The organism is Micromonospora sp. LOL_014 (genome assembly GCF_048060245.1).
Lineage (GTDB): Bacteria > Actinomycetota > Actinomycetes > Mycobacteriales > Micromonosporaceae > Micromonospora_E.
Genome location: NZ_JBHMIP010000008.1, coordinates 55,049 through 170,391, shown reverse-complemented (window position 1 = coordinate 170,391; position 115,343 = coordinate 55,049). Strand labels below are relative to the sequence as shown.

Genomic DNA, 115,343 nt, shown 5'->3' with positions numbered 1-115,343 from the left:
CCCTGAAGCTCGACGTCGGTGCGGTGCAGCCGATGCCGGAGCCGTTCAACCTCAACAGCGCCCGGACCCTGGCGTACGTGGCGTGGGAGGCACACGAGTTCCCGACCCGGCGGGACGCGCTCGGGCAGGAGTTCGACGTGGTGAAACGGTTGGCCGGCGGGGTGCCGCAGGCGTACCGGCAGATCGTGCCCGGCCATTCGACGGCGGCCAACCGGATCATCCTGCCGACCGGCCCGGGGGACAACCCGCTGGGGGTGTTCAAGGAGCTGCGGGAAGGCCAGTTGGAGCGCACCATCAGCCGGGAGCACGTGACGAGGCTGCTGGCCAGCCACTGCATCAACGAGCGGGCCTTTCTCAAGCTGCTGGCCGGCGACCACGAGGGGTTCCTGGCGCTGCGGGCCGAGGTGTTGCAGGAGCGGCTGCGGGCGTTCGCGAAAGGGCTGGGCGTGACGCTCGGGCCGGACATGACCGGCGTGGCCGACAACGACACCGAGCACGACGAGTGACCCCGCAGCCGAATTTTCGACTGGGGCATCTCTCGGTGGAAATTGATGAACATCTTGGGTGGTTGTTGCGATACTCCGGGTTGACGTTCCTTCGAGAGGGGCGGGCCTGGGATGGTGGATCTGTCGTTCGTGTGGCTGGAGATCACCGGTAGGTGCCAGTTGGAGTGCCGGCATTGTTACGCCGCCAGCGGTCCGTCCGGCGGGCACGGTTCAATGACTGCAGTGGACTGGCGGCGGGTGATCGACCAGGCGGTGGAGCTGGGCGTCGAGATGGTGCAGTTCATCGGTGGGGAACCGACTCTGCATCCAGATCTTCCGGATCTACTCAGGCATGCCCTGGCCGCCGGCTTGGAGGTGGAGGTGTTCTCCAACCTCGTGTATGTCACGCCGGCCATGTGGGAGCTGTTCGCCCAGCAGGGGGTGCGGTTGGCCTGCTCGTACTACTCCGATCAGGCCGGGCAGCACGCTGCGGTCACCGGTCGGGCCGGCTCGCACGCTCGTACTCGGGCCAACATCGGTGAGGCGGTGCGCCGGTCGATTCCACTGCGGGTAGGTGTGGTCGACCTGGGCGGTGGCCAGCGCGTGGGGGCTGCGGTTGCCGAGTTGCGCGGTCTGGGTGCGACAGAGGTGGGTGTGGACTGGCTCCGGCAGGTGGGCCGTGGGGTAGGCGGCGATGCCTTGGGTGTAGAGCAGTTGTGCGGCAACTGTGCGTCGGGTGTTGGCGGTCGGCGCTGACGGTGCGGTCTGGCCGTGCGTGTTCTCGCGCTGGCTGCCGGTCGGCAACGTCCGTGAGGCGAATCTCGCCTCGATCCTGACCGGCCAGGGTACGGCGCAGGTGCGGGCCGAGCTGAGGTCGGCCTTCGGGAAGCGGCCGAAGCCGTGCGGGCCGCAGTGCGCGCCGCAGTGCGCGCCAGCGCGGTGCCAGCCGACCTGTTCACCGTCGTGTAGTCCGTCGTGCAACCCCTGTGCGCCGTCGAAGCGGTGCTGGCCGTACTACCGCTGACCGATCGGACCTAACCCTTCCAGGCGGCCGCGTCTCCGGCAGGTCACTGACTCTCCGGATATCCGTGGTGGGCTCGCGGTGACCGAGGTGGCTGGGTGATGCTGACAGTGTGAAGCACACACGGTGGCTACCGAATGAGGACCATTGGCCAGAGGACGACGCTGAGGACCACCGGCGGCGGCTGGCGTCGATGCTGCGTCGGGCCGCTGCCGCCCTGCGGGTTGAGCTGGTGGGTGAGTTCCGGTACGGATGGCGTAACCGATCGACCGGTGCACGGGTGGACGACGACGCCACGACGGGTGGCTGCGGCTGGTCGGGGAACCTGTCAACGGAGAAGTCGGGGTGTTCTGGGACGGCAACGCCACCGCCTCGCAGCAGTTGGGCGGGCTGCGGCTGCCCCGGGTGTGGCGCAGTTGGGAGCACGCGGAGAGCGATCTACGGTTCCGCGCCGACCTGATGAGTCACGTCGACGAGCCGACGTGCAGCCGGACTGCGGCGCTGACTGCGGTGCCGGCGCTGAGCGAGATGTGGTGGATGCGTCTTGGCGGCACCCTCTCCTTCCTGACTGAGGTCGAGACGGATCGGGTCGCGGTGGATAATGAGCGGCTCGCGTCCCGGATCCAGATCTGGGATGAGGCCTTGCCGGTCGATGTACATCAGTGGGTGCCCGCGCACGCGGACCTGCACTGGGCGCAGCTGACCAGTCCGGGCTGCTGGGTGCTGGACTGGGAAGGCTGGGGGTTGGCTCCGGCCGGGTTCGACGCGGCCAGCCTGTACCTGCACAGCCTGGCCGCACCACCTGTCGCGCGGCTGGTGCGCGCCCGGTATCTCGCTGAGCTGGACAGCCGTGACGGCATGCTCAGCCAGCTGTACATCGCCGGGCGAATGCTCGACCGAGGTGACCTCGACGGCCATCCGGCTGAGAGCGCCGTCTATGCGCACGTTGGCACAGTGCTGCGGGCGCTGGGCGCTGAGCCCGGCTCCTACCGGCATCTGCTGCGCTTGGTCAACGATCGGCGAGCAGGTGGTGCAGGAACCGGCCCGGGTCGGCCAGGAACGCTCGGGTGAGGGCGACCGGTTCGGCCTGGTCGTAGTCAACCGGGGCGATGGTGCCGGCGGCGTCGATTTGCAGGATCGTCGCGCCAGGGCTGGCCAGCAGGATCGGCGAGTGGGTGGCGATGATGAACTGACTACCCTGGTCGACCAGGTCGGCGATGCGCAGCAGCAGGGCCAGGCAGCCGTGTACGGACAGCGCTGCCTCCGGTTCGTCGAGCAGGTAGAGCCCTTGCGGGCCGAAGCGATGATTGACCAGGTCGAGAAACGACTCCCCGTGCGAGCGTTCATGTGGGGAGACTCCGCCGTAGGCACCGAGCAGAGGTGGGGAGTTGGGGTCGGCGTCGAGGCGCTCGATCTCGGTGGCAACGTTGTAGTACGACTCGGCGCGCAGAAAGAACCCGGTGCGGGGCTTGCGGCCGGGGGCACGTTGCAGCACCAGGTGCTCGCCGAGCGGGGATTCGGTGGCGCGGGTGGTGAACCGGAAGGACGTGCCGCCGCCCTCAGGGTTAAACCCGGCGGCGACCGCGATTGCCTCGACCAGGGTGGATTTGCCGGTGCCGTTGTCACCGGCGAGCAGAGTCACCGGCGTGGGGAAATCGACGCCCTGATCAGCCAGCCTGGCCACAGCAGGGATGGTGTACGGCCATCGAGCCTGATCGGCCGGGGTCAGCGGCCGGGTCGGCAGGTAGGCGCGACGCACGAACATTTGTGATCACCTCCTGCCCGTAGGATCGCAGCCGTGCTCGATGAACTCGACGAAGACGCGCGGCGGCGACTCCAGCAGGCGATGCAGGCGCAGGTGAAACACCTTGCCGATGACCTGCGGGAGCGGCTCGCGGAGCCGGAGTCGCTGTCGCTGCGGGCTGAGCTGCTGCAGGAGTACGAGAAGGCGAAGAAGGCCGAGCGGCTGGCCGGCGCGTTCGAGGTGTGGCTGGAGGACGTGCTCGACCAGGCGGCTGTGGCCTGGGTGCTGGGTTGTGTCTTCGTCCGCTTCTGCGAGGACAACGAGCTGATCGACGGGCTGTGGATCGGCGGGGACGACCCGGCGGCCCCGGCCGAGACGGGCATGCAGCGGCGGCAGGCGTACCTGATCGAGGCCGACCATTCGTTGCACAACGACCGGCACTGGCTGCGGGAAGCGTTCCGCTACCTGGGCAGGCTGCGCCCGACGGCGCAGATCTTCGACAAGCACAACCCGGTGTGGCGGTTCGACATCTCCGGCGCGGCCGCGGAGGAGCTGAGCAACTTCTTCCGTACGGGGGAGGGCCGGGTGTCGCTGCGCAGCGCGACCCTGGACACCCGTTTCCTCGGTGACCTCTACCAGGAGCTGTCGACGCACGCGAAGAAGACGTACGCGCTGTTGCAGACCCCGGTGTTCGTCGAGAAGTTCATCCTGGACCGGACCTTCGAGCCGGCGCTGAGCGAGTTCGGCCTGCCCGAGATGAAGGTGATCGACCCGACGTGCGGCTCCGGCCACTTCCTGCTCGGCGCGTTCGACCGGCTGGTGCGCGAGTGGCGCAAGCGGGAACAGACCACCGACATCCGGGCCATCGTCGACCGGGCGCTCGGCCAGGTCACCGGCGTCGACATCAACGCCTTCGCGGTCGCCATCGCCCGCTTCCGGCTGCTGGTCGCCGCGATCAAGCTCGGCAAGTGGCACAAGCTCGAACGCTGCCCCGCCTTCCCCGTCCGCGTCGCCACCGGCGACTCCCTGCTGGAGTGGGGCCGCTTCACCTCCCGCGCACAAGGCGACCTGCTGGCAGCCCTTGAGGGCGAACCGGTCTTCGCCTACGAGAGCGAAGACGAAGAACTGCTAGCCGAGTATCTGGAGGTCGGCCAGTACACGGTCGTCGTTGGCAACCCGCCCTACATCACCGTCGCCGACCCGGCCCGCAACAAGCTCTACCGCAGCATCTACCCGGGCGTCTGCCATCGGCAGTATGCGTTGACCGTGCCGTTTGCCAAGCGCTTCTTCGACCTGGCAAAACGATCCGACGAGCACGGCGAGGGCGCCGGCTTCGTCGGTCAGATCACTGGTAACGCCTTCATGAAGCGTGAGTTCGGCAAGAAGCTGATCGAGGACTACTTCGCCCACGAGGTCGAGCTGAGCGAGGTCATCGACACCTCCGGCGCCTACATCCCCGGCCACGGCACCCCGACCGTGATCCTGATCGGCCGCACCAACGCCCGCCGCCGCCTCCCCGTCGTCCGCGCTGTGCTCGGTGTGCAGGGCGAGCCGACGACCCCCGACAATCCGGCCGACGGCCTCGTCTGGCAGGCGATCGTCGACCAGGTCGACGTACCCGGCTCCGCGTCCCGCTGGGTCACCGTCCAGGACCTCGACCGCTCCCGCCTCCTCAAACACCCCTGGAGCCTCTCCGGTGGTGGTGCTGGCGAACTACTGTCGGCGATTGGTCGTTCTTCGACCGTGCTTAGTAAGTCGATTTCCGGGTCGATCGGATTTGCGAGTTTTCCAGGGCAAGATGATGCGTTTTTCGCACCCCCCACGTGGTTCTCGCGTCGCCGCGTCGAGCCAAGGCGATGGCGACCGCTCGTCACTGGCGAGGCGGTGCGGGATTGGGCTGAGGATTGCCGTGACGGTGCCCTGGCTCCGTATGCCGAGGATCAATCGGTTGTTCCTTTCGGTATAGATTCCTCCTGGGGGCGCGGCCTCTGGCGCGTCCGTCGCACGTTGGAATCTACAACTGGGTTCGGGGGCGAGTCCAGAAAAGAGTCCGGTGAACCATGGTGGAGTTGGTACCGGTGGGTGGCTGCTCGATACCGGACACCATTGTCGGTTGCGTATGCGGAGGTGGCCACGCACAACCACTTCGTTCTTGATCGAGGCGGTAGGGTTTTCAAGCAGACGGCACCGGTGGTCAAGCTGCCGGAGGGTGCGACTGAAGATGATCACCTGAAGCTGATCGGTGTGCTTAACAGCTCGACCGCCTGCTTCTGGCTGAAGCAAGTAAGCCAGCAAAAGGGCGGGACCGCCAACTCCAGTGGAGGCGGTAACCGGCTCAGCCCGGAACAGTGGTATGAGCGTTATCAGTTCAATGCGACCAAGGTGGAGCGGTTTCCGTTGCCGGCGGAATATCCGTTGGGGCGGGCGCGTGAGCTGGACAGGTTGGGGCAGCGGCTGGGTGAGCTGACTCCGGCGGCGGTGGCCGAGTCGGGGGTGCCGACTGTGGAGCGGCTGGCGCAGGCGCGTGCCGAGTACAACCTGGTCCGGGCGCGGATGATCGCGCTTCAGGAGGAGCTGGACTGGGAGGTCTACCGGCTCTACGGGCTGATGGATGAGGATCTGACCCATCCGGACCCGCCAGGGCTGAGCCTTGGTGAGCGGGCGTTCGAGATCACGATGGTGCAGCAGAAGGTGGAGACGGCCTGGTTCGTGCGGCACGACTCCGTACCGGTGGACAAGCCGAACCCCGACTGGCCGGCGGATTACCGCGACCTGGTGGAACGACGGATCTCTGCAACGGCCGGCAACCGGCACCTTCAGCTGATCGAGCGCCCGGAGTGCAAGCGTCGGTGGAAGACCGACGGCTGGGCAAAGATGCAGGCGGATGCGTTGCGGGACTGGCTGTTGGAGCGGCTGGAGGCCCCCGAGCTGTGGGGTGGCACGCCGGAGCCGCTGTCGGTGGCGCAGCTCGCCGACCGGGTGGCCGGCGACGCCGACTTCCAGCATGTGTTGGCGCTGATACCGGAGTACGAGGGCATGAGCCTGGTTGACGCGCTCGACAAGCTGGTCGCCACCGAGCATGTGCCGTTCCTGCCGAAGCAGCGCTACAAGCCGTCCGGGCTGCGTAAGCGGGTGTTGTGGGAGCAAACCTGGGAGAAGCAGCGGCGTGAGGACGCCGGAGAGACGGTGGAGATCGACGTGCCACCGAAGTACACGTCGGCGGACTTCAGCCGGCCGTCGTACGCGAAGGCGCGGGGCAAACTCGATGTGCCGAAGGAGCGCTTTATCTCGTACCCGGAGATGGGTCGCGACACGGACTCCAGCCTGCTGCTCGGCTGGGCCGGGTGGGACCACCTGGCGCAGGCGCAGGCGCTGGCCATGGTGTACGTGAATCGGCGCAGCCAGGAGGCGTGGGAGGCGCACCGCCTGCTGCCGCTGCTCGCCGGCCTGCTGGAGCTGGAGCCGTGGCTACACCAGTGGTACGCCGACGAACGCCCCGGCTACCCCGGCTCGCCGGCCCAGTTCTACACCGACTTCATCGACACCGAGCTGTCCACCCTCAGCTCCGACCGCACCGTCCTGTCCCTGCTCCGCGGCCTCCCCGAGTAGGACCCGACAGGTTTAACCCGATACGCCTGGCGGTTGTGCAACCTTGATAACTTTGTCTGGCAGCGCAGCCTGCCTGACGTCGGCTCGCCCCTCACCAACGAGTTTTCTGACGTCATCGAGCAAGGACGGGTTCTGTTCAAGCATCAGCTTGATGCCGTCTCGCACCTCCTCGGGTGTAAGCATTCCGCTTGAGTCGGGCAGTTCAAGATTCTCGATCCTGGCATTGCGTAGGACCTCGATCTGCTCTTCACTGAACCGCTTCGCATCCTCGCTCAACAGCCTGGCGGTCAGGGCTGCGACAAAGCGTTCCATGGCCTCGACGCTGCTCATGCTGATTTGATTCTCGTCCGACGAGGCGATCGCCGCCTGTGGGAAGTTTCGAGCGGTGTCCACGGCATCGCCGTCAGCCTTGCGGGATTTTGCAAGTCTTTCCCACGCCGACCTGATGGCCGGACTTGCCCTATTGATCCACCATCGCCTGATGTGTGGCGCAGCCTTCTCCGTAGCCTTGATGGCTGCAAGCAGGACTAGAAAGCCGAGTACCGCTCTGGCGTCCGGGAGGTCCTCTTCCTTGGAGTTTGGTGTAAGATCGTAGTCGATGTAGGTGAAGGGCGGCGGTGAGTAGTACTCAATCGATTCTTCTAGACTTTCGTCCTTCAGGAAAATTTCGGCATGTCTAAGTGTCTTTGCTTCAGGGTCATGCGCAAAACCACGGTGGGCGCCGGCGGTCTTTCGTGACGAAGAGAGGCGCGCGCCTTTTGGTGCTCGAATGGTGGCCTTGTATTCGTCGTATTCTTGACTGTCCATCTAATGCTTTCTTTTGATTGTGTGCGTCGTATGTGCAGATCAAGCTTTGCGTTGCTCGGGGTGAGCCTCGTGGAGCAGCCCTTCGGCTTCTAGGAGGAAGGCGTCAAGCTGTTCCTCGCTCAACTGTGCGTCCTCGATGAGCCTGAACAGCAGTTGGGCCTGGATTTCTGCCATTTCGCCGATGTCAAGCTTGTCTACTGTTTCTTCGGCGCCCGCGATATCCATGCCGAGCATGGCGAAGATGAGAGCTTCAGCCTCTTTCGCTGGTAGTTTGTGCCCCTCGGTGAGGTTGGCCCGAGCGTCGGCGACGAACCTCATGACCTCGCCCGGGTCGAGACTTTGGCCGAATCGTCGCTGAACCGCGACGAAGAAGGCGTACCCGATGATGGCCACGGGCGTGCCCTTACCCTGCTCTTCAAACTGTCGGACGAAAGAATCGTATGCTTCCCAGTCCTGAATCAGGATAGTGCGAACGAACTTCGTTTCTTCATCCATCAGTATCATCCTTCTGGATTGACTTTCGGTTCTTTGCTCGCTTGCGGATTCCGGAAGCGATCTCTGATCCCTTTGCGCCGAGGACAGCGAGAGTCAGTGCGGCCAAAAGCGCTTCGCCTGCTGTTCCGCTCGGTTGATGCGCCGGCTCGAAGGCGAAGTCCGGAGGCCTGCTGACCGTAGTTCCTCCGGGTGGGTTCGCTGCATCGTGGAACCAGTCCACAGCCTTCTTGATGTGTTGAAGCCCGTCGTCAGCGGCTCTGACCTGCCCGATCCGGGCGAGAGCCTTGATCGCCTTGGGTGCCTTGCTGTACTGGGGCACTGCGAGGCTCTCGCCAGTTGGCATCCCCCCGGTACTGGAACCCCGGCTCGGGATCGAGCCGGGGGCTATGTGGTCGGCGTAGCTCGCGATCTCGGCGGCTGCCTTGGCGATCAGCCGGGCGACCTTGCCGGACTTCGCGGCGGCTTCGCCAGCTTCACTCAGCATCGCATCGACATGCCTGTTGTCGGCGCCCGCCGTCGCGGTCTCGTAGTGCTTGAGTCCTTCGGCCGCTGCCTGCTCTGCGTTGCTGGCCTCGACCGCAGCACCGTCAAGATCTCTGAGGATCTGCCGCAGTTGTCCGATAACGTCGCCGACGCTGCTGCTCACCCGAGGGCCTTCATGTACTTGCCAGCGCTGTCGCTGCTGTTTCGGACCCGGCGCTGAACCAGCTCACCTTCGGTGTCGGCCTCGCGGAGCAGGGTGAGGGCGGCCGTGACGTGATCGTGTTGGCTGTCCTGGAGAACTGCGATGGCAGCGAGATGACAGCTCCGGACGGTCTCCCGTACGGCCCCGATGGTCGTCGCCGCCGACTCCAATGTCTCGGTCCCCTCGCGCAGACGGCCCTTGACTTCGTCAACGCTCACTGCTGCTACCCGAGGATACCGGCGTACCGCTGAGTGGCTTCCCCGGCGGCTCGGACGAGGCCGACGGAGGACTCCAGCTGAGTCTTGGTCTGCTCGCAGCGGGCGATGGCTTCGCCGATCAAGGGGTGCCCGGTGCCTGCTGCGACCGCGCGGAGCTGCGAGAGCATGTTGTCCAACGCGTTCACCGCAGCGGCGATCTGTTGCTGCGTCGCGTTGCCGTGCTCGGCGGCCTGGGCCAAGCCGGCCTTCACCTCTTGAATACTCGCCATCAGTGCCTCCCCAAGTCCTGACTGGCGTGGACGGCTGCGAACGCTCCTCGTGGATGGTTCACGTTTCGATCGTCCGACCATAGTCGACCGGTTGCGGGAGTGCGACCCTGAGTGACGGATAGTCGTCACTCGCGCTGAGAGCTACTGGCTGTCCGTCAGCCGTTGGCCGCCGTGGTGCTGTAGCCAGCCGGCCAGCAGCTCGGGGTGGTGCAGCTGGAGGTCGCCGTACGGATCCCAGCGCAGCCAGTCAGGCGCGATCACGCCTAGCGTGATCAGATCGGAGCCGTCGCTGTCGGTGATCTTAAGCCAGCAATCGGGCCAGGACATCCAGTCCATGAGCCCAGACTCGGGCTGCAGATGTAGCGCCGCTGCGAGCGCTTCCAGGGTGTCAACGTTCACGACATTGGCGAGTAACGACGGCCGCTCGCGGTGTCGCCGCTTGCGAGCCAGGGGATCTCGCCCTTGCGGTCGAAGACCTGAACCCGGTGCGCGCGGAGCAGCTTGGCGGGTAGGGCCTCGGCAAGCTGCTCGGCGGTGACGCTTGGTTCCACCTGCTGTTCGGTCAGTTGGTGTCGGTGAGGGTGGAGAGGAAGGACGTCCAGCCGGAGGGGGAGAAGGTGAGTGCCGGGCCGGCGGGGTCCTTGCTGTCGCGTACGAGGACTGTGGCGGGGACGTTGGTGGCCACTTCGACGCATACGCCCTGGCCGTTGCTGCGGGTGCTCTTGCGCCAGATTGCCTGATCCAGGCCACGGGGGGTGGTTGTCATCACGGACTCTCCCTTGCTCCCTGCTCCAACAGCGCCTCGGCCCTCATCCGCAGGAAGGCCAGCGTGTCGGCGGGTGAGAGCGCGGTCGCACGGAGGTGGTCGAACGCCAGCCCGTGCGTCTCCACATGGTAGTCCTTGTCCAGGTAGAGAGCGCCACTCAGATTTTCCTGGTAGACCACGGTCGGATGGTCGCTGAAGTCGAGCAGCGCGAAGGGGCCGCCCATGCCCATGTGGGCACCCTGACGGTACGGCAACACCTGGACCGTGATTGACGGCCGCTGTGCCATGGTGATCATGTGCTCCAGCTGGGCTGCCATCACCTGCGGGCCGCCGACCGGCCGGTGCAGCACTGCTTCATCGAATATGAACCACATCCGGGGTGGGTTCGGCCGATCCAAGATCTTCTGGCGGACGAGACGGACCTCGATCCGCTCTTCGATCTTCTCTGGTGGACCTTCCGGGAACTCGGCACTCATGATGGCGCGGGCGTAGTCCGTGGTCTGGAGTAGGCCGTTGACGAGCTGGACGTCGTAGGCGCGAAGCTGGGTCGCCTCGTCCTCGAAGGCGATGTATCCGGCGAGCCAGTGCGGCAGGGCGCTGGAGTAGTCATGCCACCAGCTGTACTGCTGCGCGTCACGGGCGAGCTGGATGAGTACCTCGGCGTCATCCTCTGGCACGCCGTAGAGCCGAAGCAGGTTCGTGACGGTCCGCGGTGTCACCGAGACCTGGGCATTCTCGACGCGCGACAGCGTCGACTTGCCGACCTTCACCTTCTGAATTACCTGGTCGATGGTCAGATCGGCAGCTTCGCGACGTGCGCGAAGCTCCGCTGCGAGTCGTCTGCGTTTGACGGATGGGATTCCTGCCATAGAGGACAGTGTGCAGCACGATTCGTTGATTGGCGAGTCCCTGGACGGAGAATCTTTAAGACGTCGGGAGTTGCAAGATCACATTTTTGCTGCCAACGTAAGCGTTGCATCGAAGGTGGACGGTTGATCAACTAGCCGTCTACTGGGTAGCGGGGAGCGGCGAGTTCATGATCGATTTCCCGCTGCGTATCGCTGAAATCCCAGGTGATCGGGCAGGCTGAGGTAACGGCTCGCCCGGTCATCCCCAGCCCAATCAGAAGGGTTGATCATGGTGGCGCTTGGTGCCCTGGTTTCCGGAATCCTGCTCGGGTTCTTCGTCGGGTTGTTCAGTTTCAAGATCAAATCGCGGTGGTGTCCCGACTGCGGTCGGACGACGCTGCCCGCCGCTGATCGGTAGCGTGCCGGCCGACCGGTCCCCGGCGGATCCCCGGCCCGGTGACGAGTTGATCATCGACGGTCGGGCGAGTGTGCAGTTCGCGGCCGGGCGGGGTTTCCGGTTCCGGGTGACGACAGTGGACAAGCGCTGGACGTACGAGGGCTGGGTCTGGTTGGCCGGCTACGTGTTGGCAGCCGACGGTGAAGCGCGTGAACGTCGGGAGATCTTCGTCGAGCGTGACGGTCTCCGCTGGGCACCGCGCCCGCGCCGGCCCCACCGCTGACCCGGGCGGCGGCACAACTGCGACGTAACCGCGCGCTCTATCCGTACCTCTGAAGGTTTTTCGACTGTGTGAAAGGTGGTTCCTGCTGTGCGTGGATTCCTTGACCTGTTCCGCCGGGCTCCGGTGCGGAGTCGGCGTAACCGGCGGTTGCTCGCTGAGATCGCCCGCCACAACAACCGGCGGCCGACCGACGCCGCGGCCGGGCCGCGTCCGTCGGTGCGGCCCGCCCCGAACGCTGCCGGTCACCTGTACGGGCGGGCGGTGCGGCCGTCGATCAGCCCTGGCCTGGTCCGCGACCGTGCGTTCGGCGACCGGGTGCGGCGTGGCTGCGACCCGGTCGAGGTGCGGGCGTTTCTGCATCTGGTCGCCGACGAGTTGACCGCGCTGCGCGTCGAACTTGGCTCCACCCGCGAGGAGAACGCCCGGCTCAAGCAGGCGTTGCGGGACTGGCAGTCGCAGCAGTTCGAGCAGTCGCACCGGTTCGGGGCGGGGGTGGCGGCGTGAACGGCGTCAACCAGGTGCCGGCCGGCTCGCTGCACATCGTCGGCGTCGGCGCGGACCGCCGGCGGGCGCAACGCGTCTTTACCGTCGCCAACCTCGACACCGGGCAGGTGGCCTCGACCAGCCTCGTTCCGGGCTCGTTTACGCCGTTGCCGACTCCGGGTGGGACGTGGTGGTTGCCGTACGCGCCGATCGTCGCCGACCTCGCTGCCCGCGCGGGCGTTGTCGAGGCGACGCTGCGTGACCCGGACTTCCCCGACGAGCCCGGCCGGCTCCCGTCGTCCGGGTTGACGCTGCCCCGGCAGTGGCAGCCCACCGTTCCGCAGCGGGACCGGCTGCGGTGGGAAGCCGTCGCGCTCACCGACCGGCTGGTGTCGCCGTGGCTGGTGCTGATCGGCCGCAGCGTCGAGCCGCCGCCACCGGGCGATCCGGGCCGGCTGCTCGGTCGGCTGTGTGCGCTCGCCGACCAGTTGCACGTCGACCTGGTCCTCGAAGTGCGGCCCAGCTCCATCGGGCGTGGGCTGAGCTGGGACGTCCGATTCGAGCATGCCGGCGGTGCGGTGCCCGACTACCAGCACCGGTGGATCGCCGACCTGCCGACCGCGCTCGCCACCATCCCCGCCGAACGGGCGGTGACCGGCCTGACCGTCGCCAATCCGCTGCTGCCCGCCCACTACCTCACAGACGCCGCCCTCACCGGGCGTGCGATACCGGTCGGGTTGGACGGGCACCCCGGCGGCCACGACCTCGACCAGGTCGAACGCCGCATGATCGCCGATGCCGAGCAGCACGGTGGGGCGCAGGCCATCTGGCGTAACCGGCACTGGTGGCACACCAGCCTGCGGCCCGCCGACACCGCCGGCACGTTCGTCCGCGGCTGGGAACCGCCGGCACCGAAACACTGGGGCGAGCCGATCCCCACCCACCCCTGCACGCGGTGCGCCGACCGGCCCGACCCGCCGTACTGCCTGGACTGCTACGGCACCCGCCAGGTGCGACGCGGCGCGGTGCTCACCGTCACCGACCTGCGTGGCCGGACCGTGCACCGCAACTGGCGACCCGACAGCGAACCGACCGGCGACCCGGAAGCCGCCGTCGGCCCGCAACCGCCCACCCTGGTGCTCACCGACCGACCGTCCGGCACCACCGTGTGGCAGCTCGACGAGCACTACCAGATCGGCTCGCTCGCGGCGCAGTTCGGCGTCGAGCCGACCGACCTGACCGACATCGACGGCGAACACGTCATCGACCAGCACCTGCGCAACGGCGTCAGCCAGGTCCCCCACACCGGTGGCGACCCACTCGACGCGTACCTCGGTGAAGTCGGCGCCACCTACGACGGCGCCCGCGTCATGGTCCTGGCCACCGGTTGGCCCGGCCCCACCCTCGACGAACTCGCCGCCCTGGTTCGCGGCCTCGGCCTCGCCCTCGACGTCACCGTCATCGACCACCGCAACACCATCGGCCGACCCGAACTGTCCCAGGGCCACAGCTGGTCGGTCCGGGTCGTCGACCCCACCACACCCTTGGCCGTCGACCCCGTCCCCACCAGCGCCGCCCTGCCCGAAGCCGTCGCACTCTGCTACCGCTACCTACACGGCGCACTCCGCGCCACCATCCCCACCGACCCGGAAAAGCCGATCCCCGTCCCACAACACGCCGCAACGGCCGGCGCCCTCCCCGACACCACAACCTGCATCACCCAGGTACGCCGCCACGCCGCCACCCGGCCCGGCGAACCTGTCACTGTCCGCCTCCACCCCGACGGCACCCACACCCGCACCACAGACCACCCGAGGTAGCCTCTGCCTGACGATGTTGACGGCTCGGGTTGCTGGGCGTTTAGGTGGTGGGCGTGCAGCAACCCAGGGTCGGTGTGGCGGCATTCGTGCTCAGCGAAGGTCGCTTCCTGATGGGCTTCCGCAAAGGTGCCCACGGGGCCGGCACCTGGTCGCTGCCCGGCGGCCACCTCGAACACGGGGAGAGCTTCGAGCAGACCGCGCGGCGGGAGGTCGAGGAGGAAACCGGCGTCGAGATCACCAACGTACGCTTCGGAGCGGTAACCAACGACGTCTTCGACGCCGCCCGGCACTATGTGACGATCTGGATGATCAGTGACCACCTGCGGGGCAGTCCACAGGTCCGCGAGCCGGACAAGTTCGTCGACCTCCGCTGGACCGCCCCGCCCACGATGCCTGACCCACTCTTCCTCCCCATGCGGAACCTGCTCGACCACCACGATTTTGATCAACTGCTCCGCAGCTCGCGTCCACCAGGCTGACCTCATAAGTAGCTGCAGGTGATCTACTCGCCTGCATCCTCAAACTCGTCGCAGCCATCATGCTCAAATCGCACCCTGCCGTCGAAGAGTAATCGGGCATTTGTGCACGCGCCGTAATCTGCGCCCAGTTCGCCCGCGAGCGGCAACCAGAATTTACATGAGCCGCATTGCTCGTCGTACCATTCTTCACGATAGTCGGCATGGGCGGTATCGCGATTTCGAAGAGCGACCCAGCGTTCATGTGTTTCGTCTAGGAAATCTCGGTTCTTGGCGGCGTGACCCTGTCTATTCCATTCATCCACCGGCATTCGATTGATATCTTTCGTCGTTTCTAATTTTCGCCGCTGGCTCCTGGGATTTCTGGCAGCAGTTCTGGGTCAGTCTTCAATTAGTGGTCGACATGGGGATAGGAGGTTGTCTGATTCTTGGATTATCTGTCCGCGTCGAATTACTCTGACGCGAAAGGCATTTGGTCCAGGCGGGTCTAATTGCTCGTCATTGCGGTCGTGCAGGACTCCGTATGATCCGGGCAGATGGTCCGCCACAAATTGCAAGATCTCGTCCGCAAGCCTGGCTTCATCGCGTTTTTGGTTGGCATTTATATCCATCGAAAGGTGATAGGTGCCGTTGAGGGGTCGAAGTCCGATGGACATCGTCGTCCAGTGGGCATTGTTGACCAGGCTGTTTAACTGCTGAATCCACGGGTCGAGGGCATCGAAATCTGATTCATACGTGCCGTCTATGAGGGTGATCCATCCACGAAGCTCATATATGTCAATATTTGCTTCAATCAGCTCGTTGGTGGTCCTGCATATGTAGGTCGATCTGTAGAGGATGCTGCCGGCGTAGCCCCGTCACCTCATGGCGCAGGGCCTTCGCCAGCAGTGCGGTGTCGCCTCGGACCAGCAGCCCCAGAGCGTTGACCAGACCGGATCATCATCAGATCCACCAGCCGAACCACCAAACCGACGATCCTCGACGTTAACCGGGAAACCCAGCTCACCATGTGTGCGATGAGTTCTACCACGGCACACTCTTTTGACGCTGGTTATCGGGCCTTCGGTATCGCCGCTACCTGCGCGCGGCCTAATTCTCCTTTACTCTCCTGGCGCTATTCTTGATTGCCTTGGTGTGATAAGGAGGAAGTGTCTTCGGAGGGCGTGTCGATTATCAGCTCGTCGAGGCTATAGAAATCTCGCCGGCGCGTACAGATTCTCTTATGTCATCTATGGTGTCACGGGAGGTAATCGGAGAATCTGCAAGCAGGGTAATTATGTCGGCCTGCACCTGTTTAAAGTCCATTAACCTATCATCCGATTGGGTGAGCAGTAATAACCCTGTCGTTCACTGATTCAAAGATGACTCGAATCTCGATTCCATCGTATTTGCCATCTATTCTAACCCGTGAAGGCTTCATGTTCTTAGTGTAGAGTGAGTCATGTACTCCCCTCTGCCACGTCCAATTACTAGACGGATCGGTCGCAACCTCGACGACTGCATCCGGCGTCTACGCTATGCCCAGTGGCCGCCACGCGATCTTCGCTTGTCTTCACAAACAGTGCATGATCAACTGGCGGCCGTCCTCGTGCCCGCAGACACGCCGAACAGCCTCTACCCGACCGAACTCATCGCCGGTCATCTACATAACGAATCCGGGCTGCCGTACTAGTAGTCAAGTGACAGCCGTTGGCTCTTGGCTCCAGATGCTATCGGGGCAACTCCTGCCATATTCGCGCATCTATTCCGAGGTAATCGCCGACAGCGGCTAGGTCGGACCTCGTCGATTCGTTGGTCGATACCTCGTATTCGTCGAGTTGCGTGCAGAGATTCTCGAAGGCCACCCCTGGCTCGCCGGCATCGATCAGACCCCAGATGCTTTCTACGTCCCTTCGGGGCAGGCTATCTGCAACAGCCAAGACGACAGCCCGTAGTACCCCGAATGCGACCTCTCGATCGTCGATCTTCATGGGACCGGATGAGCGGTGATAATGCCCTCGCCGCCTGGCTCGACTATCACTTTGATCCGCACTCCATCGCGGACACCGACTACCTCGTACCGCACAGGTTTTCCCTTCTTCGTCAACTGTGCCCCCTGCTTGCCTGTGATTTGCTCCCAGCGGAGAGAAGGATCGGTAACGATGTCTGAAACTTCATGCATGATCTTGTTGGCAGACCAACCCTTGGGGAACGGCGTCTTGCCAGCAAGCCCTGGCCACAGATGACCACCGCCGGTCTTGTCGCCATACAGGATATGAGTCGTTCGGCCATTGCTTGCGAGGTTAACGTAGCTGCCAGGATCGGGGCAATTTGAAGCGAGATTTCCAGCGCTCCGGCTGGCGGCTCGTTGGGCTACCGTTCCGGCTGCGATGCCGCCGGCGGAACCGGCGGCGCCCGAGAGGAAGTCGTAGGCGGCGTTGCCGTAGCTGTAGGGCTGACCGGTGGCGGCGGCCACGCCGGATCCGTAGAGGACGCTGCCGGCACCGCCGGCCACGATGCCCCCGGCGATCTGGGTTCCGGTGCTGACCCCGCCGTACAGGCCGGCGGCTGCGCTGCCGCCGGCGCCGAGAGTGGCGCCGGTGAGCGCGCCGGCCGCCGCGCCGACGGCGATCTTCGTGAGGCAGGTGTTGCGGTCGTCGCCGCTGAGCCAGCAGTCGATGCCACCGACGGCGGCCCCGGCTACCCCGCCGATGATGGCGGTGCAGATGATCGGGCATTGTCCGGTCGGGTCGGTCAGGACCGTCGGCCGGTTGTAGCCGTAGTGGTAGGTCTGGGTGAAGGCGGTTCCCGCTGCGGCGGTAGCAGGGTCCGGGGACGTGAAACGACCGGTGGCGGCGTCGTAGTCGCGGGCCCGGGCGTCGTACAGGCCGGTGGTGTGGTCGAGGTACTGGCCGTGGAAACGCAGCGGGTTGTCGGCGTAGTCGCCGGTGTCCGCACCGGTCGGGCTTCCATACGGGTCGAGGTCGCCGCTGCCGGTCAGGGTGGTCGCGTCAGCGACGCCGGTGATGCTGCCCTGATGGTCGCCGAGCAACCAGGCCGGGGTGCCGCTGGCGGTGTCGGCGAGGGCAGCACCCAGATCGGTCAGCGGGTCTGTCCACCACTGATGGGTCAGGGTGTCGGCGCCGTCGCGTTCGTCGAGGCGGGTCGGCAGGCCGAGAGTGTCCCAACTCCAACTGGCGTCCAGAGCCGCGTCGACAGTGCGGTTGACGCGGTTGCCGGCCTCGTCGTAGCCGTACCCGATTGTCTGGCCGTCCTCCAGCTCGACGGCGCGCAGGTTGGCGTCGAGGCCGTAGTCGAAGTCGCGGGTGCCGGCCGGTCCGGTCTGGCTGGCCAGGGAGCCGTTCGCGTCGTAGGAGATGGCGGTGGCGACGCCGTCGACGGTCTGCCCGGTCGGCCGGTCATCGTCGTCGTAGGTGTAGGTGGTCGTACTGTCGTCGCCAGTGTTGGCGATGACGGTTTCGGTGCGGTTGCCGTTGAGATCGTAGGTGTAACTGGTCACCGGGTCGGTCGTGCCGCAGGCCGTTCCGCTGGCCGGCAGGCAGACGCCGGTCACCTGGCCGGTGCTGTCGTAGCTGTAGCGGCGAATGACGGTGGCGCCGTCCCTTGTGGTCGCGATGACCGTCGGACTTCCCGCCGGGCTCCAGGTGATCGTCTGTGCGAGCAGTGTGCTGCCGGCGGCGGTGTGCTCGACCAGGGTCAGACTGCTGGCCGCGTCATAGGCGTACCCGGTGCTGGGGCCGCCCTGGCGGGTGACGCCGGTCAGGTGCCCCGCCGGGTCGTAGCCGTAGCCGATGTCGTGGCTGCCACCGGCCGACGTGATCGTCGTCCCGGTGATCCGGGAGTCGGCATCCCAGGTGTAGGTCTGGGTGCGTCCGTCGGGCAGGGTCCGGCCGGTCAGCTTGCCGGCGGCGTCGTAGTCGTACCCGAAGACCTGACCGGCCCGGGTGATGTCGGTGACCCGTCCGGCGTCGTCGTAGTCGTACTCGGCGGTGCTGGTGCCGTTGCTGGCGGACGCCGTCCGGCCGGCGAGGTCGTAGACGTAGGTCAGATCCGGGGTCGCGTCGCTGTAGTTGACGCCGGTGGTGCGCCCGGCAGCGTCGTAGGTGTAGCTGACACTCCCGCTCGGCAGCGTGACCATGGCCGGCTGGCCGTCGAGGGTGTAGGTGTAGCTGGTCGTCCGTCCGGTCGGAGTCGTCGCGGTGGCGACACGACCGGCGCTGTCGTACGTGTAGGTGTACTCGCCGCCGAGCGGGTTGGTGACGGTCTTCAGGTTGCCGACCTGGTCGTAGTTGTACGCGGTTTCCCCACCTGTGGCGGCGATGACCTTCGACACGTGGCCGCGAGAGTCGTAGCGGTAGACAGTCGGGTTGCCGGCCGGGTCGACGACCCGGATGGGCTCGTTCGCCGGGTTGTAGTGCGTCCGGACCATGCGGCCGAGCGGGTCGATGACCCGGGTGCGGTTGCCCGCCTCGTCGTAGGTGAATGTGGTGGTGAAGTCCGCCGGGTCCGCGCCAGCGACGTTTCCGCGCGGGTCGGTCACCCCGACCATCCGGCCATCCAGGTCGTACGCCCAGCTGGTCGTGTTACCGGTGGGGCTGACCTGGCTCGTGCGGTGGCCATCGGCGTCGTAGCCGTACTCGGTGGTGTTGCCGACAGCGTCGGTGACGGCGGTGAGCCGGTGGTTGCCGTCGTAGGTGTTGGCCGTCACCGCGCCGGTCGGGTCGGTGGTCGACACCTCGTTGTCCGCCGCGTCGTAGCCGTAGCTGGTGGTGTTACCGAGCGGGTCGGTAACGGAGACGGCCCGGTTGAGCGCGTCGAACGCGGTGGTGGTGATCGCGCCGGTCGGGTCGGTGACGGTGGTCAGGTTGCCGTTGACGTCGTAGCCGTAACTGGTGGTGAAGTCGTCCGGGTCGGCGCCGGGAGCGTTGCCCTGCGGGGAGACGACACGGGCCAGCCGGTTCGCCGCGTCGTACACGTAGGAAGTGGTGGCCCCGGTCGGATCGGTGACAGCGGTGACGTTGCCGACCGGGTCGTAGCTGGTGGTCGTGGTGTTCCCCGCCGGATCGGTCACCTCGGTCAGCCGGTTGGCTGTGTCGAAGGTGTAGGTCGTGGTGTGCCCGGCCGGGTCGGTCATGCTGGTGCGGTTGCCGTTGGCGTCGTAGCCGTAGCTGGTCGCACGGCCCAGCGGGTCGGTGACCGAGGTGACGTGCCCGGCGTCGTCGTAGGTGTAGCTGGTGGTGTGGTCCGCCGGGTCCGCGCCGGCCACGTTGCCCCTCGGCCCGGTGACGGTCAGCATCCGGCCACCGGCGTCATAGGTGTACGTGGTCTCGTTGCCGGCCGGCGTGACCACCGACGTGACGTTGCCGGCGCTGTCGTAGCCGTAGCTGGTGGTCCGTCCGGCCGCAGTGGTGACGGTCTCCAGCAGACCAGTCGAGGTGTACGTGTACGACGTGACTCCGCCGAGCGGGTCGGTCTCGGTGGCCAGCCGGTTGGCACTGTCGTAGGTATAGGTGCTCGTGTTGCCTTCACCGTCGGTGTACGAGGTAATGTTGTTCGCCGCGTCGTACACCCATGTCTCGGTGAAGTCGAACGGCTCCGGCGCGGTGCGGGTCAGCAGATTGCCGCGCTCGTCGTACGTCATGGTCGTGACGTTGCCGTCGGGATCGGTGATCTCGGTCGGTTTGAGCGTCGGGTTGTCGTAGTCGTAGTAGTAGCTGGTCACCTCGCCGTACGGGTCGATCTGCTCGGCCAGGACGCTGCCACGGTAGATGTCGGTCCAGATCCCTCCGTTGTTGTCCGGGAAGTTGGAGACCGAAGAACCCCAGTTCGGAGTGATCGTGGTGCCGGTGGCGTCCGTCTGCTCGATGACCCGACCCGACGAGTCATAGGTGGTCTGCATTACGAGATTGCCGTTCGGATCCGTGATGCTCGTCAATCGAGCGACGGAGTTGTAGGTGTACGTCGTCGTTCCACCGTTGAGATCCCGGACACCAGTGAGCCAACCGTCGGTATAGGTGTAGCCGACCCACCGGCCGTCCGGGAGGTCCACCCGGGTAACCCGGTCGCCTGACTCGTTGTAGGTGAACGTTACGGTCCGCCCGACCGCGTCAACAACGCTGGCGAGGTTGCCCTCGTCGTAGGTGAAGGTGAGTCCGTTTCCGGAGCGGTCCTTCCATGATGACATCCACCCGTCCTCATTGAAGAGGAACGTGTGCTGTTCGTGATTCGTTAGCGTAAAACCAGTTTCTGTCGACCCGACAAGGGTCATCTGCGCGCCTTTTGAGCTTGTCTGCCACTGGTTGCCGCTGACGTGGTCAAAGTAGGCGTAGGAGCCGTTATCGGATCTGAACAGGGCCGAGCCGTCTGACACGTAAAGTAATCCGGGATATGACAACGCCCACCGTGGGCCGAGATTGAACGTAACGAGGTTTGCTGAGGAGTACGTCCGCGTCAGCCGGAAGTTGACGCCAGGGGCGGGAATCTCGGCGTCAACAATGGCTTCGTTCAGTGAAGCGGTTGCGGTGTTGACCGGATCGCCACGGTGAGCCTGGAAGCAGGGCCGGCCGGTCGCGTTTTCGTAGCCGCAGGCGGTGGTTTCCGAGGTTAGCAACAGTGGTGGTGTCGCAACTGCCGGCCAAGCCGGTGACGTGGCCTCCTCGCTCCAGTCCGTCGCGCAGGACCAGTCCTGTGTGGGAGGATTGAATGGCTCTGCGGGAATCGTTGGAGACACCGACACCTTGGCATAATAGAGTTCACCCAGTCTGTAATCTTCCGACGGTAAACTGCCCGGAGCGTAGAAGGCTATCGAATCCGTGAGATCGGGGTACGGTCCCGACTGGCGCGTGTGGCAAGTTTCGACAATCTTGACATCGTCTGACGCGCGATAAACAGCGATATGCTTGGATGGCCAATAGCCATTCCAGGACACGCTCCATCCGACCTGGCCGGGTGGTGCATAATAGCGGACCCAATCTTCCCATGGTCCGATGATCGTGGGTGCATCCGGGATTTCGGCGCTAAGTGATGGAGCGGATTCCGGGGTGGATAGGGTGCTGTCGACTTGTGGCACCAGGGTCATCGCGCTGCCGGTTGGAAGTTGATACTCCTGCTGTACCCAGTCGATGCTGGGGGTGGTGAGCGCAGATTCCGATTTGTTCCCTGCCGCTAGCTGCGCGACCTGTTCCTGGCGTTCTTCCAGGGTCATCGGCTCAGGGATAGGTGGCGGCTCGGCACTGTTGGTCGTCGAAGGCGTATGGGCAGCCTCTGCGGGTGCGGCAGTAGGCGGTATCGCCATACCCGCCTGCAGGATCAACGTAAGAGCGGCTGCGGTTGCGATGAAGCGTGCGCAGGTGATTCTGATCATGGTGGCTACCCCCGTGCGGCCCATTGGGCCAGTAGGCGAAATGATCGTCCTACTTCAATATCACTGCGGGGTTGTGTCCGGCTAGAGCGTGGGGCGGCGAAAAGTGTGCCGTGCGAGGCATAGGGCAATCGTCAGAATCGGCAGCGCCGTAGATCGGACATCCGGTTGACACGGATCTGACCTTGACAGCGCCGCGACATCTCAACCAGACCCGGCGGCACGTCTGGGATCACGAGCGCAGTCAGCCTAGGATCGACGGGCTGAGGCGGTCACAGCTTCACACGTGTTCAACCAGGTGGAGGGGATCGGGGATGACACTGCTGCGGGATTTGATCAACATCCCGACCTCGGTGGGCGACTCCGACTTCGTCGTACGCGCCGCCGCCGGTGCCGACCTGGCCAACTACGTCGTGACCGACCAGCTCCGGGACAGCTTCACCAAGGCACTCGCCAAGGTCGAGCACGCCGTCACCACCGGCCGGTCCCAGGCAACCTTCCTGCACGGCTCCTTCGGCTCCGGCAAGTCGCACTTCATGGCCGTACTGCGGGAGATCCTGCACGGCAACCCCGAGGCCCGCGCCCTGCGCAACCTCGGCGAGCAGGTGGTCGCCGCCGACAGGTGGCTCACCGGGCGGCGGCTGCTCACCCTCACCTTCCACATGCTCGACGCCCGCTCGGTCGAACAGGCCGTGCTGGAGGGCTACCTCAACCAGATCACCGCGCTGCACCCCGACGCGCCGACGCCCGCCGTACACCGGTCCGACGCGCTGCTGACCGACGCGGCCCGGCTGCGCGCCCGGATGGGTGACGAGGCGTTCTTCGCCGCGCTCAGTGACGCCGACCCCGGCGTCGCCGCCGGGTCGGCCAGCAGCGGCGCAGGCAGCGCCGCCGGATCCGCCTCCGCCGTCAGCTCGGACGACGAAACCCCCGGCCTGGCCGTGCTACACAGCCAGCGACAGGGTTGGACCGCAGACCGGTACGCCGCTGCCGCCGCCGAGCCGCCGGGCACCGCCGACCGCGATCGGCTCGTCACCGCCCTCACCACCGCGTTCTTCACCAACGCGGTACGCAGCGGCGAGTACCTCGACCTCGACACCGGCCTCGCCGTCATCACCCGGCACGCCAGCAACCTCGGCTATGACGGGATCGTCCTCTTCCTCGACGAGATGATCCTGTGGCTGTCCACCAAGATGAGCGACCACGTCTTCGTCAACACCGAAGGCGCCAAGCTCAACAAGCTGGTCGAGTCGGCCGACGCCGACCGGCCGATCCCGCTGATCTCCTTCGTCGCCCGGCAACGCAACCTGGAGGAGTTCCTCGGCCCGCAGGTCGGCGGCACCGAACGCGAAGTCCTCGCGCTGGTCCTACGCAGCGTCCAGGGCCGGCTCGGGGAGATCCCGCTCGCCGACACCAACCTGCCGGAAATCACCGAGAAACGGCTGCTCAAGCCGCGCAGCGACGAAGCGAAGGCCGAAATCGACCGGGCGTTCGCCGTGGTCCGCGGCAACCGGCAGGTCTGGGACATCCTGCTGCTCGGCGCCCAGTACGGCGACGCCGGCATCGGCTCCGACGCCACCGCCTTCCGCAAGCTCTACCCCTTCTCACCAGCCCTGGTCGCCACCCTCGTCGCCCTTTCCCAGGCGTTGCAGCGGGAACGGACCGCGATCAAGGTGATGACCGAGCTGCTCGTCGAACGCCGCGACACCCTGCGGATCAACGACCTCATCGGGGTGGCCGCGCTGTTCGAGCCGCTGGTGCTGCGCGGCGAACTACCTGACCGGGTCGAGCTCAGGCAGCGCTTCGAAGCCGCCCGCGACCTGTACGGCAAGAAGCTGCGCCCGCTGCTGCTGCGGCTCAACAGCATCACCGAAGCCGACGCGGCCGCAAACACCCAGTTCGAGCTCGACGACAAGCTGATCAAGACGGTGCTGCTCGGGGCGCTGGTGCCCGAGGTGCCCGCCCTGCACAACCTCACCGCCGGCAAACTGCACGCGCTCAATTTCGGCACCATCACCTCGCCGATCCCCGGCTACGAGCACCAGATCGTGCTCAATCGGCTCAACAAGGTCGCCAACGAGGCCGGCGAGCTGCACCTCACCGACGGCGCCGACCCGGTCGTCACCATCGAGCTGCACACCGTCGACTACGACAAGCTCCTCGACTGGGTCCGGCCCGAAGAGGCGACCACCGGCGGCGCGTTGCAGCAGCTGCTGCGCGAGCTGGTCAGCACCGAGATCGGGCTGACCGGTGCCACCGGGCAGCTCGGCGAGCTGCAACACCCCCGCGAGTGGCGCGGCCGGCGACACACCGTCCAGGTCAAGTTCGGCAACGTACGCGACGGCGACAGCATGCCCGTCGCCGCGCTGCTACCCACCGGGGAAGCCTGGCGCATCGTCATCGACTACCCGTTCGACCCGCAGGGCCGCCCACGCAGCGACGACCGGGCCCGGATCGAAGCCCTGCCGCGCGGCGAACGCAGCGTCTTCTGGCTGCCGCTTTACTTCAGCGACCAGATGATGGGCCACCTCGCCCAACTGTCGAAAATCAACTACCTGCTGGGCGGCACCGGCGAACGGTACAACGACGCCGTCCGCGACTGGTCGGTGAGCGAACGCCAGCAGGGCCGCGTCTACCTCCAGCAGCGGCAGAGCCATCTGCGCGGCACCGTGACCAACGCCCTCAAGCAGGCGTACGGCGTCGCCGTACCGCAGCCCGGCGACGTCGTCGAGGACAGCGTCGGGGTGCTGCACACCCTCGACGACGCCGTCGACGGCGAACTCGGCGACCCGCGCGGCGGCACCCTCGCCCAGGCATTCCACCATCTCACCGGACAGCTGCTGGCCGCGACCTACCCGGGCCGGCCGGCGCTGCCCGAGGACGAGAAACCGCCGACCCGTGCCGAGCTGGCCAAGGTCCTCGACTACGCCCGGCAGGCCGTCGCCGACCCCACCCGGGGCGTCACCGTCCCGGCCACCGACCAGCGGACCCTGCGGCGGATCTGCAACAACCTGCAACTCGGCGAGCTGGCCGACCACCGGTACGTGCTCACCACCAGCACCAGCTACTGGACCCGGCACCTGCTGCAGCGGGCCGCCGCCGACGGCTACCGGGACAGCTTCCCGGTGCACCGACTGCGCGGCCACCTCGACCAGCCGGAGCCCCGGGGCTTCGACCGCAGCCTGCAGAACCTGATCCTCTGCGTCTTCGCCCTCGACCACCAGCTCGCCTGGTACCTCAACGAGGGCCAGGTCACCGTCGACCGGGTCGACGCCGTCACCGACGCCCACGAGCTGAAGTTCCCGCCGATGCCGAGCGACACCGACTGGCACCGGGCGATCGAACGCGCCCAGCACCTGTTCGGTCAGGTGCTGCCGGCCTGGCTCATCCCAGCAAACCTCGCCAAGGCGGCGGCCCAGGTCCGGAAAGTCGCCGCCGAACGCGGACCGGCCGTCAGCGACCTCCTCGACCAGCTCACCGCGCACGCCGGCACCCTCGGCCTCGACCCCGCCGCCGACACCGGCCGGATCGGCGTCACCCGCCGCCTCGCCCGGCTGCTCACCGACCTGCGCCACGAACGCGACGACGTCGTCCTGATCGCCCAACTCGCCGGCGCCGACCTCAGCGACATCGACGACGCGACCGCCGGTACGGCGATCGCCAGCGCGCCGACGATGGTCCGCGCCCTGCGGGACACCCAGTGGGCGGTGCTGACCGCCATCACCTCGATGGCCGCCGACGACGAGCGGGCCCGCGCATTGGTCGACCGGCTGCACACCGCCGCCGGCCACCACCAGCACTCCCTCGACCTGGTCGGCGAGCTGCACGCCGTGTTCGGTGCGGCGGCGGCACTGCTCGCCGAACGCCGCCCCACCTCGACGCCGTCGCCCCCGCCGGACCCGGACCCGGCTCCGGATCCGAGGCCGAACCCGCAGCTGCCCGACGGGGATGCCACGGTCACCGTCGCCGACCCCAGCGGTACGCGGGCCATGGGCTACGACCACACCGGCGGCGGCTCGCCTGCCGTGCCCGGTGCGAAGCCGCCGCGCCAGCGGACCATCGTCGACGAGGCCGGCCTCAAGGAACTCACCGACGAAATCAGCGGCGAACTCGCCCAGGGCAGACGGGTCCGGATCACCTGGGAGACCGAGTGACCGCGGCACCCACCCGGTCGACCGCGACCCCGACCCCGCCGGGCCGACCGGACGCCGTACGGCCCGACGCCGTACGCCGCAAAGTCGCCGCCTGGCTGAAGGAGGACGACGGCACCGACGCCATCGCGCTGCGCGCCGCACCGGTCTGGGACAGCGATGCGGTGATCGTCGTCGGTCGTGTCCGGCTGCGGGTCGTCGCCTGCCCGACGCCGCTCGCCGCCCGCGCCGCCCTGCACGACCGAGCCGACGACGAGAAGCTGGTGCTGCTCACCGACCTGCCCGACGCCGTCCTCGGTGACGGGCTGCTCGCCCACCTCAGCCGGCAGTCCGTCCGCAGCGTCAACGCCTGGGAACTCGTCCGGCAGATGTTCGGCGGCGTGCGACTCGACCCGAGCCTGCCGACCGACCGCCGCTGGCTGCCCGCCGCGCTCGCCGACCACGCCCCCGTCGACGGCTGGCCCACCCCGCCCGGCACGATCCTCACCCGCGACCACGCGCTGCGCTGCCTCACCGCCGAACTGCTCGGCGTCGACCGTGACCAGCTCGACGCCTCCGGACTGCTGCAGTGGACCACCGACGCGCAGGCGCAGCAGCGGTTCACCGACAGGGTCGCCGCCGACGTCGCCGACGGCATCACCGCCTATCTCCGTGACGTCGCCGGGCCGATCGCAGAGCCGGTGATGGCGGCGGTCCGCGCCGGCCACGGCGTCGACGTCATCCCCATCGGGCTGCTCGCCGAGGTGCTCTGGCCCACGCCGGCCGGCGGCACAGCCGGCAGGCCAGCCGGCGCGGCGGCCAGCGGACCGGCCGGAGTCGAAGTCGCCGTCGCCCGGACCCGGCTCGAACCCCGCTTCGGTGCCCTGCGGATGACCCCCGTGCAGGCCGCGGCGCTGCACGACGCCGCCGACGCCTGGGTGGCCCGTGCCCTCGACTCCGACGACGACATGGTCCGCCAGCAAGGGCTTCGGCTGGTCCGCCGGGCCGAGGCCATCGCCGCCGACATCGAGCTGACCAGCCAGTTGGCGGCGTCCAGCCTGCTGCCCGCCGGGGTCACCTGGCGGCTGCGCGCCTTCGCCGCAGCCGTACACGCCGCCCTGCCGCCGCCCGGCGCACCCGCCGCCGGCACCGTCACCAGGGCCGGGCTCAACCGGGCCGAAGCCGCGTTCAAACGCCTCACCGAACACCGGGCTGCCGACCAGGGCAGGCGGACCACCGCCCACATGGCCCTGCGCCTGCTGCGCTGGCTCAGCCGACCGGCCGGCCAGCCACCCCGGACCCTGTACGCCGCCCTGCAACGGCAGGTCACCGTCGACGGCTGGGTGGACCGGGCCCGGCTCGACGTCTTTGCCGGGGACGTCGACCCCGAGGTCGCCGAGGCGTACCAGGCGCTGCACCGGGCCGTCGACGCCCGCCGCGCCCGCCACGACGAACAGTTCGCCGGCCTGCTCGCCGAAGCCACCCGCGCCGACGCCGAACCCGGCCGGATGCTGCGCGTCGAAGACGTCCTGGACCGGGTCGTCGCCCCGATCCTCGACGCCGGACGTCAGGCGCTGCTGCTGGTCATGGACGGCATGGGCGTCGCCGCCGCCACCGAACTCGCCGAATCGCTCACCCGCGACGGCAGCTGGATCGAGCTGACCCAGGCCGGCGGCCCCCGGGCCGGTGTCCTCGCCGCGCTGCCCACGGTGACCGAGGCCAGCCGGTGCAGCCTGCTCAGCGGCCAGCTCGCCGTCGGCGACCGGCAGACCGAGCAGAGCGCCTTCGAAGGGCGGTTCACCGGCGGTCGACTGCTGCACAAGAACTCCCTGCGCGCGGGGGCGGGTGCCGCCATCGACCCCGAGGTGCGGGCCGCGATCGACGACCCGGCCGTGCCGGTGGTGGCCGCCGTCGTCAACACCATCGACGACTCCCTCGGCTACGGCGAGCCCGGCAGCACCGTCTGGGGCCAGGACACCGTCCCGGCCGTACGGGACCTGCTCGCCGTCGCCCGGCACCGGGTGGTGGTGATCGTCTCCGACCACGGGCACGTCGTCGACCGGGGGCCCGAGGCGGTCACCCTGCCCGGCGGCGACGGGCAGAACAACCGGTGGCGACCGGTCACCAGCAGCACCACCGACAGCACCGCGGACAGCAGCGGCGACAGCGCCAGTGACCGGCTCGGTGACGGCGAGACCGTGGTCACCGGGCGGCGGGTGCTGCTCGGCGGCGGCACCGTCGTGCTGCCGTGGCGGGAGGAGTTGCGCTACGGCCCCCGCAAGGCCGGCTACCACGGCGGCGCCGCCCCGGCCGAAGCCGTCATCCCGCTGCTGATGTTCACCGCCGGCAACGAAGAGTCGGTGCCCGACTGGCAGCCCGCTCCGGTCGCCAGCCCTGACTGGTGGCGGGAACCGGTGTCGTCGACAGCACAGCCCGGCACCGGCGGAGGTGGCGGCGGCCGGTCCGGTACGGGCGGCAGGCGGGCCGGCAAGGGCGGCCAGTCGGCGAAGCCGGTCCAGACCGAGCAGCTGTTCGACGTACCCGCCGATCCGCAGCAGCCGACGGCGGCCGCGCCGCCGGTCGCCGCGCCGGCCGATGCGGACCGGGCGCTGATCGACCGGCTGCTCGCCAGCGAGCGGTACGCCCAGCGCCGCAACCCGCGTACCCCGCTCGACGACGACCGGGTCGCCGCCCTGCTCCGGGTGCTGCTGGCCGGCAACGGCCGGGCCGGGCTGGAAACCCTCGCCGCGCAGGCCGGGGTGCCCGCCCATCGGATCCAGGGCACGGTGACCGCGTTGCGTCGGCTGCTGCAGGTCGAGGGGTACCCGGTGCTGACCATCGACGCCGACGGGCAGACCGTCGTGCTCGACAGGCCGCTGCTGGTCGAGCAGTTCGACCTCGGCGAGTCGTCGTGACCGTGCCGACCCCGCCGGGCAGCCCACCGGAAATCTCGCCGCGTCGCCGCCGCGACATCATCGACGCGCTGCGGCGCGGTGCCGTGCCCGCCAACGGCCTCGACGCGCTCGCGGTCGGGCTGGACCGGTTCGCCGCCGCCATCGACGACGACCTCGACCGGGTCGCCGGTGGCGGCAGCGTCTTCAAAGCCGTCCGTGGCGAGTACGGTGCCGGCAAGACGTTCTTCGCCCGCTGGCTGGCCGAACGGGCCAAACGGCGCGGCTTCGCCGCCGCCGAAGTGCAGATCTCCGAGTTGGAAACCCCGCTGCACCGGATGGAGACCGTCTACCGCCGGCTCGTCGAGCACCTCAACACCGAACAGTTCGCCGCCAGCGCGCTACGGCCCGTCCTCGACGGCTGGATCTTCGCGCTGGAGGAGGACGTACTCGCGTCGGGCACCGTCAGTGAATCGGACCGCGACGGGCTCGACCGGGCCGTCAGCGACCTGCTGGAACGCCGCCTCGCCGAAATTTCCCGCAGCACCCCCGGGTTCGCCGCCGCGCTACGCGGCTACCGCGCCGCCACCGCCGCCGGCGACCAGCCCACCGCCGACGGGCTCGCCGCCTGGCTCGCCGGGCAGCCGCACGTCGCCGCCACCGCCCGCCGGGCCGCCGGAGTGAAAGGCGACCTGGACCACTTCGCCGCGCTGAGCTTCCTGCGTGGCCTGCTCACCGTGCTGCGCGACAGCGGCCACCCCGGTCTGCTGCTCGTCCTCGACGAGGTGGAGACCCTGCAACGGGTCCGCTCCGACTCCCGGGACAAGGCCCTCAACGCGCTGCGCCAACTCGTCGACGACGTCCACGGCGGACGGATTCCCGGCCTGTTCCTGGTGATCACCGGTACCCCCGCCTTCTACGACGGCGCACAGGGGGTGCAGCGCCTCGCCCCGCTGGCCCAACGCCTCGCCACCGACTTCGGCGGCGACCCCCGCTGGGACAACCCGCGTGCGGTGCAGCTGCGGCTGCCCGGTTTCACCGTGCCGGCGCTCGTCGAGCTCGGCGTACGGGTCCGCCGGATCTACGGCAGCGGACGGCTCGCCGGCCGGGTCGACGACGCGTACCTGACCGAGCTGGCGACTTCGGTCACCGGCAGACTCGGCGGCACCGTCGGAATGGCGCCCCGGATCTACCTGAAGAAGCTGGTCGCCGACGTGCTCGACCGGGCCGACCAGTTCACCGACTGGGACCCGCGCCGGCACTACCAGCTGACGGTGCGCTCCGACGAGCTGACCCCGGTCGAACGCAACGCGGCCAGCGCCGGCGAGGTCCCGTTGGACCTGCCGTGACCGACACCGGCGAGCTGCACCCGGTCCTGACGTACCACCTGGTCAACAGCCTGGGCTGGCGGGACCTGCGGCCGATGCAACGGGCCGCGGTCGGCCCTATCCTGGCCGGTGCGGACGCCCTGCTGCTGGCCCCCACCGCCGGCGGCAAGACCGAAGCCGCCGTCTTTCCGCTGCTGTCGAACATGGCCGACGCCGGCTGGCCCGGCACCTCGGTGCTCTACCTGTGCCCGTTGAAGGCGCTGCTGAACAACCTGCTGCCCCGGCTGGAACGCTACGCCGACTGGCTCGGCCGCCGGGCCGCCCTCTGGCACGGTGACGTCACCCCGGCCCGCCGCCGGGCGATCCTCGCCAGCCGGCCCGACATCCTGCTGACCACCCCGGAATCGCTGGAAGCGATGCTGGTCAGCGCCAACGTAGACCACCGGTCGTTCTTCGCCGGGGTGCGGGCCGTCGTCGTCGACGAGGTGCATGCCTTCGCCGACGACGACCGTGGCTGGCATCTGCTGGCCGTCCTGGAACGGCTCACCCACCTGATCGGCCGACCGCTGCAACGGATCGGGCTGTCGGCCACCGTCGGCAACCCGGACGCCCTGCTGACCTGGCTGCAGGGCTCCGGCGCGGCCAGCCGCCCGAGCCGGGTCGTCGCCCCCGACACCGCTTCCGCCCCGGCTGCCGCTTCCGCCCCGGTCGCGGGGGCAGCCGTCGCGGACCGGGCACCGCCCGGCGACGTCGAGCTTGACTTCGTCGGCTCGCTGTCCAACGCCGCCACCGTGATCGCCGCGCTGCACGCGGGCGAGAAACGGCTGGTCTTCTGCGAATCCCGGCAGACCGTCGAAGAGCTCGGCCAGCTGCTGCGCCAACGCGACATCACCACGTTCCTGTCGCACGCCTCGCTCTCGGCCGACGAACGACGCCGCTCCGAACAGGCGTTCGCCGAGGCCCGGGACTGCGTCATCGTCTCCACCAGCACCCTGGAGCTGGGAATCGACGTCGGTGACCTCGACCGGGTGATCCAGATCGACGCCCCGGCGACCGTCGCGTCGTTTCTGCAGCGACTCGGCCGGACCGGACGCCGCCCCGGTGCCACCCGCAACTGCCTGTTCCTCGCCCGCGACGGCGACGCACTGATCGAAGCGGCCGCGCTGCTGACCCTGTGGGGCCGTGGCTGGGTGGAGCCGGTCGTCCCGCCGCCTGAACCCCGGCACATCGTCGCCCAGCAGATCCTCGCCCTGAGCCTGCAGCAGGGTCAGGTCGGCGACCAGGAGTGCATCGGGTGGTGGAACGGGCTGGCACCGTTCGACGAAAGCGCCCGGCCGATCCTGCGGCACCTGGTGGACAGCGGATACCTCGACACCGACAGCGGCATGCTGTTCATCGGCCCCGAAGCCGAAAAGCGGTTCGGGCACCGGCACTTCATGTCGATGACCGCGGTCTTCACCGGTCCACCCGAGTTCACCGTCCTCTACGGACAATCCGAGCTCGGCCGGATCGACCCGAGCCTGCTCACGGAGGAGGTCCGGGGTGACCGCCGGCTATTGCTCACCGGGCAGAGTTGGCGGGTCACGTACATCGACTGGCGGCGACGGCGCTGCTTCGTCGAACCTGCCGACGGCGGAGGGAAGGCCCGTTGGACGGCTGGCGGCCTCGCCGGGCTGAGCTACGAACTGACCCGGGCCATGCGTGACGTCCTGCTCGGCACCGATCCACCGGTACGGCTCACCCGCCGCGCGGTCGACCGGCTGCACCGCGTACGCGACGAGCGCTCCTCGCTGGTGCACCCCGGTGGCAACGTCATCCTGCGTGACCGCTCCGGCGACCTGCGCTGGTGGACCTGGGCCGGATACCGGGCCAACGCCACCCTCGCCGCGACCCTCAGCAAAGTGGTCGACCCGGTGCAGCGCTTCGACGACTGCCAGATCCGGCTGCGCGCCGACCTGACCCCCGCCGACTGGTGTTCCCTCACCGCAGACGCCACCGAACGGATCTGTTTGCCCGACGTCGACGAGAAGGCTTTGGCCGGGCTCAAGTTCAGCGCCGCCCTGCCGGCGCGGCTCGCGACGGCCACCCTCGCCGCCCGACTGGCCGACCCGGTTGCCGCCCTGGCCGTCCTTCGCCAGAGCACCCGTTTCATATCGATCTAGGACGGTATGTCTCCTAATCCGTCGACGGTGGCCTGGCGGAGCAGGGCGCTGTTAGTGGTGCCGAGGAACGCGTACGACGTCGCGTCGAAGACGAGGGTCGTCCCGTCGGCCAGGCCGACCCCCACCCCGGGGCGGTTGGCAAGGTCCCGCACCTGCTGCCGGACGGTCACCCCCGGCAGCGAAGCCAACGCGGCGAACAGGGCGCTCCGCTGACCCGAGGTGAGATACCGACCGCCGACCAGCAGCTCACCGGCCCGCTGCAAGACGAGCGCATCGGCGACGCCGCCACCGGGGGCGGCAACGGACGCCGCCTTCGGCCCCGCCGCCGAGGACACACCGGCTCGGAGCCAGTCGAGCACCGCCGCCGGGCTGTCCGGCATGCCGGCGTCGAAGCCCCGCTGCGGCGTACACGGTCGGCCCGACACCGCGTCGGCCGACAAAACGGCGGGGCAGGCCGGCAGCACCAGCTCGTCGGATGCGGCCCGGTCCTGCCGGTACGGCCGGTCGCGGACCAGCCCGTCCCGGGTGCCGTCCGCCGACAGCCAGGTCTGCCGCAACACCCGAGGCCCCTGAGCGGTGCTGAAGCCACCGTCCGGCTGCTGCACCTGGTTGATCGGGCTCGCCACCGTCTCGGTGAACACGAACTGCCCGGCTCGTGGGACGGGCAGGTCCGCCTCGTGCGCCACAAACGCGGCGGTACGCAGGATGTCGGCTGCCTCGGCCGTACCCGGTGGCGGTGCCGATCCGCCAGCCGGCCAGCCACCCCGTACCAGAGCGTCGACGGTGACCACGACGAGCAACGCCGCCAACGCCCCGCCGGCCAGGCCGAGACTCCACCGACGAGCCGACCGTAGGGCCGCGCCGCCGAGCCGCATCATTGTTCGCGCGCCCGGTTCGTCGAGCCGCCTGCTCCGCCGGCATAATCGCTCGGATGACCGATCAGGACCTTCTCGCCCGTGTCCGGGAGCTGCGGGAACGGGGCAGCTCACCCAAGCAGATCGCCAAGGCCCTCGGGATGGCGCCGTCGGCCGTCGCGCCGCTGGTCCGCCAGATCGCGGCGGCCCAGCAGGCACACACCGACCCGGCCGACCGGGCGCTGCTCGGCTGCTGGATCAACCCCGGCTGGAGCGTCGGCCTCGGTCTGGCCGAAGCACCCGACGAGTGGGTGGCCACCGACCCGCAGGCCGGCGTCGAAGTCGGCCCCAGTGGCCTGGTGCACGTGCTCGTCGCCCGCCAGGAGCGCGCCAGCCGGGCCACCGTCTGCGGCTTCCTGATCGACGTCTACTGCCTCGGCGTCAAGAACGCCATCGGCCCGCTGCCGATGAGCGTCGGCGCCATCGACGACTTCCGCCGCGAGTTCTTCGGCACCCTGGACGTGTCTCCGCTGGTCGCACCGCTGGAGCTGGCCCAGCATCTGGTGCACGGCGCGGTCGCGTACGCCCGGGGTCTGGGTTTCGAACCGCACCCGGACTTCGGCCCGACGGCCGCCTACCTCGGCGCACCGGCCACCCCCACGCCGATCCAGTTCGGCCGCGACGGTAAACCGCTCTACATCTCCGGCCCGTACGACGACCCCCGCGCGATCATGCGGACCCTGGAGTCGACGGTCGGTGCCAGTAACTTCGACGTCGTCACCCACGTGTGACGCTGCCGAAAGACGACCTCGTGTCACGGCCAGAGAGCCTAGGCCAGATGCGACGGCTGGTCAGCCGATCACGTCAGCCGCCGGTGCCGCAGTCGGTGACCGGTTGCGTGGACTGGGCCGTGGCGATGATGGTCGGGTCGCGTTCGGCGGGTGCCGTTGCGCCGAAGGGTCCGACCGGCGGCAACCTGGTGTCAGGGTGCGGCTACCGGGCGGTGGTCGGCGTTCGGAGGCTGCCCGGCGGTGGCGTACCGGCGGGCCAGGGTCGTGAATGCGGCGGCCAGCTCCGGCGGGCCGACGACCTCGATGCCGGCGTCGAACATGCCAACGGCGCTCGCCAGACCCACCCACGACCAGGAGCCCAGGGTCAGCCGGCAGCGGCGTGGACCGATCTCCTCGACGACGCCGCCGTAGACGTACCGGGCGACCTCGGCGGCTGGCAGGTCCAGGATCACCTGGCCCCGGCAGGGCCAGGCACCTGAGCTCGCCGAGCCGTCGGAGCCGGCTGAGCCCGCCGAGCCGGCCGCACCGCTTGTGCCGTTCGCGCCCCGGAACCTGGCCGTGACGAACGCGGCGACGCTGTCCGCCGGCAGCTCGCGCGGGGTGAAGCGCGGCCCGGTCGGGGTGCGCGGGGTGATCCGGTCGGCCCGGAAGATCCGCCAGTCGTCGCGGTCGAGATCCCAGCCGACCAGGTACCAGCGTCCCCGCCAGGTGACCAGGTGGTGCGGCTCGACCCGGCGGGGGATGGGCGCTGATCGGAAGTCGAAGCGCAGCACCTCACGGGCCCGTACGGCGTCGCTCACCGCCAGCAGCGTCGCGCTGTCGACCGGCTGCGCGGCGGCCGGCTCGACGGTCGGCCCGGTCGTGACGGCCCCGATCGCCTCGATGGCCGCTACGGCGTCGATCCGGTGGCGCAGCCGCTGCGGCATGACCTGCCGGACGGTGTGCAGCGCCCGCGTCGCTGCCTCCCCGATGCCGGCACCGCTGGCGGTGGCGGTCCGCAGCGCGATGGCGAGCGCGACCGCCTGCTCGTCGTCGAACAGCAGCGGCGGCAGCCGGGCGCCAGCGTCCAGCCGGTAGCCGCCGGCCGGTCCCTTGACCGCCGTGATCGGGTAGCCGAGATCGCGCAGCCGGTCGACGTCGCGCCGGACGGTCCGCGCGCTGACTGCCAGCCGCTCGGCGAGCAGCCCGCCCGGCCACTCGCGGCGGGCCTGCAGCAGCGACAGCAGCATCAGCAGCCGCTCCGAGGTTTTCGGCATGTTTCTCATTCTGACCGTAGTAGCGGACACAACCTGGCCGCTACCGCTGCGAATGTTGCCCCCTGCGCCCGAGACCCGTCGGGCCTGAACCACACAGCAAGAGGCCGACCTTGTCGATCACCACCACCACCTCAACTTCCGCGGCGAGGCGCGCGTACGCGGCGAAACGGTCGAGGAGGTCACCGGCTACTGGGACAAGGTCGTCGACGTCGCTGCCCCGTACAACGGGTAGTCGGGAGCGCGACCGATGACGGTGCTCGACACCCGGGCGCTCAACCGCGCGACGCTGGCCCGGCAGTTGCTGCTTGACCGCGCCGACCTGCCGGCGTACGCCGCCGTCGCCCATCTCGGCGGCCTGCAGGCGCAGGAGCCGCAGGAGCCGTTCGTCGGGCTGTGGAGCCGGCTGCGCGGCTTCGACCCGGCTGACCTGTCGGACCTGCTGCTGCGCCGCGCGGTGGTCCGGACCCATCTGATGCGCCGCACCGTCCATCTGCTGACCGCCGCCGACGCGGTGGCCTGGCGTCCCCGCCACGACGCCATGCTGCGGCAACGGGTGCTCGGGGCGTACCGCCGGGAGCTCGCTGGGGTCGACCTCGACGCGCTCGCGGCGGCCGGCCGGGCGGTGCTGGCCGACGGCGAACCCCGGACGATGACCGGCCTGGCCCGCGCCCTGCCCGACCCGTGGCGGCAGCGCGACCCGAGAGCGCTGGGGGAGGCGCTGGTCGCGGCGCTGATCCCGATGGTGCAGCTGCCGCCGCGTGGGCTGTGGCGTACTGCCGGCGGGGCACGCTACCGGCCGCTGGCGGAGTGGGCGGGCCAGCAGCCGGACCAGCTGACCGGCGCAGCCGGGACCGACCCGGCCGAAGCTAGCACCGACCCGGCCGTAGCCGGCACTGACCCGGTCGGCCAGACGCTGGTACGGCGTTACCTGGCGGCGTACGGGCCGGCCGCCAGCTCCGACCTGCGCGCCTGGTGCGGCCTGGCCGGGCTGCCGGCCGCCGTGGCGGCGGTCCGCGACGAACTGGTCGTCTTCCGCGACCAGCGCGGCCGGCAACTGCTCGATCTGCCCGACGCGCCGCGCCCCGACCCGGACACCCCGGCACCGGTGCGGTTCCTGCCGGCGTTCGACAACGCGATCCTCGGCTACGACGACCGCAGCCGGATCATCGACGACGCCCACCGAGGGCTGTCCGTCGCCGGGGCACGCGTGGTGCTGGTCGACGGCCGGGTGGCCGCCACCTGGACCGTCGACGCCGGCACCGTCACCGTGACCGGGCTGTGTGGCCTCACCCGCGCCGAGCGTGCCGCCGTGGCCGAGGAAGGGGAGCGCGTGGTGGCGTTCCTTACTGACGGCGACAGCCACCGGGTACGACTCACCAACGGCTGAGGGCAGGCCGGTCAGCTCAGGTTTCGCCGCCGCCGATCCGGGCACACCCGGCACCAGGGACGGGAGGGGTGACGACATGGGGCGACGAGACGGCAGCGCCGACCAGGGCCGGGACCAGTTCTCCGAGCACGATCGCGGGCAGGCGTTCGTCGACGACCTGGAGCAGCGGTCGGCGTACCGTCAGGAGATCCTGGACGACGTCGTCGCGCCGCCGAACGACCCGGTCCGGGAGGTGAAGGAGCGCGACCTTGACGACCCGGCCGACGTACCGATCCCGGCCGAGACGCTGCGCGACGGCGGCCCGACCCGCTCCGGTGGCGGCCTGACCACCACCGGTGGTACCGCCGGCCCGGCCAGCACCCGCCGCGCCACCGGCCCCGGTCGGGCCAAAGAGCCCGGCCGGGGGAAGAAGAGCCGCGGTCGGGGCAAGGTGGCGCCGACCACGACCGGTGACGCCACCAGCGGCGGCATGGGTACGCCGGCCGGCGGCACGACCAGCGACGCCACCACCCGCGAGGCGTAGCCCGCCGCCACCCGTGAGTAACCGCCCTGCGGGGTGCCGCCGGTCGGGGCAGGATGGGAAGGGTGACTGACGAGGGCATCAGCGACGGTGGGATCGGCGAGGACGGCGTCCGGGACGAGGGCTACCGGATCGAACGCGACACGATGGGCGAGGTGCGCGTCCCCGCCGACGCGCTGTGGCGGGCGCAGACCCAACGAGCGGTGCACAACTTCCCGGTCTCCGGCCGTACGCTCGAATCCGCCCAGATCCGCGCCCTCGCCCAGATCAAGGGTGCCGCCGCGCAGGTCAACGCCGACCTCGGGGTGATCCCGGCCGGCGTCGCCGAGGCGATCGTCACCGCCGCCGCGCACGTCGCCTCCGGCGGCTACGACGACCAGTTCCCGGTGGACGTGTTCCAGACCGGCTCGGGCACCTCGTCGAACATGAACACCAACGAGGTGCTGGCCACCCTGGCCGCCCGCGAACTGGACCACCCCGTCCACCCGAACGATCATGTCAACGCCTCGCAGTCCAGCAACGACGTCTTCCCGACCTCGATCCACCTGGCCGCTTCGCACCAGGTGGTGCACGAGCTGATCCCGGCCCTCGACGAGCTGGCGACCGCGCTGGACGGCAAGGTCGACGAGTTCGCCACCGTGGTCAAGGCCGGGCGTACCCACCTGATGGACGCCACCCCGGTCACCCTCGGCCAGGAGTTCTCCGGCTACGCCGCGCAGGTCCGCTACGGCCAGGAACGGCTGCGTTCGATCCTGCCCCGGCTGGCCGAGTTGCCGCTCGGCGGCACCGCCGTCGGCACCGGGGTGAACACCCCGCCCGGCTTCGCCGCCGCCGTCATCGCCAGGCTGGCCGAGGCGACCGGGCTGCCGTTGACCGAGGCCCGCAACCACTTCGAGGCCCAGGGCGCCCGCGACGCCCTGGTGGAGACGTCCGGGCAGCTGCGCACCATCGCCGTCGGCCTCTACAAGATCGCCAACGACATCCGGTGGATGGGTTCCGGCCCGCGCGCCGGCCTCGGCGAGCTGCGCATCCCCGACCTGCAACCCGGGTCGTCGATCATGCCGGGCAAGGTCAACCCGGTGGTCTGCGAGTCGGTACGCCAGGTCTGCGCCCAGGTGATCGGCAACGACGCGACGATCGCGTTCGCCGGCAGCCAGGGCGACTTCGAGCTGAACGTGATGCTGCCGGTGATGGGCAGCAACCTGCTCGAAGCGGTCCGGCTGCTGGCCGCCGCCAGCCGACTGCTGGCCCAGCGCTGCGTCGCCGACCTCGCCGCCGACCCGGAGACCTGTCTGGCGTACGCCGAAGGGTCGCCGTCGATCGTCACCCCGCTCAACCGCCACCTCGGCTACGACGAGGCCGCCTCGATCGCCAAGCAGGCGCTCGCCGAGAACAAGTCGATCCGCGCGGTGGTGCTGGAACGCGGCCACGTCGACGCCGGCACGCTGACCGCCGCCGAGCTGGATGCGGCGCTGGACGTTCTGCGGATGACGCGGCCAAGCTGAGTCGGCATACCCTGGTGGGGTGATTACCACCGTGGTGTTCGACGTCGACGAGACCCTCGTCGACCTGCGGCCCGCGGTCACCGGCGCGCTGCAGACCGTCCTCACCGAGCTGCGCCGGCTGACCCCGCGCGCCGCCGAGCTGACCCTCGGCGACATGGCCGACGACTGGGCGGCCGCGTTCGCCGCCGACCCGTCCGCGCCGGTGATGCAGATCCGCCGGGGCGCGCTGGCCCGTTCGCTGGACCGGGTCGGCCTGCCCGAGCAGCTGGACCGAATCACCGGGATCTTCTTCGAGCGCCGGTTCGCGCTCAGCCGGCCGTACGCCGACACGCTGCCCGCCCTGGACCGGCTGCGCCGCCGGTACGCCGTCGGCCTGGCCACCAACGGCAACAGCCGCGCCGACCGGTGCGGGCTGCGCGGCCAGTTCGCCTTCGAGGTGTACGCCCACGTCGACGGCCTGCCGAAAAAGCCGGACCAGCGGTTCTACGACGCCGTACTGACCGCCGCCGGGGTCACCGCCGCCGACCGGGTGGTCTACGTCGGCGACTCGATCCCGCACGACGTGGTCGGCCCCCAGGCGGCCGGGCTGCGGGCCGTCTGGCTGAACCGGCGCGGCGAGTCCTGCCCGCCCGAGGTGTGCCCGGACGCGCAGGTCACCAGCCTGGCGCAGCTGCCCGACGCCCTCGCCGACCTGTTCTGAACCCGACTGCGCTGCTGCACAGCAAAGCGGTCACAGCTCGCCGGCGAGCAGCTGGGACACCGCCTCGGCGGTCGCCTGCACCTGCACGCTGATCGCAGACACGTCCAGGGCGCCCATCGCCACCACCCCGACGCTGGCCTCCATGCCGGGCACGCCGAGCACCGGGGCGGCGACCCCGTACGCGCCGGGCTGCAACTCGCCGCTGCTGGTCACCGGTCCGGGCGTACCGTCGCGGCCGGCCAGGATCGCCCGGCCGGCGGCCCCGCGACCGACCGGGTGCCGCGACCCGGCCCGGTACGCCACGTGGAACGCCGTCCAGCTCGGCTCGACGACGGTCAGCGCCACCGCCTCGGCACCGTCGGCGACGGTCAGGTGGGCGGTGGCACCGGAGGACTCGGCGAGCCGGCGCAGCGCCGGCAGCGCGGCATCGGCCAGCAGCGGCTGTGCCCGCCGGGCCAGCTGCAGCAGCCCGGCACCGAGCCGCAGCCGACCGGCGGTGTCGCGGCGCAGCATGCCGTGCGCGGCCAAGGTGGTGGCCAGCCGGTAGACGGCGGCCCGGCCGATACCGAGCCGGCCGGCGGCCTCGGTGACGGTGATCCCGCCGGTCGCCTCGGCGACCAGGCCCAGCAGGCGCAGCCCCCGATCCAGGGTCTGCGCCGTCTCCGCCCCTCGCGCGTGCACACCGACAGAGTACGGACGGGTGCCAGTCGGTACCCTCGTAGCGTGACGCTCCGTTTGTACGACACCGCGACCAGGTCCGTGCGGGACTTCGTGCCCCGCCAGCCCGGCGAGGTCAGCGTCTACCTGTGTGGCGTCACCGTCCAGTCCGCCCCGCACATCGGTCACCTTCGCTCCGGCGTCAACTATGACGTGCTCCGCCGCTGGCTGACCCACCAGGGGCTGCGGGTCACCTTCATCCGCAACATCACCGACGTCGACGACAAGGTGCTGGACAAGGCGGCCGCCGCCGGTCAGCCGTTCTGGTCGATCGCGTACGCCAACGAGCAGGTGCTGGTTGCCGAGTACCGCAGCCTGAACGTGCTGCCGCCGACGTACGAGCCGCGCGCCACCGGGCACATTCCGGAGATGCACCAGCTGATCGAGCGGCTGATCGAGCGCGGCCACGCCTACCCGGCCGGCGACGGCAGCGGCGACGTCTACTTCGACGTCGCCTCGTACGCCGACTACGGCGCGCTGTCCGGGCAGCGCCCCGACGCGATGCAGCCGGCCGGCGACGGCGCCGATCGGGCCAAACGCGACCCGCGTGACTTCGCACTGTGGAAGGGCGTCAAGCCGGGGGAGCCCGCCGACGCGGCCTGGCGCTCGCCGTGGGGTCCGGGCCGGCCCGGCTGGCACATCGAGTGCTCGGCGATGTGCTGGCGTTACCTCGGCCCCGAGTTCGACATCCACGGCGGCGGGCTGGATCTGACCTTCCCGCACCACGAGAACGAGGTCGCCCAGTCCAAGGCGGCCGGGTTGCCGTTCGCCCGCTACTGGGTGCACCACGGGCTGTTGAACCTGGGTGCCGCGAAGATGAGCAAGTCACTGGGCAACGTCATCGACCTCGATCACGTCGCCCGGCTCGGGGTGCGTCCGGTCGAGCTGCGCTACTACCTGACTGCGGCGCACTACCGGTCCCGCATCGACTACTCCGACGACGTCCTACTGGAGAGTGCCACCGCGTACCGGCGGATCGAGGGGTTCGTCCGGCGGGCGGCGGAGCAGGTCGGCGCGGTCGCCGCCACCGACATGCCGGCGGAATTCGCCGCCGCGATGGATGACGACCTGAACACGTCGGCCGCCTTCGCCGTGCTGCACGACGAGATCCGCGACGGCAACAACCTGCTGGCCGGCGGTGATGATGACGCGGTCCGGGCCAGCCTGGGCCGGGTCCGCGCCATGCTCGTCGTGCTCGGCCTCGATCCGCTCGACCCGGCGTGGGGCGACGCCGCCCCGCGCGACGAGCTGCGTGGCGCGGTCGACGCGCTGATCGCCCTCGCCCTCGACCAGCGGGCGCAGGCCCGCGCCCGGCGCGACTGGGCCGCCGCCGACGCGGTGCGTGACCAGCTCAAGCAGGCCGGCGTCACGGTCGAGGACACCCCGCACGGCCCCCGTTGGACCATTGGAGAGCAGACCTGATGCCCGGCAACTCGCAACGACGTGGCCGGCGGGTCACCCCCAAGAAGGGCACCACCCAGGGCTCCGGCGGCAAGAACCGGTCCAGCCTGGCCGGCAAGGGCCGCACCCTGCCGGCCGATGAACGGCCGTGGCACAAGGGCTACTCCGGCACCGAGAAGCTGCCGAACAAGACGGCCTGGAAGCAGGAGAAGGAACGCCGGGCGGCGGCCGCCGAGGGGCGCACCCCGAAGATCGGCGTACCCGGGACGAAGGACACCACCTGGGGCGGCGGTGGCCGCAGCCGGGGCGGTCCGGCCACCGGCCGGCTGGCCCGGGGCGGTGCCCGGTCCGGGCCGCGGGTCTCCCCGGGCCGCAAGGCGCACCCGCCGAAGGACGCCCCGGAGCTGCTGGTCGGCCGCAACCCGGTGGTCGAGGCACTGCGCGCCAACGTGCCGGCGACCGCGCTCTACCTCGCCCAGGGCATCGACGTCGACGACCGGGTGACCGAGCTGGTCCGGACCGCCGGTGACCGGGGCATCGCGATCCTGGAGATCACCCGGGCCGAGCTGGACCGGATGACCGGCGGTGTGCTGCACCAGGGCGTCGGGCTGCAGGTGCCGGCGTACGCGTACGAGCCGTTCGAGGACCTGCTGGCCGCCGCCGCCGAGCAGCCGGAGCCGCTGCTGGTCGCCCTGGACGGAGTGACCGATCCGCGCAACCTCGGCGCGGTGGTGCGCTCGGCGGCCGCGTTTGGCGCGCACGGCGTGTTCGTGCCGGAGCGGCGGGCCGCCGGGATGACCGCCACCGCGTGGCGGACCAGTGCCGGTGCCGCCGCCCGGACCCCGGTCAGCCAGGTGGTCAACATGACCCGGGCAGTGAAGAAGTGCCAGGCCGAGGGGTTCACCGTGGTCGGCCTGGACGCCGACGGCGAGACCGACCTGTACGACCTGGAGGCCGCGGTCGGTCCGCTGGTCGTGGTGGTCGGTTCCGAGGGCCGGGGGCTGTCCCGGCTCGTCGGCGAGACCTGCGATCTGCGGGTACGCATCCCGATGCACTCCGACGTCGAGTCGCTCAACGCCAGCGTGGCCGCCGCGGTCACCCTCGCCGAGGTCGCCCGCCGCCGTCTGGTCGGCTGACCGGCCGATCGCTGATCAGCGGGTCAGTCACCCGTAGCATGCCCGGGGTCGGTGTCGGGCGGTTCGGGGTGCGGCGGAGGAACAGCGAATGACAGGGCAGGACGGGGACTTCGCCCTCGGTGTCGACCTGGGCACCTCCAACACGGTCGCGGTGCTGCGCTGGCCGGACGGGCGGACCCGACCGCTGCTCTTCGACGGCGTGCCGGTCCTGCCGTCCGGGGTGTTCCTCGGCGACCGGCTGTACGTCGGCCGGGACGCGTCTCGGCTCGCCCAGGCCGACCCGGCCCGGTTCGAGCCGAACCCGAAACGCCGGGTCGACGAGCCGACGGTGCTGCTCGGCGACCATGACGTGCCCACCGCCGACCTGCTGGCAGCCGTGCTCGCCGCAGTGGCCCGGTCGGCGGTGGAGGCGGTCGGCTTCCTGCCGCCCGCGGCGTTGACCTACCCGGCCGGCTGGGGTGCCCGCCGCCGGGAGGTGTTGGCGCACGCGGTGGCCCGCGCCGGTTGGCCGCCGGTGACCTCCGGCGGGCCGGCCACCTCCGGCCCGCCGCCGGTCGGGTCCGGCGCGCCCGGGACCCGGCTGGTGCCGGAGCCGGTCGCGGCGGCCCGCTACTTCGCCGACGTGCTACGCCGACCGGTGCCGGTCGGGCAGGCCCTCGCCGTGTTCGACTTCGGCGGCGGCACCCTCGACATCGCCGTGGTACGCAACGACGGAGTCGACCCGCACGGGCGGGCCCGGTTCGCGGTGATCGGCTCCGGCGGCCTCACCGAGCTCGGCGGTCTCGACCTGGACGCGGCGCTGGTCGAACAGCTCAGCGCGGTGCTCGATCCGCAGGTACGGCAGCAGCTGGCCGCGCCGGCCACCCCGGCGCAGTGGCGCAACCGTCGGCAGTTCTGGGACGACGTACGCGGGGCGAAGGAGATGCTCTCTCGGGCGTCGTCGGCACCGGTCGCCGTGCCCGGCGTGGACCGGGCGGTGCACCTGACCCGCGACGAGTTGGAGCAGGTCGCCACCCCGCTGATCGGTCGGGGCGTACGGGAGACGGCCCGGGTGATCGCGGCCTGCGGCCTCGGCGTCGGCCAGCTCGCCGGGTTGTTCCTGGTGGGCGGCTCGTCGCGGGTGCCGCTGGTGGCCCGGATGCTGCACAGCGAGCTGGGGATCGCACCGACCGTGCTGGAGCAGCCGGAACTGCCGGTCGCCGAAGGCGCGCTGGCCGACCTGCCTGCGCCGGCATCCGTTCCGGCCGCGCCGTCCGCCGTCGCGTCACCCGTACCGCCGGTTGCAGCCGCACCGCCGGTTGCACCCGCACCATCCCCGGTCTCACCCGCACCATCCCCGGTCTCACCCGCACCGTCCGGCCCTGCGCGGCGGCGTCGGCGGCGGCTGCCGTGGCTGGTCGGCGGCGCCGCCCTGGCTCTGGTCGCGGTGACCGTCGCCAGCGTCGTCTACCTGCTGCGGGATCCGGCCCGGCCGATCGAGTTCCGGGCGTTCAGCCAGGTGGGCAAGGCGATCACGGTGCCCGAGGACGCGGACGCCGGGTTCACCCAACTGGTCGACGGCCAGGCGTACGGCGGCTACGTCCGAGACGACGGCCGGCTCGGTGTCGTCGCCGTCGACCCGGCGACCGGCGACAAGCGGTGGGACGAGGCGACGACCGTGCGCGCCGACCGGTGGTTCGGCCTGCGGGCCACCCCGGACGCGGTGATCGCCGTCGCCGACGCCTACAGCAGCGCCACCCGGCCGGTCGCGGTGCTCGACCCGACCGACGGCCGGCAGCTGTGGGATTTCGAGATCCTCGGCAAGGACCAGTTGTTCGTCTTCGACGACATCCTGGTCTGGTCCGACGTGGATGGTGCCCGGCTGGTCGGGCTGGACCTGCGGGACGGCACCGAACGCTGGGCGTACGACAACCCGGCAGACCAGTACGACGCCACCGACACCGCGGTGTACCCGGCGGTGAGCGCCGCCGACCTGACCGGCCCGGCCGGCTTCGACGGCGCCCCCACCACGCCCGACCTGGCCGACGACCGACGGATCGTGCAGCTCACCTCGACCCGGCACGCCCGGGTGTTCGACGCGGGCTCCGGCGAACTGCTCGGCGACCGGTCCAACGTGGCCGCGCCGACCGACCCAGCGCTGGTCTACGCGGGCCGGTTGGTGATCGCGCCGTCGGACAGCAGCGGGTACCGGCTGGCGTCGTACGACCTGTCAGTCTCCGGCGAGCCGGTGAATCTCTACACTCCGGCCGACGACCAGCGGCGGCTGCAGAGCCTCACGCCATGCGGTGGTACCCGGATCTGCCTGCTGGAATCGACCGGCTTCGGCAGCGACACGAACGAACTCGTGGTGATCGACCCGGCCGAGGACGGCGTGCAGTGGCGGGTGCCGGCCGCCGACTTCGAGGTGGTCGTGCCGGTCGGCGACCAGATCCTGCTGCGCCGTACGACGACTCCCTACCTGTCGCTGCTGCTCGACTCCGACGGCGAGGAACTGCTGAGCCGCGACGGGGTGGCGGTCCGGATCGACCGGGCGAACCTGCTGTGGTTCCTGGACGACCCGGGCAGCTACCCGGAGGACGCCAGCGTCGCCGGCGTACCGGCTGCCGCACCGGCCGCCCGGCTCGAACTCGGCGTACTGCAGGGCGTGCGTACCGTGGCCTGCTCGTGGGACCGTAGGGTGATCTTCTGCCCGACCGCTGACGGGTTCGTGACGCACCGGTTCACCGCCGGTTGAACCGGCGCAGCACGGTGTGCAGGGCGAACAGGGTGTAGCCGAGCAGGATCGGCGCGAGGATCGGCATGACCAGCACGGTCAGTACGGCGGCGAGACCGACCACCCCGGCGGCGGCCGGCACCGCCAGCGGTCGCCGTTCGGCGATCCGCCAGCTGGCCCGCACCGCCGCCCGCCAGCCACCGGCGCCCCGGCCGATCTCGACCACGACGAGGCCGGCGAAGCCGGCCACCAGCGCGGCAAGCAGCACGGTGCCGACCAGCATCGCCGTGCCGCCGGGCACCACCTCGGCCGAGATCAGCACGGCGTTGCCGGCGAGCAGGAGCGTGCCGACCACGGCGACCACGGTGGCGACGGCTCCGGGCAGCAGCCCGCGCCAGAATCGCCCGGCCAGGTCCCGCAGATCCGGCCAGTGGCCGTCGACCGTCCACTGGTGGATCGCGGCGCTGGCGGTGGCCAGCGCCGCGCCGGCGGTCAGTACGGCCGCCGACGCGAGCGCGGTGACGATGCCGAGCAGCGCCAGGTCGGTGGCGGCCCGCAGAGTGTCGCGCCAGTCGGCACGGGCCGGTGCCGGGTTGTCCGGCCACTCTGCGGGAGCCATCGACGTCACCCCTTGAGACCGCTGGTGTTGATGCCCTGTACCAGCATCTTCTGGAACGCCAGGAAGAAGAGGAAGACCGGCAGCAGCGACAGTACCGACATGGCGAACATCGGGCCGAGCGAGGTCTGCCCGGTGGAGTCGATGAACAGCCGCAGCCCGATCGGCACCGTGTAGCTCTCCACACTCGGCAGGTAGATCAGCTGGGTCAGGAAGTCGTTCCAGGTCCAGATGAACGAGAAGATCGCCGTGGTGACCAGCGCCGGCCGGGCCAGCGGCACGATGACGTACCGGAACACCCCGAACGGCGAACACCCGTCGATCTTGGCCGCGTCGTCCAGCTCCCGGGGGATGCCCCGCATGAACTGCACCATCAGGAACACGAAGAACGCCTCGGTGGCCAGCAGCTTCGGCACGATCAACGGCAGCGGGGTGTCGATCCAGCCGAACGAGTTGAACATGATGTACTGCGGCACGATCAGCACGTGGCTGGGCAGCAGCAGCGTACCGATCATGATGGCGAACCAGAACCTGCGGGCCCGGAACCGCAGCCGGGCGAAGGCGTACGCCGCCAGCAGGCAGGAGACCGCGTTGGCGACCACGGTCGCCATCGAGATCACCGTGCTGTTCCAGAAGAACCGGCCGAACGAGATGTTGCTCAGGTAGTTCCAGCCGTCCGGGTAGTTCGCCCAGGTCGGGTCCTGCGGGATGACCGACAGGTTGCTGGCCACCTCGGTCGGTGACTTGAGTGACGAGCCCAGCACCCAGATCAGCGGGTAGAGGACCACGACCAGGATGGCGACCAGCACCGCCACCCGGGCGACGCCTCGGGCGGTGCCGCCGGCGGCCCGGCGGCGTGCGGCGCTGCCGCCGTCCGCCGTCGACATCGGAGCAGCTTCGGTAGCCATCAGTCGTTGTCTCCGTCCGAGTAGTGCACCCAGAACCGGCCGGTGCTGAAGAACAGCACCGTGATCAGGCCGATCGCGATCAGGAAGACCCAGGCCAGCGCGGACGCGTATCCCATCTGGAACTCGGTGAAGCCCTTGGTGTAGAGGTACAGCGTGTAGAGCATGGTCGAGTCGACTGGGCCGCCGGTGCCGTTGCTGATCACGAACGCGGCGGTGAAGCCCTGGAACCCGTTGATCGTCTCCAGCACCAGGTTGAAGAAGATCACCGGGGAGAGCATCGGCAGTGTCACGTTGAAGAACTGCCGGATCTTGCCGGCGCCGTCGACCGAGGCCGCCTCGTACAGCTCGGTCGGCACCTGCTTGAGCCCGGCCAGGAAGATCACCATCGGCGCGCCGAACTGCCAGATGGCCAGCACCATCAGGGTCTCCAACGCCCAGTCCGGGTCGTTGACCCACGGCTGTCCGGGGATGCCGAACAGCCCGAGGAAGTCGTTGAACGCGCCGTCGCCGCTGAACATCGCCCGCCAGATCAACGCCAGCGCCACGCTGCCGCCGAGCAGCGACGGCAGGTAGAACAGGCTGCGGAACAGCCCCACCCCGCGGGACTCCCGGTTGAGCAGCAGCGCGACGCCGAGGGCTGCGGCCAACTTCAGCGGTACGGCGACGAACGCGAAGATCAGCGTGACCTGCACTGAGTGGCGGAACGTCTGGTCGTTGACGAACAGGTCCCAGTAGTTCTCAAAGCCCACCCACTCGACGAACTCCCAGGACGACAGGATGTCGTAGTTGGTGAAACTGAGGTAGAGCGAGAAGAGCATGGGGAAGGCGGTGATCGCCATCAGCCCCAGCAGCCAAGGGGAGAGGAAGACGTACCCGGCCAGCCCTTCGCCGTGCCGCCGGCTGCCGCCCTTGGCGCTGCCCCGCCGCTTGTTCGTGTCCGCCGGGGCAGTGTTGGTACTCGTGGCCGGGACGGGTTTCGTGGTCAGGGCCACGATCTGGCTCCTTTCTCGGATCACGGGTCGTGGTGCCCACGGCCCGGATTGCGGTCGTGGTGCCCACGGCGTCCGCCGGGGGCACCACGACCGCGCAAGTCCGGCCCGGACCTACTTGAGGGTGGCTTCAGCCTGTCGGAAGAACTCCGCCGCGGCGTCGGCCGGGCTGGCCTGGCCGTAGGTGACGCTCTCGGCGACCGTGGTCAGGGTGGACCGCAGCGGTCCGTGGCCCTGCGGCGGCGGTGCCGGTGCCGGTCCCATCTGCGGGATCAGCGCGTTCTCGAACTCGACCGTCGCGGTCATGTACGGGTCGTCGAGACCCGCCTGGACCGTCTCCCGGTTGTCGATGTTGGATGGCAGGCCCCGGTCGACGCCGAGGATCTGCGCCGCCTCCGGGTCGTTGGCCAGGAAGTCGATGACGTCGGCGACGACCTCCGGATGCTCGGTGGAGCGCGACCCGGCCCAGTACAGCGATGCCCGCGCCCACTGGCCCTTCGGGTCGCCGGGGTAGGCCACCATGCCGAGTTCGCTCTCGGTCGACTTGCCCAGCTCGGAGAGCTGGTTCGACCACATGAATGAGGTGGCGCCCCTGCCGGTCACCACCAGCTGGTCGGAGACGCCGCCGCCGACGGCCTCGTGTACCACGTCGGCCGGTGGGGTGGCCCCGGCCTCCCGGGCGTCCAGCCAGAACTGGAACCACTCGGTGAGGTCGGCCTCGGTGAAAGCGAGCTGCGACCCGTCGTAGAACTCCTTGCCCTGCGAGCGGAGCCACAGCCAGAGCGCCTTGTAGTCGGAGCTCGGATCCATCGCGCCCCAGTAGCCGTCGCCGGCCGCTTCGGTCACCTGAACGCCCCAGGCGATGAACTCGTCGTAGGTCCAGCCGGTTTCCGGCTCCGGCAGGCCTAGCTCAGTGATCTTGGTTTTGTCGTACACCAGGGCCGGGGTGTTCTCGCCGGCGGCGACCGCGACCTGTTTGCCGTCGATCTGCCCGTACTGGGTCAGGCTCTCCGGGTGGTTGCTCAGGTCGATGGCCCCGGATTCCACGAACGGGGTGAGATCCAGGGTGACGTTGCGTCCGGCGTACTCGGCGAGGCCGTTGTCGTCGATCTGGAAGATGTCCGGCGCGTTGCCGCCGGCCGAGATGGTCGCCAGCTTGTCGTAGTAGCCGGTGAACGCCTGCCAGGTCGGGTTGATGGTGACGTTTGGGTTCTTCTCCTCGTACAGGTCGAGGGCCTGCTCGGTGAGCTCGGCACGGGACTCGCCGCCCCACCAGAAGAACTCGATGGTGACCGGCGCGTCCGGGTCGGACGAGCCGCCGTCGTCTCCGCAGGCGGCGGCGCCGAGGACCAGCGGCACGACAGCGGTGGCGGCGATACCGCGCAGCAGGCGGCGCCGGCCGAAGGGGGTACGGTGAGCACGCTGGGCAGGCATGTTCGCCGTCGGTGATGTTGCGGGGTGCATTGCGCTCACTCCTTGGGGTTAGGAGGCGACATCGGCTGGCGCGGCGGTAGCCGCGCCGCCCGGGTCCGCATGACGGTGCGGCCCCGGGCCCGTCGAGTCGCGGATGACCAACTCGGTCTGGAGCGTTACCTGGGCGGTGGTGCGACGGTCGTCGCCATGCTGAAGCAGCATGTCGACGGCCGCCCGACCGGCGGCCGCATTCGGCGTGGCCACCGTCGTCAATTTGGGTCGGGTGAGCCGGCTCAGCGCGATGTCGTCGATGCCGACCACGCTGATGTCTCGGGGCACCACGACCCCTTGTGCGTCGAGCCCTTCGATCAGGCCGATCGCCATCAGGTCGTTGTAGGCGAGCACAGCGGTCACCTCTGCCCGGCGGACCTGTTCCGCCGCGGCGATGCCGCCGCCCTCGGTGGGCGGGTTGGGGCCGATCACGGTCAACGTGACGTCCGCCGAACGGGCCGCCGAGGTGGCGGTCCGCCGGATCTCCCGATTGGTCCACGATCCGCGCGGCCCGCCGAGCAGCGCGATCCGCCGGTGGCCGAGGCCGATCAGGTGCTCGACGGCGAGCCGGGCACCCTGGCCGACGTCGATCACCACATTCGGCAGGCCGGTCACCTGCCGGTTGATCACCACCAGCGGCACGTCCCGGCTGAGCTGCTCGATCAGACTGTTGCTCATCCGAGGGCTGCACAGCAGCACCCCGTCGACCTGCTTGGCGAGGGCGTGGACCAGCTCCTCCTCGACCGCCGGATCCTCGTTCGTGTCGGTGACGAAGATGTGGTAGTCGCGGTGCCGGGCCTGGCTCTCCGCCGCCTTGATCAGCGGCGGGAAGAACGGGTTGGCGATGTCGGCGACGATCAGGCCGATGTTGTGGGTCCGGCCGGTGATCAACGCGCGGGCCGCCCGGTTAGGGCGGTAGCCGAGATGCTCCGCGCAGGCCAGCACCCGGCTGCGGGTCTCCGGGTTGACCAGGTGCGGCGCCGAGAACGTGCGGGACACGGTGGAGATGTGCACTCCGCAGGCCCGTGCGACGTCTCGAATGGTGGCTGGCACGCGTCGTCCTTCGTCGATGCGGCCGTCACCCCTGGCGGGGCGGCGACCGGTGTGGCTGGGGTCACGTCGGTTCGCCAATTAATGCAAACGGTTGCTCAGGTGTCAACGGTCTTCGATTGCGAGTTTGTTGCGACCGTGGTCGTACTGGGTGATCAGACCCTCGCGTACTGACATAAAACGGGCCAGATGATCCCTGGGCATTGACGAAGGTGTCCGTCCCGTGGCAACTTCTGCTGCAAACCTTTGCAGCCAAACCCGGAGGCGGAGCAGGATGTCCCCAGAACCCGATCGGCGGCTGCGCTACGCGCTCGTCGGCGCCGGCGCCCGCGCCGAGATGTTCGTCCGGTCCCTGGTCCTCGACTACCGGGACAGCACCGAACTCGTCGCCTTCGCCGACAGCAACCAGGCCCGGATGGACGCGCACAACTCCTGGCTCGAGGAACTCGGCCGCGACGCCGTACCCACCTACCCGGCCAGTGACTTCGTCACCATGCTGAGCAAGGAACGGGTGGACGTCGTCCTGGTCACCACCGTAGACCGGGTGCACGACGAGTACATCGTCGCCGCCCTGGACGCCGGCTGCGACGTGATCACCGAGAAGCCGATGACTGTCGACGTGCCGCGTTGCCAGCGGATCCTCGACGCGGTGGGCCGGACCGGTCGCACCGTCCGGGTCGCCTTCAACTACCGGTACAACCCGCTGCACGAACGGGTCCGGCAGGTGCTCGCCGACGGCGAGATCGGCGAGATCGGCTCGGTGCACTTCGAATGGCTGCTCGACGTACGCCACGGCGCCGACTATTTCCGCCGCTGGCACCGCGACAAGGCCAACTCCGGCGGCCTGATGGTGCACAAGGCCAGCCACCACTTCGACCTGGTCAACTGGTGGCTGGACGCGGTCCCGGTGCAGGTCTATGCGGCCGGCCGGCTGTTCTTCTACGGCGAGTCCGGCCGCCGGCACGGCTACGCCCGCGACTACGACCGGGCGCACGGCGAGGTTGCCGCCGCCGGTGACCCGTTCGCCCTGCAGATGGCCGCGCACCCCCGGCTGCGCGCGCTTTACCTGGAGGCCGAGGCCGAGGACGGCTACCGCCGCGACCAGAACGTCTTCGCCCCCGGGGTGACCATCGAGGACGACATGTCGGTGCTGGCCAGCTACTCCACCGGGGCCACGATGACGTACCACCTCACCGCGTACGCCCCCTGGGAGGGCTACCGGGTGATGTTCAATGGCAGCAGGGGTCGGCTCGAGTTGGAGGTGGTGGAGAGCGACTTCGTCAGTCCGTACGCCGCCGGCGAACTCAAGGGCGCCGCGCTGCACGGCGTCCAGGCCGCGGTCGAGGAGGGCTGGGCCAAGCTGACCGTCCGACCGTTCTGGGAGCAGCCCCGGCAGGTGCCCGTCGCCGGCTACACCCGGTCCGGGCACGGCGGCGCGGACGCCAAGATGACCGCTGTGCTGTTCGGCGGCGAGACCGACCCGATGGGCCGGGCCGCCACCGCCCGCGACGGTGCGCTCGCGCTGCTGACCGGGCTGGCCGCCAACCGGTCCTTCGAGACCGGCCAGCCGGTCCGGGTGTCAGACCTGCTCACCGTCGACTGACCGGCGGGTCTGGCCACGGCGTACCGGCCGGCACCGCCCCACCGCACAGCGACGACCCCTGATTTCGTACCCCGAGGAGCCTGCTTCCGTGTCCCCGCAACCCGACCGGTCGGACCAGCTGTTCCCAGCCGAACCCGCCCAGCGGTCCATCGCCCGCGAGCTGTACGCGCACGCCCGGGACCTGCCGGTCATCTCGCCGCACGGCCATGTCGACCCGGCGCTGCTCGCCGACGATGAGCCGTTCCCCGACCCGGCGCGGCTGCTCGTCGTGCCGGACCACTACGTCACGCGGATGCTGCTCAGCCAGGGCATCCCACCCGGCGAGCTCGGCGTACCGACCCGGCCGGGGATCCGGGCCCGGCCGCCGGCCGGCGACGGCGACTACGCCACCGAGACCGACGGCCGGACCATCTGGCGCCGGCTCGCCGCCAACTGGCACCTGTTCCGGGGCACCCCGTCGCGGCTGTGGCTGGAGAAGACGTTCGCCGAAGTGTTCGAGGTGGACGCCGTACTCGGCCCGGACACCGCCGACGACGTCTACGACGCGATCGCGGCGAAGCTGGCCGAACCGGCGTACCGGCCCCGGGCCCTGTTCGAACGGTTCAACATCGAGGTGCTGGCCACCACCGAGTCGCCGCTGGACGACCTGGCCCGGCACGCCAAGCTCGCCGCCGACGGCTGGGGCGGGCCCGGCGGTCGGGTGATCACCACGTTCCGGCCGGACAACGTTGTCGACTTCGAGTTCGACGGCTGGGCGGACAACGTCGCCGCGCTGGGCGCGATCACCGGCTCCGACACCGGCACATACGGCGGCTATCTGGCGGCTCTGCGGGCCCGTCGGCAGGCGTTCATCGCGGCTGGGGCGACCAGCTCCGACCACGGCCACCCGACCGCGCTGACCCTGCGGCTGGACCAGCGGGAGGCCGCCGAGCTGTACGACCGAGGGCTGCGCGGCGAGGCGACGGCGCAGGACGCCGAGGCGTTCCGGGCGCACATGCTGGTCGAGTTCGCCCAGATGTCCATCGAGGATGGACTGGTGATGCAGCTGCACCCCGGCTCGGTGCGCAACCACAACAAGTGGCTGTACGCCACCCACGGCCGCGACGTCGGCGGCGACATCCCGCAGGCCACCGAGTACCTGCACGCGCTGACCGCGCTGCTCGACGCGTACGGCAACGACCCACGGCTACGAATCGTCGTCTACACCCTCGACGAGTACACCTTCACCCGCGAGCTGGCCCCGCTCGCCGGCGGGTACGCCGCCCTCTACCTCGGCGCGCCCTGGTGGTTCCTGGACTCGCCGGAGGTGCTGCGCCGGTTCCGGGAGGCGGTCACCGAGACCGCCGGGTTCTACAACACCGCCGGTTTCGTCGACGACACCCGGGCGTTCTGCTCCATCCCGGCCCGGCACGACGTGGCCCGTCGGGTCGATGCCGCCTTCCTGGCCCGGCTCGTCGCCGAACACCGGCTCGGCCTCGATGAGGCGGCCGAGACCATCGTCGACCTGGCGTACCGGCTGCCCAAGCGGGTCTTCAAGATCGGGGAAAAGCTGCCATGAATGTGACCATCACCGGCGTCGACGTGCACGACGTACGGTTTCCGACCGCCGCGGCCGGCGACGGCTCGGACGCGATCAACCGGGGCGACTACTCGGCCAGCTACGTCGAGCTGCGCACCGACTCGCCGGACGGGGTCTTCGGGGCCGGCTTCACCTTCACCAACGGCCGCGGCAACGAGATCACCTGCGCGGCCGTACGCGCCCTCGCCCACCACGTCACCGGCCGGACCGTCGCCGAGATCGTCGCCGAACCGGTCGCCTTCTGGCGGTCACTCACCGCCGACGTGCAGCTGCGCTGGCTCGGCCCGGAGAAGGGCGTCATTCACATGGCGTGCGGCGCGCTGGTCAACGCCGTCTGGGATCTGCGGGCCAAGCTGGAGGGCAAGCCGCTGTGGCGGCTGCTCGCCGAGATGCCCACCGACGAACTGGTCGCCAATGTCGACTTCCACCACATCAGTGACGCGATCACGCCGGACGAGGCCGCCGCGATCCTGGACAAGGGGCTGGCCGGGCAGGCCGACCGGCTTGCCGAGCTGGAACGTGACGGCTTTCCGTCGTACACCACATCGGTCGGCTGGCTCGGCTACCCCGACGACAAGGTCCGGGCGTTGACCCGGGCGGCGTACGCCGAGGGTTGGCGGGCGATGAAGATGAAGGTCGGCGGCCCGATCGACGACGACATGCGCCGGGCCCGGATCATCCGTGCCGAGATCGGTTCGGACGCGTTGCTGATGATGGACGCCAACCAGGTGTGGGACGTCGACGAGGCGATCGCCAACATGGCCCGGCTGGTCGAGGTCGACCCGTACTGGATCGAGGAGCCGACGCACGCCGACGACGTGCTCGGCCACGCCCGGATCGCCGCCGCCGTCACCGAACTGTCCGACGGCCGGTGCCGGGTCGCCACCGGCGAGGTCGCCGCCAACCGGGTGATCTTCAAGCAGTTGATGCAGGCCGAGGCGATCCGGGTCTGCCAGATCGACTCCTGCCGGATCGCCGGGGTCAACGAGGTGCTGTCGGTGATCCTGATGGCCGCCAAGTTCGGTGTGCCGATCTGCCCGCACGCCGGCGGCGTCGGACTGTGCGAGTACGTGCAGCACCTGGCGATCTTCGACTACCTGCGGGTCGGCACCTCGCTGGACGGCCGGATGGTCGAGTACGTCGACCACCTGCACGAACACTTCGTCGACCCGGTCCGCACCCGGGGCGGCCGCTACCTGGTGCCCGAGCAGCCCGGCTACAGCGCCACCATGAAACCGGCGTCGATCGCCGAGTTCTCCTTCCCGGACGGGCCGGTGTGGCGGTGAACAACGACATCCCGTTGCTCAGTATGGGCACCCTGGGCCGGGTGCCCGCGGACAGCCGACCGCTGGTACGCCCCGGCGACGTCGACGCCGGTATCGTCCACCTGGGCCTCGGTGCCTTCCACCGGGCCCACCAGGCGGTCTACACCGAGCAGGCGGTCGCCGCCGCCGGCGGTGACTGGGGCATCGTCGGTGTCGCGCCACGCAACATCGACGTGGTGCGTCGGCTCACCGACCAGGATTGCCTGTTCAGCGTCACCACGCTGTCCACCGCCGCGGCCCGGACCCGGGTGGTCGGCGGGCTCGCCGGGGTCCGGCACGCCGCCAGCGACCCGGCGGCGGTGGTGGCGCTGCTGGCCGACCCGGCGATCCGGGTGGTCACGCTGACCGTGACCGAGAAGGCGTACCAGTTGGATCCGGTCACCGGGCGGCTGCGGCCGGACGAGGCGGTCGCCGCCGACCTGACCACCGACCGGCCGCCGGTGACCGTTCCGGGCCTGCTGCTGCGCGGGCTGGCGGCCCGCGCCGCCGCCGACGCCGGCCCGCTCGCCCTGGTCAGCTGCGACAATCTGCCGTCGAACGGGCGCCGGCTGCGTGGTCTGGTCAGCGAGGCTCTGGCGTACGCGAAGGTGCCCGACGAAAGCGCCGACTGGGTGCACGCCAACGTCACCTTCCCCGGCACCATGGTCGACCGGATCGTGCCGGCCGCCACTGCGCAGACCCTGGCCACTGCCCGGTCCGCGCTCGGCGTCAGCGACCTGGCGGCGATCGCCGGGGAGCCGTACTCGCAGTGGGTGGTCGAGGACGACTTCCCCGGCGGCCGGCCGGCCTGGCAGACCGCCGGGGCGGTGCTGACCGGCGACGCCGGCCCGTGGGAGCGGCTCAAGCTGCGCGGGCTCAACGGGGTGCACTCGGCCATCGCCTACCTCGGGGCGCTGGCCGGGTACGACACCATCGCCGAGGCACTGGTCGGTATCCCCGGCCTGCCCGAGGTGCTGCGCCGGCTGATCGCCGAGGACGTGGCGACCAGCTTCACCCCGCCGGACGGGGTTTCGGTTGTCGGTTACGGCGAGTCGGTGCTGGAGCGGTTCGCCAACCCGGCGATCCGGCACCGCACCATCCAGGTGGCGATGGACGGCTCGCAGAAACTGCCGCAGCGGGTGCTGCACACCATCGCCGAGCGGCGTGCGACAGGGGACCGGCCGTACTGGTCTGCGCTGGTGGTCGCCGCCTGGATGCGGTTCGTGCAGGGGCGGGCCGACGATGGGGCCGAGCTGCCGCTGGACGATCCACTTGCCGGGCGGATCCGGGCGGCGCTGGCTGAATCCGGTGCCACCCCGGCGGGCGTGGTCGCCACGCTGCTCGGGCTCACCGAGGTGTTCCCGGCGGAGCTGGCGGCCGACCCGGAGGTCCAGGAAATGATCACGACCTGGCTGACCACGCTGGACCAGCATGGGGTGGTCGGCGCGCTGACCGGCGCGGTCGGCTGACGGCGGCCGTCGACAGGTGGAGGTTCCCGACGTGACGAGCAACCCGCCCCGGGTGGCCCTGATCGGCGCCAACGGGCATGGCATGTGGCACCGGCGGCAGATCGCCCCGCTGCACGCCGCTGGTGAACTGCGCCTGGTCGGCCTGGTTGACGTACGGCCGGTCGAGCCGGCACCCTACGCCCCGGTCCCGGACGGGGTGCAGGTCGACACCGACCACCGGCGGATTCTGGCGGACACCCGGCCGGACGTGGTGGTGATCTGTACGCCGCCGCACACTCATCTGCCGATCGCCCTGGACGCCCTGACCGCCGGCGCGGACCTGCTGCTGGAGAAGCCGCCGGTGCTGTCGCTGGACGAGCACCGGCGGCTGACCGCTGCCCTGGCCCGGCACGGCCGGGCCTGTCAGGTCGGTTTCCAGGCGCTCGGATCGGCGGCGCTGGCTGAGCTGATTGCAACGGCCACCGGCGGTCGGCTCGGCTCGGTCACCGGGATCTCGACGGTCGCGTCCTGGCAGCGCGATGACGCGTACTACCGGCGGTCGCCGTGGGCCGGGCGGCGTACGGTCGACGGCCGCCCGTCGTTGGACGGTGCGCTGGCCAACCCGTTGGCACACGCCACCATGCAGTGCCTGGCGGTGGCGGCAGCGGTGGATCCCAGCCCGCCGGTGCTGGTCGAGCTGGAGCGCTACCGGGTGCGTCCGATTGAGGTGGACGACACCGCGTCGATGCGGATCACCCTGAGTTCGGGGTTGTCGATCGTGGTCGCGGTGACCTTGGCCGGGGAGAAGTTCATTCCGGGTGAGGTGCTGGTGCACGGTACCGCCGGCACTGCGGTGCTCGAGTATCCGACGGACCGGCTGCGGCTGCCCGGCGAGCAGGCGATGCGGCCGGTGCCGGGGCGGACCGGGCTGCTGGAGAACCTGCTGGCGCACCGCAGGGATCCGTCCGGTGTACCGCTGATCGCCCCGCTGAGCCGGACCGAGGCGTTCACCGCGTTGCTGGAGGTGGTTCAGGCCGCTCCGGAGCCGTGTCTGATCGGTCCCGACCGAACGGTCGCGACCGGGGCGGCTGGAACGGACCGGGTGCTGACGATCGAGGGCGTGAACGCGGTCGTCCGGCGCGGTGCGGCCGAGTTGGCGCTCTTCTCCGAGCAGGAGGTGCCGTGGGCGGTCCGGCCACACCGGGCCCGGCTGGCGCAGGGGGTGGTGGGCCGCTGACCGGGTCGGCGGAGAACGTACTGCAAACTGGCGGCCGCCGCCGGTGTCGCGAAGTCGGACAGATTAGTCGTCCTCTCGGCAAATTGATGTCGGGTAAATAGGTCTCGCCCGAATGCAATGCAAACAATCTGCAAACAACTTGCATTGACACATTTCGTGATGAAACTTATCGTTTGGGTTCAGGAAGATTGCGTCAGTGTTACGTGATCGAGTCCAGACAATAGTTTGCGGAGTGTGGTAATGCGACTGAGGAGATTGACTGCCGCTGTTGCCGGAATCGCGATCGTGGCGGTGCTGCCGGCCCCGGCCGCCGCCGGCCGGGACACCGGTTCCGACCGGCTGTCCTGGACGGCCCGGTCGCTGGGCCGCCAGGCGTTGCCACCGAACGACGGTTGGGCGGCCGCCGGTGCCGGCACCACCGGAGGATCGGCGGCCAGCCAGGACAACGTCCACGTGGTCGACAGCCGAGCCGAGTTGATCGACGCCCTCGGCGGCGACAACGCCACCAACCGGAACAACGACACCCCGAAGATCATCTACATCAAGGGCACGGTCAACGGCTTCGAAGGGCCGGACGGCAACCTGCTGACCTGCGCTGACCTCGCCGACCCCGAGTACGACTTCGACGAGTTCCTGGTCACCTACGACCCGGCCGTCTGGGGATACGAGAACGACCCGAGTGGCCCGCTCGAGGACGCCCGTCGACGGTCGGTCACCAACCAGACCCGGTACACCCAGATCAACGTCGGAGCCAACACCACCATCATCGGGCTGCGCGGAGCCCGGCTGGAAAACCTGACCCTGATGGTGGACAGCGTCCGGAACGTCATCGTCCGCAACATCGTCTTCGACGACGCGTACGACTGCTTTCCCGCCTGGTCGCCGGATGACGGCGACGCCGGCAACTGGAACTCCCAGTTCGACCTGATGTCGGTGCGTCGCTCAGAGAATGTCTGGGTCGACCACAACACCTTCACCGACGGCGACAACCCGGACAGCGCCCAACCGATCCACTTTGGCCGGCCGCTGCAGGTGCACGACGGAGCGCTCGACATCACCCACACAGCCAGCCTGGTGACCGTCTCCTACAACCGGTTCGACGGCCGGGACAAGGTCATGCTGATCGGCTCGTCGAACACTGTCGGCCCGGACGTCGGCCGGCTCAACGTCACCCTGCACCACAACGTCTTCGATGGCAGCCTGCAACGGCTGCCCCGGATCCGGTTCGGTCAGATCGACGTCTACAACAACCACTACGACCTGTTCGGCGACGATTTCGAGTACGCCGTCGGAGTAGGCGTACAGGGCGCACCGTACCTGGAGAACAACTCGTTCCGGCTGGGCTCCGGGATCGACACCGCCGACCTGCTGCACGACTGGGGCGGCACCGTGCTGACCGAGAAGGGCAGCTGGGTCGGGCAGGGTCACCGGCCGCTGCGCCCGGCCAGCCTGCTCGACGCGTACAACGCGGCGAACGACCCGGACCTGGGCGACGACGCTGGCTGGACCCCGACCCTGCGGCACGGGCCAGTGCTGCCCGCCGCCGTCGTCCCGATCTACACCCGGCTTACCGCAGGCGCCGGCAAGCTCCCGGTCTGACCTGTCGGCAGGCTGCCGGTCTGACTGACCAGCCTGGCCGGGTCACAAGCGGGGTGGGCCGGCGAGACGCCCGCCGGCCCACCCCTTTATCCGCACCGCCACCGGCGTGGTGCCAACCGAAGGAGCGCACGTGCAGAGCAGAACGAGCGGACGCCGTCGTGGGCTGTTGGCCACGCTGGGCGCGAGCGCGGTCACCGCGACGCTGGTCCTCGCGGCGACCAGCGGCAACGCTCACGCCGCGACGTTGTTCCAGGCCGACTTCGAAAGCGGCGGCACCAGCGGCTGGTCCAAGTCGGGCGGCAGTTGGGAGGTCGTCTCCGACGGCAGCCAGGTGCTACGGCAGGACAACACCGGCAGCAACCTGGCCCGGTTCTTCGCCGGCAGCACCAGTTGGACCGACTACCAACTGCAGGCCAGAGTCAAGCCGTTGTCGTTCAACGGATCCGACCGATTCGTCGGCATCGCCTCCCGGGTCACCAGCAACACCAGGATGTACCGGTTGGCGCTGACCAGCAACAATCGCGCCGAGCTGCAGGTGGTCAACGGCAGCCAGATCACTGTGCTCGGCTCGGCGGCACTGAGCGTGGCCACCGGCACCTGGTACACCCTGCGGATCGAGTCGAGTGGCAGCACCGTCCGCGGCTACGTCGACGGCAGCCAGATCGGCTCCGGCAGCGACGACTCATACGACTCCGGCCGGATAGCCCTGGTCACCGGCTACGCCGGGGCCAGCTACGACGACGTCAGGGTGGACACTCTCGGCTCCGTACCGGAACCCACGACCCCCGCGCCGACCACCGCGCCGCCGACCAGCCCGCCGCCGACCACCGCGCCGCCCACGACCGCGCCGCCGACCAGCCCGCCGCCGTCCGGTGACACCCTGTACGTTGCGCCGAACGGTAGCGACAGCGCGTCCGGGACGGTGTCCGACCCGACGACGCTCACCTCGGCGATCACCCGGGTCGCCCCCGGCGGCACGATCTACCTGCGTGGCGGCACCTACCGATACTCGCAGACCACCACCATCGGTCAGGGCAACAGCGGTACGCCCAGTGCCCGTAAGAATCTGTACGCCTACCCGGGCGAGACGCCGATCCTGAACTTCTCGGCACAGAGTGAGGATTCGGCCAACCGTGGGCTGGCGATCGGCGGGTCCTACTGGCACGTATACGGCATCATCGTCGAACGGGCCGGCGACAACGGGATCCTGCTCGCTGGCAACCACAACATCATCGAACGGGTGGTGACCCGGCACAACCGGGACACCGGCCTGCAGTTGTCGCGGCTCATCGCCGGAGCACCGCGCGACCAGTGGCCGTCAAACAACCTGGTGTTGAGCTCGGTGTCGCACGACAATGTCGACTCTGACGGTGAGGACGCCGACGGATTCGCCCCGAAGCTCACCGTCGGTCCCGGCAACGTCTTCCGCTACACCGTGGCGCACAACAACATCGACGACGGGTACGACCTTTACACCAAGAGTGACACCGGACCGATCGGCGCGGTGACGATCGAGCACTCCCTGGCGTACGACAACGGCACGCTCAGCAACGGTGGTCAGGCCGGCGACGGCGACCGCAACGGCTACAAGCTCGGCGGCGAGGACATCGGCGTCAATCACACCATCCGGAGCAACATCGCGTACCGCAACGGCAAGCACGGGTTCACGTACAACCGGAACCTCGGCACGATGACGGTGTCGAACAACGTCAGCATCGGTAGCGAGGAGCGCAACTTCAACTTCGACGGTGGTAGCTCGGTGTTCCGTGGGAACACGTCGTGCGACAGCGGCTCGAACGACCGGATCATCGGCAACTCAGACAGCTCGAACCAGTTCTGGTCCGGCTCGAACGGCCCCCGGTGCTCGGCATACTCGGGCTCGTTGGGCTGGTCGTTCGCCTCGGACGGTCGTCTCGTGGTCACCTTCGGGGGACGGGTGGTGACACCGTGACCGGCTTCGTCCACTGACCAGGACCGTCCACCGGAAAGTGTGCGGCCGGTCTTCCCAGCTGGGAAGACCGGCCGCACGCGACGAATCAAACGTCGTGACTCCCAGCCGGGGCGGCGGTGGTCAGAGCCGCTGGCCGTTGGCGGCGTGGAAGGCGTGGTGCTGGCCCGGCCGGGGTCGGACGAAGACGGTGTCGTTCATCCGCGGCATGTGCCGGCGGTCGGTCCGCACCACGAACCGCTCCGAACTGCCGTCGAGCGTCGCGTAGCCGTAGACGTTGGCGTCCGAGCCGAGGTCCTCGACCAACTCGACCGACATCGGCATGCCGCCCTCGGAGGCGCCGACCAGGTCGCAGTCCTCGGGACGGAACCCGACGGTGACCTTGTTGCCGCCGCCGTTGGCCTTGGCCGCCTCGACCTGCTCGCGGCTCAGCTCGACGACCAGGTCGGCGAAGACGGCACCCTGCTCGGTCAGCGGGACGGTCTTGATGTTCATGGCGGGCGAGCCCATGAAGCCGGCGACGAAGACGTTCGCCGGTACGTCGTACAGGTTCCGCGGGGTGTCGACCTGCTGCAGTACGCCGTCGAGCAGCACCGCCACCCGGTGGCCCATCGTCATCGCCTCGACCTGGTCGTGGGTGACGTAGACGGTGGTGACCCCCAGCTTGGCCTGCAGCGAGGCGATCTGGGTACGGGTCTGCACCCGCAGCTTCGCGTCGAGGTTCGACAGCGGCTCGTCCATCAGGAAGACCTGCGGCTCCCGGACGATCGCCCGACCCATCGCGACCCGCTGGCGCTGACCACCGGAGAGCGCCTTCGGCTTGCGGTTGAGGTACTCCTCCAGCTGCAGCAGTGCGGCGGCTTCCTTGACCCGGCGGTCGATCTCCGACTTCGAGGTCCGGCGCAGCTTCAGCGCGAAGGCCATGTTCTCGTACACCGTCATGTGCGGGTAGAGCGCGTAGTTCTGGAAGACCATTGCGATGTCGCGGGCCTTGGGCGGCAGGTGGGTGACGTCGCGGTCGTCGATGAGGATGCGGCCCTCGTCGACGTCCTCCAGGCCGGCGAGCATCCGCAGGCTGGTGGACTTACCGCAACCGGAGGGGCCGACCAGTACGAGGAATTCGCCGTCGCCGATCTCGAGGTCGAGCTTGTTGACAGCGGGTCGCTCGGTGCCCGCGTAGATGCGGGACGCCTGGTCGTAGGTGACCGTAGCCATGGTCAGTGCTTCCTTTCACCGGCAGGAACGTGCCGGACGATCCGAGTGAAGGAGCGACCGACGCTCCGAGCGCCGGCCCACGCGTACCCGTAGCCGCCGGGGCGACGTGTTGCGCGTGTCACGCCACGGTAAACGGGATTTGCCTGGCTGCCAAGACCGGGACGGCCCGCAACTACCTCCGATAACTGGCCAAAACGGACATCGACGTGGGGTATGCCACTGTTCGTCACCCTTGGCCGGCGGTCCACGGCGACCGCCGCAGCGACGGACACCGTACGCAGAACGGGAGAGATCGATCGGACAGACCGGCCGATGCGGCGGTATCGCCACGTCAGTGGCTATGCTGACGCTGAACGAACGCTGCCCCTGTAGCTCAGTTGGCCAGAGCACTCGCCTTGTAAGCGAGATGTCGCCGGTTCGAGCCCGGCCGGGGGCTCCAGCACTGCCGCGCAGGTCCCGCCGTGCGACGCACGGCGGGTCGCCGTGACAGCGGCGCTGGGCTCGTACCGCAGGTGCAGCCGGTCACCCTCGGCAGACTTGAGCAGACCCTGTGCGTGCCTGCCGGGGCGGTTGCGCGCACGGCGCGTGCAGGTGTGCTGTACCGCTGACCCCTCGAGGCCACCTGCCAGCGAAGGTCAACAGGCCAACCCAACGATATTTTTCAAGTCCACAAGTACCGAGAATGCGTCTGGTGCATAGAACCGACGAGTCGTGTGGCTTGATTGATGCTAGTGGGGCCAACATGCCGAGGTCAACCAGTTGTTGTACCAATACGTTTGCGCGGCCGTAATATATTCCAAGTTCTTTTTGTGTCAATCTGACCGTGAATGCGATATGCGCGATCGCGAAATTGACGAGCGCGTGGGCAGTGTCCGCTCTGAGTGTCGAATTTCTGATCGCCTCCTTCATGTGTTCACGGGCTTCGACGAGTTTGAGCATTTTTTGTGAGTGATGTTGGCGGAAGACTCAAGGCCGCCTGCGTTTACATGGGCAACCCCAGTCGCCATTTGTGCTGACTGCAAGAAGGTGGTCGTAGTATTCGGTTCGCCTAGCCTCGAACCAAGGGGAGGCGGTGAGTGTGGGTTCAAGTAGAACCCCCTGTTTCAGCAGGTGTGCAACGATGAGGAATCGCCCGGTTCTGCCGTTTCGTCATGAAAAGGATGTAGTGTTTCAAACTGATAGTGGGCGACTGCTGCTGCTACAACCGGATCTACTTCTTCCAGTACTTCGCTATCTGTCATCCAGTAGAGAAGGTCTTGAAGTCTTGCCCTGAGATCAATTCCTGGAGGTGAACGAAGCGAGCTGCATGTGCCGGTGGCGTGTTTCGGGGGGCGTCCTCGGCCGATGTGTGACATGCCCTCGTGGCTGATGCGATCATGGATCGTTACCGCGCTGGCTCAAGGCTCCAGCGACGGCAACAGCGGCGTCGCCGCCGACCCAAGGTGCTCCTGTGGACCTGATGCCACAAGCGCATCCTGATTCACCTCTGGCATCAGGCTCAACCGGTGCCCGACCACAGAAGATGACGTTGCGTATCGGTAACGACTGCAGTTGGTGGCTGAGGGTTGGTGCTGGCTGTCGTGGCGTGGCTCCTGCCCCGGGTAACGGTTCGGTGGTGATTCCACCCCGTCGGTTCCTGTCGGGCGACTCAGTTGTCGCCGCCCACCGCTACGATCGGCCGGCCCCGCGTACAGCGGGTTGCCAGGAAAGCTCCGAGCCGCCTGCCGGTCAGGAGTCACGGGGCCCTCATCAGAAGTAGGTAGAACATGTCTGACCCCTCTCAGCCGCAGTACCCGGGCGCGCCCGCCGGGCAGCCGGTGCCGCCGGCTGGAGCCGCTCCCGGGCCGGCCTACGCCGGCCAGCCTGGCGTTCCGATGGCCCCGCCGCCCAAGAAGTCCAAGGCGGGCCGGATCATCCTGATCGCCCTCGCCGCCGTGCTGGTGCTCTGCCTCGGCGGCGCGGCCGTGACCTTCTTCCTCGTCCGGGACACCGTCGGTGAGGTCATCGAAGCGACCCAGACCCGGCTGGTCACCCCGGACACCCTGGCCGGCCGCGAGCTGAACACCGACCCGACCTTCCAGGGTCTCGCCGAGGAGGTGGCCACTGGGCTGGCCGCCGACGTGCCCGAGTCGACCAGCAGCATCGGCGCCTTCTACGGCGACATCGAGCAGGAGAACCTGGTGATGATCGCCGGCGTCTCCGGCGTGATGGCCGACCCGGACCAGGAGCTGGCCGACGCCACCGAAGGCGACGCGACGGGCCTCGGGATGACCAACGTCACCGATGTCGACGCCGGTCCGAAGGGCGGGTCGGCGCGGTGCGGCGACGCCGACCTGGAAGGCATCCCCGGCGGGGTCTGCGTCTGGGCGAGCCGCGGCGCGCTGGTGATGTACGTGTTCTACTTCAGCACCGGCGAGGAAGCCGCCGGCTCGCTCGTCGAGATCCGCGACGCGGTCGAGCAGACCAGCTGACGGAGCACTGCCTGACGTCGTCGACCCGCCGCACTACTACTGCGGCGGGTCGACGCCGGGCGGGGCCGACGAGTGCGGCGCCCGCGCCAACAGCCCGTACCGCCGGATTGTCCGCAGCGGCTCGGTGGCCGCGCCCTCCCGACGCAGGATGTGGTTCGCGGCCAGGATCCCGGTCACCGCTGCCCGTTCCATCAGAGCGCTCGGCAGATCAGTGTCGATCCCGTCGCCGGCCAGGAACAACCCGTCCGCGTCGGTGACCACACCGGGCCGCCCCGCCGCCGCCCCGGGCGGAAACGCCGGGGCCTGCGCCTCGACCCGCGCCCGTGACTCCAGCACCGGCAGGTCGGCCACCTCCGGCCACAGCGACGCCAACTCGGCGCGCATCCGGTCGGCCAGCACCTCCGCCGGCACCTGCTCCGGGCAGGCGTACGCGTGGAGTTCGAGCACCGCGCCCCGGCTGCGCTGCGCCCACTGCCGCGCCTGACGCTCCAGCCGGTGGTAGAGGGTGACCGAGTCCAGGGTCGGCTGGCGGGAGACCCCGCTGAACACCGGCCGGTCGGGTGCGACGTCGCCACCCAACCAGAGCCGGGCCACCGCGTACGGCGGAGCGTCGACCAGCGTGCCGACCCGCTCGGCCAGCGTCGGCGCGGCCTCGGCCAGCCGTGGCGAGCCGGCCAGCAGCGTGCGCAGCGCCGGCGGGTCGACGGCCAGCACCACGTACCGGGCGGTGTGCGCGGCTCCGGAGGCGCACCGCACCTGCCAACCGTTGGCCCGCCGGGGGATGACGGTGTGTACCGCGTCGCCGGTGACCACCCGGCCGCCGTGCCGGCGCAGATGTTCGTGCAGCGGCTGCCAGATCGCGGCGTCGTAGTCCTGCTCCGGCGCGTCGAAGCCGAGCCCTTCCGGATTACCCAGGAAGTAGAAGTGGAAGTTGGTCACCAGCTCGGCCGCCGACAACTCCCGCTCGTGGTTGAAGAACGAGTGGGAGAAGACCTCGAACAGCATGGCGCGGGCCCGGTCCGGCAGCCGCAGCGAGTCCAGCACCTCGGCGGCGCTCCGCTGGTCGAGCTCGGCGTACGTCCGATCCGGATGGTAGGCCAGCAGCGGCATTGCCGCCCGACGGTCCATCTCGCGCAGTTCGCGCAGCCGCAGGCTCGGGCTGCGCAGCAACAGCGCCAGCAGGTTCAGCGGCGGTGTGGTCGGCAGCCGGCCGAACTCCTCCGGCGGCCACTGCGCCGACCACACCGGATAGCCGTCGACCGGCCGCAGCATGCCAAGCGTCGGGTCGGCCCGGCGCAGGATCGCCCGCCAGTTGTAGTACTGGCGGAAGAACGCGTGAAAACCGTGGTCGACCGGCTGGACCGTACCGTCGGTCAGCGTCTCCGGCCAGGCGGCCAGCCGTCCGCCGAGCTGGGCGGCGCCTTCCAGTACGGTGACCCGTACGCCGCGTTCGGCGAGGACGATCGCCGCGCACATGCCGGCGATGCCGCCGCCGACGACCAGCGCGTCGGTGCCGGCGGCCACCCGGTCGGTGCCGGCCGGATCCGCCCGGACCAGCTCGGACCGTACGCCGAAGAGCCGGCCGACCGTTCGGGACAGTCCCAAGAGTTCGTCCTCCCGCCCGCGGTGATGGGTCCGGTGTCGGGGTCCAGTGTGCCGGTCCGGTCGGGCGGGGAGGCGACTTTGGGGTCACCCCGCGCGTGCCGTCGGTGGCTACCATCCGGACCATGGCTGTCGACCCGTGGCGTGACCGCGCCCGCCGCGCCGTCGGCGGTCGGCTGCGCAGCAACGGCGACAACCGGCCGCACTACGTCGTCTGCGGGCACGACCCGCTGGCCTACCGGCTGGTCGGCGAGCTGGTGGCGGCGGCCGCCACGGTGACGGTCATCGTGCCGACCCGGCCCCGGCCGGACGGCCCGGACATGCGGTCGATCAAAGGGATCCGGCTGCTGCGGGCCGACCGGCTCACCGAGCAGACGTTCCGCAGCGCCGGGCTGGCCGGCGCGCGCGGCCTGGCGCTGCTCAACCAGGACGACGTCGGCAACATCAACGCCGCGCTGTGCGCCCAGGAGGTCGAGCCAGACCTGCGGGTGGTGATGCGGATGTTCAACACCCGGCTGGGTAGCCGGGTGAAGCGGCTGTTCGCCGACTGCGAGGTGCTGTCCGACGCGTCGATGGCGGCACCTGCGTTTGTCGCGGCAGCCCTCGGGGTGGTGTCGCCGACCCACTTCCGCCATGGCGGCCGGACGCTGCATGTGGCGCAGCGCGACGAGGTCCGCCCCGAGCACGTCATCTGCGGGCTGGCCGACCTGAGCGACGCCGGCAGCCCTCGGGTGCTGCCGGCCGACCAGCACACCGCCGATCTGGTGCTGGCCGAGGCGGCCGGCAGCCAGCTGACGCCGGCCCGGGCGGCCCGTCGGATCGTCCGGGCCCGCCAGCGCGCCCGGCTGTGGCGGGACCCGGTCCGGGCGTTGCGGTCCTTCGCCACCCGCAAGATCGGGATGGCCACGCTCGGCGTACTGGCGGTGGTGGTGGTCTTCGGCATGCTGCTGTCACGTGCCGAGGGGGTGAGCGTCGCCGAGGCGGTCTACCTGACCGTGGTGATGACGCTCAGCGGCGCCGATCCGGACCTGGGCAAGTCGGCCGCCGTACAGGTGATGCAGGTGGTGCTCAGCCTGGCCGGGCTGGCGTTGATCCCGCTGCTCACCGCCGCCGTGGTGGACGGTCTGGTGAACGCCCGACTGGCGATCGCCGACCGGCAGACCCGGCCGGAGCGGGCCGGGCACGTGGTGGTCGTCGGGCTCGGTAATGTCGGCACCCGGGTGATGTGGCAGTTGCACGACCTCGGCGTCGAGGTGGTCGGGGTCGACAAGGACCCGGACGCGCGGGGCGTCTCGGTCGCGCGGGAGCTGGACATTCCGTTGATCGTCGGCGACGGCTCCCAGGAGGAGACGCTGCGCGCCGCCTCGGTGGCGACCTGCCGTGCGCTGGTGATCGTCTCCACCGACGACGTGACGAACCTGCAGGCGGCGCTGTACGCCCGGGAGATCCACAGCGACGTGCACGTCGTGCTGCGGCTGTTCGACGGCGATTTCGCCAGCCGGATCCAGCGCACCTTCAACATCGGCATATCCCGCAGCGTGTCGTACCTGGCGGCACCGGCGTTCGCCGCCGCGCTGATGGACCGCGAGGTGATCGCGACCATCCCGGTCGGCCGGCACGTGCTGCTGGTCGCCGAGGTGATCGTCGCCGCCGGGTCGGCGCTGGACGGCGGGTCACTCGCCGCTGCCGGCGACAATCCGGGCGTACGGGTGATCGCGTTCGCGCAGTTCGGCGAACCCGGACCGGTGTGGCTGCCGGCGTCGGGATTCCGGCTGCGGGCCCGGGACCGGATCACCGTGGTGGCCCGCCGGTCCGGGCTGAGCTGGCTGCTCAAGCAGGCCACCGAAGCGGTCGACGACGCCGAGCCGGCACCCTGACCCGGGCCGGGCAGGCCCTTGATCAGGGCCGGGTCGGTCAGGCGGCCGGCACCTCGGTGCCGAGCACCGCCTGCTCATCCGGGTAGTGCACCAGCACGTCGGCCAGGAACGACTGGACCGCCGGGGCCAGCCCCACGTCCCGGCCGGCCTCCTCGGACAGCCGCCACCGGTGTTCGATGACCTGGGCGAACAGCTCCGACGGCTCGACCTTGCGGCGCAGGTGGGCCGGGACGGCGCGGACCACCGGCTCGAAGACCTCGGTCAGCCAGCGGTGCGCGGCCTGCTGCTCGTCGGTCAGGTCGCTCTCCGCCCGGTGCGCGTCGAGGTCGTTGAGCAGCCGGCGGGCCTGGTTCTCTTCTGCGTCCAGGCCGGTCAGCCGCAGCAGCCGTCGGCTGTGGTAGCCGGCGTCGACCACCTTCGGCCGGACCAGGTAGGAGCCGCGGTCGACGACCGACATCGCCACCTCGGCGACGTCGAAGCCGAGTTCGTTGAGCCGGCGGATCCGCCGTTCGATGTCGTGCCGGGACTCCCGTTCGATGTGCTGCTCGTAGGTGATCTCGTGCCACAGCCGTTCGTAGCGGGTGACCACCTCGTCGGCGACGGTCTCCGGGTCGATCGACTCGTGCAGCAGGCCGGCGGCCTGCAGGTCGAGGGCCTCGCCGAAGATGTTGACCCGGGCGATCTCCAGGTCCTCGCCGCGTTGCCCGTTGGACAGGCCCGGCCGCAGCGCCCCGGTCTCGGCGTCGACCAGATACGCGGCGAACGCGCCGGCGTCGCGGCGGAACAACGTGTTGGACAGCGAGCAGTCACCCCAGAAAAAGCCGGTCAGGTGCATCCGGACGATCAGCGCGGCGAGCGCGTCGAGCAGTCGGGCCAGGGTCTCCGGGCGCAGCTGGTTGGAGAACAGCGCCCGGTACGGCAGCGAGAACTGCAGGTGCCGGGTGATCAGCACCGGGTCGAGCGGCTCGCCGTCGGCGTCGGTGCGGTCGGCGACGATCGCCACCGCCTCGACCGACGGGAAGTCGATCCGCTCCAGGGCGCGCAGCAGGTCGTACTCGCGTTCGGCGACCCGTTCGCCGGTCTCCTTCACGGCGTAGACGGTGCCGGCGAGTTTGACGAACCGGACGACGTGCCGGGAGATGCCCTGCGGCAGTGCCACCAGGTGGTCGGCAGGCCACTGCTCCAGCGGTGTCGACCAGGGCAGGTCGAGCAGCGCCGGGTCCACAAGGGCCGAGGTGATCCGCACGGGATCAAGCATGACGGGTACGACGCCGCGATGCCCCCTGCCGTGGCTCGGCTAACACTGTTGATTTGATCCATATTCAGGGTTTTTGTGGTGGTCCCGCCGTCAAGCTGTCGCCGTAGCGACACGACATCGTCACCGCGTCGGTTCGGTAACCTGGCCGGCGTGCCCGAGCCGACCGCCACCCGCCCGTCCGCGCCGCTGCCCGCCGCGCCGCGCCGGCCCGGGCCGACGCCGGCCGGCTGGTGGCTCGACGCGGTGCTGCTGGCCGCGCTGGCCGGGCTGACCGGGGCGCTCGCCGCCGGTGTGTTTCTCGACACCGACCTGGCGGTACGGGACTGGGTCGACGCGCACCGGCCGCCGGTGGCCTACTGGGCTGCCCGGGTGCTCAACTTCTTCGGCCAGGGCGGCTGGCTGCTGATCCCGGTCTCGACCGTGCTGGCGCTCTGGCTGGCCCGGCGGGTCCGCTCGGTGCGCCCGCTGCTGCCGGCGCTCGGCGCGGTGGTGGCGACCTACCTCAGCGTCGGCGCGATGAAGGTGCTGCTGCCCCGGGGCTACCCGCACAACTTCGACGACCCGTTCCCGGAGCGGCTGTTCACCGAGGCGACCCCGGCGACGGCGTACCCGTCCGGGCACGTCACCAACGCTATCGTCTGGTACGCGGTGATCGCCCTGCTGATCACCGGTCTGCTGCGGTCGTACGGCCGGCAGGTCCCGGCCCGGCGGCCGTTTCCCGGCTACCTGGCGCTGCGCTTGCTGCCGGCGGCGGTCCTGTTCTGCAGCACGGTCTACCTCGGCTACCACTGGTTGACCGACTCGGTCGCCGGGCTGCTGCTCGGCTGGCTGCTGCTGCGCCTGCTGCAGCGGGTGCCGTGGGACACCGTACGGCTGCCGGCGCTGCCCGGCGGCCTGGACCGCCAGGCCGGGCTCTTCTAACCAGTAAGCCCTCGCTGTTCGGTGCCGCGTCGAGTTGCGGGCTGCACGCCTCACCTGGCCCCTGACCCGCACCTTAGCCCGTCTAGGGACGCCGTACGCTTCGAATATGTCGGGGCTGGTGGCGCGAGCGGCTGAGCCTGCGTCATGTACAGGCCGTTGCCAGGAAGGCCGGCGAGGTCAGTCACGTGCAGGTCGGACTTGGCACACCGGTCTCCGGGTAGCTCGCTGCGGAGGACGAGCCAAGATCACCATCTCGGGGCCTCCCTCTCTGCAATGCGAGAAGCGATAGGGGGCATCCACCCCCCATCCCGTCTGCCGTCGACCCCGCACACCGTGGAGCGGGCCGCCCGCCCGGCCCGCCACGTCAAGACGGCCTTGACGTGCGTACGGACGCTGGCGGGTCGGTCAGTGGTCTGCTCGGCTCGCCCGGGTCGACGGCGGGCGGAATGGCTCCCCACCGTCACCACCCACGGACCGCGAGCCGACGGCGGCCCGTCCATTCCTGAAGCCGGAGCGCCCCCGCCGGAGGCGCAGCGACCGCAACCCCGCACGCGCCCGGCTCCCGTGCGATCGGCGCGGCGTGCGCTCGGCCACTCCGCGCCCCGGCTGGTGGCCGGCCCAACACCACACGTGCTGAACATCGGCAGTCGGCGGCGGGCGGGCGGCCGGCACCGGGCGCGTAACCGACCGCCGTAAGCCGGTCGGGACTTCTAGGGCCGCCGTACGCTCTCGGGTATGTCGGGACTGGTGGCGCGAGCGGCTGAGCTTGCCGAGGAACAGTTAGCTGCTGCTCTACCTCGGCGCTGGCGTCATGTGCAGGCCGTTGCCGGGAAGGCCGGCGAGGTCAGTCATGTCCTGGACCCGACGGACGCTGAGGTTCTCGTCGCTGCCGCGTGGCTGCACGATGTCGGGTACGCCCCTGGCGTGGCGGATACCGGCCTGCACGCTCTCGATGGCGGGCGGTGGCTGCGTCGTGTCGGGGTGTCCGATCGCGTGGCCGCTCTGGTGGCTCATCACTCGTGCGCGTTGTTCGAGGCGGAGGAACGTGGCCTTCGGGACGAGTTGGCCGCTGAGTTCCCGCAGGAACAGTCGCTCACGGCTGATGCCCTCTGGTACGCGGACATGACGACCGGCCCGGACGGACACGACGTCGCCGTTGCGGACCGGCTGGCGGAGATCGAGCAACGCTATGGCCCGGATCACCTGGTCACCAGATTCTGGGTACGGGCCAGACCGACACTGCTGGAAGCCGTCGAGCGCACCACGGGTCGGCTCGCGGTGTCCTAACCGATGTACGGCTTCGAACGCCCCTCGTAGCCGTGATCGATGCGCAGCCGCATGGACGGATGGATCGTCAGCGTGCTCAGCTCATCCTTGGCGACCCATCGGACTTCGGACGACTCGTCGCTTGTGGTGGGTTCGCCAGACAGGTACCGGGCGCGGAAGCAGATGGAGAACTGCTGCCGTACCTCGCCATCGCTGTACTCGATGACATGGTTCGGGTTGGTGTAGAGGCCGACGATCTCGGTCACCTCGATGTCAACCCCGGCTTCCTCCTTGGTCTCACGCACGGCTGTCTCGGCGATGTACTCGCCGAAGTCCTGCGCCCCGCCCGGTAGCGCCCACAGGTCGTTGTCTGTGCGTCGTACCAGGAGAACGCGGTTGTCCGCGTCGAGGACGAAGGCGGTCACAGCGACAACGATCGAGTTCGGTCGAGGGGCGTCCGGGTTGTTGAAGTGCTCGGTCCTGGCCACGGCTCCTAGCCTGCCACGGGCGGGGGCCAGATCGGTGCGGCGCTGGACCAGACGCGGTCGAAGCTGTCAGCGTAGGTGTCGAACAGATCGCCCCCGGAGAGCCGCCGGAGATGGAAGACCGGGGCATGTGCGGCGGGGAACCCGTAGGCGTGCGTGTTGACAAGCATCTCGTTGTCAAACCGGTAAATCGAGTTGTAGAGAGTCGTGCTGTGGAACCGGGCATGTACACCTGGCACGTCCTGGAGCTGATTGTAGAAGGCCATCACGTTGCGCACCTTGCCCGCTATTGCGTCGCCGATCCCCTCCTCGGCTCCTCGCTGGGCCACGGCCTCCGACTCCGGGTTGCCGAGGAGTAGTCGGACGTCGACACCGGCTAGCGCCCTTTCTTGAAGGTCTCGGATCAGGGTAGGCACCAGTTCCGGTAGGAACAGGCCGGCGTAGACGAGAATGCCGATTCGTTCGCTGGACTGCTCGATCAGTCGCCGCCACAGGTCGTACGGCACGGCGGACCGGCGGGAGTAGACGTGCACGACCTCGGATTCCGCCACCCGTGCGACGCGCTCGGGTGATGCGGCGTTGGGCCAGAGGTACGACTCACGCTCTTTCAGCAGGCCGGCGATGGCGTGTCGGTGTCGTGGGTAGGGGACACGGTTGAGCGTTATCCACCGCTCGGCCGTCTTGGGGCTGACTCCGACACGTTCAGCCAAACTCAGCGGTGTCAGGCCGGCGTTCAGGACGGCTTCCCGTAGACGGTCGTTCGCCATGACTACCCCTTCGCAACCCTTCGAGGGACGACTTTATCCTAACCAGGACGTCCCTAGACGTGCAAAGTGCGTTGTGACGCTGTGGCTTCCCCTCCGGCGAGAGTGGACCTCGTCAGCGAGCAGTCGTCCGCAAGGGTTGCGCGTTGGACAGGAGGTCCGTACTCACTCGGTCCTTGGCGCGAACCTGAGTGGATCGACACCTACGAGAAGACGAGGTGGTCATGATCCTCACGCCAATTCAACCCATCTGGAAGTCTCGATGCTAGGCGTCGGCGCGTTCGTCGGGGCGGCGCTGCTCGGCTTCTGCGCGGGGCTGTGGTCGTTCCGAGTGAAGTCCAGATGGTGCCCCAGCTGCGGATGCGCCACCTGGCCGAGGGAGCGAGGCGCCGACGGCGTGGAAAGGCCATGTGGCGACGGGTGACCCGGTGAACAACCGGCTGCTCCGGACCCCGGAACCGAGCCCAGGAGATGTGCTGCTGATCGGGCGGGAGGCGAGCGTCCAGTTCGCCGACGACCGCGGCATCCGATTCCGGGTGATCGCGGTGGATCGGAAGTGGACGTACGACGGCTGGATCTGGCTCACCGGCTACGTGATGGATCGCCACGGCAACGCCATCGATCGGCGGGAGATCTTCGTCCAGCGCCACGGACTTTACCGATTTCCCAAACGCACCGCGACGTGACTGTTGACCAGGGAGAACAAAATTGATCATCGACGTACTGCGTGACTGGTGGCTGCGCTGGCTCGACTTGCGCTCCGGCCGGTCCACGGCGTCCCAGCGACTGCGCGCCCTACGGCTGCGGCAGACGACATCCGCCCGGCACCGCCGACTCGACGGTAACCGGGGACACCACTGGCGTTCGGAGACCACCACCCTGCTGCCGACCCTGCGCCCCCTGATGACCTACGGCCAGCAAATCGGCTATCGACTGCCGCCCACCAGCATTCTGACCAGCCGGTGACCGTGGCTCACTGCCAGACGCCGGCGCGCATCACTCGGCGTACCCGCAGGTTGTCGTCGAGCTCGACCAGGTCGGCCCGGTGCCCGGGGGCGATCGCGCCGACCGTGCCGGCCAGGCCGATCGTCGCCGCCGGGGTGGTGGCTGCCATCCGTACGGCGTCGACGATGTCGATGCCGGCGGCGACCGCCCGGCGCAGCGCCGCGTCCATGGTCAGCGTGCTGCCGGCGATCGACCCGTCGCGGGCCAACCGGGCGACGGAGCCGGACACCGTCACCGCCTGCCCGCCGAGTTCGTACGCGCCGTCGGGCATGCCGGCGGCGGCCATCGCGTCGGTGACCAGTGCGGTCCGACCGGGGCCGCCGACCGACGTGGCGAAGGTGAGGGTGCCGTCGTGCAGGTGCACCCCGTCGGCGATCAGTTCACAGGTGACCCGGTCGTCGCCGAGCAGGGCGAACACCGGGCCGGGTTCGCGGTGGTGCGGTGGCCGCATGCCGTTGAACAGGTGCGTACCGGCGGTGGCTCCGGCGTCGATCGCCGCCCGGGTCTGGTCGTAGCCGGCGTCGGTGTGGCCGATCGCGGCGACCACCCCGGCGTCGACCAGCCGGGCGATCGCGGCCAGCGCACCGGCCCGCTCCGGGGCCACGGTGACCATCCGGATCACGCCGTCGCCGAGGTCGAGCAGCCCGGCCAGTTCGTCCGGCTCCGGGTCGCGCAGGTACGCCGGGTTCTGCGCCCCGCACCGTACGACCGACAGGTAGGGGCCTTCGAAGTGCAGCCCGGCGAGGGTGCCGTCGGCGACCAGCGGGGCGTACCGGGTGACGGCGTCGCGCATCAGCTCGACCGGCGAGCTGACCAGGCTGGCCAGCAGGCTTGTGGTGCCGTGGGCCAGGTGGAAGGCGGCGGCCCGGCGGGCCGAGTCGGGGTCGCCGGTGGTGAAGGTGTGTCCGCCGCCGCCGTGGTTGTGGATGTCGACGAAGCCCGGCACGGTCCAGCCCGACGCCGACGCGTGTACCCCGGCCCGGCCGCCGCCGGTCGTCGCCACCTCGGTGATCGTGTCGCCGTCGATGGTCAGGCGGCCGTGCTCGCGTACCCCGTCGGGGGTGACCAGCCGGCCCTCGACCCTCATCGGGCGGCCCGCTCGACCAGGTCCGACGCGAGCAGCGCGGCACCGAGGCAGCCGGCCTCGTCGCCGAGCGCGGCCTGGACCAGCCGGGGCAGCCGGTGGAAGGTGGCCCGGCGGCGCACGGCGGCGTCCAGCGGGGCGAGCAGCTGGTCGCCGGCCTCGGCCAGCCCACCGCCCAGCACCACCAGCTCGGGGTCGAACATCGCCTGCCCGATCAGCAGGCCGTCGGCGAGCGCGTCGACCGCGTCGGCCCAGATCCGGCCGGCGGTCGGGTCGCCGGCGGCGGCCAGCCGGGCCACTTCGGCGGCGCCGCCGGTGCGGCGGCCGGCCCGGTCGGCGTACCGGCGGGTGATCGCCGCCGCCGACGCGACCGCCTCCAGGCAGCCGGTCTGCCGGCAGCCGCAGGCCGGCCCGTCGGGGCGGACCACCACGTGGCCGAGTTCGCCGGCCGCGCCGTGCGCGCCGGGGTAGCCGGTGCCGTCGACGACGGCGGCGGCGGCGATGCCGGTGCCGATCGCCACGAACAGCACGTGCCGGCTGCCCTGGCCGGCGCCGATCCGGGCCTCGGCGACCCCGCCGGCCCGTACGTCGTGGCCGAGCGCCGTCGGCAGCCCGACCCGGGCGGCCACCAGGTCACGCAGCGGTACGTCGCGGAAGCCGACGTTGGCCGACCAGACCGCGACGCCGGCCGACTCGTCGACGACCCCGGGTACGGCGACGCCGACCGCGACCGGGGTGAGCCCGTCGGCGCGGGCGGTGTCGGCGAGCTGCCCGGCGAGGTCGCAGATGGTGTCGACGACGGCGGCCGGCCCCCGGGCCGCCGCGGTCGGGCGCCGCTCGGTGTGCCGTACCGCCCGGTCGGTCAGCCCGACCAGGGCGCTCTTGATGCCGGTGCCGCCGACGTCCAACGCGATGACGACCTCGTCGGACGGCCCCGGCGGTGTCGGGTCGACTCCGCCGGCCAGGGTCACGTCAGCACGACCGACCGGGTCAGGTGGCGCGGGTTGTCCGGGTCGAGGCCCCGGCTGGCAGCGAGGGCCACCGCGAACCGCTGGGCGAGGATCAGGTCGGCCATCGGGTCGAGCGGGCGGCGGCCGGCGGCCCACCGGTCGAGGACGGCGTACACGCCGTTGGTCCGGCTGTGCACGAACGCCGCGCCGGTCGCCGCCACGTCGTCGGCCAGGTGGTCGGGGATCTCGCCGAACGCCCACACCATCCGGCCCGGCCCGGCAATCGCGATCGGCCCGTGCCGGTAGTCCATCGCCGGGTACGCCTCGGACCAGAAGATGGCGGCCTCGCGGCACTTCAGCGCCGCCTCGTGGGCCAGGCCGACGGTCCAGCCCCGGCCGAGGAAGGTGGCCTGGTCGATCAGCGCCGGGTCGATCGGCAGCCGGGCCCGGACGGCGACCTCGGCGTCGGCGGCGATCGCCGCGACGTCCGCGCCGAGGTGGGCCCGCAGCAGCGCCAGCACGCTGGTGGCGAAGCGGGTCTGCACCACAGACCGTTCGTCGGCGTACGGCAGGGCGACGACGTGGCCGGCGAGCTGAGCGGCGGGGGAGCCGGGGTCGCCGACGAGCACCGTGGTGCGCTGCGGGTCGTCGACGGCGGCGAGCAGGTCGGTGATCTCGGTGGTGGTGCCGGAGCGGCTGATCGCGATGATCCGGTCGTAGTGCCGGCCGGTGGGGAACTCGGAGGCCTGGAAGGCGTCGGTTTCACCGTGGCCGGCGCGTTCCCGCAGCCCGGCGTACGCCATCGCCATGAACCAGGAGGTGCCGCAGCCGACCACGGCGACCCGCTCGCCGGGGCTGGGCAGCGCCGGTGCGGGGGTGTCGGCGGCCTGTGCGGCCGCCCGGCGCCAGCACTCCGGCTGGCTGGCGATCTCGGCGTCGACGTAGCTCATCGCGACACTCCTCGCTGACGACAAGCAGCGGTGCTCGTTCGGGCTCGAACTGGCACCTTTTCGCGCGTCATTGTGCGCGTTCTCGTGACCGGGTGGCAACAACCGGGCTGGGGTGATGCCCGATCGCGCAGACGGAGGTTTTGCTACCGGGCGTTTCGCGCACTAGTGTGCAGCAAACTGGTCACCATCTGCGCAGCTGGACGTGGTAAGCAGCGAGGCGCGGTAGCAGCGAGGCGTGGGAAGGGGCGGCATGGATCGGTACGCACGGTGGAACGCTCTGCTGGAACTGCTCACCGACAGCGGCCGGATCACCGTCGAGGACGCCGCCACCCGCCTCGACGTCTCCCAGGCCACCATCCGCCGCGACTTCGACCAGCTCGCCCAGCAACAGATGATCACCCGTACCCGGGGCGGCGCGGTCGCCAACGGCGTCTCCTACGACCTGCCGCTGCGTTACAAGACCGCCAAGCACTCGGCGGAGAAGCAGCGCATCGGCACGGCCGCCGCCGCACTCGTCGAACCCGGCATGGTCGTCGGGCTCAACGGCGGCACCACCACCACCGAGGTGGCCCGCGCGCTCGCCGTACGCCCGGATCTGAACACCAGCGCGGACGGCGCCCAGCTGACCGTGGTCACCAACGCGCTGAACATCGCCAACGAGCTGCTGGTCCGCTCCCGGATGAAGATCGTCGTCGCCGGCGGGGTGGTCCGCCCGCAGTCGTTCGAGCTGGTCGGGCCGCTCGGCGGCGCGCTGCTGCGGGAGGTCACCCTGGACGTCGCGCTGCTCGGCGTCGACGCGATCGACCCGCAGCTCGGCGCCGCCGCCCACCACGAGGGCGAAGCGTCGATGAACGCGCTGATGGTGGCCCGCGCCAAGCGGGTGGTGATCATCGCCGACGGGTCGAAGCTGGGCGGGCACGCCTTCGCCCGGATCTGCCCGATCGACCGGGTGGAGACCCTGATCACCGACTCCGGCGCCGAGCCCGGCACGGTCGCCGTCTTCCGCGAACTCGGCGTGACGGTGGTCACCGCCTGAGCCGTCTGTCCCGTATGGTGTGTCCTTGTTCTGACGTCGGGTACGCGGCGGAGGTGGCGGATGACGGCCGTACTGAAAATCTCCGGGCTGCGTAAGACCTACCGCAGCCGTCGACGTGGGGTCCGGCATGCCGTCGACGGCTTCGACATGCGGGTCGAGGCCGGCCAGGTGCACGGCTTCCTCGGCCCGAACGGATCCGGCAAGACCACCACACTGCGTACCCTGCTCGGTCTGGTCGCGCCGAACGGCGGCCGGATGGCGATCCTCGGCCAGCCGGTCCCGCAGCAGCTGCCGGCGGTGATCGGCCGGGTCGGTGCCATCGTGGAAAGTCCACAGTTCTTCCCACACTTCACCGCCCGGGACACCCTGTCGCTGCTCGCCCAAGCGGGCGGTCTTGCTCCGCAGCGGGTGCCGGCGGTGCTGGACCTTGTCGGCCTCGCCGACCGGGCCGGCGAGCGGGTCCGCACCTACTCGCTCGGCATGCGTCAACGGCTGGCCGTCGCATCGGCGCTGCTGAAGGAACCGGCGCTGCTGATCCTCGACGAGCCGGCCAACGGCCTCGACCCGGCCGGCATCCGGGAGATGCGCACCCTGATGCGTGACCTGGTCGCCGCCGGCACCACCGTGGTGCTGTCCAGCCACATCCTCGGCGAAATCCAGGTGATCTGCGACTCGGTGACGATCATTTCGCGGGGCCGCCGGGTCACCGCCGGCCCGGTCGCCGAGGTGCTGGCCGCGCACTCCGCCGGCGGTCTGCGGGTACGCCTGGAAGCCGCCGCCGACCTGCCGGCCGCCGAGACGGCCCTCACCGCCGCCGACGGCCCGCCGGTCACCGTCACCCGGCACGCCGACCACCTGGTGGTGCACGGGGTCGACCAGCCGGCCCGGGTGACCCGTACCCTCGCCGCCGCCGGCCTGTACGTCAGCGAACTGACCCCGGTCACCGCCGACCTGGAAAGTGTCTTCCTCCAGCTGACCGCCGACGACGCCCCGACGGCCGACGACGGCCATGCCGCCGACGCCGAGCAGACGGTCGCCGCCGACCCGACGGGAGCCGGGCGATGAACCTGTACCGGGCCGAGCTGCGCCGCCTCGGCAAACGACGCTTCGTCCGCTACCTGGTGGCCGCCGTGCTGCTGGCGCTGGTCGCGATCGCCGTCGGGACGTTCCTCGGCAACCAGAAGATCGGCCCGGCGGCGTTCGCCGAAGCCGAGCGCACCGCCGAGGCCGAGTACCGGGCCGGGGTCGAATGGGCCGAGCAGTGGCAGGCCGAATGCGAGCGCAGCCAGACCAGCGGCGCCGCCGACCCGAACCGCTTCCCATCGAACTGTGCCGACATCGTGCCGCCGACCCGGGACATGTACCCGGCCGAGCCGTACCTGCCGGCGACGTTCACCTTCCACCGCGAGTTTCCGGCCACCCTGTACGTCTTCGCCACCCTGTCGACCCTGGTCTTCTTCGTGGCGGGGGCGTCGTTCATCGGTGCCGAGTGGACCTCCGGCGGGATGATGAACCTGCTGCTGTGGCGGCCACGCCGGCTCCGTGTCCTGTTCACCAAGCTGGCCGCGCTGCTGACCGGCGTACTGGCGGTGACGGTGCCCGCCGTGCTGCTGTGGACGGCGGCGCTCTGGGCCACCGCCGTGTGGCGCGGCTCGACCGCCGAGATGACCGCCGGCGCCTGGCGGTCCATCGCGTTGACCGAGCTGCGGGTGGTGGTGCTGGTGGTCGCGGCCGCCACGGTCGGCTTCGGGCTGGCCGCGATCGGCCGGCACACCGCGTTGGCGCTCGGCGGCGTCCTCGCCGTACTCGTGCTGGGCCAGTCCGCGTTGAGTTTCCTCGCCGACGTGACCGACGCGACCTTCGTCGAGGCATGGCTGCTGCCGGTGTACTGGATCGCCTGGATGGACTCGTCGATCGAGCTGACCAACTGGCAGGCCTGCGTCGGGCAGCCCGGCTGCGTACCGCCGACCATGGAACTGACCTGGATGCACACCGGTGTGCTGATGGCGGCGGTGGTGCTGCTGGTGTCGGTCGTCGCGGCGTGGACGGTGCGTCGGCGCGACGTCAGCTGAGCCCGACACACCCGACGGCGCAAACCGGCGGATGCGTACCCGTCGGGTGGGCGATTACCCTGGTGAGGTGCCGGCTGCTGACGAACCCCGGACCGGACCGGGCGCCGGGTCGGTCCCCCGGACGACGGCCGGCGTTCCCCGGCAACGCAGCGAGCCGCTCGACGCCGACGGGTACGACGACGCCGGCACCGAGCCGGTCGACGTCGGCGGGTCCGACGCCGGCACCGTGCCGGTCGGCGCCGACACCGTCAGCGGTACGGCTGCCGCCGGCCCGGCCGCGACCGGGCTGACCGAGCGTGAGCAGCGGATCCTCGATTTCGAACGGCAGTGGTGGAAGCACGCCGGTGCCAAGGAACAGTCGATCCGGGACACCTTCGGTCTCTCCGCCACCCGCTACTACCAGCTGCTCAACCAGTTGCTGGACAACCCGGCCGCGCTGGCCGTCGAACCGGTGCTGGTGGCCCGGCTCCGCCGGCTTCGGGCCGCCCGGTCGCGAGCCCGGCGCGGCTGAGCCGGGCCGCCGGGGCAGGCCGGCCAGGGCCGGCCAGTCGGTGTCGGCCGGTCACTTCTCGTACATCTTGAGCCCGTTGCCGAGCGCGATGAACGTCGGTGCCCATTCGCCGACGAAGATGCCCCACCGGTCAGCCCGGTCGACGCCCGCCGCCTCGAACCGCTTGGACAGCACCCAACTGGTCAGCGATATCCCGATGCTGACGATGCCGGCGACGTACATGTGTTCGGCCCGCAGGCCCTTCTCGTGCAGTTGACGCAACATCTGTGGTCCCCCTGTGTCCCGGGCGCCGCTGTCACGTGCGCCGCGCGGCCCGCGATCCTCGACACCCACCTACCGGTCAAGCTACCGTCGGTGACGGACTGGATTCCGAGAGTTGGTGAGAGATGCTCAGGGTGATTCCCGACCGACTCCGGTGCCGGCGGTGACAAGCCAGCCGTCGGTCCCGCCGACCAGCCTGCCGACCATGCGGGTGGACGCATGTTCCGTTGCCGCGCCCGGACAATCGGACAACGAGGACCAGATCCTGCAGTACGGCGACCTGGTCGGAGTGCTGGACGGTGCCACCGCTCCCGCCGGCTTCGACACCGGCTGCAGCCACGGGCCGGCCTGGTACGTGCGCCGGCTCGCCGCCCGGCTCGGGTTGGCCAGCGCTGCTACACCGGCCGCGCCGCTGGCCGGGTTGCTCGCCGAGGCCATCCGGGCGGTCCGCGACGACCACGCGGCCACCTGCGACGTGGACCACCCGGGCACCCCGTCGGCCACGGTGTGCCTGCTGCGCCGCTCCGGTGGGCACCTGGACTACCTGGTGCTGTGCGACAGTCCACTGGTGTTCGAAGCCGCCGGGCAGGTCGGCGTGGTGGCCGACAACCGGTTGGCCGAAATCATGGCCAGGCTGCGCGGACAGCACGATCCGCCGGCCACCGACGACCCGCGGCACCGCTACCACCGGGCCGTACGGTGGCAGCGGCAGTGGATGAACCAGCCGGACGGCTACTGGGTGGCCGCCGCCGACCCGGCTGCGGCCGACCGGGCGCTCTGCGGCACCCTGCCGCTGACCGGACCGGGCCGGATCACCCGGGCGGCGTTGCTCAGTGACGGGGCGTCGCGGGCCGTCGAACGGTTCGGGCTGTACAGCTGGCCGCAGCTGATGGAGCTGCTCGCCGAGGCCGGGTCGGCCGAGTTGATCCGCCAGGTACGGGTCGCCGAGACCGCCGAGCCGGATCCGTCGACCGGTCACAAGCGGCACGACGACGCCACGGCGATATTCTGCCTTTTCGATACCGGCTGATCCGGTCAGTCGATGCGTACTGAGCTGGGACAACAGCTGGCGGGCTGGACCGGGGCCGCCGGTCGACGGGTGACCGGTGTCCCGAAGGCCGTTTCGGCAGCGCTGGAACTGAGCAAGTATCCGTCCCAGGGGCCGGTAGCTGGGTAGACGGGAGGTGCGGAATGAGTAAGGCGGAATCGGCACCGGCCTGGGAGACTACCGCCGTGCGGCACGACGTGCGGTTGACCCCGATGAGCGACGACCTGTTGGAGCCGTTGCTCTCCGCCGCCGTGGCCGAAGCCGAGCCGGGTGAGGTGATGCCGCCGGTGCCCGGCCCGGCCGGTTGGACCGCCGCCCGCCGGGACGCCTTTCGCACGTTCTACCGGTCCCACTTCGGCGGCGGGCAGTTCGGGCCCGCCGGCACCATCGTCTACGCGGTCACCATCGGCGGGGACGTGGTCGGCGGCATCCGGCTCAGCCGGCTCGACACCCCTTCCGTCGTGGAGACCGGCATCTGGCTCGGCCGGTCCGCCCGTGGGCGGGGGGTCGGCTCCGCCGCGCTACGCGCGGTGCTGGACGAAGCGGTCCGGCTCGGTGCCCACCTGGTCATCGCCCGGACCACCCCGGCCAACCGGTCGGCGATCAACCTGCTGCGGCGGTGCGGCGCGATCATCGGGGTCGAGCAGGGCCAGGTGCACGCCCGGTTCTGGCTGGACGAGGCGTTCACCACTGACCTGGCCGGCTGATCCGGGCGCGCTGACCCGGGTATGCCGGCGCGTCTGGCGCGCAGCGGCACTTCAAGGGCGCGACGTGCCCCTACCGGGCGGACTGCTGTTCGGCGTACGCGGCCAGCCAGGCCACCTGCGCCGGATCCAGCGACGGCCGGATCCGGTCCCGGGCCGCCGCGACGTGCGCGGCGGTCACCGATGATGCCTCCAATGACTCCCGCATCGCGGCCAGCGCCGACTCGCGGACCAGCGCGGCGCAGTCCGCCGCCGAGAACCCGTCCAACGACGCGGCGAGCTCGGTCAGCTCCACATCGTCGGCGAGCGGCACCGACTTCGCCGCCGCCTTGAGGATCTCGGTGCGCGCGGCACCGTCCGGCGGCGGTACGTACACCAACCGCTCCAACCGGCCCGGCCGTAGCAGGGCCGGGTCGACCAGGTCCGGCCGGTTCGTCGCACCGATCACCACGACGTTGCGCAGCGCCTCGACCCCGTCCAGTTCGGTGAGCAGCGCGGCGACCACCCGGTCGGTGGTGCCGCCGTCGGACGCCTGCCCGCGTATCGGTGCCAGGGCGTCCACCTCGTCCAGGAACACCAGGGTCGGCGCTGCTTCGCGGGCCCGGCGAAACAGTTCGCGGACCGCCCGTTCGCTCTCCCCGACCCACTTCGACAGCAGCTCGGCGCCCTTGACCGACAGCACGTTGGCCTTGCCGGTGCCGGCCAGCGCGGTCACCAGGAACGTCTTGCCGCAGCCCGGCGGACCGTAGAGCAGCACCCCGCGCGGCGGCTGCACGCCCAACCGGGCGAAGGTGTCCGGGTAGGTCAACGGCCAGAGCACCGACTCGGTCAGCATCTGCTTGACCTGGGCCATGTCGCCGACGTCGTCCAGTGTCACCCGCGCCAGCTCTAGAGTGGACGTCGCCATCGAGGTGGGCCGGACCACCTCCAGCGCGGCTTCGAAGTCGGCAGCGGCCACCATCGGCGCCTCCGCCGACTTCTGCCGCAGCGCCGCCCGTACCCCGGCTTCGCGGGCCAGCGCGGCCAGGTCGGCGGCGACGAACCCGGGGGTACGCCCGGCGACGTCGTCGAGCCGGACGTCGTCCTCCAACGGCATGCCCCGGGTCAGCACGGCCAGCTGTTCCCGACGCATCGCGGCGTCCGGCAGCGGCACCGCGACCTGCACGGTGAGCAGGTCCGGGCCGCGTAGCCCGGGATCCAGCGCCTCCGGGTGGCTGGTGGTGCAGACCACCGCCGCCCCGGCGGCCACCGTCTCGGCCAGCACCTGCCGGAACACGGTCGACAACGGACCCGGCTCGTCGCGGGGCGCGACCGCGTCCACGTCGGCGATCAGTAGCACTGCGGCGTCGCCGCGGCGTACCGACTCGGCGGCCCGACGCAGCCGCTGTGCCGCGGCGTCGTTGGTGAGCGCGGCGAGCTCCGGCGCCCAGAGCGTCTCCACCCGGGCGTCCAGGTCGGCGGCGACCGCACGCACCAGCGCCGACTTGCCGGACCCGGCCGGCCCGCTGAGCAGTACGCCGAGCGACACGGTGGTGCCCAGCCGGTCCAGCACCTCCCGGTGGTGGAAGCCGAGGTCGAGCAGCTCAGTCAGCTCGTGTGCCTGGGCCCGCAGGCCGGGCAGGTCATCCAGGTTGGGTGCCGGCTCGTCGACGAAGTCCGGTGCCGGTGCCGGCGACACCGGCCCGGCCGGGCGGACCTCCTCCCCGGACGACCCGTGGGTGGCCGGCCCGTGCCGCCAGGCCACCACGGTGTCCATCGTGACCAGCACCGGGTCCCCGGTCCGGGCCAGGTTGGCCGGCTCAGCGTCGGCGACCGTCAGCAGGGTGCTGGTCCAGGCGTACCCGACGACGTTGGCGAGGCTGCGTCTGGCCGCCTCCATCAGGCCGCGGTGCGCCGAGTCGGAGAAGACGTCCTGCGGCAGCAGCGACACGTCGTCACCGGCGGTGACCACCTTGCCGAGCAGGGCCAGCCGCAGCATCTCCGGGCTGACCACCGCGGCGATCTCGACCGGTCCGTCCAGGGTCAGCCGGCGGGCGGCGACCTCCGGTGCCGGGGCCACGGTCACCTGACCGCCGTCACGGACACCGAGGTTGCCCAGGGTCAGGTCGTCGGCGTACAGCAGGGCGCGGCTGGCGCCGGCCTCGGCGCGGGCCGCGACCCCGGCGGTGCTGCGTCGCCCGGTCAGCCGCACCGGCGTGCCGGCGGTGACGCCGAGCGCGGCCAGCACCTCCGGGTGCAGTCGGACGATGCCCCGGCGGGCGTCCAGCGCGGCGGGCCGCAGGCTCGCGGTCAAGGTCAGTTCGGGGTCGGCCACCCGCCGAGCCTATCCACCGCTGCGGCTGAGAGGGTTCACAGCTGGCCGGCGGACGGTGGCCGTACCGTGTGGCACATGCCGACTCCCTTGTCCACGCGGCTGCGTCGGGTCCTGCCCGGGTCGTACCAGCGGCGGCTGACCGGCGGGCTGCTCGCGCTCGCCCTGGTCGCCGGCGTGGTCACCTGGGCGGTCTGGCCCGAGTCGGTGCCGTACGCGGTGACCGAGCAGCGGCTCACGGTCCGCTCCGGCCCGGACGGTGACCAGCCGGTCGACCTGGACACCACGTTCTACCTGCCGGAGACGGCCTCGGCGGCCAATCCGGTGCCGGCGGTGCTGCTCGCCCACGGCTTCGGCGGGTCCAAGCAGTCGGTGGCCGCCGACGCCGAGGAGCTGGCCACCCTCGGGTACGCGGTACTGGCGTACTCGGCGCGCGGGTTCGGGGCCAGCGGCGGACAGATCCACCTGAACAGCCCCGACCACGAGGTGCGCGACGCCGCCCGGCTGCTCGACTGGCTGGCGCAGCGCCCGGAGGTGCGTACCGACGCTGCCGGGGACCCGCAGGTCGGGGTGGTGGGCGGCTCGTACGGCGGCGCGTTGGCGCTGCTGCTGGCCGCCGCCGACGACCGGGTCAACGCGATCGTGCCGATGATCACCTGGAACGACCTGGCCGGTGCGTTCCTGCCGGAGTCGACCGGCGGTGACCCGGTCGACGGGGTGTTCAAGAAGGGCTGGGCCGGGCTGTTCTTCGGCAGCGCCGGGGCACCCGCCGGCGGGCCGGGGGTGCCGGCGGATCCGGGTGGGCCCGATCCGCAGTGCGGGCGGTTCGCCGCCGACGTGTGCGCCGCGTACCTGCGGATCGCCACCACCGGCCGGGGGGACCCAGCGGCGGTGGCGTTGCTGCAGCGGTCCAGCCCGGCTCAGGTGCTGGACCGGATCACCGCGCCGACGCTGCTGATCCAGGGCACGGCGGACACGCTGTTCCCGCTGGCCCAGGCCGACGCCAACGCCCGGGGCATCGCCGCGAGCGGCACCCCGGTGCGGGTCGCTTGGTACACCGGTGGTCATGACGGTGGCAGCGGTCCGCTGACCGACCAGGACCGGGTCAAGTTCCTCACCGCGCAGTGGCTGGACCACCACGTCGCCGGGGACGGCGAGGCCCCGGGCGGCAGCTTCACCTGGTCGCGGATCGCCGGCTTCGACGCGATGGACCGGGGACTGGTCGCCACCGGCTACCGGATCACCGACTACCCCGGCACCGCCGGCACGGCAACGACGACGGTCACCGTCGACGGTCCGCCGCAGTTGATCGTCAACCCACCGGCCGGCAACCCGGCGGCGGTCTCCTCGCTGCCGATGGCCGGCGGGCTGGCCGGCGCGCTCGGTGGCGTGGCCGGTGGTCTGGTCAGCGAACTGCCCGGACAGCACAGCCACTTCGACTCGGCGCCGCTGGCCGACCCGGTCGACGTGGTCGGCGCGCCGACGGTGACCGTCCGGGCCGCGTCGCCGACCGGTGCGGCGGTGCTGTTCGTCAAGCTGTACGACGTCGACCCGGACGGCGCGATGAGCCTGCCCGGTGGGCTGGTCGCGCCGGTGCGGCTGACCGGCCTGCCGGCGGACATCGCGCAGGCGCAACCGGTCGAGGTGACCCTGCCGGCGATCGTGCACCGGTTCGAGGCCGGCAACCGGCTGCGGATCGTGGTCGCCACCTCGGACCAGGGGTACGCCACCCCGGTCGAGCCGACCGTCTACACGGTCGCGGTCGGCGACGGCACCGCGGCCGGGGGCACCGACCGCGCGCCGGTCGTCCTGCCGCAGGTGGCCGGTGAGCCGATTGCCACCTCGGCAGCGCTGTGGCGCTGGGTGCTCGCCGGGCTGGTCGCCGCGATCGTCGTCGGACTGGTCGTGGTCCTCGCCGTGGTGCGGCTGCGGCAGCGGCGCACCGACCACACCGTCGACGCCGCGCGCGCGCAGACCCCGCTGGTGGTGCGGGACCTGCGCAAGGAGTACGCCGACGGGTTCGTCGCGGTCGAGCGGGTCGACTTCACCGTCGAACGCGGCCAGGTCGTCGGCCTGCTCGGGCCGAACGGTGCCGGCAAGACCACCACCCTGCGGGTGCTGATGGGGCTGACCCAGCCGACCCGTGGTGAGATCCTGGTCTTCGGCCACCGGCTGGTGCCCGGCGCGCCGGTGCTGTCCCGGATCGGGTCACTCGTCGAGGGGCCCGGGTTCCTGCCGCACCTGTCCGGCATCGACAACCTCCGGGCGTACTGGCGGGCCACCGGACGCCCGGCGGCGGACGCGCACTTCGACGAGGCCCTGGCGATTGCCGGGCTGGGGGATTCGGTCCACCGCAGGATCCGCAACTACAGCCATGGGATGCGCCAACGGCTGGCCATCGCCCAGGCCATGCTCGGGCTGCCGGAGCTGCTGGTGCTCGACGAACCGACCGACGGGCTGGACCCGCCGCAGATCGCCGAGATGCGCCGGGTGCTGAAGCGGTACGCCACCGGTGGGCGGGCGGTGCTGGTCTCCAGCCATCTGCTGGCCGAGGTGGAGCAGACCTGCACCCACGCGGTGGTGGTCAACAAGGGCCGGATCGTGGCCGCCGGACCGGTCGACGACATCGTCGGGGATTCGCCGAGTGTGCAGTTCGACGTCTCGGACGTGGCCGCCGCCGAAGCGGTGCTGAAGCGGCTGGCCGGGGTGCGTACCGTCGCCGCCGACAACGGCGGACTGATCGTCGACGTCGACGGTACGCCGCGCAGCGAGGTGGTCGCGGAGCTGGTCCGGGCCGGGGTGGCGGTGGACCGGGTGGTGCCCCGCCGCCGGCTGGAGGATGCATTCCTCGCCCTGGTCGGCGAGAACTCACGGGGAAGCGGGGACCGCTGATGGCTACCGTCGGATCATCGGACGTGCGGCAGCCGGACCGGCCGGTCGATCAGTCCGGCGCCGCCGCCGGCTACCGGGCTCGCGCCACCTTGCCGTTCTGGGCCGAGGTACGCCGCCAGGCGGCCCGCCGTCGCACTCAGCTGACGCTGGGTTTCATGGTGCTGCTGCCGTTGATCGTGCTGATCGCCTTCGAGTTCGACGACGGTGACGACGACAACGGCGGCGGCGAGTTCGCCAGCCTGGTCGAGCTGGCCACCACCGGCGGGTTGAACTTCGCCCTGTTCACCATCTTCGTGTCGTCGACGTTTCTGCTGGTGGTGGCGGTGGCGTTGTTCTGTGGCGATACGGTGGCCAGCGAGGCGAGCTGGGGGAGCCTGCGCTATCTGCTGGCCGTGCCGGTGCCCCGGGCCCGGCTGCTGGCGGTGAAGCTGGTCGCCGCGTTGGCGTACTCCGGGTTGTCGGTTCTGGTCCTCGCCGCGACCGCGCTGTTGGTCGGCACCCTGCGGTACGGCTGGTCGCCGCTGCGTTCGACGGTGGCTGCCGAGATCCCGGCCGGGGAGGGCACGCTGCGGCTGCTCGGCATCCTCGGTTACCTGGCGGTGGTGCTGCTGATCGTGGCGTCGCTGGCGTTCCTGCTGTCGGTGTCGACCGACGCGGCGCTCGGCGCGGTCGGCGGCGCGGTGCTGCTGTGGATCCTGTCCAGCATCCTGGACCAGATCACCGCGCTGGGCGTGCTGCGGGACTTCCTGCCGACCCATTTCAGCACCGCCTGGCTGGGGCTGCTGTCGACCCCGATGCAGACCGACGACGTGGTACGCGGCTGCGTGTCGGCGTTGACGTACGCCACGGTCTTCCTGTCGTTGGCGTTCTGGCGGTTCACCCGCAAGGACGTCACGTCCTGACCGTCGCAGGGTTAGGGGGCGGGGCGGGGATGTCCCCCTTGCCGGTCCGGGTGGTGCTCTTCTTACAGTGGTCACATGGCACCGGCGCGATCCCTGCACGAGATCTTCGCTGGGCTGCCCGGCGACGCCGCAGCCCACAGCGACGTCGCTGCCGTGCTCGATGCCAACGGCTACGCGGACCTTCCCCCGGAGTTGCTGGCGCAGGCCGTGGTCAGCTTCGCGGACACCGCCCCGGCTGAGGTGGCCGAACATCTGGCCCCGTTCGTCACGGCGCACAGCCAGGTCGGCGGCGACGGCACCGTACCGGATGAGCTGGCCTCGCCGCTCGACCTGCTCGCCACGGCTCCGGCCCCGGCGTTCGACGCTGCCATGCCGGATGATCCGGCGTTCGACGGCCCGGACCTGGACGGCCTGGGGCTCGACGCGGCGCCGCCGGACGGTCCGGGGTTCGACACCCCAGCCGGGTTCGACACCCCAGCCGGGTTCGACGACCCGGGTTTCGCGGCCGGACCGGGGATGGACGCGGCGTTCGGCCGCGGCGACGGCCCGTCCGTCGACGATCGTGAGCCGGCAACGGTCGAGCCATTCCCGGCCGGCCCGACCGGGGACGACGCCGAACCGGCCAGCCATGACGGCCAACCGGACGCGGCGGATCTCCTGGACGGTCCGCTACCGTCCGGTGACCCGTGGGCGTTGCCGCCGATATCCGAGGGCACCGCCGGGGTGGACGGTGTCGCAGAGATCGACGACCTCGGGGCCGGCTGACCGGATCGGCGTGGCCGACCCGGGCCGAGCCGGTGTGGACCCTCTGGCGATGTCCTGCGGTCCGATGTGACGTCAGGCGCCGACGATCGCGGTGGCGTGCTCGCGTAGCTGACGCAGCCGGTCCAACTCGGCGTTCAGATCGCGGAGCCGGCTCTCCCGCTCGGCCTTGGTCCGCTGAGCGGCCTCCGACGCGGCGGCCAGCGCCTTGGCGTTCGACCGGGACAACTCCTCGGCCAGCGCGCTGTAGTGGTCGCGGAGCTGGCGCTGAATCCGGCGCAGCGTGTCCCGGGAGTCCTTGGTCATCACGAAACTGACCTCGTCGCAGTACCGCCGGACGGCGTTCTTCGCCTGGTTCTGCCGGTTGACGCGTTGCCGCTTCTTCTCCTCGCGCAGGCCCTTGCGGCCCATCACCAGCCCGATTCCGATACCGATCGGGCCGAGCGCGATCCCGGTCAACGAGCCGAGCATGACGAACATGAGCGCGCCTCCGTAGGCGCTCTTGAGCGCCACCATCGCCTGCTTGCCAAGCTTCATCTTGGCCAGCTCGATCTTGTGGTCCACCTGTGCGGTGCCGACCAACGGGACCGGGTCGGGGATCGCGACGTGGCGAAGCACCTCGCCAGCGGCCTCCTGGAAGTGTAGAGCCACGTCGTCACTCAGGCTCATCGCCCGGTCACGCAGCATCATGTAGTTGGCCAGCAGTTCGTTGGACACCCTGGCCTGCAGCCAGCGTTCGGTCTCGTCCCAGGCGTCAGCGGGGTCGATCTCCTCGATCGCGGCGTCGGCCTCTTCGAGGATGCGCCGGAGCCGGCCGCGCAGGTCGTAGTCGACGTCGGCGTTGAGATCGGAGATCCCGTCGCTCAGCGTCTGCTGCCACTTCGCTGCGGCCGCTTTGAGCGACTCGACCCGCTGCTTCACCGCGTTGAGCTCGGCCACCACCGTGGCGGCGGCCTCCGGGTCGGCGAGCGCGGCGTGCTCGGCCTTGAACTGGTTCTCCATCTGCTCGCAGATGCCGACGACCGACGCGGCGGCCTGTGTGGCGACCCGGGTCGCCGCGCCACCGGCCACCCGCTGTGTCACGAACTTGACCAGGTCCGGGAACCCGGACTCGGCGTTGAGTTCCTTGTCGTTGCCGGCGACTGCCCGCAGCCGCAGCGCGGACGACACCGGGATGATCGGCATTTCGACCTCGCGGCGCAGGTGGCCCTCGTCCAGGTCCCGGATCTTCCGCCAGTGCGGATAGAAGTCCGTCTTGGTGATCACGCACACCACCGTCGGGCACACCTCGTGGGCCTGCCGCAGGAAGTCCAGCTCGCTGCGGGTCAACTCCTGGGCAGCGTCGGTGACGAACAGCAGCGCGTCGGCCATTGACGCGGCGGCCAGGCTGGCTGCGGCGTGGACCGAGCCCAGACCGCCGACTCCCGGGGTGTCGACCATGACGAGGCCGTTCGACAGGATGTTGCGCGGCAGCCGGACCTCCACCCCGGCGATCCCGGGTGGGGTGGCGCCGCCGGTGGCCCGTTCCAGAACCACATCCTGCACCTGATCGATGGGCAGCGGCTCCCGCCGGGCGGGGTCGTCGCTGAACAGCAGTTGCGCCGACGGCTGCGGTCCGTGCCGGAGGTAGGTCGGCAGGACGGTGGCCACGTCGTCGTCGACCGGGCAGATCTTCGTCCCGACCAGCGCGTTGACCAGTGAGCTCTTGCCCTGTTTGAACTCGCCGACGACCACGACGTGCACCACCGGGTCGGACAGGGTGTGCCGGATGGTGGCCAGCCGACCACCGAGGTCGGGGCGGTCGTACGCCTCGCAGGCGCGTACCGCGAGATCGACGATCTGTGTCGCCCGTTGCAGCGTGCCGTCAGCGTCAGGGGGTGTCGTTTTCGCGGTCAACGTCGCTCCTCGATCGAGGTTGGTGTCGGCAGGCGGTGGTCAGCGGGGAAACGTGCGAGCGCCAACATGGCGTGGCAGGCCCCGGCCGGACCTGCCACGCCATGTTGGCGCTCACCGGGCCGGACGCCGTGCGACGTCCGGCCCGCTCCGTGGTTGTCCGGTCACGCCCCGAGGGTCGGGTCCGCAGTGGTGTCCGCCTCGGCGGTGTTGTTGAACGAGTCCTCCGTGTTGAACGAGTCCTCCGTGTTGAACGAGTCCTCCTGGTTGAACGAGTCGTCGGTGTTCACCGAGTTGTCGGTCGACTGGTCGTTGAACGAGTCGTTGGTGGACTGGTCGTTGAACGAGTCCTGGGTGCTGGCCGAGTCGCCCCCGGAGGCCAGCGACGAGTCCTCGATCCTCGAGTCGGTGGTGTTCTGCTGGCTGCCGCCCCCGAAGTTGATGTTGATCGGCCCGAGCGCGCCGCCGTCGCCGCCGCTGGCGTTGCCGCCGGTGCCGGCGCCACCGGCACCGCTGCCACCGGTCGCGGTGCCGCCGGCCCCGCCGGCCCCGCCGTCGCCGCCCTCGCCGTCACCCTCGCCCTTACCTTCGCCCTTGCCTCGCAACCCGACACCGACGCCGGCACCGACGCCGGCACCCGTCCCGCCGTCGCCGCCGTTGCCCCCGTCGGCGTCGGCGTCGCCACCGACGCCGCCGGCCCCACCGGTGCCGCTGGCGTCGCCGCCGGCCGCCCCGCTGGTGTCGATGTCGAACTGGGCAGCCTGGTTGTTGTCGCCGACCACGGCCTTGTCGACGTCGTCAGCGACGATCCCGGTGTTGTCGCCCAGCACCGTCCGGTCGACGTCTCCATCGGCGATCACGCCGGAGTTGGTCCCGGTGTTGACCACGCCGTCGATGTCGTCGCCTGCGGTGACGGCGTTGTCGCCGGTGTTGCCGACCACGTCGCCGGACTCGGAGTTGCCGAGGAACGCGCCGTCACCGGTCGCACCGAGCACGTCGCCGCCGCCGGTGCCGACCACCGCGCCATCGTCGGCGATCACCTTGTCGCCGTCGACGAACTCCAGCGACGAGTTGTCGCCGGTGACGCCGAACGCGTCGTCGCCGGCCGCTACCGACCCGCCGGTCGCGGCGACCTGGTCGCCGTCGCCCTGCTGCGCCACCGCCCCGTCGCCGGTGGCCGCGTTGACGTCCCCGTCACCGGTGTTGGCGACGTTGCCGTCCCCGGTCTGGTTGAGGTTCTCGGAGTCGACGTCGATGTCGCCCAGCACCGGACCGTCCACGTCGACGTCCACCGAGTTGTCAATCTCCGTGGAGTTGTCGGTGAAGGTCTGCGAGTTGTCGATGAAGTTCTGGTTGGTGAAGTTCTGCGTCACCTGGGTCACCTGCTGCACGACCTCCGGGGTCGGTACGTTGGCGGCGGCGCCGGCGCCGAAGCCCCCACCGGCGCCGCCGCCCCCTCCGGTGAAGCCGCCGCCCCCTCCGGCGCCTCCACCGGCCCCCCCGCCAGCGAAGCCCCCGCCCCCGCCGCTACCCCCTCCGGTGAAGCCGCCGCCCCCGCCGCCCCCACCTCCGGCGAAGCCGCCCCCACCGGATCCCTCGCTGCTGCCGAACGCCGCCTCGTTGACGATCTGGTCGACGTCGAGCTCGTTGAGCGTCTCCGCCTCGATCCCGTTGGCGGCGAACGCGCCCTCCGGGTCGGCCAGGAACTTGGCGGTCTCTTCTTCGCTGCTGAACACCTTGTCGAACAGCGCCTTGACCTTCTCGACGATCAACGGGGTGACTTCTACCGCGGCCATGATGTCTCCTGATATTCGTGGTTCGTAGGGGTTCTGGTCCGTCCGATCGGCCGGACAGGTACAAGACTGCGGGTCGACGCCCGCCCCTCGCATCGGGGCTTCCCCCCTGCCAGGTTCTGGGGTCTAGGGGGGTGCCACCAAGCTCAGGTCAGCTAACCGACAAGTCAGGACTCCTCGGGGAGCAGACTTCGCAGCGTAGCGACCATCTCGGCCCGGGTGGTAACCCCCAACTTGCCGCGGATCCGGGCCACATGATGCTCGACCGTCTTGGGGGACAGGAAGAGTTGCGTCCCGATCTCCCGGTGGGTCCGGCCGGCGAGCACGAGCCGGGCCACCTCGACCTCCCGGTCCGACAGGCCACCGTGCGAGGCCCCCGGCCGCGACTCGTCCGGCACCGGGTCCATCCGGGACAGTTCCCGGGCTCGTTCCAGGAGCCGGCGGGCGGCCGACGCGTCGGTGGTACGGACCGCTGCCTGGCCGATCAGTCTGGACGACTCCCAGGGCAGTTCGGCGGCGGCCAGTTCGGCGGCGTCGGCCAACACCGCGTCCGGGTCGACCTCGCCGGCGAGTACGGCGGCCCACCGGCCGGCGGCCCGGCACTGCGCCTGTTGCCGGAATCCGCCCGGGTCGAGCGAACCCAGCTCGTCGGCCGCTGCCGCAGCCGCCGCCGGCTCCTCACTCACGACCGCGATCTGCAACCGGATCCAGCTCAGCGACACCGTCCATGCCGTCGGTCGACCCAGCTGGTCGATGATGCCGGCCAGGTCGGCCAGGACCGGTGCGATCCGCTGGTGGTGGCGCAGCCGGGCAGCGGCGACCAGTAGTTCCTCGACCACTTCCAGCTGGGACAGGTCCACGGCCCGCCGGGCCAGCACCGGCTCGGCGACGGACCAGGCCGTCCGCAGCTGGGCGATGTCCCCGCTGCGGCGGGCGATCCCGGCGGTGAGGCCGGCGTAGGTGAGCCGTTCACGGCCGGGCAGCATGGCACCGGACAGCCGGCGCAGTTCGGCGACGGCCGAGTCGTACCGGCCGGTACGCATCCGGACCCAGGCCAGCAACGTCCGGTGCCGGTCCAGTGCGACGGGACCACCGGCCCCGCTGGTCGACGCCCGCTCCAGCAGATGCTCGGCGGTAGCGGAGTCGCCGGCGACCACCGCGACCAGCGCCCCGACCGCGTGCGGCAGGTCCGGTACGGCAACCGGGGGCGGTGCCTTCTCGAAACTCTCGGCGGCCTCGATCAGCAACGGCAGCGCCGCCGCCGGATCCGTCATCGCCAGCGCGGCGTCGGCCAGTCGCCGCACCGGCAGCGGAGCCGATCCGGTCGCCGCCGTCCGCGCGGCGGCCAGCTGACCGGTGACCACCAGGGCCGGTACCGCGAGGACCGGGCCGGGAGCGTCGGCGCCCAGCAACGCCTCCGCCGCTCGACCGGCGCGGCCGTCGTACGCCGCCGCCGCCCCGGCGACCAGCGCGATCCGGCCGGTGTCGGCCGGTGCCGCAGCCGGCCCGTCCAGGTCGACCGGCACCCCCAGCAGGGTGGCCGCCTCGGCCCGTCCGGCGGTCACCGTGGACGGCTCGGCGCCGGCGTCCAGCGCGTCGTCGTACCAGGTCAGCGCGCTGCCCGGGTCGGTAAACCGCAACCGGTCGCCGGCCTGCCGGTAGACGTCGGCGGCGGTCGGGGTCCGGGCCCGCGCGGCGCGTAGCTGTCCGGCGGCGCGGACTGGGTCGGCACCGCTGGCCAGCAGTGCCGTGGCCACGGTCTCGTGCAGCCGACGACGCTCCGACGGGGGCAGGTCGAACAGCACCGCCCGGGCGACCGCCGGGATCATCCGTTCCCCGTCGGGGGTGAGTAATCCCTCGTCGCGCAGCGACCGCATCGTGGCGGCCGCCTCGGCCGGGTCCAGGCCGGTCGCGGCGCAGACCACGCCGTCGGCCAGGTCCAGGTCGAGTGCCAGGACCGCGGCCAGCCCGGCGACATCGCGTCCGGCGACATCGCGTCCGGCGGCGTCATGTCCGGCGGCGGCGAATCGACGCTGTAGCCGGGCGACCAGCGCGGGCGGCGTACCGGCCGGGTCGGCGGCGACCGCGACGGCGACGGCGGCCAGCCCGGCGGAGGCAACCTGGAGCGCGTCCAGGTGTTCTGCTGTGGCCGGCTGGCCGAGGACCTCCTTTGCCAGCTCGGCCAGGGCGGCCGGTGCGAGTGGGCCGAGCCGCTCGACCGGGCCCTGCCCGGAGACCGCCTCGTCCAGGTCGGCGAGTTCCGGACCGGTGATCGTGGGACGCCGGGCGATCGCCATCGACACCCCGCCGTGAGCAGCCACGGTCAGTGACCGTAAGGTTGCCGGGGTCAGGTGGTGCGCGTCGTCGACCAGGACCAGGGCGTCGTCAGCTCGGGCCTGATCGAGAAGAACCTGCAGGTCGTCGGTTGTCGCGGGCGTCACGCGTACGGCCGGTCGGCCGGCGGCTGCGGCGATCTCGCCCAGCCGCCGCGATCGCCCGGAACCGTCCACACCCACCACGACAGTCACCGGTGCAGCCCCTCCTTGCCCGTGTCAGTGAGGCAGTGTACGGACGGCTCCGCAGGCCGACGCATGGCCTGACCCCGTACGCGTGTACCGTGTACTCTCGGCCCGACCTGGGCGCTGAGTGTGCCGTATCCCGTACGTGCGTTCCGCCGGCCGCCGAACGTGCGCGTGGTCAGCTGTGCTGTGCCTCCCGGCTGGGCTGTTCAGCCGGTCAGCAACTCGTTGATCGACAGAGTTGCCCGGGTGGATCCGTGGGTCGGTCCGATACCGATGGCCGACTCCGACGAGCGAGACAACACGACACATCCCCGGCGGACTAGGAAGTAGCGGTGTGAAAAATGTGGAGTCCGAGTTGGTTTGTAGCCATATCCCCAGGCTACGGTCACCGGCGGTGACCAGATGAGTCTGATCGACCGGACCCGTAGCGTGCTCGGCCACGCCATCGAGGTCTACCGGGGCACCGCGTACGAGCGGCGGCTCAGCACCGTCCGCGACCGGCTCGACGAGCCGCTGCGGGTGGCGATCGCCGGTCGGGTCAAAGCGGGCAAGTCCACCTTGCTCAACGCGCTGGTCGGTGACCGGCTGGCCCCGACCGACGCCGGGGAGTGCACCCGGATCGTCACCTGGTACCAGGACGGACATACCTACCGGGTGCTGGCGACGCCCACCGAGGGCGAGCCACGCCAGCTCCGGTTCACCCGCGAGGACGGCGCCATCGACGTCGATTTGGGCAATCTGTCCGTCGACGACGTCGCGCAACTGGACATCACCTGGCCGTCGCAGGCACTGCGCAACGTGACGCTCATCGACACTCCCGGCATCGGTTCGCTCTCCGAGCAAACTTCCCGGCGCGCCTGGGACCTACTCGTCCCGGACGAGGAGGAGACCCCGGCCGACGCCGTCGTCTACCTGATGCGCCACCTGCACTCCAACGACGTCGACTTCCTGCGGGCCTTCCACGACGTGGAGGTGTCCCGGCCCAACCCGGTCAACGCCATCGGCATCCTGTCCCGGGCCGACGAGATCGGCGTCGGGCGGCTCGACGCGATGGCGTCCGCCCGGCGGATCGCCGAACGGCTGAGTACCGACGCGAACGTGCGACGGCTGGTGCAGTCGGTCGTCCCGGTCGCCGGCCTGCTCGCCGAGACCGCCGCGACGCTGACCGAAGTGGAGGTCGCGCAGCTGCGCCGGGTCGCCGAACTGCCGGTGGCCCAGGCCGAGCAGCTGCTGCTCTCCGCCGACCGGTTCGTGCAGAACATGCCCGAACTCGGGCTGACCACGATCGAACGGGAAGCGCTGCTGGCCCGGCTCGGCATGTTTGGTCTACGACTGTCCGCCGCGATGCTGCGCCACAACGGCGTGGCCACCGCCACCGAACTCTCCCAGGAGTTGACCGAGCGCAGCGGGCTTACCCAGCTGCGGGAGGTCCTCGGCTCACTGTTCTTCGAGCGCCGGGACGTGCTCAAGTCCCGGTCGGCGCTGCTGGCGCTCTCCGACGTCACCCGGGTCTGTGTCCGACCCGGCAGTGAGCAGGTGGCCGGCGCGGTCGAGGAGATCATCGCCTCGGCGCACCCGTTCAACGAGCTGCGCGTACTGTCCAGCCTGCGGGCGGGGTGGATCACCGGCAAGGCCCCGGTGGTCGCCGAGCTCGAGCAGGTGATCGGCGGCTCCGGTGCGGCGGCGCACCAGCGGCTGCGGCTGCCGGCCGACGCGACCACCGCCGAGGTGACCGAGAGCGCGGTCGAGGCGCTGGGCCGCTGGCAGCGGCGCGCCGAGAGCCCGATGACCCCGTACGAGCTGGCCGTGGCCGCCCGGGTGGCGGTTCGGTCCTGCGAGGGCATCATCGCCGACCAGCGGCGGCCCCGGTGACCGGGTACCCGGCGGGATCCCCCCGGCCCAGCGGCGCCGCCGGACGCTCGCCTCGTACCACTACCGTTTCCAGCAGTTGTCCGACCCTGTGGTGTGCGGCGCACCGGCGGTCGGCCACCCAGACCCGGCCATACCTGTCTCCACAAACTTCATCGGAGCAACCCTGATGTACGCACTCGGCATTGACCTTGGCACAACGTTCACGGCGGCAGCGATCTGGCGGGAAGGCCGGGTGGAGACCGTCTCACTCGGCGGCCGGAGCTCCGCGATCCCATCCGTGGTGCTGCTACGGCAGGACGAGACGTTCCTCACCGGCGAGGCGGCGCACCGTCGTGGGCTCTCCGAGCCGCAGCGGGTGGCCCGCGAGTTCAAGCGGCGGCTCGGCGACACCACCCCGATCCTGCTCGGCGGCGTACCGCAGTCGGCCGAAGCGTTGATGTCCCGGTTGCTACGGTCGGTGGTGGAGGAGGTGGCCCGCCGAGAGGGTAGCTTCCCTGCGGCGATCTGCGTCTCGCACCCGGCCAACTGGGGGCCGTACAAGCTCGACCTGCTCCGCCAAGCGGTGCGGATGGCCAACCTCGATGTGCCGGTGACCTACACCACCGAGCCCGCCGCCGCAGCGATCAACTACGCCGAGCAGCAGCGGATCGAGCCGGGTTCCATCGTCGCCGTCTACGACCTGGGTGGCGGGACGTTCGACGCGGCGATGCTGCGCAAGACCCCCACCGGCTTCGAGATCATGGGCCAGCCGGAGGGCATCGAGCGACTCGGCGGCATCGACTTCGACGCAGCGGTGTTCAACCATGTCCGGGCAACGCTCGGCGGAAAACTCGAGGAGCTCGACGAGGAGGATCCGGCGGCGATCGCCGCCGTCGCCCGGCTGCGCGACGAGTGCATTCAGGCCAAGGAGGCGCTGTCGTCGGACACCGACACCTCGATCCCGGTGCTGCTGCCCAACATCTCCACCGAGATCCGGCTCACCCGCTCCGAGCTCGAGGCGATGGTCCGCCCGGTGCTGCACGGCTCGATCGAGGCGCTGCACCGGGCCGTACGGTCCGCTGGCTGCTCGCCGGAGCAGGTGCACTCGGTGCTGCTGGTCGGTGGGTCGTCGCGGATGCCGATCGTCTCCCAGCTGGTCGGCTCCGAGCTGGGCCGGCCGGTGGCGGTGGACGCACACCCCAAGTACTCTGTCTCGCTCGGTGCCGCCTGGCTGGCCGCAGCGGAGCTGACCGGCCAGACGATGCCGGCCGGGCCCGCCCCGACCCCGATCCCGGCTCCGCCGGCTGCGGCGACCGGCACCTACCGAGTGCCGCCGACCGCGTCGGTTCCGTCGACCGCGTCGACCACCCCGGTCTCCGCAGCGGGCTACCGCACGTCGCCGCCGCCGGCTGGCGTCACTGGCGTTGCTTCCGTCGGACGCGGCAGCCCGGACGTCGGCAGCGGCTATCCGTCCCGTACCGAGACATTCGCTTCGGCGAACTCCATCGGCACTGAAGACTCCCCGGGGCGACGCGGTGGGGAGAAGTCGTCGGCGAAGCGTGGCCGGGGGCCGCTGATCGTGGCCGCCGCCGTGTTGGTGGTGCTGCTCACTGGCGTCGGGGTCACCTACGCGCTGACCAGCGGACAGGGCGACGACGGCCGAGAGGTTTCCAGCGGCCTGGCCACGCCCGGCCCGGACCAGGACGACGGAGCGGAACAGCCGCAGGCTCAGCAGCCGGAGCAGACCGGCGAGCCGGAGCCGGAAACCCCAGACATTCCGGCCGACGAACAGTGCACTGACGAGATCAAGAGCAACTGGACCTGGGTCTGCCTCACCTCGGCCCGGGTCGCTGGCGGCAAACTGACCGTGGAGTACGAGGCCGAGTTCGGCGGGAACCAGCCGTCCACCAACGGCGGATGGCACCTGCACATCTACGGCAGCGACGGCACCAACCCGCCGGACCACATCATGGGCAGCCACGTCCCCGACGGCCAGCAGGGATTCTGGTACGTCGAGGCCAAGCAGCCGTCGGTGGTCTGGACCGACGACCCGGCGTTCATCAACGCGGTCGGCGACCAGCCGAAGGTGTGCGCCCGGATCGCGAACTCCGCCCACGAACTGGCGCAGCACGACAACGGCAGCTACACCACCGGCAACTGCGTCAAGATTCGCTGGGAGTGACCCGGTAGCCGACCCGGACCGCGCGAGTGTTCCTGTGTGGAGATGCTGTTAGGCACGGGAACACTCGCCGGGTGGCTGTTGGATGCCGGCGGGTCTGCCGGTGACCTGGGACCGGGTGCCGGTCAGTCCGACTGGGTCGTGACGCTTGGCCGAGGGCGGTCGCCGTACAGCCGCCCTCGGTCGCCTTCACCAGCCGGGCCACCTGGGCCGGCTCCGGCGCTTGTCAGTGGCGACCGACCCGGGGCAGCCCCGGGTCGGTGTCGCGGTCGTCAACGCCGACCGAACCCAGCTGCATGAACCGCCGCAGCGCGTGTTCGACAGTCGCCCCGGTGTAGGCGGCGACGTCCCGCCTCCGTAGTACCGGCCGGACCGGGCGTCGGTGATCCGACTCGATCAGCGCGGTTACCTGATTGCGACCCTGTCCCACAGCGACTCCATACCTCGAGCGTGACCTTTGAGCGTGGTCTGCCCCACACGGCCGGGCCTACCTTATCGTCGCCGTCGGTGATCATCGAAAGGTGCACCGGCCGGCCGGTGGGTGGCCGGGACCGGTGCCCACCGGCCGTTCCGGCGGGTCCGCCGCTGCTACATCTTGACTCGCTATGACTACTCTTAGTGATTGCATTGGTCGGCCGGTGGACTTCGACGATGGTTCACGTCCGGTAGCGTCGTACCGGTCCGGTGGTCGTCCGATGGGGAGGGTTCAGGCGTGAGCTCGGTCGAAGAGGTCAAGGCAGGGGTAGCCCGGTTCGGTGACGAACTCGGCCAGCAGGTGGGGGCGATTCGGGCGAGTGCGGAGGCGCTGAGCACCAGCGGGGCCGCGCTGCGGGCGATCACCAGCGGGTCCAGCCATTCGCAGGTGGCCGAGACGATCGCCAAGGTCGAGCAGGCCAAGCAGAAGCTGGCCGAAGCGGCCGCCCTCGCGCAGAGCGCGATCGAGTCGAGCCGCGGGTACGCGTCGAGCTTCTGACCAGCCGTCGACCGGCTGTCCCGGTTGGCGGTGTGTCCCGGGCTGGTGGCCTGTCTAGGGTTGGCGGCATGGCTGACGATTCGCTTGCCCTGGACGACCTGCTCACAATCGCGACACAGGCCACCGCACGCGGTGCCGAGCTGATCCGTACCCGTGAGCCCGGACACCTGGCCGGCAAGGGCGACCGGGACTACGCGTCCGAAGTGGATCTCGCTGTCGAACGGGAGCTGCGTGCCTTCCTGGCCGACGCCACCCCGCACGTCGGGTTCCTCGGCGAGGAGGAAGGCGTCTCCGGGGTCGGCGACGGGCCCCAGTGGGTGCTGGATCCGGTCGACGGCACGGTCAACTTCGCGCACGGCGTACCGCTCTGCGGGGTGTCGTTGGCCCTGGTCCGGGACCGGCGTCCGGTGGTCGGGGTGATCGAGTTGCCGCTACTGGGCAGCCGGTACACCGCGACCCTCGGCGGCGGCGCGTGGCGCGACGGCCGGCCGATCCGGGTGCGGGGCACGACGCGGCTGCCCGACGCGTTGGTCAACCTCGGTGACTTCGCGGTGGGCGACGAAGCCGCAGAGCGTAACGCCGCCCGGCTAGCGCTCACCCAGCGGATGGCCCGGGGCGCGCTACGGGTGCGGATGCTCGGCTCCGCCGCGATCGACCTGGTCTGGGTGGCCGACGGCCGTACCGATGTGTCGATCGCCCTGTCGAACAAGCCGTGGGACATGGCCGCCGGCACGTTGATCGCCCGGGAGGCGGGCGCCGCCGTCGTCGACATCGACGGTACGCCGCACAGCCTCGACTCGTTCGCGACGATCGCTGCGGCTCCACCGCTGCTCGACGAGGTGCTCGCGCAGGTACGGGCGGCGGCTGACGACGGCGGGCTCACCTGACGACGGCGACTCGCAGGTGTGCGGGATCGCCATCCGGGAACGGCAGTGGACGGCCGCGTCGGTCGACGACCGGGCGGTATCCGGGATCCGGACGGCGGCAGGGAAGGAACGGGATGATCACCAAGATCGGGCAGGAAGGGAACGTGCTCGGCTACGAGGTAGCCGGGAAACTGACCGAGCAGGAGTACCGCGACCTGGACCGGGAGCTGCGGGCGGCGATCGCCGAGTACGGCTCGGTCTCGGTCCTCGGCCGGCTGCCGGACGACAGCCTGCCGGGTATGGAGCTCTCGGCGATCGACGACCGGTTGCGGTTCGCCCGGGAGCATCTGACCGACATCGACCGGGCGGCGGTGGTCGGCGGCAACCGGGTGGCCGAGTGGGTGACCCGGGCCTCGGGCGCAATGACGCCGATCGAGCTGCGGCACTTCCACGCCGGGGCGGAGCGGCAGGCCTGGGACTGGCTGCGCCGAGCCCGCCCGGTGTGACGGCCGGTCGCACATGGGCGCCTTTCGGTGGCGGCGGGTGCGGGCTTGCTCACACCGTGGGATCGCCGGGTGCCCGGTCCGACCAGCGCCCGTACACTCGCTGGGAACACAACTTCATACCTCATCCAGAGGGGCAGAGGGACACGGCCCGATGAAGCCCCGGCAACCACCCCACCCGTCGCGCCGGTCGCAATCGGCCAGCCGGGGCAGGTGCCAATTCCGTCCCCGTCGCACCGCGCGGCGCAGGGAAAGATGAGAGGACAGCCGCCATGACGTCGCTGATCGACGCGAGCACCACCAGCCCTGACTCCGCCCCGGTGAGCACCACCAGCCCGGCCCGTGTCCTGGTCTGTCGCGGCTGCGGTGCCGAGTACCCGCTCGCCGCGCAACACGCCTGCTACGAGTGTTTCGGGCCGCTGGAGGTCGGCTACGACCCGGCGGCTCTCGCTCGCGTCACCCGGGCCGACATCGAGGCGGGTCCGGCCAACATCTGGCGGTACGCCCCGCTGCTGCCCGCTGGCCAGGATCCGGCCACTCGGGTCAGCCTGGATCCCGGCTTCACCCCGCTCGTCCCGGCCGCCGCGCTCGCCGCCGAGCTCGGCATCCGGGCGCCGCTGTGGGTCAAGGACGACAGCGCCAACCCGACCCACTCGTTCAAGGACCGGGTCGTTTCCGTCGCTCTCACCGCCGCCCGTACGCTCGGTTTCTCCCGGTTTGCCTGCGCCTCCACCGGTAACCTGGCCAACTCGGTCGCCGCGCACGCCGCCCGCGCCGGCGTACCGTCGATCGTCTTCATCCCCGGCGACCTGGAACCCGGCAAGATCGTCACCACCGCGGTGTACGGCGGTGAGCTGGTCGCAATCGACGGCTCCTACGACGACGTGAACCGGCTCTGCAGCGAGCTGGTGGAGACCGACGAGTTCGAGGACACCGCGTTCGTCAACGTCAACGTGCGGCCGTACTACGCGGAGGGGTCCAAGACGCTCGGCTACGAGGTGGCCGAGCAGCTCGGCTGGCGGATTCCCGAGCAGGTGGTGATTCCGATGGCCAGCGGGGAACTGCTCACCAAGGTGGACAAGGCGTTCACCGAGCTGGTCGAGATCGGCCTGGTCGACGCGCCGGCGAACGGTTGGCGGGTGTTCGGCGCGCAGTCCGCCGGCTGTAACCCGATCGCGACCGCGCTGCACCGCGACACCGACCAGATCGTGCCGGTGAAGCCGACCGGGATCGCCAAGTCGCTCAACATCGGTGACCCGGCCGCCGGTCTGTACGCGTTGGAGGCGGTGCAGCGCACCGGTGGCTGGATGGACTACGCCGACGACGACGAGATCCGGGAGGGGATCCGGCTGCTGGCCCGGACCACCGGGGTGTTCGCCGAGACGGCCGGCGGGGTAACCACGGCGGTGCTGAAGAAGCTGGTCGACAGCGGACAGCTGGACCCGACCGCCGAGACGGTCGTCTACAACACCGGCGAAGGTCTGAAGACCATCGACGCGGTCGCCGGGCAGGTCGGCCCGACTCACCGGGTGAAGCCGTCGTTGCGTTCGGTTCGTGCGGCCGGACTACTCGGCTGACCTTCTGACCAGCACACCCTCCACTGCATCGGCTGATCGGCGTACGCCGATCAGCCGATGTTCATGTGCGGTCCGTAGTCAGTGTTTTGCCATAGGTCGAGAAAATACGCCGGTGGGGTCTTGACGACTGCACTTGCACGGCGCAGGATGCTCTGTGCGGGAGGACGACTCGCCGTAAGGGCCCCGACCGAGCTTGGCAACAATCTCAACCCCGGGTCCCAACGACCGGCGGCGCCGGAGGCGCTGTGCGAGCGTCCTCCCGACCAACGTCCCCCGGCCGGTAATTGGGTCGCGCGGCTGGCCCGGCCCCGTCACGCTCGACGGCATGGACATCACCATCACCCCGCTGGATCCGGCCGACGAGGCCGCCTTCGAGCAGGCGTACCAGATCAGGCGGTCGGCCCGCTTTGTCCCGGACATGCCGCCGGCGCCCCGGCAGTGGTTCGAGGCCCTGCTGCGGCATCAGCGGCACAGCGTACGGTACGAAGCCGCGTTGGCCAGTGTGGACGGCGTACCGGTCGGGCTGGTCGCCATGGAGTTCCCGTTGCTCGACAACCTCGACAACGTCGGCGTGGACATCCAGGTGGCCCCCGCGCACCGGCGGCGCGGCATCGGTCGAGCGCTGTACGCGTACGCCGTGCGGCGGGTCCGGGAGACCGGCCGGACCCGGATCATGGGGCACTCGGCGGACACCATGCCCGGCGGCGTCGCCCGCGATCCGGCGCCGACCGCCTTCGCTCACGCCATGGGGGTCAAATCGGCCCTGGTCGAGGCGCGCCGTCGGCTCGAAATCGACACCGTCGACCAGCCGGCGCTCGACGTGATGCTCGCCGAGTACTGGCACCGCGCCCCCGGCTACGAGCTGCTGACCTGGGTCGGGCCCTGCCCGGAGGAGTACCGCGCCGATCTCGCCTACCTGGACGGGCGGATGGTGACCGACTCGCCAATGGGTGACCTGGAGTGGGAGCCGGAAAACGTCGACGCCGACCGGATCCACGAAGCGGATCTGGCCCGAAAAGCGGCCCGCACCCGCAGCTACCACACGGTGACCCGGCATCTGGACAGCGGCCGGATCGTCGCCTGGAGCAACATCACCCGGCCAGCCGAACCGGACTGGCACGCCTACCAGCAGATCACCATCGTCGCCCCGGATCATCGCGGACACCGGCTGGGCACCATCGTCAAGATCGAGAACCTGCGGTTCACCTTGCGCCACGAACCGGCGCTGCGGGTGATCGACACCTGGAACGCCGACAGCAACCAGCACATGATCGCGATCAACGAGGCGATCGGCTTCCGGGCGGTCGACATCTGGCAGAACTGGCAGCAGACCATCTGAGGCATGATGGCGGAATGACGGAGACCCCGCACCCGCTGTACGTCACGCATGCCGACACCCTGGCCCGCGCGCTGACCGCGATCGCCGAACGCGACTACTGGTCGGCCTACCCCGAGTCGCCGAGCCCGCGGATCTACGGCGAACACGCCGCCGCCGAGGGCGCGGCGGCGTTCCACGCCTATCTGGGCAAGGACTTCCCCCTCGACCAGCCCACCGCCACCGGCGAAGCGGTCGCCACCGACGACAGCCCGTTCGGCATCGAACTCGGCGTCCGGTACCCCCGCGCCGACGTCGACCAGCTGATCACCGCCGCCCAGGCCGCGCTGCCCGCCTGGCGTGACGCCGGACCGCGCAGTCGGGCCGGCGTCTGTCTGGAGATTCTCGCCCGGCTGCACGAACACAGCTTCGAGCTGGCCAACGCGGTGCAGTTCACCACCGGTCAGGCGTTCGTGATGGCGTTCCAGGCCGGCGGGGCGCACGCGCTGGACCGCGCCCTGGAAGCCATCGCCTACGCGTACGCCGAGATGACCCGCCACCCGCGCACCGCCGGCTGGGAGAAGCCGACCGGCCGCGGCGAGCCGCTGCGGATGACCAAGACATTCCATGTGGTGCCGCGCGGCGTCGCCCTGGTGATCGGCTGCCACACCTTCCCGACCTGGAACTCCTACCCGGGGCTGTTCGCCTCCCTGGTCACCGGGAACCCGGTGCTGGTCAAACCACACCCCGGCGCGGTGCTGCCGCTGGCGATCACCGTCCGCTACGCCCGCGAGGTGCTCAGCGAGGCCGGCTTCGACCCCAACCTGGTGCAGCTCGCCGCTGAGGCGCCGGGCGAGCGGCTGGCGACCGTCCTCGCCGGCCGCCCCGAGGTGCGGATCATCGACTTCACCGGCTCCACCGAGTACGGCGACTGGTTGGAGGCCAACGCCCGGCACGCCACCGTCTACACCGAGAAGGCCGGCGTCAACACGATCATCGTCGACTCCACGGCGGACTTTGTCGGCATGTGCCGCAACATCGCCTTCTCCTTGTCACTCTATAGCGGACAGATGTGCACCACGCCGCAGAACATCCTGGTGCCGGCCGGCGGCATCGAAACCGATCAGGGGCGCAAGAGCCCGGACGAGGTGGCCGCCGGCATCGCCGCCGCGATCGGCAAACTGACCGGCGATCCGGCGCGGGCGGTCGAGCTCATCGGCGCGATCGTCGACGACGCGGTCCTCGACCGGCTCGCCGCAGCGGCGAAGCTCGGCGAGCCGGTGCTGGAGTCGCGGGAGATCAGCCACCCGGCGTACCCGAACGCAGTGGTGCGTACCCCACTGGTCGTCAAGCTGGGCGCGGACGCCGACGACGTCTACGGCCGGGAGTGGTTCGGGCCGGTCAGCTTCGTCGTCGCCACCGGGTCCACCGCGCGCAGCGTCGAAGTATTCCGGCGTACGGTCACAGCCCGCGGTGCGCTGACCGCCGGCGTCTACTCGACCGACCAGCAGGTGCTCGCCGACGTGGAGGCCGCCGCGCTGGACGTCGGTGTGCACCTGTCGGCGAACCTCACCGGCGGGGTGTTCGTCAACCAGTCGGCCGCCTTCTCCGACTTCCACGCCAGCGGTGCCAACGCCGCGGCGAACTCGGCGTTGACCGACGGCGCGTACGTCGCCGGCCGGTTCCGGATCGTCCAGTCCCGCCGGCACGTCTGAAACGTCCAGTCCCGCCGGCACGTCCGACCCGCCACGGATGCCGACCGGCCCGGCCAGCTGGCCGGGCCGGTCACGCCGGCCGGCGCATCTGCAACTCGGTCAGGTCCGGCCGGGTCGGGTGTGGCAGACGCACGCCGGTGTCGGCGAAGCCGAGCCGCTGGTACGCCCGTACCGCCCGGTCGTTGCCGACCACCACCTCCAGCAGCAGCTCCGGCCGACCGGTCGCGCGTGACCAGGCGGCGACCGCGTCGACCAGTTCGGCGAGCAGGTTCCGGCCGCGCCAGGCCGGGCTGATGTAGACGGCGAACAGGACGGACACCGACGCGTCGTCCCGCCAGACGTGCGCTCCCGCATGCGCCACGAACCGCCGGCCGGCCGGCTCGCCAGCCGGTGCCGGGCCGGCTTCCGGGGTGGCCGGTCCGGTCTCGGCCACGAACTGGGCGATCAGGTCACCGACGGCGGACCGGGCCGCCCGCTCGGCGTACTCGTGCAGCGGACGGGCCGCCGCGTCGGCGAGCCGCTCGATGAACGCCAGCGGCGAATCGGCGAGCATCTCCAGCCGCAGCGCGCGCATCCGGGCGGCGTCGTCGGCCCGGATCCGCCGGACCGCGGCCACCGGCGGTACGACGTGAGCGGGGCCGGTCCCAGTTTCCACGTCGGCATGCTCGCCCGGCGCGGCTTCGCAGACAACCGGAATCCCGCCTTCGGCCCGGCCCGTACCGGTCACGCCACCAGCCGCCGACGGTCGCGCCCTCGCCGGCAACGGGGTCACGCGACCAGCAGCAAAGCCGTGCCGAGTTGCCGGCAGTAGGCGATGCCGTGGTCGAGCCCCTGCCGCCCGGGGTAGCGGGCCAGCGCGCCGATCACCCAGGTCTCCCCGATCGCGAGGCAGCTGATGTGCCAGAGCCCGTCCTCGTCGCGCAGCAGCCAGCCGTTCTTGATGGCGATGGTGGCCGCGTACTCGGCGGTGAGCGCGTCCCGTGGGCCGAAGTCGCCTGCGCCGCGGACGGCGCGCATCTCGGACAGCAGCCACGGCGTCCACTGCGGCCCGGCCGCCCGTCCGTCGGCGATGCAGCGCCCCAGCCTGGTGACATCGCGGGCGGAAACGACCGTGTTGCTCCACCGGTCGCGCTCCGGGGCCGAGTCGGTCAGCCCGCAGAGCCGTACCATCCGCTCGATGGACTCCCGGCCACCGACCCGGTCGTAGGTGGCGTCCGCGCCGGGATTGTCGCTGTCCCGGATGATCGACGACAGCTGGGCCAGCTGGGGTGTCCGGAGCATGTTGCCCTGCTCGTCGGCGCGGCGCAGGTCGTCGGCAGCCAGCCACACCTTGATCAACGACATGGTGTCGCTCTGCGCGGTGAAGTTCGGTGACCCGGTGATCAGCCCGGTACGCCGGTTCAGCGCCGCCCAGGAGAAGAATCCGTCGGTCGGTGTCGGCACCGGGCCGGCGCGCAGCAACACGCTGCGCTGCTGGTGGTCGTGGTCCTGGTCGGCGACGGTCCAGCCCGGCTCGCGCGGCGGTGGTTTGCCGGCGTCCCCGGGCAGGCCGCCGGTGAACGCCGACAGCACGATGAGTAGCCCGACGGCGGCGGCCGCCGGGTGGCGTTGGCGGACGCGGTCGCGTCGGGGCGCGGTGCGGTCCGACCGTCGGGCGGCCCGGCTGCCAGGCGCGCGATGCCGTCCGGGCTTCACGTTCTGCGGTGTACGGGACACACGTGGTCAACGAAATGTGGTGCCAGGGAGACTTGACTGGGGGTTGATGTCCCCTTTTGGGATAGTGCGGTGCCGTCAGACCTCGTGTAGCGTGCGATTCCGGCTGCTGTACTCGGGCAACCCGTACGAGAGTCCCGATCGGTGGCTCCGGCCGGCGAACACGCCGGTCAGAGGGCCGGCAGAGGCCCGGCACGACAGAAGTGAGGAAGTGCACCGTGGCACAGGGCACCGTGAAGTGGTTCAACAGCGAAAAGGGCTACGGTTTCATCGCGGTCGACGGGGGTCAGGACGTCTTCGTCCACTTCTCCGCCATCGAGATGGACGGTTACAAGGCGCTCGACGACGGGCAGCGCGTCGAGTTCGAGATCGCTCAGGGGCAGAAGGGTCCTCAGGCGGAGAGGGTCCGGGTCATCGCCTAGTCACCCTGCTGGCCGGCGCGGTCACCCTGCTGGCCAACTGCGCGTCCGGTGGCCGGTGCGGCCGCCCGACCGGACGGCGACGTAGCTGATAGCTCGACACAGGTCTGCGCACCCGCAAGGCGTCGGTTCTCCTCGTGGAGCCGGCGCCTTTCATCGTTTCGCCGCCCGGCGATCCTGCCCACCCGATCTTGACCGTGACCGCCGTCTGCGGCCGTGCGGCCCGAAGGGGTACGTCGGGCGGCAAGTTGCTGTTCGCTTGCACTCGACAGGGGAGAGTGCTAAACAAGGATTGGCACTCGCCAACCGGGAGTGCCAAAGGTCGGGGCGGTGGGGCCACCGCCGTCGTCCCGCTTCGCGGGGTGACGGAGATGGCCGGTCGTCGCGGGCTATCCGGCCCGGCCGGCGGACGTCACTGTCATTGGGTAGCGACGTCCGAAGGTGCGTAGAGCAGGCGGCATGGCGGAGCTGACCGGCTCCGGTGCTGCGAGCGTCCAGGAGGACAACGCCGTATGGCCAAGATGATCGCGTTCGACGAAGAGGCGCGCCGCGGTCTCGAGCGGGGCATGAACACCCTCGCCGACGCCGTCAAGGTGACGCTGGGCCCGAAGGGCCGCAACGTCGTGCTCGAAAAGAAGTGGGGCGCTCCCACCATCACCAACGATGGTGTGAGCATCGCCAAGGAGATCGAGCTCGAGGACCCGTACGAGAAGATCGGCGCCGAGCTGGTCAAGGAGGTCGCCAAGAAGACCGACGACGTGGCCGGTGACGGCACGACGACGGCGACCGTCCTGGCCCAGGCCCTGGTCCGCGAGGGCCTGCGCAACGTCGCGGCCGGCGCGAACCCGATGGCCCTGAAGCGGGGCATCGAGGCCGCCGTCGCCAACGTCGCGGAGGAGCTGAGCAAGCTCGCCAAGGACGTGGAGACCAAGGAGCAGATCGCGTCCACCGCGTCGATCTCCGCCGGAGACGCCAGCGTCGGCGAGATCATCGCCGAGGCGATGGACAAGGTCGGCAAGGAAGGCGTCATCACCGTCGAGGAGAGCAACACCTTCGGCCTGGAGCTGGAGCTCACCGAGGGTATGCGCTTCGACAAGGGCTACATCTCGCCTTACTTCTGGACCGACCCGGAGCGGATGGAGGCCGTCCTCGACGACCCCTACATCCTGATCGTCAACAGCAAGATCTCCTCGGTCAAGGACCTGCTCCCGATCCTGGAAAAGATCATGCAGTCGGGCAAGCCGCTGCTGATCATCGCCGAGGACGTCGAGGGCGAGGCGCTGGCCACCCTGATCGTCAACAAGGTGCGCGGCACCTTCAAGTCGGTTGCCGTCAAGGCTCCCGGCTTCGGTGACCGCCGCAAGGCGATGCTGACCGACATCTCGATCCTCACCGGCGGCCAGGTCGTCAGCGAGGAGCTCGGCCTGAAGCTCGACGCGGTGACCATCGACATGCTGGGCCGGGCCCGCAAGGTCCAGGTGACCAAGGACGAGACCACGGTCGTCGACGGTGCCGGCGACGCCGAGCAGATCCAGGGCCGGGTCAACCAGATCCGGGCCGAGATCGAGAAGAGCGACTCCGACTACGACCGCGAGAAGCTGCAGGAGCGGCTGGCCAAGCTGGCCGGCGGCGTCGCGGTGATCAAGGTCGGCGCGGCCACCGAGGTGGAGCTCAAGGAGCGCAAGCACCGCATCGAGGACGCGGTGCGCAACGCCAAGGCAGCCGTCGAGGAGGGCATCGTCCCCGGTGGTGGCGTCGCTCTGGTGCAGGCCGGCAAGACCGCCTTCGACAAGCTCGACCTGGTCGGCGACGAGGCGACCGGCGCGCAGATCGTGAAGATCGCGCTGGACGCCCCGCTGCGGCAGATTGCCGTCAACGCCGGCCTCGAAGGCGGCGTCGTGGTGGAGAAGGTCCGCAACCTGGAGGCCGGCCACGGCCTCAACGCCGCCAACGGCGACTACGTGGACCTGCTGCAGGCGGGCATCATCGACCCGGCCAAGGTGACCCGGTCGGCGCTGCAGAACGCCTCGTCGATCGCGGCGCTGTTCCTGACCACCGAAGCCGTGGTGGCGGACAAGCCGGAGAAGACCCCGGCCCCGGCGGGTGCGCCGGGCGGCGGCGAGATGGACTTCTGAGTCCAGCCACGCCGCAGTAGCGACAGAACCGCAGGGCGGTTACCGGGCAGCTTCCCGGTAACCGCCCTGCGGCGTCTCCGGCCCAGCGGCGATCAGCCGCCGGACCGGGCGGCCTGCACCGCCGCGTACGCGTCGACCAGACCGGCGCCGGTGAGGTTCGCCGGGTCACCGCAGGTGTCACCGCCGCCGAGGCCGGCCTCGGCGGCGGTCTGCCGCAGGATCCGCGCCGTGCCGTCCAGGTCACCAATCAGCTCCGGTCGCGCCGACCACAGCAGCGCCACCACCCCGGCCACCTGCGGGGTCGCCATCGACGTACCGTCCAGCGCCGCGTACCCGCCGCCGGGCATCGCCGACAGCACGTCGGCGCCCGGTGCCACCAGGTCCGGTTTGACGGTGCCGTCCGGCGCCGGGCCCCGGCTGGAGAAGTCGGTAACCTCCCGGTCGGCGTCTACCGCGCCGACGGTCAGCACATCGGTGTACGGGGCCGGCGGGTCATCGACCGAGCTGCAGAACGGGCCGGTGTTGCCGGCCGCGGCCACCATCATCAGCCCGGCGGCGGCCAGCGCCTCGGTGGCCGGCCGCAGCGAACTCAGGTCGCAGCCTTCCAGCTCGGGGCAGCCCCAGGAGTTGGTGAGCACGTGCGGAGCGCGTTCCGGTCGCCCGTCGGCGAACGGGTCGCCCCCGGTCGGGAACGGGGCCAGCATGAACTGCAGGCAGTCCAGGTAGCGTGCCGGGTTGCCGAGGTTGCGGTCCAGGTTGACACAGCCGACCCAGGACGCACCCGGGGCGACGCCGATCGAGGTGTCGCCGACGGCCGAGCCGAGCGTGTGGGTGCCGTGTCCGTTGTTGTCGGTCGGGGTACCGGTGCCGTTCCACGGGTCGAACCAGGAGTCGTCGCCGCCCCGGAACCCGTCCGCGAGCGCCGGATGGTCGCCGTCCACCCCGGAGTCCGAGGCGCCGACCACGATGCCGGCGCCGTCGACACCGAGCTCCGTCCAGACCCGTTCGGCACCGAGCATGGTGATGTTCCACGGCGGGGTACGCGGAGCGGGCTGGTCGCCCCGTTCGGGCTCGACCGTGGCCGGCAGCGGCCGCAGTTGCTGACTGATCAGCACCCGGTCGACGTCGTCCCGCCGGGTCAGCCAGGGCCGCAGCGCCGGCCCGGCGTCCACCTCGATCGCGTTGACCAGGTAGTACGGCGAGTAGGACAGCCCCCACCGGTCCAGATCGTCGCGCAGGTCGGCCTGGCTGGCCTCGGCGGTGTCGACCAGCCGTTGGAAGACCGTCCGGACCCGTTCGTCGCGGGCCTGCGGTCCGGTGCCGCGCGGCACGTCGGACAGATCGGCCTGTTCCCGCAGCATCACGAACAGCCGTTCGCCGTGCAGCCCCGGCTGCCCGACGGCGAGGTGCACGGCGGCACCGGCCGCCGCCAGCACCACGACGGTGGCCACCGCCACCCGCCGCAGTGGTCGACCTGCCAGCCGTGGTGGTCGACCCGCCCGCCGCCGACCGAGACCGAAGCCGAGGCCGACACCCAACGCGAGTGCCAGCGCCATTCCGACGCCGGCACCGACCGACGCCCAGAACGGTAGGTCACGGCCGATGGCCAGGAGCAGCGATACCTCTTCCGGGTCGAGCAGGGCCAGCGGTCCGCCGACGGACAGCCCGGCCAGTACGCCGACCGGCGCGCTGGACCGGTCGGCGGCCCAGCCGATCGCCGCAGTCGCGTAGCCGATCGGCGGCAGCACCAGGATCGCGGCCAGCTGCCCGCCGGGTTGGCCGATGCCGGCGGCGAGCAGCAGCAGCCCAACCCCGGCGACCGTCCCGCCGAGCAGGATGGTGCGCACCGCCGAGCGCCCCTGCGGGCCGGCACCGATCGCCGTCCAGAACCGCCGGGGCAGCAGTTCGGCGGCGTACCAGCCGGTCGCGGCCGCTGCGGCGACGGCGAGTGCCGTCTCCACCGCGCCGCCCAGCGCGCCGACCCACCACCAGGGCAGCAGCATGACCAGCCCGGCCGCGACGGCGAGTAGCACAGCGACCATCCGGTCCGCCTTGTCAGACTGAGCGTGAGCTGGCTCGGCCGGACCTGACTGAGCCCGACCTGACTCGGCTTGAGCCGGCTCGGCCTGGTCCGGTTCGGCCCGGCGCCGTAGCGCCCGCAGCCCGGCGGCGCCGCCGGCGGCGAGCACGGTGAGCGCGGCCAGGTACAGCTCGTGGTGGACGGTCGGTACGGCCCGCAGCAGCCCGAAACCGCCGAGGGCGAACGCGGCGACCAGCCAGGCCCGGCCGGTCGCCCGTACCGCCGGTGACCGGGGCACCAGCGCCAGCAGCATGGTGGGTACGCCGACCAGCAGCGCGTTGCCGAACGCGATCAACGGCCAGACCACCGCCGGGGTGGGCAACCCGCTGGCCAGCAGGACCTGATCGGTCAGCCAGCCGCCAGCCTGCGCGAACACCGTCACACCGACCGACCAGATCGCGATCGCCACCGCGGCGACCGTCGGCCACACGCTGGCCGGCGGCGGCCCGGCGGCGGCGGACGGCTGCATCGGGTACGGCGGCGGCACCGGGTAGGGCTGACCGGGGTACGGGTAGCCGGGATGACCGGGCGGCTGCGTCATGTCCGCCACCCTAGGCGGCGGGATACGGTGGAGAGGTGCGTGACCCTGCCGTCTCCCGGTACGCAGCCGGCCAACTGTCCGTGACCCGCCGCGCCGCCGATCTGCGCCGCCTCCGTGGCGAGCGGTTCGACGTACTGGTGATCGGGGGTGGGGTGACCGGCGTCGGCGCCGCGCTCGACGCCGCGTCCCGTGGGCTCAAGGTGGCGCTGGTCGAGGCCCGCGACTACGCCGCCGGCACGTCCAGCCGGTCCAGCAAACTGATTCACGGCGGGCTGCGCTATCTGGAGCAGCTCGAGTTCGGGCTGGTGCACGAGGCGTTGACCGAGCGTGGGCTGCTGGCTACCCGGATCGCCCCGCACCTGGTCCGGCCGGTGCCGATCCTGGTTCCGCTGCCGCAGGGCGGCGCCAGCGGGCCACGGGCGCTGCCCGGCCGGGTCTGGCGGCGGGCCTACTACGGCGCCGGGGTCGCCGCGTACGACGTGTTCGCCGGGGTGTTCGGCGGCGGTCGGGGGATGCCGCTGCACCGGCACCTGTCCCGCGAAGGCGCCCGGCGGGTCTTCCCCAGCCTGCGGTCGGACGCCGTCGCCGGTGCCGTGCGCTACTACGACGGTCAGGTCGACGACGCCCGGCTGGTGGTCACCCTGGCGCGGACCGCAGCCAGTCTCGGCGCGGCCGTGGTGACCAGCGCCCGCGCCGTCGGCCTGCTGCGCCAGGCCCGCGAGGTGACCGGGGTGCGGGTCCGGGACATGGAGGCCCGGCCCGGCGATCCGGACGCCGAGTTCGAGGTACATGCCCGTACCGTCATCGCGGCCACCGGAGTGTGGAGCGACGACGTGTCGCGGATGCTCGGCGACGTCGGGGTTCGGCCCGGCCTGCGGGTACGCGCGTCGAAGGGCGTGCATCTGGTGGTGCCCCGGTCGGCGATCACCGGTGAGGCCGGGCTGATCCTGCGTACCGCCACCTCGGTGCTGTTCGTGCTGCCCTGGGGCGGGCACTGGATCATCGGCACCACGGACACCGACTGGCGGCTCGACCGCGCCCACCCGGCCGCCTCCGAACGCGACATCGGCTACCTGCTGGACCAGGTGAACACGGTGCTGGACCGGCCGCTGGCGCCGCGCGATATCGAAGGGGTGTACGCCGGTCTGCGGCCGCTGTTGTCCGGTGAGGCGGACTCGACGTCGCGGCTGTCCCGCGAGCACGCCGTGGTCGAGCCGATGCTGGGTCTGCTGCTGGTGGCCGGTGGCAAGTACACGACGTACCGGGTGATGGCCGCGGACGTGGTGGACCGGGCGGCGGCCCGGCTCGGGGTGGACCGGCCGTCGCGGACCGCCGACCTGCCGCTGCTCGGTGCCGACGGGTTCGCCGCGATGTGGCGGGACCGGGCCGACGTGGCCCGCCGGCACGGCGTCCCGGTCGGGGTGCTGGAGCACCTGCTGGAGCGGTACGGCACCCTCGCGGTGGAGCTGCTGGCGTTGATCGACGACGATCCGCTGCTGGCCAGCCCGGTGCCCGGCGCACCCGAGTACCTGGCCGTCGAGATCGCGTACGCGGCCCGCGCCGAGGGTGCGCTGCACCTGGACGACGTGCTGACCCGGCGGACCCGCATCTCGATCGAGACGCCGCACCGGGGCAACGAGTCGGCCGGGCACGCCGCCGAGGTGATGGGCCGGGTGCTTGGCTGGGACGAGGCTGTGCGGGACCGCGAGGTGGAGCACTACCGGGCCCGGGTGGCGGCGGAGCTGCAGTCGCAGCGGATGCCGGACGACGCGACCGCCGATGCGGCGCGCCTCGGTGCGGCGGACGTCCGTGGCTTCGCCGCCGACCGGGGTGTGGACTGGCCGACCGACTCCGGTATGCCGACCGGCTGAAGGTCAGAGCAGTTTGCCGGGGTTGAACAGGCTGGTCGGGTCCAGCGC

The 115,343-nt window shown here is 70.4% G+C and carries 95 protein-coding genes, 1 tRNA gene, 1 pseudogene and 1 riboswitch (2 of these 98 running past the window's edge); of the genes and pseudogenes, 55 read left to right on the top strand and 42 right to left on the bottom strand.

Annotated features, from left to right (window positions below; translation table 11 throughout):
- The 4 genes from ACFHW1_RS09645 to ACFHW1_RS09630 all read left to right on the top strand — a co-directional run.
- Positions 1-506, top strand: the 3' end of a protein-coding gene (locus tag ACFHW1_RS09645; protein ID WP_416551953.1) for a DUF262 domain-containing protein. Its footprint begins 1,186 nt before the window's first position; only the last 506 of its 1,692 coding nucleotides appear in the window; the start codon falls outside the window, past its left edge; it ends in the stop codon at positions 504-506.
- Between the two features lie 111 nt (positions 507-617).
- A complete protein-coding gene (locus ACFHW1_RS09640) occupies positions 618-1,241 on the top strand; it encodes a radical SAM protein (protein WP_416551952.1) in 624 nt (207 codons plus the stop codon).
- Positions 1,213-1,509, top strand: a complete 297-nt coding sequence (locus ACFHW1_RS09635; RefSeq protein ID WP_416551951.1) for an SPASM domain-containing protein — start codon at positions 1,213-1,215, stop codon at positions 1,507-1,509. Before ACFHW1_RS09640 ends, ACFHW1_RS09635 begins: the two co-directional genes overlap by 29 nt.
- 342 nt (positions 1,510-1,851) lie before the next feature.
- The gene (locus ACFHW1_RS09630) at positions 1,852-2,577 is read left to right on the top strand and encodes a hypothetical protein (protein ID WP_416551950.1); all 726 of its coding nucleotides are present in this window, start codon (positions 1,852-1,854) and stop codon (positions 2,575-2,577) included.
- Here ACFHW1_RS09630 and ACFHW1_RS09625 read toward each other — a convergent pair.
- A complete protein-coding gene (locus tag ACFHW1_RS09625; protein WP_281567152.1) occupies positions 2,516-3,271 on the bottom strand; it encodes an AAA family ATPase in 756 nt (251 codons plus the stop codon). The two genes, ACFHW1_RS09630 and ACFHW1_RS09625, sit on opposite strands and share 62 nt — an antisense overlap.
- Positions 3,272-3,304: 33 nt before the next feature.
- Between ACFHW1_RS09625 and pglX the strand changes: the two genes are divergently transcribed.
- Positions 3,305-6,859 carry a BREX-2 system adenine-specific DNA-methyltransferase PglX gene (gene pglX, locus ACFHW1_RS09620; protein WP_416551949.1) on the top strand — a complete coding sequence of 1,185 codons (3,555 nt, stop codon included), beginning with the start codon at positions 3,305-3,307 and terminating at the stop codon, positions 6,857-6,859.
- 12 nt (positions 6,860-6,871) lie between these two features.
- Here the strand turns inward: pglX and ACFHW1_RS09615 are convergent, their stop codons facing one another.
- The 9 genes from ACFHW1_RS09615 to ACFHW1_RS09575 form a co-directional block, all read right to left on the bottom strand.
- Complete coding sequence (locus ACFHW1_RS09615) at positions 6,872-7,666, bottom strand: hypothetical protein (RefSeq protein WP_416551948.1); 795 nt, start codon at positions 7,664-7,666, stop codon at positions 6,872-6,874.
- Positions 7,667-7,705: 39 nt separating this feature from the next.
- On the bottom strand, positions 7,706-8,161 hold the full coding sequence (locus ACFHW1_RS09610; RefSeq protein ID WP_416551947.1) for a hypothetical protein: 456 nt from the start codon (positions 8,159-8,161) through the stop codon (positions 7,706-7,708).
- Positions 8,154-8,807 (bottom strand): hypothetical protein, encoded by a 654-nt coding sequence (locus tag ACFHW1_RS09605; RefSeq protein WP_416551946.1) that lies wholly within the window; start codon positions 8,805-8,807, stop codon positions 8,154-8,156. Before ACFHW1_RS09605 ends, ACFHW1_RS09610 begins: the two co-directional genes overlap by 8 nt.
- A complete protein-coding gene (locus ACFHW1_RS09600) occupies positions 8,804-9,064 on the bottom strand; it encodes a hypothetical protein (protein WP_416551945.1) in 261 nt (86 codons plus the stop codon). The genes ACFHW1_RS09605 and ACFHW1_RS09600 overlap by 4 nt, the downstream gene beginning before the upstream one ends.
- A gap of 5 nt (positions 9,065-9,069) precedes the next feature.
- Complete coding sequence (locus ACFHW1_RS09595) at positions 9,070-9,333, bottom strand: hypothetical protein (protein ID WP_281567143.1); 264 nt, start codon at positions 9,331-9,333, stop codon at positions 9,070-9,072.
- Between the two features lie 141 nt (positions 9,334-9,474).
- The gene (locus tag ACFHW1_RS09590; protein WP_416551944.1) at positions 9,475-9,732 is read right to left on the bottom strand and encodes a hypothetical protein; all 258 of its coding nucleotides are present in this window, start codon (positions 9,730-9,732) and stop codon (positions 9,475-9,477) included.
- Positions 9,729-9,884 (bottom strand): hypothetical protein, encoded by a 156-nt coding sequence (locus tag ACFHW1_RS09585; RefSeq protein WP_416551943.1) that lies wholly within the window; start codon positions 9,882-9,884, stop codon positions 9,729-9,731. Before ACFHW1_RS09585 ends, ACFHW1_RS09590 begins: the two co-directional genes overlap by 4 nt.
- 11 nt (positions 9,885-9,895) lie before the next feature.
- A complete protein-coding gene (locus tag ACFHW1_RS09580; protein WP_416551942.1) occupies positions 9,896-10,099 on the bottom strand; it encodes a DUF397 domain-containing protein in 204 nt (67 codons plus the stop codon).
- Positions 10,099-10,968, bottom strand: coding sequence for a helix-turn-helix domain-containing protein (locus ACFHW1_RS09575; protein ID WP_416551941.1), 870 nt, complete (start codon positions 10,966-10,968; stop codon positions 10,099-10,101). Before ACFHW1_RS09575 ends, ACFHW1_RS09580 begins: the two co-directional genes overlap by 1 nt.
- Positions 10,969-11,366: 398 nt before the next feature.
- Here ACFHW1_RS09575 and ACFHW1_RS09570 point away from each other — a divergent pair, with 398 nt between their 5' ends.
- The 4 genes from ACFHW1_RS09570 (at position 11,367) to ACFHW1_RS09555 (ending at position 14,409) form a co-directional block, all read left to right on the top strand.
- On the top strand, positions 11,367-11,627 hold the full coding sequence (locus tag ACFHW1_RS09570) for a hypothetical protein (RefSeq protein WP_416551940.1): 261 nt from the start codon (positions 11,367-11,369) through the stop codon (positions 11,625-11,627).
- 87 nt (positions 11,628-11,714) lie between these two features.
- On the top strand, positions 11,715-12,131 hold the full coding sequence (locus tag ACFHW1_RS09565) for a hypothetical protein (protein ID WP_416551939.1): 417 nt from the start codon (positions 11,715-11,717) through the stop codon (positions 12,129-12,131).
- Positions 12,128-13,930 carry a hypothetical protein gene (locus ACFHW1_RS09560; protein WP_416615253.1) on the top strand — a complete coding sequence of 601 codons (1,803 nt, stop codon included), beginning with the start codon at positions 12,128-12,130 and terminating at the stop codon, positions 13,928-13,930. The genes ACFHW1_RS09565 and ACFHW1_RS09560 overlap by 4 nt, the downstream gene beginning before the upstream one ends.
- 53 nt (positions 13,931-13,983) lie before the next feature.
- Positions 13,984-14,409, top strand: coding sequence for a nucleotide triphosphate diphosphatase NUDT15 (locus ACFHW1_RS09555; RefSeq protein WP_416551937.1), 426 nt, complete (start codon positions 13,984-13,986; stop codon positions 14,407-14,409).
- Between the two features lie 23 nt (positions 14,410-14,432).
- Here the strand turns inward: ACFHW1_RS09555 and ACFHW1_RS09550 are convergent, their stop codons facing one another.
- The 5 genes and pseudogenes from ACFHW1_RS09550 to ACFHW1_RS09530 form a co-directional block, all read right to left on the bottom strand.
- Positions 14,433-14,717: a DUF3027 domain-containing protein gene (locus ACFHW1_RS09550; RefSeq protein WP_416615252.1), complete on the bottom strand. Its 285-nt coding sequence runs from the start codon at positions 14,715-14,717 to the stop codon at positions 14,433-14,435.
- Between the two features lie 69 nt (positions 14,718-14,786).
- Positions 14,787-15,182 carry an Imm7 family immunity protein gene (locus tag ACFHW1_RS09545; protein WP_416552089.1) on the bottom strand — a complete coding sequence of 132 codons (396 nt, stop codon included), beginning with the start codon at positions 15,180-15,182 and terminating at the stop codon, positions 14,787-14,789.
- A gap of 933 nt (positions 15,183-16,115) precedes the next feature.
- Positions 16,116-16,376, bottom strand: coding sequence for a MafI family immunity protein (locus ACFHW1_RS09540; protein WP_416551935.1), 261 nt, complete (start codon positions 16,374-16,376; stop codon positions 16,116-16,118).
- The gene (locus ACFHW1_RS09535) at positions 16,373-20,590 is read right to left on the bottom strand and encodes an RHS repeat-associated core domain-containing protein (protein ID WP_416615271.1); all 4,218 of its coding nucleotides are present in this window, start codon (positions 20,588-20,590) and stop codon (positions 16,373-16,375) included. The genes ACFHW1_RS09540 and ACFHW1_RS09535 overlap by 4 nt, the downstream gene beginning before the upstream one ends.
- 144 nt (positions 20,591-20,734) lie before the next feature.
- A pseudogene (locus tag ACFHW1_RS09530) lies at positions 20,735-21,484 on the bottom strand (DUF6531 domain-containing protein); the annotation flags it as partial.
- A 596-nt stretch (positions 21,485-22,080) separates the two neighbouring features.
- Here ACFHW1_RS09530 and ACFHW1_RS09525 point away from each other — a divergent pair.
- The 4 genes from ACFHW1_RS09525 to ACFHW1_RS09510 are packed head-to-tail and all read left to right on the top strand — an operon-like array spanning position 22,081 to position 32,277.
- Positions 22,081-25,920 (top strand): phage resistance protein, encoded by a 3,840-nt coding sequence (locus ACFHW1_RS09525; protein ID WP_416551934.1) that lies wholly within the window; start codon positions 22,081-22,083, stop codon positions 25,918-25,920.
- The gene (pglZ, locus tag ACFHW1_RS09520) at positions 25,917-28,811 is read left to right on the top strand and encodes a BREX-2 system phosphatase PglZ (protein WP_416551933.1); all 2,895 of its coding nucleotides are present in this window, start codon (positions 25,917-25,919) and stop codon (positions 28,809-28,811) included. Before ACFHW1_RS09525 ends, pglZ begins: the two co-directional genes overlap by 4 nt.
- Positions 28,808-30,136, top strand: a complete 1,329-nt coding sequence (gene brxD, locus ACFHW1_RS09515; protein WP_416568728.1) for a BREX system ATP-binding protein BrxD — start codon at positions 28,808-28,810, stop codon at positions 30,134-30,136. Before pglZ ends, brxD begins: the two co-directional genes overlap by 4 nt.
- Positions 30,133-32,277, top strand: coding sequence for a DEAD/DEAH box helicase (locus tag ACFHW1_RS09510; protein ID WP_416615251.1), 2,145 nt, complete (start codon positions 30,133-30,135; stop codon positions 32,275-32,277). Before brxD ends, ACFHW1_RS09510 begins: the two co-directional genes overlap by 4 nt.
- On the opposite strand, the gene ACFHW1_RS09505 is transcribed toward ACFHW1_RS09510, so the two are convergent.
- Positions 32,274-33,266: a CU044_5270 family protein gene (locus tag ACFHW1_RS09505; RefSeq protein ID WP_416615250.1), complete on the bottom strand. Its 993-nt coding sequence runs from the start codon at positions 33,264-33,266 to the stop codon at positions 32,274-32,276. The two genes, ACFHW1_RS09510 and ACFHW1_RS09505, sit on opposite strands and share 4 nt — an antisense overlap.
- Here ACFHW1_RS09505 and ACFHW1_RS09500 point away from each other — a divergent pair.
- A complete protein-coding gene (locus tag ACFHW1_RS09500; RefSeq protein ID WP_416551929.1) occupies positions 33,209-33,922 on the top strand; it encodes a hypothetical protein in 714 nt (237 codons plus the stop codon). The genes ACFHW1_RS09505 and ACFHW1_RS09500 overlap by 58 nt on opposite strands.
- Positions 33,923-34,113: 191 nt before the next feature.
- Here ACFHW1_RS09500 and ACFHW1_RS09495 read toward each other — a convergent pair whose 3' ends face one another.
- Positions 34,114-35,178 (bottom strand): helix-turn-helix transcriptional regulator, encoded by a 1,065-nt coding sequence (locus ACFHW1_RS09495; protein ID WP_416615249.1) that lies wholly within the window; start codon positions 35,176-35,178, stop codon positions 34,114-34,116.
- A 247-nt stretch (positions 35,179-35,425) separates the two neighbouring features.
- Between ACFHW1_RS09495 and ACFHW1_RS09490 the strand changes: the two genes are divergently transcribed.
- From ACFHW1_RS09490 to ACFHW1_RS09475, 4 genes are all read left to right on the top strand, one after another.
- Entirely contained in the window at positions 35,426-36,565 is a 1,140-nt protein-coding gene (locus ACFHW1_RS09490; RefSeq protein ID WP_416615248.1) for a winged helix DNA-binding domain-containing protein, read from the top strand.
- Positions 36,566-36,641: 76 nt separating this feature from the next.
- Positions 36,642-37,088: a hypothetical protein gene (locus tag ACFHW1_RS09485; protein WP_416615247.1), complete on the top strand. Its 447-nt coding sequence runs from the start codon at positions 36,642-36,644 to the stop codon at positions 37,086-37,088.
- Positions 37,089-37,141: 53 nt separating this feature from the next.
- Complete coding sequence (locus ACFHW1_RS09480; RefSeq protein ID WP_416551925.1) at positions 37,142-38,590, top strand: class II fumarate hydratase; 1,449 nt, start codon at positions 37,142-37,144, stop codon at positions 38,588-38,590.
- Positions 38,591-38,609: 19 nt separating this feature from the next.
- Complete coding sequence (locus ACFHW1_RS09475) at positions 38,610-39,290, top strand: HAD family hydrolase (protein WP_416551924.1); 681 nt, start codon at positions 38,610-38,612, stop codon at positions 39,288-39,290.
- A 30-nt stretch (positions 39,291-39,320) separates the two neighbouring features.
- Here the strand turns inward: ACFHW1_RS09475 and ACFHW1_RS09470 are convergent, their stop codons facing one another.
- The gene (locus ACFHW1_RS09470; protein WP_416551923.1) at positions 39,321-39,971 is read right to left on the bottom strand and encodes a helix-turn-helix domain-containing protein; all 651 of its coding nucleotides are present in this window, start codon (positions 39,969-39,971) and stop codon (positions 39,321-39,323) included.
- Between the two features lie 42 nt (positions 39,972-40,013).
- On the opposite strand from ACFHW1_RS09470, the gene cysS reads away from it, so the two are divergent.
- From cysS to ACFHW1_RS09455, 3 genes are all read left to right on the top strand, one after another.
- Positions 40,014-41,429 carry a cysteine--tRNA ligase gene (gene cysS / locus ACFHW1_RS09465; protein ID WP_416551922.1) on the top strand — a complete coding sequence of 472 codons (1,416 nt, stop codon included), beginning with the start codon at positions 40,014-40,016 and terminating at the stop codon, positions 41,427-41,429.
- Entirely contained in the window at positions 41,429-42,544 is a 1,116-nt protein-coding gene (gene rlmB, locus ACFHW1_RS09460; protein ID WP_416551921.1) for a 23S rRNA (guanosine(2251)-2'-O)-methyltransferase RlmB, read from the top strand. The genes cysS and rlmB overlap by 1 nt, the downstream gene beginning before the upstream one ends.
- Before the next feature lie 88 nt (positions 42,545-42,632).
- On the top strand, positions 42,633-45,278 hold the full coding sequence (locus ACFHW1_RS09455) for an Hsp70 family protein (protein WP_416615246.1): 2,646 nt from the start codon (positions 42,633-42,635) through the stop codon (positions 45,276-45,278).
- Here the strand turns inward: ACFHW1_RS09455 and ACFHW1_RS09450 are convergent.
- The 5 genes from ACFHW1_RS09450 to ACFHW1_RS09430 form a co-directional block, all read right to left on the bottom strand.
- Entirely contained in the window at positions 45,265-45,876 is a 612-nt protein-coding gene (locus tag ACFHW1_RS09450; RefSeq protein ID WP_416551919.1) for a hypothetical protein, read from the bottom strand. The genes ACFHW1_RS09455 and ACFHW1_RS09450 overlap by 14 nt on opposite strands.
- A gap of 5 nt (positions 45,877-45,881) precedes the next feature.
- Positions 45,882-46,781 carry a carbohydrate ABC transporter permease gene (locus tag ACFHW1_RS09445; RefSeq protein WP_282232480.1) on the bottom strand — a complete coding sequence of 300 codons (900 nt, stop codon included), beginning with the start codon at positions 46,779-46,781 and terminating at the stop codon, positions 45,882-45,884.
- Positions 46,781-47,773, bottom strand: coding sequence for a carbohydrate ABC transporter permease (locus ACFHW1_RS09440; protein WP_416551918.1), 993 nt, complete (start codon positions 47,771-47,773; stop codon positions 46,781-46,783). Before ACFHW1_RS09440 ends, ACFHW1_RS09445 begins: the two co-directional genes overlap by 1 nt.
- A 111-nt stretch (positions 47,774-47,884) precedes the next feature.
- Positions 47,885-49,204, bottom strand: a complete 1,320-nt coding sequence (locus tag ACFHW1_RS09435) for an ABC transporter substrate-binding protein (protein ID WP_416551917.1) — start codon at positions 49,202-49,204, stop codon at positions 47,885-47,887.
- Between the two features lie 48 nt (positions 49,205-49,252).
- Positions 49,253-50,287 (bottom strand): LacI family DNA-binding transcriptional regulator, encoded by a 1,035-nt coding sequence (locus tag ACFHW1_RS09430; protein ID WP_416551916.1) that lies wholly within the window; start codon positions 50,285-50,287, stop codon positions 49,253-49,255.
- A 271-nt stretch (positions 50,288-50,558) separates the two neighbouring features.
- On the opposite strand from ACFHW1_RS09430, the gene ACFHW1_RS09425 reads away from it, so the two are divergent.
- From ACFHW1_RS09425 to ACFHW1_RS09395, 7 genes are all read left to right on the top strand, one after another.
- A complete protein-coding gene (locus tag ACFHW1_RS09425; RefSeq protein ID WP_416551915.1) occupies positions 50,559-51,887 on the top strand; it encodes a Gfo/Idh/MocA family protein in 1,329 nt (442 codons plus the stop codon).
- Positions 51,888-51,975: 88 nt separating this feature from the next.
- Entirely contained in the window at positions 51,976-53,445 is a 1,470-nt protein-coding gene (gene uxaC / locus ACFHW1_RS09420) for a glucuronate isomerase (protein WP_416551914.1), read from the top strand.
- Positions 53,442-54,752 carry an enolase C-terminal domain-like protein gene (locus ACFHW1_RS09415; protein ID WP_416551913.1) on the top strand — a complete coding sequence of 437 codons (1,311 nt, stop codon included), beginning with the start codon at positions 53,442-53,444 and terminating at the stop codon, positions 54,750-54,752. The genes uxaC and ACFHW1_RS09415 overlap by 4 nt, the downstream gene beginning before the upstream one ends.
- A 23-nt stretch (positions 54,753-54,775) precedes the next feature.
- Positions 54,776-56,239, top strand: coding sequence for a mannitol dehydrogenase family protein (locus ACFHW1_RS09410; protein ID WP_416552087.1), 1,464 nt, complete (start codon positions 54,776-54,778; stop codon positions 56,237-56,239).
- Between the two features lie 31 nt (positions 56,240-56,270).
- Positions 56,271-57,455, top strand: a complete 1,185-nt coding sequence (locus tag ACFHW1_RS09405; protein WP_416551912.1) for a Gfo/Idh/MocA family protein — start codon at positions 56,271-56,273, stop codon at positions 57,453-57,455.
- A 246-nt stretch (positions 57,456-57,701) separates the two neighbouring features.
- Positions 57,702-59,054, top strand: a complete 1,353-nt coding sequence (locus tag ACFHW1_RS09400) for a pectate lyase family protein (protein WP_416552086.1) — start codon at positions 57,702-57,704, stop codon at positions 59,052-59,054.
- 130 nt (positions 59,055-59,184) lie between these two features.
- The gene (locus tag ACFHW1_RS09395; RefSeq protein WP_416615245.1) at positions 59,185-61,005 is read left to right on the top strand and encodes a family 16 glycoside hydrolase; all 1,821 of its coding nucleotides are present in this window, start codon (positions 59,185-59,187) and stop codon (positions 61,003-61,005) included.
- Between the two features lie 120 nt (positions 61,006-61,125).
- Here the strand turns inward: ACFHW1_RS09395 and ACFHW1_RS09390 are convergent, their stop codons facing one another.
- Entirely contained in the window at positions 61,126-62,217 is a 1,092-nt protein-coding gene (locus ACFHW1_RS09390; RefSeq protein WP_278171834.1) for an ABC transporter ATP-binding protein, read from the bottom strand.
- 362 nt (positions 62,218-62,579) lie between these two features.
- Between ACFHW1_RS09390 and ACFHW1_RS09385 the strand changes: the two genes are divergently transcribed.
- Positions 62,580-62,656 (top strand) — tRNA-Thr (locus ACFHW1_RS09385).
- A gap of 664 nt (positions 62,657-63,320) precedes the next feature.
- Here the strand turns inward: ACFHW1_RS09385 and ACFHW1_RS09380 are convergent.
- Positions 63,321-63,599: a Fic family protein gene (locus tag ACFHW1_RS09380; RefSeq protein ID WP_416552085.1), complete on the bottom strand. Its 279-nt coding sequence runs from the start codon at positions 63,597-63,599 to the stop codon at positions 63,321-63,323.
- A gap of 384 nt (positions 63,600-63,983) precedes the next feature.
- On the opposite strand from ACFHW1_RS09380, the gene ACFHW1_RS09375 reads away from it, so the two are divergent.
- Positions 63,984-64,688, top strand: a complete 705-nt coding sequence (locus ACFHW1_RS09375) for a hypothetical protein (RefSeq protein WP_416568720.1) — start codon at positions 63,984-63,986, stop codon at positions 64,686-64,688.
- A gap of 36 nt (positions 64,689-64,724) precedes the next feature.
- Here the strand turns inward: ACFHW1_RS09375 and ACFHW1_RS09370 are convergent, their stop codons facing one another.
- Positions 64,725-66,293 carry an FAD-dependent oxidoreductase gene (locus tag ACFHW1_RS09370; RefSeq protein WP_416551909.1) on the bottom strand — a complete coding sequence of 523 codons (1,569 nt, stop codon included), beginning with the start codon at positions 66,291-66,293 and terminating at the stop codon, positions 64,725-64,727.
- 122 nt (positions 66,294-66,415) lie between these two features.
- Here ACFHW1_RS09370 and ACFHW1_RS09365 point away from each other — a divergent pair, with 122 nt between their 5' ends.
- Positions 66,416-68,167 carry an NAD-binding protein gene (locus ACFHW1_RS09365; protein ID WP_416615243.1) on the top strand — a complete coding sequence of 584 codons (1,752 nt, stop codon included), beginning with the start codon at positions 66,416-66,418 and terminating at the stop codon, positions 68,165-68,167.
- A 37-nt stretch (positions 68,168-68,204) separates the two neighbouring features.
- Here the strand turns inward: ACFHW1_RS09365 and ACFHW1_RS09360 are convergent, their stop codons facing one another.
- On the bottom strand, positions 68,205-69,425 hold the full coding sequence (locus ACFHW1_RS09360; RefSeq protein ID WP_416551907.1) for a DUF4032 domain-containing protein: 1,221 nt from the start codon (positions 69,423-69,425) through the stop codon (positions 68,205-68,207).
- 150 nt (positions 69,426-69,575) lie between these two features.
- On the opposite strand from ACFHW1_RS09360, the gene ACFHW1_RS09355 reads away from it, so the two are divergent.
- Both ACFHW1_RS09355 and ACFHW1_RS09350 read left to right on the top strand, forming a co-directional pair.
- Complete coding sequence (locus tag ACFHW1_RS09355; RefSeq protein ID WP_416615242.1) at positions 69,576-70,346, top strand: phosphatase PAP2 family protein; 771 nt, start codon at positions 69,576-69,578, stop codon at positions 70,344-70,346.
- Between the two features lie 735 nt (positions 70,347-71,081).
- A complete protein-coding gene (locus tag ACFHW1_RS09350) occupies positions 71,082-71,633 on the top strand; it encodes an HD domain-containing protein (RefSeq protein WP_416551905.1) in 552 nt (183 codons plus the stop codon).
- On the opposite strand, the gene ACFHW1_RS09345 is transcribed toward ACFHW1_RS09350, so the two are convergent.
- The gene (locus ACFHW1_RS09345) at positions 71,630-72,100 is read right to left on the bottom strand and encodes an NUDIX hydrolase (protein ID WP_416551904.1); all 471 of its coding nucleotides are present in this window, start codon (positions 72,098-72,100) and stop codon (positions 71,630-71,632) included. The genes ACFHW1_RS09350 and ACFHW1_RS09345 overlap by 4 nt on opposite strands.
- Before the next feature lie 5 nt (positions 72,101-72,105).
- Complete coding sequence (locus tag ACFHW1_RS09340) at positions 72,106-72,864, bottom strand: XRE family transcriptional regulator (protein ID WP_416551903.1); 759 nt, start codon at positions 72,862-72,864, stop codon at positions 72,106-72,108.
- Positions 72,865-73,289: 425 nt separating this feature from the next.
- Here ACFHW1_RS09340 and ACFHW1_RS09335 point away from each other — a divergent pair, with 425 nt between their 5' ends.
- Together ACFHW1_RS09335 and ACFHW1_RS09330 are read left to right on the top strand one after the other, a co-directional pair.
- Positions 73,290-73,547 (top strand): hypothetical protein, encoded by a 258-nt coding sequence (locus ACFHW1_RS09335; RefSeq protein ID WP_416551902.1) that lies wholly within the window; start codon positions 73,290-73,292, stop codon positions 73,545-73,547.
- Between the two features lie 22 nt (positions 73,548-73,569).
- Entirely contained in the window at positions 73,570-73,827 is a 258-nt protein-coding gene (locus ACFHW1_RS09330) for a hypothetical protein (RefSeq protein ID WP_416568932.1), read from the top strand.
- 7 nt (positions 73,828-73,834) lie between these two features.
- Here the strand turns inward: ACFHW1_RS09330 and nagA are convergent, their stop codons facing one another.
- From nagA to ACFHW1_RS09315, 3 genes are read right to left on the bottom strand one after another with little or no spacing between them, the layout of a single operon-like run.
- Positions 73,835-74,953 carry an N-acetylglucosamine-6-phosphate deacetylase gene (nagA, locus tag ACFHW1_RS09325; RefSeq protein WP_416551900.1) on the bottom strand — a complete coding sequence of 373 codons (1,119 nt, stop codon included), beginning with the start codon at positions 74,951-74,953 and terminating at the stop codon, positions 73,835-73,837.
- Positions 74,950-75,921 carry an ROK family protein gene (locus ACFHW1_RS09320; protein WP_416615241.1) on the bottom strand — a complete coding sequence of 324 codons (972 nt, stop codon included), beginning with the start codon at positions 75,919-75,921 and terminating at the stop codon, positions 74,950-74,952. The genes nagA and ACFHW1_RS09320 overlap by 4 nt, the downstream gene beginning before the upstream one ends.
- Positions 75,918-76,850 carry an SIS domain-containing protein gene (locus ACFHW1_RS09315; RefSeq protein WP_416551898.1) on the bottom strand — a complete coding sequence of 311 codons (933 nt, stop codon included), beginning with the start codon at positions 76,848-76,850 and terminating at the stop codon, positions 75,918-75,920. Before ACFHW1_RS09315 ends, ACFHW1_RS09320 begins: the two co-directional genes overlap by 4 nt.
- Before the next feature lie 250 nt (positions 76,851-77,100).
- Here ACFHW1_RS09315 and ACFHW1_RS09310 point away from each other — a divergent pair, with 250 nt between their 5' ends.
- The 4 genes from ACFHW1_RS09310 to ACFHW1_RS09295 are packed head-to-tail and all read left to right on the top strand — an operon-like array spanning position 77,101 to position 80,469.
- Positions 77,101-77,886: a DeoR/GlpR family DNA-binding transcription regulator gene (locus ACFHW1_RS09310; RefSeq protein WP_416551897.1), complete on the top strand. Its 786-nt coding sequence runs from the start codon at positions 77,101-77,103 to the stop codon at positions 77,884-77,886.
- A gap of 60 nt (positions 77,887-77,946) precedes the next feature.
- Positions 77,947-78,951: an ABC transporter ATP-binding protein gene (locus ACFHW1_RS09305; RefSeq protein ID WP_416615239.1), complete on the top strand. Its 1,005-nt coding sequence runs from the start codon at positions 77,947-77,949 to the stop codon at positions 78,949-78,951.
- Positions 78,948-79,958 (top strand): ABC transporter permease, encoded by a 1,011-nt coding sequence (locus ACFHW1_RS09300; protein ID WP_416615236.1) that lies wholly within the window; start codon positions 78,948-78,950, stop codon positions 79,956-79,958. The genes ACFHW1_RS09305 and ACFHW1_RS09300 overlap by 4 nt, the downstream gene beginning before the upstream one ends.
- Before the next feature lie 31 nt (positions 79,959-79,989).
- Positions 79,990-80,469: a DUF3263 domain-containing protein gene (locus ACFHW1_RS09295; RefSeq protein WP_416551894.1), complete on the top strand. Its 480-nt coding sequence runs from the start codon at positions 79,990-79,992 to the stop codon at positions 80,467-80,469.
- Positions 80,470-80,520: 51 nt separating this feature from the next.
- Here ACFHW1_RS09295 and ACFHW1_RS09290 read toward each other — a convergent pair whose 3' ends face one another.
- On the bottom strand, positions 80,521-80,733 hold the full coding sequence (locus ACFHW1_RS09290) for a hypothetical protein (protein WP_282232450.1): 213 nt from the start codon (positions 80,731-80,733) through the stop codon (positions 80,521-80,523).
- 160 nt (positions 80,734-80,893) lie between these two features.
- Here ACFHW1_RS09290 and ACFHW1_RS09285 point away from each other — a divergent pair, with 160 nt between their 5' ends.
- Both ACFHW1_RS09285 and ACFHW1_RS09280 read left to right on the top strand, forming a co-directional pair.
- On the top strand, positions 80,894-81,760 hold the full coding sequence (locus ACFHW1_RS09285) for a hypothetical protein (protein WP_416551893.1): 867 nt from the start codon (positions 80,894-80,896) through the stop codon (positions 81,758-81,760).
- A gap of 203 nt (positions 81,761-81,963) precedes the next feature.
- Entirely contained in the window at positions 81,964-82,485 is a 522-nt protein-coding gene (locus ACFHW1_RS09280) for a GNAT family N-acetyltransferase (protein ID WP_416568949.1), read from the top strand.
- 70 nt (positions 82,486-82,555) lie between these two features.
- On the opposite strand, the gene ACFHW1_RS09275 is transcribed toward ACFHW1_RS09280, so the two are convergent.
- Positions 82,556-84,796: an AAA family ATPase gene (locus tag ACFHW1_RS09275; protein WP_416615235.1), complete on the bottom strand. Its 2,241-nt coding sequence runs from the start codon at positions 84,794-84,796 to the stop codon at positions 82,556-82,558.
- A 75-nt stretch (positions 84,797-84,871) separates the two neighbouring features.
- Between ACFHW1_RS09275 and ACFHW1_RS09270 the strand changes: the two genes are divergently transcribed.
- From ACFHW1_RS09270 to ACFHW1_RS09260, 3 genes are all read left to right on the top strand, one after another.
- Positions 84,872-87,685 (top strand): alpha/beta fold hydrolase, encoded by a 2,814-nt coding sequence (locus tag ACFHW1_RS09270; protein WP_416568937.1) that lies wholly within the window; start codon positions 84,872-84,874, stop codon positions 87,683-87,685.
- Positions 87,685-88,587, top strand: a complete 903-nt coding sequence (locus ACFHW1_RS09265; RefSeq protein ID WP_416551889.1) for an ABC transporter permease — start codon at positions 87,685-87,687, stop codon at positions 88,585-88,587. The genes ACFHW1_RS09270 and ACFHW1_RS09265 overlap by 1 nt, the downstream gene beginning before the upstream one ends.
- Positions 88,588-88,662: 75 nt before the next feature.
- Positions 88,663-89,352 (top strand): hypothetical protein, encoded by a 690-nt coding sequence (locus ACFHW1_RS09260; protein ID WP_416551888.1) that lies wholly within the window; start codon positions 88,663-88,665, stop codon positions 89,350-89,352.
- A gap of 72 nt (positions 89,353-89,424) precedes the next feature.
- On the opposite strand, the gene ACFHW1_RS09255 is transcribed toward ACFHW1_RS09260, so the two are convergent.
- From ACFHW1_RS09255 to ACFHW1_RS09245, 3 genes are all read right to left on the bottom strand, one after another.
- A complete protein-coding gene (locus tag ACFHW1_RS09255; protein ID WP_416551887.1) occupies positions 89,425-91,245 on the bottom strand; it encodes a dynamin family protein in 1,821 nt (606 codons plus the stop codon).
- A gap of 161 nt (positions 91,246-91,406) precedes the next feature.
- A complete protein-coding gene (locus tag ACFHW1_RS09250; RefSeq protein ID WP_416615232.1) occupies positions 91,407-93,038 on the bottom strand; it encodes a hypothetical protein in 1,632 nt (543 codons plus the stop codon).
- 164 nt (positions 93,039-93,202) lie between these two features.
- Positions 93,203-95,563: a LuxR C-terminal-related transcriptional regulator gene (locus ACFHW1_RS09245; RefSeq protein WP_416615230.1), complete on the bottom strand. Its 2,361-nt coding sequence runs from the start codon at positions 95,561-95,563 to the stop codon at positions 93,203-93,205.
- A 396-nt stretch (positions 95,564-95,959) separates the two neighbouring features.
- Here ACFHW1_RS09245 and ACFHW1_RS09240 point away from each other — a divergent pair, with 396 nt between their 5' ends.
- Positions 95,960-97,429 (top strand): dynamin family protein, encoded by a 1,470-nt coding sequence (locus ACFHW1_RS09240; protein WP_416551884.1) that lies wholly within the window; start codon positions 95,960-95,962, stop codon positions 97,427-97,429.
- Between the two features lie 166 nt (positions 97,430-97,595).
- Complete coding sequence (locus ACFHW1_RS09235) at positions 97,596-99,590, top strand: Hsp70 family protein (protein ID WP_416551883.1); 1,995 nt, start codon at positions 97,596-97,598, stop codon at positions 99,588-99,590.
- Between the two features lie 223 nt (positions 99,591-99,813).
- On the opposite strand, the gene ACFHW1_RS09230 is transcribed toward ACFHW1_RS09235, so the two are convergent.
- Entirely contained in the window at positions 99,814-100,017 is a 204-nt protein-coding gene (locus ACFHW1_RS09230) for a hypothetical protein (protein WP_416551882.1), read from the bottom strand.
- A 282-nt stretch (positions 100,018-100,299) separates the two neighbouring features.
- Here ACFHW1_RS09230 and ACFHW1_RS09225 point away from each other — a divergent pair, with 282 nt between their 5' ends.
- The 6 genes from ACFHW1_RS09225 to paaN all read left to right on the top strand — a co-directional run bounded on the left by ACFHW1_RS09225 (position 100,300) and on the right by paaN (position 106,536).
- On the top strand, positions 100,300-100,560 hold the full coding sequence (locus tag ACFHW1_RS09225) for a hypothetical protein (protein WP_278171781.1): 261 nt from the start codon (positions 100,300-100,302) through the stop codon (positions 100,558-100,560).
- Between the two features lie 68 nt (positions 100,561-100,628).
- Positions 100,629-101,447, top strand: a complete 819-nt coding sequence (locus tag ACFHW1_RS09220) for an inositol monophosphatase family protein (RefSeq protein ID WP_416551881.1) — start codon at positions 100,629-100,631, stop codon at positions 101,445-101,447.
- 113 nt (positions 101,448-101,560) lie between these two features.
- Entirely contained in the window at positions 101,561-101,932 is a 372-nt protein-coding gene (locus tag ACFHW1_RS09215) for an STAS/SEC14 domain-containing protein (protein WP_416551880.1), read from the top strand.
- 118 nt (positions 101,933-102,050) lie between these two features.
- A riboswitch (SAM riboswitch) is annotated at positions 102,051-102,191 on the top strand.
- Between the two features lie 10 nt (positions 102,192-102,201).
- On the top strand, positions 102,202-103,506 hold the full coding sequence (gene thrC / locus ACFHW1_RS09210) for a threonine synthase (RefSeq protein ID WP_416551879.1): 1,305 nt from the start codon (positions 102,202-102,204) through the stop codon (positions 103,504-103,506).
- A gap of 325 nt (positions 103,507-103,831) precedes the next feature.
- Entirely contained in the window at positions 103,832-104,845 is a 1,014-nt protein-coding gene (locus tag ACFHW1_RS09205; protein ID WP_416551878.1) for a GNAT family N-acetyltransferase, read from the top strand.
- A 14-nt stretch (positions 104,846-104,859) separates the two neighbouring features.
- Positions 104,860-106,536: a phenylacetic acid degradation protein PaaN gene (gene paaN / locus ACFHW1_RS09200; RefSeq protein WP_416551877.1), complete on the top strand. Its 1,677-nt coding sequence runs from the start codon at positions 104,860-104,862 to the stop codon at positions 106,534-106,536.
- 70 nt (positions 106,537-106,606) lie between these two features.
- Here paaN and ACFHW1_RS09195 read toward each other — a convergent pair whose 3' ends face one another.
- Together ACFHW1_RS09195 and ACFHW1_RS09190 are read right to left on the bottom strand one after the other, a co-directional pair.
- Positions 106,607-107,110, bottom strand: coding sequence for a GNAT family N-acetyltransferase (locus ACFHW1_RS09195; protein ID WP_416552084.1), 504 nt, complete (start codon positions 107,108-107,110; stop codon positions 106,607-106,609).
- A gap of 194 nt (positions 107,111-107,304) precedes the next feature.
- Positions 107,305-108,231, bottom strand: a complete 927-nt coding sequence (locus ACFHW1_RS09190) for a serine hydrolase (RefSeq protein ID WP_416551876.1) — start codon at positions 108,229-108,231, stop codon at positions 107,305-107,307.
- Between the two features lie 236 nt (positions 108,232-108,467).
- Here ACFHW1_RS09190 and ACFHW1_RS09185 point away from each other — a divergent pair, with 236 nt between their 5' ends.
- Positions 108,468-108,671, top strand: a complete 204-nt coding sequence (locus tag ACFHW1_RS09185) for a cold-shock protein (protein WP_067305333.1) — start codon at positions 108,468-108,470, stop codon at positions 108,669-108,671.
- Positions 108,672-109,180: 509 nt separating this feature from the next.
- A complete protein-coding gene (gene groL, locus ACFHW1_RS09180; protein WP_416551875.1) occupies positions 109,181-110,803 on the top strand; it encodes a chaperonin GroEL in 1,623 nt (540 codons plus the stop codon).
- A gap of 92 nt (positions 110,804-110,895) precedes the next feature.
- On the opposite strand, the gene ACFHW1_RS09175 is transcribed toward groL, so the two are convergent.
- On the bottom strand, positions 110,896-113,352 hold the full coding sequence (locus tag ACFHW1_RS09175) for a S8 family serine peptidase (protein ID WP_416615270.1): 2,457 nt from the start codon (positions 113,350-113,352) through the stop codon (positions 110,896-110,898).
- Positions 113,353-113,459: 107 nt separating this feature from the next.
- Here ACFHW1_RS09175 and ACFHW1_RS09170 point away from each other — a divergent pair, with 107 nt between their 5' ends.
- Positions 113,460-115,295, top strand: coding sequence for a glycerol-3-phosphate dehydrogenase/oxidase (locus ACFHW1_RS09170; RefSeq protein WP_416551874.1), 1,836 nt, complete (start codon positions 113,460-113,462; stop codon positions 115,293-115,295).
- Positions 115,296-115,298: 3 nt separating this feature from the next.
- Here the strand turns inward: ACFHW1_RS09170 and ACFHW1_RS09165 are convergent, their stop codons facing one another.
- A protein-coding gene (locus tag ACFHW1_RS09165; protein ID WP_416551873.1) for an FAD-binding oxidoreductase crosses the window boundary here: on the bottom strand, positions 115,299-115,343 show its 3' portion. The gene runs 1,350 nt beyond the window's last position; 45 of the gene's 1,395 nt are visible here — the last part of the coding sequence; the start codon falls outside the window, past its right edge; the stop codon is at positions 115,299-115,301.

Excerpts from the sequence above, each read along its gene's own strand:
- ACFHW1_RS09580 (WP_416551942.1), bottom strand. The coding sequence starts at position 10,099 with ATGACAACCACCCCCCGTGGCCTGGATCAGGCAATCTGGCGCAAGAGC.
- ACFHW1_RS09250 (WP_416615232.1), bottom strand. The coding sequence starts at position 93,038 with ATGGCCGCGGTAGAAGTCACCCCGTTGATCGTCGAGAAGGTCAAGGCG.
- ACFHW1_RS09340 (WP_416551903.1), bottom strand. The coding sequence starts at position 72,864 with ATGGCGAACGACCGTCTACGGGAAGCCGTCCTGAACGCCGGCCTGACA.
- ACFHW1_RS09260 (WP_416551888.1), top strand. The coding sequence starts at position 88,663 with ATGGCACCGGCGCGATCCCTGCACGAGATCTTCGCTGGGCTGCCCGGC.
- ACFHW1_RS09215 (WP_416551880.1), top strand. The coding sequence starts at position 101,561 with ATGATCACCAAGATCGGGCAGGAAGGGAACGTGCTCGGCTACGAGGTA.
- paaN (WP_416551877.1), top strand. The coding sequence starts at position 104,860 with ATGACGGAGACCCCGCACCCGCTGTACGTCACGCATGCCGACACCCTG.
- ACFHW1_RS09235 (WP_416551883.1), top strand. The coding sequence starts at position 97,596 with ATGTACGCACTCGGCATTGACCTTGGCACAACGTTCACGGCGGCAGCG.
- ACFHW1_RS09575 (WP_416551941.1), bottom strand. The coding sequence starts at position 10,968 with ATGGCAGGAATCCCATCCGTCAAACGCAGACGACTCGCAGCGGAGCTT.
- ACFHW1_RS09270 (WP_416568937.1), top strand. The coding sequence starts at position 84,872 with ATGCCGACTCCCTTGTCCACGCGGCTGCGTCGGGTCCTGCCCGGGTCG.
- ACFHW1_RS09550 (WP_416615252.1), bottom strand. The coding sequence starts at position 14,717 with ATGCCGGTGGATGAATGGAATAGACAGGGTCACGCCGCCAAGAACCGA.
- groL (WP_416551875.1), top strand. The coding sequence starts at position 109,181 with ATGGCCAAGATGATCGCGTTCGACGAAGAGGCGCGCCGCGGTCTCGAG.
- ACFHW1_RS09265 (WP_416551889.1), top strand. The coding sequence starts at position 87,685 with ATGGCTACCGTCGGATCATCGGACGTGCGGCAGCCGGACCGGCCGGTC.
- rlmB (WP_416551921.1), top strand. The coding sequence starts at position 41,429 with ATGCCCGGCAACTCGCAACGACGTGGCCGGCGGGTCACCCCCAAGAAG.
- ACFHW1_RS09195 (WP_416552084.1), bottom strand. The coding sequence starts at position 107,110 with ATGCGCGCGCTGCGGCTGGAGATGCTCGCCGATTCGCCGCTGGCGTTC.
- ACFHW1_RS09595 (WP_281567143.1), bottom strand. The coding sequence starts at position 9,333 with ATGGCGAGTATTCAAGAGGTGAAGGCCGGCTTGGCCCAGGCCGCCGAG.
- ACFHW1_RS09640 (WP_416551952.1), top strand. The coding sequence starts at position 618 with ATGGTGGATCTGTCGTTCGTGTGGCTGGAGATCACCGGTAGGTGCCAG.
- ACFHW1_RS09240 (WP_416551884.1), top strand. The coding sequence starts at position 95,960 with ATGAGTCTGATCGACCGGACCCGTAGCGTGCTCGGCCACGCCATCGAG.
- ACFHW1_RS09495 (WP_416615249.1), bottom strand. The coding sequence starts at position 35,178 with ATGCCGAAAACCTCGGAGCGGCTGCTGATGCTGCTGTCGCTGCTGCAG.
- ACFHW1_RS09480 (WP_416551925.1), top strand. The coding sequence starts at position 37,142 with ATGGGAAGGGTGACTGACGAGGGCATCAGCGACGGTGGGATCGGCGAG.
- ACFHW1_RS09610 (WP_416551947.1), bottom strand. The coding sequence starts at position 8,161 with ATGGATGAAGAAACGAAGTTCGTTCGCACTATCCTGATTCAGGACTGG.
- ACFHW1_RS09415 (WP_416551913.1), top strand. The coding sequence starts at position 53,442 with ATGAATGTGACCATCACCGGCGTCGACGTGCACGACGTACGGTTTCCG.
- ACFHW1_RS09455 (WP_416615246.1), top strand. The coding sequence starts at position 42,633 with ATGACAGGGCAGGACGGGGACTTCGCCCTCGGTGTCGACCTGGGCACC.
- ACFHW1_RS09290 (WP_282232450.1), bottom strand. The coding sequence starts at position 80,733 with ATGTTGCGTCAACTGCACGAGAAGGGCCTGCGGGCCGAACACATGTAC.
- ACFHW1_RS09315 (WP_416551898.1), bottom strand. The coding sequence starts at position 76,850 with ATGAGCTACGTCGACGCCGAGATCGCCAGCCAGCCGGAGTGCTGGCGC.
- ACFHW1_RS09410 (WP_416552087.1), top strand. The coding sequence starts at position 54,776 with ATGGGCACCCTGGGCCGGGTGCCCGCGGACAGCCGACCGCTGGTACGC.
- ACFHW1_RS09445 (WP_282232480.1), bottom strand. The coding sequence starts at position 46,781 with ATGGCTACCGAAGCTGCTCCGATGTCGACGGCGGACGGCGGCAGCGCC.
- ACFHW1_RS09205 (WP_416551878.1), top strand. The coding sequence starts at position 103,832 with ATGGACATCACCATCACCCCGCTGGATCCGGCCGACGAGGCCGCCTTC.
- ACFHW1_RS09500 (WP_416551929.1), top strand. The coding sequence starts at position 33,209 with ATGACCGATCAGGACCTTCTCGCCCGTGTCCGGGAGCTGCGGGAACGG.
- ACFHW1_RS09295 (WP_416551894.1), top strand. The coding sequence starts at position 79,990 with ATGCGTACCCGTCGGGTGGGCGATTACCCTGGTGAGGTGCCGGCTGCT.
- ACFHW1_RS09435 (WP_416551917.1), bottom strand. The coding sequence starts at position 49,204 with ATGCCTGCCCAGCGTGCTCACCGTACCCCCTTCGGCCGGCGCCGCCTG.
- ACFHW1_RS09300 (WP_416615236.1), top strand. The coding sequence starts at position 78,948 with ATGAACCTGTACCGGGCCGAGCTGCGCCGCCTCGGCAAACGACGCTTC.
- ACFHW1_RS09490 (WP_416615248.1), top strand. The coding sequence starts at position 35,426 with ATGACGGTGCTCGACACCCGGGCGCTCAACCGCGCGACGCTGGCCCGG.
- ACFHW1_RS09350 (WP_416551905.1), top strand. The coding sequence starts at position 71,082 with ATGTCGGGACTGGTGGCGCGAGCGGCTGAGCTTGCCGAGGAACAGTTA.
- ACFHW1_RS09365 (WP_416615243.1), top strand. The coding sequence starts at position 66,416 with ATGGCTGTCGACCCGTGGCGTGACCGCGCCCGCCGCGCCGTCGGCGGT.
- ACFHW1_RS09425 (WP_416551915.1), top strand. The coding sequence starts at position 50,559 with ATGTCCCCAGAACCCGATCGGCGGCTGCGCTACGCGCTCGTCGGCGCC.
- ACFHW1_RS09485 (WP_416615247.1), top strand. The coding sequence starts at position 36,642 with ATGGGGCGACGAGACGGCAGCGCCGACCAGGGCCGGGACCAGTTCTCC.
- ACFHW1_RS09310 (WP_416551897.1), top strand. The coding sequence starts at position 77,101 with ATGGATCGGTACGCACGGTGGAACGCTCTGCTGGAACTGCTCACCGAC.
- thrC (WP_416551879.1), top strand. The coding sequence starts at position 102,202 with ATGACGTCGCTGATCGACGCGAGCACCACCAGCCCTGACTCCGCCCCG.
- ACFHW1_RS09535 (WP_416615271.1), bottom strand. The coding sequence starts at position 20,590 with ATGTCATCATGGAAGGACCGCTCCGGAAACGGACTCACCTTCACCTAC.
- ACFHW1_RS09220 (WP_416551881.1), top strand. The coding sequence starts at position 100,629 with ATGGCTGACGATTCGCTTGCCCTGGACGACCTGCTCACAATCGCGACA.
- ACFHW1_RS09525 (WP_416551934.1), top strand. The coding sequence starts at position 22,081 with ATGACACTGCTGCGGGATTTGATCAACATCCCGACCTCGGTGGGCGAC.
- ACFHW1_RS09375 (WP_416568720.1), top strand. The coding sequence starts at position 63,984 with ATGTCTGACCCCTCTCAGCCGCAGTACCCGGGCGCGCCCGCCGGGCAG.
- ACFHW1_RS09540 (WP_416551935.1), bottom strand. The coding sequence starts at position 16,376 with ATGAAGATCGACGATCGAGAGGTCGCATTCGGGGTACTACGGGCTGTC.
- ACFHW1_RS09625 (WP_281567152.1), bottom strand. The coding sequence starts at position 3,271 with ATGTTCGTGCGTCGCGCCTACCTGCCGACCCGGCCGCTGACCCCGGCC.
- nagA (WP_416551900.1), bottom strand. The coding sequence starts at position 74,953 with ATGAGGGTCGAGGGCCGGCTGGTCACCCCCGACGGGGTACGCGAGCAC.
- ACFHW1_RS09175 (WP_416615270.1), bottom strand. The coding sequence starts at position 113,352 with ATGCAGCCGTCCGCCGCCGCCGGGCCGCCGCCGGCCAGCGTGTGGCCG.
- ACFHW1_RS09450 (WP_416551919.1), bottom strand. The coding sequence starts at position 45,876 with ATGGCTCCCGCAGAGTGGCCGGACAACCCGGCACCGGCCCGTGCCGAC.
- ACFHW1_RS09360 (WP_416551907.1), bottom strand. The coding sequence starts at position 69,425 with ATGCTTGATCCCGTGCGGATCACCTCGGCCCTTGTGGACCCGGCGCTG.
- ACFHW1_RS09615 (WP_416551948.1), bottom strand. The coding sequence starts at position 7,666 with ATGGACAGTCAAGAATACGACGAATACAAGGCCACCATTCGAGCACCA.
- ACFHW1_RS09305 (WP_416615239.1), top strand. The coding sequence starts at position 77,947 with ATGACGGCCGTACTGAAAATCTCCGGGCTGCGTAAGACCTACCGCAGC.
- ACFHW1_RS09390 (WP_278171834.1), bottom strand. The coding sequence starts at position 62,217 with ATGGCTACGGTCACCTACGACCAGGCGTCCCGCATCTACGCGGGCACC.